The sequence below is a fragment of the Amycolatopsis thailandensis genome (assembly GCF_002234405.1).
In the GTDB taxonomy this organism is placed as follows: Bacteria; Actinomycetota; Actinomycetes; order Mycobacteriales; family Pseudonocardiaceae; genus Amycolatopsis; species Amycolatopsis thailandensis.
In genome coordinates this window covers 1-88473 of sequence record NZ_NMQT01000050.1, presented here as the reverse complement: position 1 = coordinate 88473, position 88473 = coordinate 1, and the positions used below count along the sequence as shown (strand labels likewise).

Below are 88473 nucleotides of genomic sequence, written 5' to 3'. Positions count from 1 at the left end.
GGGGTCCCCTTAGGACGAAATATGTCCTATGGGGACCCCTCATGACGTTCTTGGGGCGGAGGGGCTCAGTCTCGGAGACGGTGTCCCTGCGCGTCGGTGCCACCGTTCGCCAACAGGACGATTCCGTCCACTATCGGCCACACCACCCCGATGCCGCACGTGAACACCACGACCGCCAGCTGGGCGAGCGCGATCCCGATGTGGCCGGTGTAGAAGCGCCCGATCCCGAACGGCAGCACGATCTGGAGCACCCCGGCGGCGACCTTCGACTTCGGCGAGTACGGCAGGAGCACGGCCGGCTGCTGGTAGACGGGGACGAACGGCGGCGGCTCGAAACGCGGCGGCGGCGCCAGGTACGCCGGATGCGGCGCGGGCAGGTCCTGGAACAGCGGCCGGATTTCGCCGAACGTCACGGCCTCGTACGCGGCGAGAACGCGGCCCTCGTATTCGTCCGGAGTGATCCTCCCCTGGCTGTAGTGGTCGGCGAGCAGGCGCGCCGCCTCTTCGCGCTCGGCGGTGCCGACGCGCATCTCCTCCGGGTCCGGTTGCTGGGACATGGTCCCAAGGTAGCCCGTTTCACACCCTTGACGCGGGTACGCGCGGCGAACACCCGAACGGGTCCCGGTGGTCCTAGAGTGTCCGTGTGTCACGGGCTGGCGGTGCCGGAGTCGCCCAGGTGGTCGCCGCTTACCTCGACCATCTGGTGGTCGAGCGCGGAACCGCGCGGAACACCCTCGACAGCTACTCCCGCGACCTGCGCCGGTACACCGCGTATCTCGGCGGCGCCGACGTCGAGCGCTTCGCCGACGTCACCTCGGCGCACATCACCTCGTTCGGCGCCGCGCTGCGCGAAGGCGACGAAGACCATCAGCCGCTTGCCGCCTCTTCGGCCGCTCGCGCGCTGGTCGCGGTGCGGGGGCTGCACAAGTTCGCGCACGCCGACGGCATCACCGAGCACGACCCGGCCCGCGAGGTCCGTCCGCCCGCGGCGGCCAAACGACTGCCGAAGGCGCTGCCGGTCGATGACGTGCTGAAACTGCTGGAAACCCCGTCGCCCGAGGGCGAACGGCCGCTGCGGGACCGGGCGCTGCTGGAACTGCTCTACTCCACCGGCGCGCGGATCTCCGAGGCCGTCGGGCTCGACGTCGACGACATCGACGACGCCGAACGGACGGTGCTGCTCGACGGCAAGGGTGGCAAACAGCGCATCGTGCCGATCGGCCGCCCCGCGCTCGAAGCGGTGCACGCGTATCTCGTCCGGGCGCGGCCGGCGCTCGCCGTCCATGGCCGGGGGACACCGGCGATGTTCCTGAACGCGCGCGGCTCCCGGCTGTCCCGGCAGAGCGCGTGGCAGGTCCTCAAGGACACCGCGGAATCCGCGGGCATCACGGCGGGCGTTTCCCCGCATACGTTGCGCCATTCCTTCGCGACGCACCTTCTCGAAGGCGGCGCCGACGTCCGCGTCGTACAGGAACTGCTCGGCCACGCTTCGGTGACCACCACCCAGGTGTACACGCTGGTCACGGTCAACACGCTCCGCGAGGTTTACGCGACAGCACATCCCCGCGCGCTCGGCTAATCGACCCGGTCGATCCCGGCGTGCCTCGTTGGCTCGACTCGCGAATCGCGCATAGGCTGCCGAGGATCCTGCCGAAGAGGAGCTTTCGCGTTATGTCGACACCGAACGAGCCGGCGAAGCCGTCCGCGTCCGCCGGTTCGGCTGCCGCGAGCCTCAGCCAGGTGACCATCGCAACCCCCGCCGAACACGACGGCGACGAACCGTCGGAGGACACGATCTCTTCCCGCGGCCGCAAGGCCAAGCGCGCCAAAGATGCCAAAGAAGCCAAGCAGCAGGAACGCGACGTCGACGCGATCGGCCCGACGGGCCGTCCGTATCGCGAGATCCCCGATCCGCCGCCGCTGGAACGGCACGGCCCCGCACTCGTGATGGCCATGTGCAACCAGAAGGGCGGCGTCGGCAAGACGACCTCGACCATCAACCTGGGCGCGGCGCTCGCCGAATGCGGTCGCCGGGTGCTGCTGGTCGACTTCGATCCCCAGGGCGCGCTTTCGGTCGGCCTCGGCATTCAGCCGCACGAGCTGGACCAGACGGTCTACAACGTCATCATGGAGCGCTCGGTCAGCATCACCGACGTCATCCGGAAGACCCGCGTGGACGGCGTCGACCTGCTGCCGAGCAACATCGACCTGTCCGCGGCCGAGGTCCAGTTGGTCGCAGAGGTAGGGCGCGAACACACTTTGTTACGGGTCCTTCGTCCGGTCATGAACGACTACGACTATGTTCTTGTCGACTGCCAGCCCTCGCTAGGCCTGCTGACGGTGAACGCACTGACCGCCGCGGACGGTGTGATCATCCCGCTGGAGTGCGAGTTCTTCAGTCTGCGAGGCGTAGCGCTCCTGATCGACACCATCGAGAAGGTGCAGGAACGCCTCAACCCCAAACTGGACATCACCGGGATTCTCGCCACCATGTACGACCCGAGAACCCTGCACTCGAAGGAGGTCATGGCGAGAGTGGTGGAGGCATTCGGCGATACCGTGTTCGACACGGTGATCAACCGCACCGTGCGGTTCCCCGAGACGACGGTCGCGGGCGAGCCGATCACGACGTGGGCTCCCAAATCAGCCGGCGCGGCGGCCTATCGCGCGCTGGCACGTGAGGTGATCGCTCGGTGAGCAGGCGAGCTTCCCTGCCCGGAGCGTCCGAACTCTTCAGGATCACCTCCAGCCCGGCCCTCGATCTCCCGCCCGCGCCCGCGCATCCCGCCCCCTCGACGGGGAACGGCGACGGGAACGGTTCAGGGGACGAGACAGCGCACAACGACCGGCTGACCCGCGCCGCGCGCAGCGGTTCGGGGCGGACCAAGCACGACGCGAAGATCACCGTCTACGTCTCCGGCGACGAACTGCTGGCGATGGAGCAGGCCAGGCTGAACCTCCGGGCGAAGCACGGGCTCGTGCTCGACCGCGGCAGGCTGGTCCGCGAGGCGGTGGCCGTCCTGCTGGCCGATTTCGACGCGGCGGGTGAGGAGTCGGTACTCGTCCAGCGATTGCGGGCGGGCGCCGAGGACGGGAAAGAGACCGAGAACTGATGGACGACCCGGCCGCGGCTGCTCCCAGCGGCCCGGAGCCGGTCGAGCGGACAGAAGCAGAAGAGACCCCCGTCGTGCACGAAACCGTGCACGGCGGGATGGTCCCCGAAGGACTGGCCAGTGAAGAGCTGAGCACGTCCAAGTTCAAGGTGAACCTGGCGAACTTCCAGGGGCCCTTCGACCTGCTGCTCCAGCTGATCTCGCAGCACCAGCTCGACGTCACCGAGGTCGCGCTGCACCGGGTCACGGACGATTTCATCGCCTACACCCGCGCGCTCGGCACGGAATGGAACCTCGACGAGACGACCGAGTTCCTGGTCATCGCGGCGACCCTGCTCGACCTGAAGGCGGCGCGGTTGCTGCCCGCCGCCGAGGTGGAGAGCGAAGACGACCTCGCTCTGCTCGAAGCACGGGACCTGTTGTTCGCGCGGGTGTTGCAATACCGGGCGTACAAGCAGGTCGCGGCCCTGTTCGGCGAGCTGGAGGCCGGCGCGTTGCGGCGCTACCCACGCTCGGTCGCGCTCGAAGACCGGTTCATGGGCTTGCTGCCCGAGGTGATGCTCGGCGTCGACGTGGGGAAGTTCTCCGAGATCGCGGTCGCGGTCTTCAAACCGAAGCCGCCGCCGACGGTGTCGATCGCGCACATCCACATGGGACGGGTTTCGGTGCGCGAGCACGCCGCGCTGCTGCGGCTCAAGCTCGCGGAACGAGGCGAAGCGACCTTCAGCGAGCTTGTCGAGGACTGCGAGCACACCGTCGAGATCGTGGCGCGGTTCCTCGCGCTACTGGAGCTGTACCGGGAGTCCTCGGTCCAGTTCGAGCAGCTCGAGGCGCTCGCCGAACTGTACGTGCGCTGGACCGGCGGGTCCGTGGCGGAGGCGTCGGTGGCGGCCGAGCACGACCGCGCCGCCGTCGAGGACGAGGAGTACGGGTGAGCCCGGAGAACACCGAAGAGACCGAAAACACCGAAGCGAGCACGGTGGAGCCCGAAGAGACTTCGGAGCCTGACACGACCGAGGCTCCTGTCGCCGAACCGGAGCCGCCCGCCGACGAAGGGCTCGTGGCCGCCGGTGACGGCGACTACCCCGACGTCACCTCCGACGAGGCGCTCGAAGCGGCCCTTGAGGCGTTGCTCCTGGTCGTCGACTCGCCGATCAACGAGGAATCCCTCGCCGAGACCGTCGGCCAGCCCGTGTCGCGGGTGACCGTGGCGCTGCGCACGATGTCGCAGAAGTTCACCGACCGGACCAGCGGAATCGACCTGCGCCGAGTCGGCGAAGGGTGGCGGTTCTACACTAGGGACGTCTATGCCCCGTTCGTGGAGAAGCTTCTGCTCGACGGCCAGCGTTCCAAGCTGACGCGAGCCGCACTGGAGAGCCTCGCCGTGATCGCCTACCGGCAGCCGGTGACCAGGGCCAGGGTCGCCGCCGTCCGGGGTGTGAACGTGGACGGGGTGATCAGGACGCTGCTCGCGCGTGGCCTGATCGAGGAGATGGGGACCGACCCCGAAACCACTGGCACGCTGTACGTGACGACCGAGCTGTTCCTGGAGCGACTGGGCCTGTCGTCCCTGGCCGACCTTCCGCCCATCGCTCCGTTGCTACCCGAAGTGGACACCATCGATGACATCTGACCCGCATCCCGACGGCATTCGGCTGCAGAAGGTCCTTTCGCAGGCCGGCGTCGCCTCGCGGCGCGCGGCCGAGGACCTGATCGTGCGCGGTCGCGTGAGCGTGGACGGCAAGGTGGTCACCGAACTCGGCCGCCGGGTCGATCCGGACAACTCCGTGATCCACGTGGACGGCACCCGCGTCCAGGTCCGCGAGGACCTCGTGTACCTCGTGCTGAACAAGCCCAAGGGCGTGCACAGCACGATGAGCGACGACCGCGGCCGCCCGTGCGTCGGCGACTACCTGCGCGGCCGGTACGAGGAGACGCCCGGCATCGTGCACGTCGGCAGGCTCGACGAGAACACCGAGGGCCTCCTGCTGCTCACCAACGACGGAGACCTCGGCCACCGGCTGATGCACCCGTCGTTCCAGGTGCTGAAGACCTACTTCGCCGAGGTCGAGGGCATCGTTCCGCGTGGACTCGGCAAGGAACTGCGGGCGGGCTTCGAGCTGCCGGACGGCATCGTGAAGGTCGACCAGTTCCGGGTCAAGGACATGCTGGCCGGGCGGACCCAGATCGAACTGGTCATCCACGAGGGTCGCAAGCACATCGTGCGGCGGCTGATGGCGGCCACCGGGCACCCGGTGCGCAAACTGGTCCGGACCGCGCTCGGCGACGTCCAGCTCGGCGCGCAGCGATCGGGCTCGATCCGGCGGCTGAACCGGGGCGAGGTCGGCTCGCTCTACCGCGCCGTCGATCTGTAACCACGACTTTCCGCTCTACTGCGTTCGCGATGATCGCGTTTAGCTCTTTCTGACGGGCTTTCAGCCGACGGGGAAGGGCTCAACCGTGAAAAGAGTCGTGCTGGCAGGGATTTTGGCGGTGGCTGCGGCGGTGGTCGCGGCGCCGCAGTCCGCGGCGAAACCGCGGGGCAGCGAACCGGTCTACGACTTCGCCCAGGCCGTCCGCGAGACGGCCTGGGTCGACATCGGCCTCGACGGGGACGGCGACGGCCGCTCCGACCGGGTCGCCGCCGACATCATCCGGCCGAAGGAAGCCGCGGCGCAGGGCAAGAAGGTCCCGGTCATCATGGACGCGAGCCCGTACTACTCGTGCTGCGGTCGCGGCAACGAGAGCGAGCTCAAGACCTACGACTCGGCGGGCAGGCCGGTCGGGTTCCCGCTCTACTACGACAACTTCTTCGTGCCCCGCGGGTACGCCGTCGTCCTGGTGGATCTGGCCGGTACCAACAAGTCCCGAGGCTGCACGGACATCGGCGGGCCTTCGGACATCAACTCGGCCCGCAAGGTCGTCGACTGGCTCAACGGCCGGGCGAACGGCTACACGACGGCGACCGGCTCGGCCAGGACGAACGCGTCTTGGTCGACGGGCGCCGTCGGCATGATCGGGAAGTCCTATGACGGCACGGTCGCCAACGGCGTCGCCGCGACCGGAGTCGACGGGCTCAAGACCATCGTGCCGATCGGCGCCATCAGCTCCTGGTACGACTACTACCGCTCCGATGGCGCGAGCCTGCGCCAGGGCAGCCCGGCGGGGCTGGCGCAGACCGTGTCCCAGCGCAACGGCGGCCAGAATTGCGGTGCGGCGAACCAGAAACTCACCGCGGGCGCGACCTCGAACGGCGACTACAACGCGTTCTGGCTCGACCGGGACTACGTCCAGAGCGCCTCGAAGGTGAAGGCCAGCGTTCTCGCTTCGCACGGCCTGGGCGACCTCAACGTCAAGACGATCAACTTCGGGCAGTGGTGGGAAGCGCTGAACGTCGAGCGCAAGATCTGGCTGACGCAGGCAGGCCACGTCGACCCGTTCGACTACCGGCGCTCGGCGTGGGTCGACACCCTGCACAAGTGGTTCGACCACTACCTGCTCGGTGTCGACAACGGCATCGAGAAGACGCCGGGCGCGAGCGTGGAGCGCGAGCCCGACGTCTGGGTGGACCAGCCCGCGTGGCCGGCGGGAAGCGCCGTCACCCTGCGGCCCGCTTCCGGCGGCACTCCCGGCGTCGGCACGCTCGGCACGACCGCGGGCACGGGCACGGCGTCGTTCACGGACTCTTCCGGCCAGTCTTCGAACAGCTGGGCCGCACGGCCGACGGAGACCTCGAACGGGCGCGTGCTGTTCAGCACCGGCGCGCTCGCGAAGGACCTCCAGGTCTCCGGAACGGCGAAGGTGACTGTGACCGCGACGCCGTCGACGTCCACCGCGCGGCTCTCGGCGATCCTGGTGGACTACGGCCCGGCGACCATCCGGAACTACACCGGGCCCAAGGAAGGCATCAAGAACGAGCTGACCCAGTCGTGCTGGGGATCGAGCGCGACGGGCAATGACGCCTGCTACCTGAACACGAGCACCGACTCGGTCTCGGTGGGGCTGAACATCATCAGCCGCGGCTGGGCGGATCTGGCCAACTACCGCTCGCTCAGCCAGGAGTCGCCGCTGACGCCGGGGCAGCCGTACACGATGACGTTCCGGCTGGCGAGTACGGATCATGTCGTCCCGCGAGGACATCAGCTCGCGCTGATCATCGGCGGGACGGACGGCTCGTTCATCTCGGGCCCGTCGCAGTACCCGAAGATCACGGTGGACCTCGGCAAGACGTCGCTGGCGCTGCCTGTGGTGGGCTCGGGTCCGTCGGCTGTTCCGGCGGCGCTTCCGGTGGCTCCGGCGCAGATCGCTCCCGCCGCTGTTTCGGGGCTTGAGCGCGGCTAGGCCTTCACGGACTTGGCGATCGCCACGTCGCCTCAGGTGCACCAGTAGTCACACCGCTGAAGTACATGAAGGCCCCCTTCCTTACGTCTAGCGCAAGGAAGGGGGCCTTCATGTACTTCAGGTGAGTGGGGCGCCGGGACCGAGGGGGCGGGTGGTCGAGAGTGGCGTGGGGCAAGGCGAAGGTGGCGTGGTCTCGGCGACGATGTTCCCAATGTCGCATTCGAGTCGCTGAGCGTCTCGAATGCGACATTGGGAACAGGGACCGAAGAAGCCGCCGGCGGATCGCGGACGCCATCTCTCCGTAACCGCCGTTGCCGCTCACTCCCCGTGCTGCCCGGCGCCCGGTGTTGCGAAAGGGACTTTCACAACGTTGAGGGTTACGAAAGTGGCTTTCGCAACGCTCCCTCCGCCAGGGCTGCACCCGGCGGAAGGCGATGGCCTGCACCAGGCCTTCACGGACCCCCGGTCGTCACAATTCGGCTCAGTGAAGTACATGAAGGCCCCCTTCCCTACGTCTAGCGCAAGGAAGGGGGCCTTCATGTACTTGAGGCGACCCGAAGGTCAGCCGGTCTGCGAGGCGGGGCTCTTCGACCCGAAAGGCTTCCGCTGCAAAGCGCGAGCCACCGGTTCCACGATCCGCGCGGCCGTCGGGCCGAGGATCGCCATCAGGAGCACGTACGCCGTCGCGAGCGCCGCGAGTTCGCCGGTCACCGCGCCCGCCGCCACCGCCAGCCCGGCGATGACGATCGAGAACTCGCCGCGGGCGACCAGCGCCGCTCCGGCACGAGCCCGGCCCATGTTCCCGATGCCTTGTCTTCGCGCGGCCCACCAGCCGGTGCCGACCTTCGTGAGCGTGGTCGCCACCGCCAGGACGACCGCCCAGCCGAGTACGGGCGGGATCGAGGCGGGGTTGGTGTTGAGCCCGAACACGACGAAGAACACGGCCGCGAAGAGATCCCGCAGCGGTTCGAGCATGTGCGTCGCGTTCTCCGCCGTCGAACCCGAGATCGCGATGCCGAGCAGGAACGCGCCGACCGCCGCCGACACCTGCATCGCCGAGGCGACACCGGCCACCAGCAGCGCGGCGCCGAGGACCTTGAGGAGGAAGACCTCGCGGTCCGGGCTGTCCACCGCCGCGGAGACGTACCGGCCGAACTTCAGCGCGATCACCAGCACCACCGTGATCACCATCAGCGAGATCCCGACGGCCTTCAAACCGCCGAGGAAGCTCACGCCCCCGAGGACCGCGGTGAGGATCGGCAGGTACAGCGCCATCACCAGGTCTTCGAACACCAGGATCGACAGCACCACCGGCGTTTCCCGGTTACCGAGCCGCCCCAGGTCGCCGAGTACCTTCGCGATGATCCCGGACGACGAGATGTACGTGACGCCCGCCATGACGATCGCGCCGATCGGCCCCCAGCCGAGGATGAGCGCGACGATCGCGCCCGGCGCGGCGTTGAGGACGATGTCCACGACGCCCGCCATCCACGAGCGTTTCAGCCCGGTGAACAGTTCGGCCGCCGAGTACTCCAGGCCCAGCAGGAGCAGCAGCAGGACGACACCGATCTCGCTGGCGAGGTGGGTGAAGTCGCCGATGTCGCCGAGCGGGATCAGCCCGCCCTGCCCGAAGCACAGGCCGCCGATCAGGTACAGCGGGATCGGGGACATCCCGATCTTCCCGGCGAGGCGTCCCAACGCGCCCAGCCCGAAGAAGACCGCCCCGAGTTCGATCAAGGACAGTGCGGTGTGATCCATCCGCGATCAGCCGTACTTCAAGATCTTGACGGCGGCCTCCAGTCCCTCGGACGTCCCGACCGCGACGAGCACGTCGCCCGCGGTGAGGTTGAAGTCCGGGTTGGGGGAGGGGTGGACCTGACCGGCCCGCATCACCGCGACCACCGAGACGCTCGTCCGCGTCCGCATGGCGGTGTCGCCCAGCGTCCGCCCGTCGAACGGCGACGACGCCTTGATCGGCAGCTGCTTGGTGTTGATGCCAGGCAGGTCCCGGTGCTCTTCGGTGAGCTGGGCGACCAGCTGGGGCGCGCCGAGCAGGTTCGCCAGCGCGCCCGCCTCGTCGGTGGTGAGCGGAAGTGAGGCCAGGCAGGCGTCGGGATCGTCCGTTTTGGACACGATCAGTTCGACGTGTCCATCGCGATGGGTCACCACACCGACACGACGGCCGTGACGGGTGGCGAAGTCCTTACGGACGCCTATTCCAGGGAGCGGGGTCACTTCGACGTTCACGTGAACAACGATAACTCACTGTCCGTTTTGCGCGGGGCGGATCAGGAACAACGCCGAGATCAGCACCATCAGGGCGGCCGTCGCGCCGTGGATGCCGAACGCGGCTCCGGGGGAACCGTTGTGGGTCAACACGATCAGCATGTCGCCGATCGGGATGAACGCCAGCGCCAGCAGCCCCCAGCCCACCGCGCGGACGTTCCGGAGCAGGAGCAGCGCGAGCAGCACGAGCGCCGTGCCGATGTCCCGGACGCCCTTGATCGCGAGGAACGGGTCGCCCTTCGACGGCATGACCGGCAGGCCGAAGCCGCCGGTCTGGGTCTCCGGGAAGAACACGTAACCGGTGCCGAAGTAGAGGACGAAGAGCACGAGGGCGATGGACAGGGCGTAAGCGATCTTGATTCTGGTCATGGTCTCCGACTCCGGAAGCTAGCGACGCTAGGAACAGTGCGGACGCTAGCAATAGTGTCGATAGTTTGTCTAGCGTTGCTAGAGTCTGGATATGGCCACTTCGCCGTGGGCGGTCGAGGCGTGTCGTTCGCCACCAGGCAGAATGGACGTCGATCAGATGAGCGACGGATGAGCTGAGGAGAGTTTCGGTGGCGGGAGCCCTGCGTGGTGTGGTCGCGATGGACGGCCCGTCCGGAACCGGGAAATCCACGGTTTCGCGGAAGCTCGCGACGAAGCTCGGCGCCGGCTACCTCGACACGGGCGCGATGTACCGCATGATCACCCTCGCCGTCCTGCGTGCCGGGACGGACCTGGCCGACGCGGACGCGATCGCCGACGTCGCCCGGAAAGCCGAGTTCGGCATCGGGACCAGCCCCGACGAAGCGACCGTCACCCTCGCGGGTGAGGACGTCTCCGCCGAGATCCGCGGCGCGGACGTCACCACCGCGGTTTCGCCGGTTTCGGCCGTCCCCGCCGTCCGCGAACTGCTGGTCACCCGGCAGCGCGAGATCATCGCGGAGGTGCTCGACCGGGTCGGCGGCATCGTGGTCGAGGGCCGCGACATCGGCACCGTCGTCTCGCCGGAAGCCCCGCTCAAGATCTTCCTCACCGCCTCGGCCGAGGTCCGCGCCGCCCGCCGCAGCGCGCAGGACTCCGCCGCCGGTCGCGAGTCCACCGTGGACGGTGCGAAGGCCGCGGTGGAACGACGCGATCGCCTGGACTCCACGCGGGCGGCGTCGCCGCTGCGCGCGGCCGAAGACGCCGTCGAGGTGGACACCTCGGCGCTCAACATCGACCAGGTGATCGTCGCGCTGGCGGAACTGGCCCTGCACCGCGGACTTCTCGAAGGCTGCCCCGCCGAGGTCGCACGGTGAGCGCGAAAGGACTGCCCGAGGGCGCGAGCGACCCGTTCCACACCTTCGGCCGGGGGATCTCGAAGTTCATCGTCCGGCCCGCGTTCCGGGTCCGGGTCCACGGTGCCGAGCGGGTCCCGGCGTCCGGTCCGGTGGTGTTCATGGCCAACCACAGCTCGATGGCGGAACCGGCGCTGCTGTTCGGAATGTTCTCGCGGCGCACCGCGTTCCTGGTCAAGGCGGAGCTCTTCAAGGGCTTCGTCGGCTGGTTCTTCCCGAAACTGGGCCAGATCCCGGTGAAACGGGGCGCGGTGGACCGCAAGCCGCTGATGGCGGCGGTCAAGGTGCTCGAGGACGGTGGCGCGGTCGGGATCTTCCCCGAAGGCACCCGCGGCCTCGGTGACGCCGAAAACTTCGAGCGCGGCGTGGCCTTCCTGGTCCGCGCCGGGAACGCGACCGTGGTTCCGGTCGCCACTCGGGGGACGTACAAACCCGCCGGCGCCAAGAGGCGCTGGCGGCCACGCGTCGACATCCTGGTCGGCGAACCTTTCACTCCCGCGATCGGGAAGGGAAGGACAGGGCTGGAGGAGGGAACCGAGCGGCTTCGCATCGCGCTCGCGGACCTCGTGAAGGCACTGGACGAATGGCGCTTGGAGCACGGGCTCCAAGACACGCGACAGAATGTGAAGTAAGCAATGACAGAGCTTGACGGAGTCGGCGAGATCGACGGCTCCTGGTCCGACGAGTCCGAATTCACCGCGCTGGACGCGCAGATCGCCGCGGGCGAGGCCGAGGAAGAGGCCCAGCTCGCGCAGCCGGTCCTCGCCGTCGTCGGCAGGCCGAACGTCGGGAAGTCGACCCTGGTCAACCGCATCCTCGGCCGCCGCGAGGCGGTCGTGCAGGATGTCCCGGGCGTGACCAGGGACCGCGTCGCCTACGACGCCTTCTGGGCGGGCCGCCGGTTCACCCTTGTCGACACGGGCGGCTGGGAGCCGGACGCGACCGGGTTGCAGGCCTCCGTCGCCGCACAGGCCGAGATGGCGATGGCCACCGCCGACGCGGTGCTGCTGGTGATCGACGCCAGTGTCGGCGCGACGGCGACCGACGAGGCCGTTTCCAAGGTGCTGCGCCGCTCGAAGAAGCCGGTGCTGCTCGCCGCCAACAAGGTCGACGACGACCGCCTGCTCGCAGACACCGCGTCGCTGTGGTCGCTCGGCCTCGGCGAGCCGTACCCGGTCAGCGCGCTGCACGGGCGCAGCTCGGGCGACCTGCTCGACGCCATCGTCAAGTCGCTGCCGTCGATGCCGCGCGACGGCGAACGCGCCACCGCCGGTCCGCGCCGGGTCGCGCTGGTCGGCAAGCCGAACGTGGGCAAGTCCAGCCTGCTGAACAAGCTCTCCGGCGAGGAGCGGTCCGTCGTGGACTCGGTCGCCGGCACCACCGTCGACCCGGTCGACTCGCTGGTCGAGCTCGACGGCGAGACCTGGCGGTTCGTCGACACGGCGGGCCTGCGCAAGCGCGTCAACTCGGCCAACGGCGCGGAGTACTACGCCTCCTTGCGGACCAAGACCGCGATCGACGCGGCCGAGGTCGCGATCGTGCTGCTGGACGCCGCCGAACCGCTGTCCGAGCAGGACCTGCGCGTGCTGACGATGGTCGTCGAGGCGGGCCGCGCGTGCGTGCTCGCGTTCAACAAGTGGGACCTCGTCGACGAGGACCGCCGCCACGCCATGGTCCGCGAACTGGACCGCGGCCTGGTGCGGGTGCCGTGGGCGGACAAGGTCAACATCTCGGCGCTCACCGGCCGGTCCGTGCGCAAGCTCGCGCCCGCGCTGCGGACCGCGCTGAAGTCCTGGGACCAGCGGGTTCCCACCGGTCAGCTGAACGGCTGGCTGGCCGACCTCATCGCGGCGACCCCGCCGCCGGTGCGCGGCGGCAAGCAGCCGAAGGTGCTCTTCGCGACCCAGGCGGGCATTCGGCCGCCGACGCTGGTCCTTTTCACCACCGGATTCCTCGAAGCGGGCTATCGGCGGTTCATCGAACGCAAGTTCCGTGAGCGATTCGGCTTCGAAGGCAGCCCCGTCCGGGTGAATGTTCGGGTACGCGAAAAGAAGCAAAGGCCGAAGGTCGGCGGAAAAGCGGCCGGAAAACCGAAGACTCGCTGAATTCCCACTATGTAGGTGAATGGTTCACTGGGTGGGCACGCCGATGACCTCGGCCTTCGGCGTGCCCCCGGTGAGGTTCGACACTCTGTCGAGATCCTCCCGAGATATGTCGTCCACCTGCGGTAAAGTGGACGGCCTGCTGGCGGGCGCCTCATTCGGAGAGCGAGCCCGAATGACGCACTTCGCGAAAGGTGTGTGATGGGCTTGCGCGCCCATGGTTATGCCGTGCCCGTGGTGATGGGCCGATGACACTGACCGCAGATTCGCGGCCGATCGCCTGTGTCGCCGACGTCACCGTCGCCCCGTCCCCGGCTCCCGTCGCCGACCGCGCCCTCTTCTGGTCCGGTCTCGGCGCCGGTGAGCGCACCCTGATCGACATCCTCGCCGAGACCGCCGCCCGCCACCCCAACGCGGGCGCGATCGACGACGGCGAGACCACGCTGTCCTACCGCAAGCTCGTCGAGGAGATCGACGCCTACGGCCGCAAGCTGACCGCCAACGGCGTCGGCGTCGGCGACCGGGTGGGCGTCCGGATCTCCTCCGGCACCGCGGAGCTCTACGTCGCGATCCTCGCCATCCTGTCCGTCGGCGCCGCCTACGTGCCCGTCGACGCGGACGACCCTGAGGAGCGCGCCGAACTGGTCTTCGGCGAGGCCGACGTCGCCGCCGTCCTCACCGACGGCGGCGCGATCACCGTGCTCGGCTCGCCGGGCGAGATCGAAGGCGTCCCCACGCCGACCGACGACGCCTGGATCATCTTCACCTCCGGTTCGACCGGAAAGCCGAAGGGCGTCGCGGTCTCGCACGCGTCCGCGGCCGCCTTCGTCGACGCCGAAGCCCAGCTGTTCCTCACCGAGGAGCCGATCGGCCCCGGCGACCGCGTGCTCGCCGGCCTGTCCGTCGCGTTCGACGCGTCCTGCGAGGAGATGTGGCTCGCCTGGCGGCACGGCGCCTGCCTGGTCCCGGCGCCGCGTTCGCTCGTGCGCACCGGTGTGGACCTCGGTCCGTGGCTGGTCGCGCAGGGCATCACCGTCGTCTCGACCGTTCCGACGCTGGCCGCGCTGTGGCCCGCCGACGCGCTCGAAGACGTCCGCCTGCTGATCTTCGGCGGCGAAGCCTGCCCGCCCGAGCTGGCCGAGCGCGTTGCCGTCGAAGGCCGCGAAGTCTGGAACACCTACGGCCCGACCGAGGCCACCGTCGTCGCCTGCGCCGCGCAGATGACCGGCGAGGGACCCGTCCGGATCGGCCTGCCGCTGGCGGGCTGGCAGCTCGCCGTGGTCAACGAGGCGGGCGAGCCGGTCGCGATGGGGGAGACCGGCGAGCTGGTCATCGGCGGCGTCGGCCTGGCCCGCTACCTGGACCCGGAGAAGGACGCCGAGAAGTTCGCGCCGCTGCCCTCGCTGGGCTGGCGCCGCGCGTACCGCAGCGGTGACATGGTCCGAGCGGAGGCCGAGGGCCTGCTGTTCCTCGGGCGGCTCGACGAGCAGGTCAAGCTCGGCGGCCGCCGCATCGAACTCGGCGAGGTCGACGCCGCGCTCCAGGCTCTGCCCGGTGTGCAGGGCGCCGCGGCCGCGATCCGCCGTACCAAGGCGGGCAACCAGGTGCTCGTCGGGTACGTCGTGCCCGCGGACGGGGTCGTCTTCGACCACGACGAGGCCGCGACGCGCCTGCGCGAGCAGCTGCCCGCCGCGCTCGTCCCGCTGCTGGCGCTGGTCGAAGACCTGCCGACGCGCACCTCCGGCAAGGTCGACCGCAACGCGCTGCCGTGGCCGCTGTCCACTGTGGACGCCGCGAAATCCGGTCTGTCGCCGACGGAGAGCTGGCTCGCCGAAGGCTGGGCGGAAATCCTGGGCGTCTCGGTCGACAACCCGAAGGCCGACTTCTTCACCAACGGCGGCGGCAGCCTGACGGCCGCGCAGCTGATCGCGCGGATCCGCACCCGGCACCCGCAGGTGTCGGTGAGCGACATCTACGCCAACCCGAAGCTCGGCGCGCTCGCGTCGATGCTGGACGCGCTGAGCGGCGAGAAGACCGAACGCCGCGACGTCGCGCCGACACCGCGCAAGGCCGGGATCATCCAGTCGCTGCTGATGATCCCGCTGATGGGCCTGGTCGGCCTGCGCTGGACGACGATCGCCGCGACGCTGTCGAACGTGCTGTCGCTGGCCGGTTTCGCCTGGGCGCCGACGCTGCACTGGGCGTGGATCGCCGCCGCCTGGATCGCGCTGTTCAGCCCGGCGGGCCGGATCGCGATCTCGGCGACCGGTGCCCGGCTGCTGCTGCGCGGTGTCCGTCCGGGCAGCTATCCGCGCGGCGGGAGTGTCCACTTGCGACTGTGGACGGCCGAGAAGCTCGCGGAGTTCAGCGGCGCGGACAGTGTCGCGGGCGCTTCCTGGATGACGACGTACGCCAAGGCCCTCGGCGCGCGGATCGCCAAGGACGTCGACCTGCACTCGCCGCCGCCGGTCACCGGCATGCTGAAACTCGGCCGCGGTGCCGCCGTCGAACCCGAGGTCGACCTGACCGGGCACTGGGTGGACGGCGATCTCGTGCACATCGGCAAGATCCGGATCGGCGCCGACGCGCGGATCGGCGCGCGCAGCACGCTGTTCCCCGGCGCGCGGATCGGCAAGGGTTCGGAGATCGCGGCCGGGTCGACCGTCCGCGGCAACGTGCCCGCCGGGCAGCGCTGGGCCGGTGCCCCCGCCGCCCGCGCCGCCAAGGACGCGCTGAAGTGGCCCGAGAGCCGCCCGCCGCGTTCGCGCTTCTGGGCGTCGGTCTACGGCGCGACTTCGGTCGCGCTGGGGCTGCTGCCCGCCGTCGCCGCCCTGCCCGCCGTCGCGGTGCTGGGTTACGCGATCACCGGCGCGCCTTCGCTGGGCGCCGCGCTCGGCCAGGCGCTGCTGTTCACGCCGCTCGCCACCGTCGCGTACTTCCTGACGTACGCCCTGCTCGTGCTCGTCGGCGTCCGTTCGCTGAGCATCGGCATGGTCGAGGGGTATCACCCCGTGCACGGCCGCGTCGCGTGGCAGGTCTGGGCGACCGAGCGGCTGATGGGCATGGCGCGTGAAGGGCTGTTCCCCTTGTACGCCAGCCTGTTCACCCCGGTGTGGCTCCGGATGCTCGGGGCGAAGGTGGGCCGCAACGTCGAGGCGTCCACCGTCCTCGCGCTGCCGAAGATGACCCAGGTCGACAGCGGCGCGTTCCTCGCGGACGACACCATGGTCGCCACCTACGAACTCGGCCACGGCTGGCTGCACGTCGCGCCGGCGCGGATCGGCAAGCAGGCTTTCCTCGGCAACTCGGGGATGGCCGCGCCCGGTCGTTCGGTGCCCAAGCGCGGTCTGGTCGGCGTGCTGTCGTCGGCCCCGCTCAAGGCGAAGAAGGGCTCGTCGTACCTCGGGATGCCGCCGCTGCCGGTCCGCCGGTCGGTCGGCGAGGCCGACACGAGCCGCACGTACACGCCGCCGCTGCGGCTGAAGGCGGCCCGCGCGCTCGTCGAACTGTGCCGGATCGTGCCGGTGATGTGCGGCGTCGCGCTGACCGTGCTGGTGGCCGCCGGGATCTTCGCGCTCGCGTCGTCCTACGGATTCTTGGTCGCGGTGCTGCTCGGCGGTCCGCTGCTGCTGGCCGCGGGTGCCGTCGCCGCGCTGACCGCCACTGCGATGAAGTGGCTGCTGGTCGGCCGGTTCCGCGCGGTCGATCACCCGCTGTGGAGCTCCTTCGTCTGGCGCAACGAACTCGCCGACACCTTCGTCGAGGCGCTCGCCGTCCCGTGGCTGATCGGTTCGCTCGGCGGCACGCCGCTGCTTCCGGCGTGGCTGAGGACCATGGGCGTCAAGATCGGCCGCGGCGTGTGGCTGGAGACGTACTGGCTGCCCGAGTCGGACCTGGTGAGCCTCGGCGACGGCGCGACGATCAACCGCGGCTGTGTCGTGCAGACGCACCTGTTCCACGACCGGATCATGACGATGTCGCCGGTGACCCTGGACGAGGGAGCGACGCTCGGGCCGCACGGTATCGTGCTGCCTGGTGCGAGCATCGGCGCGCGGACGACGGTCGGACCGGGGTCTCTGGTGACCCGGGGCGACGCGGTTCCCGCCGACTCGCGCTGGCTCGGGAATCCCATCTCGGCCTGGACGAAGTAGAGACAGTTGGCGGAGCTGAGGTGTGTTCGGAATGGTGACCGCGAAGATGAACCCGCCCCGGCCGAAGGCCCCGCTATCGCGGTGGCAGGGCGCCCTGTCCGCTCACCGAGACGGTCTTCTGCCAGGTAGCGCCCTGCCGACGTCGATCGCGGCCGCGGGTTCACTGACGGAAACAATGGGAAGCGGGGTTCTTCGCGGGTGATTTCGAAGGCCTCCGCGCAGCCCTCGCCCGGCGCGGACACCTCCGGCGACTCCTATCTGCCCCGTCACGGCAACGGCGGTTACCGGGTCCGGCACTACGATCTGGAGCTGGACTACAAGATCGGTCCCAACCGGCTGTCGGCCTCCGCGGCCATCACCGCGGAGGCGACGCAGGCGCTGTCGCGGTTCACACTCGACTTCGGCGAGTTCCGGATCAACCGCGTCCTGGTCAACGGGAAACCGGCGAAGTACACGCGGCGTGCGCACAAGTTGCAGGTGAAACCGGCGAAGTCGATCGCGGTCGGCAGCGAGTTCCTGGTGGAGGTCCACTACGTCGGCAACCCGCGGCCGCTTCCCGGGCTGTGGGGCGACATCGGCTGGGACGAACTGACCGACGGCTCGCTCGTCGCGAGCCAGCCGGTCGGGGCGCCGTCGTGGTTCCCGTGCAACGACCATCCGGCGGACAAGGCGACCTACCGCGTCGCGCTGACGACGTCTTCGCCGTATCTCGTGGCGGTCACCGGGAATCTGGTGTCGCGCCTTTCGCGCGCGAGCACCACCCGATGGGTCTTCGAGCGCCCGGAGCCGACTCCGACGTACCTGATGAGTGTCCAAATCGGACGGTACGACGACGTCGAACTGGTCTCGGGTCCGCAGCCCAGCTGGCTTTCGCAGCCTTCGGTCTCGGCGTACCGGATCAGTCTCGACGGTGATTCCGTGCTCGCCTCCGTCCCGCAACGGGCCGCCGTGCCACCCCGCCTGCGCCGGGCTTTTTCGCGCGATTTCGGTCGGCAGGGCAAGATCATGGACTCGCTGCAACGGCTGTTCGGGCCGTATCCCTTCGGCGAGTACGTCATCGTGGTCACCGACGACGACCTCGACGACCCGATCGAAGCGCAGGGCATGTCGATCTTCGGCGCCAACCACGTCGACGGGCGGCGCACCCACGAACGGCTCGTCGTGCACGAACTGGCGCACCAGTGGTTCGGCAACAGCCTGACCGTCGCCGACTGGCGGCACATCTGGCTGAACGAGGGCTTCGCGACGTACGCGGAATGGCTCTGGTCCGAGGAATCCGGCGGGCAGACCGCGCACGCGTGGGCGAAGACGTGGCACGCGCGGATGAAGGCGAAGCCCGCGGACCTGCGCCTCGCCGACCCCGGGGTGTCGCGGATGTTCGACGAGCGGGTGTACAAACGCGGCGGCCTTCTGTTGCACGCCTTGCGTTCCTTCGTCGGCGATGAGGTCTTCTTCCCGCTGGTGAAGGCCTGGGCGATGGAGAACCGGCACGGTTTGGTCACTACCGCTGGTTTCGTCGCTCTGGCTGAACGCTTCGCCGGCCGGTCACTCACCGTTTTCTTCGATGCCTGGCTGGACTCTCCGGCGCTGCCCCCACTCCCTTAAAAGGCCGAGTGCCCCCAATGTGGCATTGGGGACGTTGAGCGTCCCCAATGCCACATTGGGGGCACGTCTGAGTTGTCCACAGTGGGGCTGATGTGGCGAGTTGTCCACAGACGGCGCGGAAAGGGCTGGCGGCTGCTGGGTGCAGCCGCCGATGATCTTGGGGTGCGAACTGGCGAGTGGGCTCGCGATCATGAGGCCCTTTACAAGCTGAGCCGCGATGGGGTGATCACCGTTGCGCGGCTCGTCGAAGTCGGTGTCCCGAAGAGGACCTGCTATCGGCGCTGTCGGCCGGGGCAGCCCTGGCAGCGATTGTTGCCCGGAGTGATTCTGCTCCGCTCCGGAGCGCCGACTCGCGGACAAGCGGTCGAAGGCGCCCTGCTCTACGGCGGGTCGGAGGCGATCGTCACCGGAATTGAAGCCTGTCGTCGGCAAGGGTTGCGGGGGCCGAAGACCACGGCCGATCGGATTCATCTGCTGGTGCCCGCCGGTTGTCAGGTCAGCAGTGTCGGATACGTGCTCGTGGAGCGGACCACACGGATGCCCCGGCCGGTCACCGTGGACGGAGTGGCCATGGCTCCGCTCGTCCGGGCGGCCCTCGACGAGTGTCGCCGCTTCACCACACTGGATCCGATTCGGGCGTTGCTGACCGAAGCGGTTCAGCGCGGCGGGCTGAATCCCGAGGACCTCATCCAGGAACTCGAAGCAGGCAGTGACCGAGGCAGTGCGCTTTCTCGCGAGGTTCTGGGTGACGTCCTGCGAGGAGCACGGTCGGTCGCGGAGATCGACGCGATGAACGTGTGGCGGCTCTCGGGCTTGCCCGAACCGAGTTGGAACCGGCCCTTGCGGACAGAGAACGGCGAGTACATCGGTACACCTGATGGCTACTTCCGGAAGGTCCTCCTCGCGTGGGAGATCGACTCGTACGACTTCCATTTCGGTAAGCAGCAGTACGCCGCGACTCTGGCGCGGAACGGCAGGTACACCGCCGCCGGGATCGCGGTGCTCCAGACACTGCCCAGCCGATTGCGCACGGAACCGAAGCGGGTCGCCGCTGAACTCGTGGCCGCGTACAACGCCGCCGGGGCTCGGCTGGATGCTGGGTAAATCGGTGGTCCACGGCCGAGATGTCTCGCTATCTTCCGGTGACACACCGGGGAGGGGCGATGGGAAGGAAGAGTCCGCAAGAGAAGAAGCGGCTGAGCTACGCCAAGGATCGTCGTGAGCGGCACGGTGAGAACGACAAGTCCTCACGCAAGAACATCCCGCGCCACAAGCGGCGCGTGAACCGGGCGAAGCGGCATCGCGAGCAGCAGGTGCTCAATGGTGCGCGTGGCTCGGTGGACGTCGAGAGTGCCGCGACCGCCGAGGAGAGCTTGCTCAAGACTCGGCCGGAGCGGTGGCAGAAGTCGGCAGGGGCCACGCTCGGCACGCTCGTCCAGGGCAAGCTGGCCATGAGGAGCGAGCGAACGGAATTCGAGGCCGGAACCCTGTCACCGCTCGACGACGACGAGCTGCGCGGGCTGCTGACTTCCGCGGTTCACCTCTTGTCGGCCAGGAAGGCCGCGCTCATCCACCTGATGTGCCACACCGGTCTTCGTGTGAGCGAGGTTTCCGCGCTGGAGTTGCGGGACGTGTCCGCCGAGGCGGTCACCGTGCGCGGAAGGCGGCGACGGACCGTTCCGCTTCCGGTCGAGCTTCGCCCGTTGCTGGACTCTTATCTTCGCGTGCGTGCCGAGCGGCCCGGTGCCGCCGAGAATCCGGCGTTCTTCGTCACCGTCTTCGGCTGTCGCGTGCCACCCGCGTCGGTCAACGGCCTCGTGACCACTTTCGCGATCATGATCGGACTTCCGGGAGTCACCGCCCGGACCCTGCGCAAGACGTACGCCGTCAACCTTCTCCGAGCTGGGGTCGACCTCGACGAAGCCGCCGAGTTGCTCGGTCACGCATCGCCTGAAGCCACCCAGGCCTACCTTGCTCGCTGACCGATAGGTCGGATGTATCTGCCGCTTTACGGGTGAGCAGGCTGGCCAAAGCTGCTCTATTTCTGGAAACATGCCGGTCGCCAGGGCTTGATCTACGGTAAACGTAGTATGAATCTGGAGGCGACCCATGGGCGGGCTGTCCAGGCGATCGATGCTGAAGGCTGCCGCGGGGACCGCCGCGCTGGGTGGTTTGTGGGCCCAAGGGGCCACGCCGGCGCAGGCGTCCGGGGACGTCCACCGCAGTGTGGTCGACGACGCGCACATGGTCTGGAAGCGCATGCCGAAGGGCTGGCAGGAGGGGCCGTTCCTCGCCAACGGCTTCCTCGGCGTCCAGTTCTACGCGGGCGCGCAGCCGAACGTCCTCAAGGTGATGCTCAGTCACTCCCGGGTCCAGGACCAGCGGGGACAGTGGGAAGCCGGTATCGGGTACTCGCGGCTCCCGATCGGCTACCTCACCCTCACCTTCGCGGGCGCGATCACGGCGGTGGACTGGCGGCTCGACCTGTACAACGCCGAACTCGGCGGCACGATCACGACCACCCAGGGGACGGTGTGGTTCTCCGCACTGGTCCACAACGACCAGGATCTCCTCCTCGTCTCGCTCACGGGGGACGCGGCGGCGGGCTGGGGGTTCACGCCGCTCAAGTCGGCGACGACAAGGACGATCCGCAAACCGCCCGAGTACACGGCCAATCCCGATCCGAAGCTCGCCAGTGCGGGCGCGGTCCAGTACTGCGAGCAGCCGCTGCACGCGGGCGGCGGGTACACGACAGCGTGGCGTGAGCGGACCACCGGCACGCGACGTCTTCTGGCGGCGACGGTCGCGTACGGGTTTCCCGAACCGACTCACACCGCCGAAGCGATCAGCAGGGTCCACCGGGCGTCGGCGACGAACCCGGACAGGCTCGTCGCCGGCCATCGGCGCTGGTGGAACGCCTTCTACCGGCGCAGTTTCGTGTCCATTCCGGACAAGCGGATCCAGCGGTTCTACTGGATCCAGCTGTACAAGACCGCTTGCGCCACCCGCAGCGGCGGACCGGTCGTCGCCGAGTGGGGGCCGTGGTTCCCCGAGGTCGGCAACAGCTGGACGGCGGTGTGGTGGAACCTCAACGTCCAGGTCACGTACCCGATCGTCAACAGCAGCAACCATCCCGAACTCGACGCCGTCACGGCGACCTTCCGCCGCGACCACGCCAACCTCGAACTCTCGGTGCCTCCCGGCTATCGGGACGGCGACACGTACGCCCTTTCGCATCCGGGGGACTGGCGGCTGCGGCCCGGCGGCACCCGCGCGGTCGGGATTCCCGGCCCGGCCACGAAGAACGACCAGACCGGCAACCTGATCTGGGGCCTGCACAACGTCTGGCTCGCGTACCGGCACAGCATGGACGTCCGCGTCCTGCGCGACGTCCTGTATCCGACGCTCGCCAAGGCGCTCAACTACTACCGCCACTTCCTCGCCGCCGGACCGGACGGGCGGCTGCACTTGCCGATGACAAGGTCGCCCGAGTACGCGGACGCGGCCGACTGCACGTACGACCTGTCGCTCATCCGCTGGGCCGCGCGCACCCTCGTCGAGTCCGCGGCCAAGCTGCGCGTCGACGACCCGAGAGTGCCCGCGTGGCGCGAGATCGGCGAGAAACTGGTGCCATACCACCAGGATCCCGTTCAGGGGGTGCTGATCGGCGACGATGTCCCGCTGGCCGAATCACACCGGCACTTCTCGCATCTGCTCTGGCTCTATCCGCTGCGCGAGAAGCTCTGGGATCGTCCCGGCGACCGGGACGTCATGCGCCGTACTTTCGCGCACTGGTCGAGTGCCCAGGACAAATGGCACGGCTACAGCTTCGCGGCCGCGTCGTCGATGAGTTCCGTGATGGACGCGCCCGAGGAGGCGTTGCGCTACCTGAAGATCTTCCTCGACGGGACGGTCGTGGCCGACACTCAGCTCACGCCGAACACGATGTACCGCGAAGGCGCGAACCTCGCGATCGAGAGTCCGATCACCGCCGCGCAGTCCATTGTGGACATGCTCCTTCAGGGTGATCACAGTGTCCTCAAGGTCTTCCCGTCGGTTTCGGCGACATGGCCGGACGCGTCCTTCGAAAGCTTGCGTGCGGAAGGTGCCTTCCTCGTGGACGCGTCCCGCAGGAACGGTGTGACCGAATGGATCCGTGTCCGTAGCGAAGCGGGGGAGCCGCTCACGCTTCAACACGGGATCCCCGGTGACATCGACGTTCGTGACGGGCGCGGGCGAAGGCTTCCTTGGCGGGCTGAAGGGCCGGGCACGATCTCGATTCCGCTCGGCCGCGGCGGGACGGCCGTCGTCTCGCGGCGCGGTGCGCGTCCGGACCTGGGGCCGTGCGACGTGCCCGGCGATCGCGGAACTCCGGCATGGGGACTCGGCCAGGAGGTCCGATGACGGACATCACGCGCAGGACGATGCTCGGCGGCGCGCTGGCGGGCGTGGCGGCGGCCGGGTTCGCGCCGTCCGCCTCGGCGGCGGAGACCGGCAGCGGCCTCGACTGGCCGGGCTTTCTCGCCTCCGCGGACCTGGTGTGGCGGAAGATGCCGAAGACCTGGTTCGAAGGTCCCTTCCTCGGCAACGGTTTCCTCGGCTCGGGCATCTACGCCGAACCGGGCAGGAACGCCGTCCGGTTCAACGTCCAGCACAGCGAGGTTCAGGATCATCGGCCCGAATTCGGTTCCCTGTTCGGGCTCGCGCGCTTGCCGATCGGCCATTTCACCCTCGAACCGGTCGGCGCCATCACCGGGATCGACTGGCGGATGGATCTCTGGAACGCCGAACTCCGGGGCATGATCACCACGGCCGCGGGCAGTCTCTCGGTACGCGCGATCATCCACACGGGACAGTCGCTGCTGGCCGTCGAGATCGAGCCGACCGAGGGCGAACGCGGCTTCGGCTGGGTCTTCCATCCGGCCGAGGCGGTGAGCCCGAGAACGGACCCGAAGTTCGGGAAGCCGCCGCCCGTCGGCTACATCGCCAACCCGCCCGCGACACTGGAAAACAGTGTTGACAGCAGGCTTTCCGTGCAGAGCCTGCTGGCGGGCGGCGAGCACGTCACGGCATGGCGCGAGGTCGTCAGGGGATCGAAACGGACGCTGTACACGTCCGTGGCCTGGTCTCACCCGAGGAAGACGGCCGCGCGAGAGGCGCTGAAGACCATCCGGCGTGCCGGGTCGTTCGACGTCCTCGCGATCGAACATCGCCGTTGGTGGCATGACTACTATCGGCGAAGCTTTCTGTCCATTCCGGACACCCGGCTCCAGGGTTTCCACTGGATCCAGCTGTACAAAGTCGCCTCGGCCGCCCGCGCGGAAGCACCCGTGATGGCGACCTGCGGGCCGTGGCTTGAACCGACTCCATGGCCGGCGACGTGGTGGAACCTCAATGTCCAGCTGGAGTACTGGCTCATCCACGGCTCGAACCACCTGGAGCTGGACGCCGTCAGTCACGCGCTCGGCAGGTACCGCGCGAACCTGTCGAACCAGGTCGCCGAGCCGTACCAGCACGATTCCGCGGGAATCCCGCGCACGACCGACATGACCCTGCTCAACGGCGCGGCCGGGACGAACTCCGGTTTCCCGGTCGGAATCCCCGGCAAGGAGACGCCGACGCCGGAGGTCGGCAATCTCACCTGGGCGCTGCACAACGTCTGGTTGTCCTACCGGCACACGATGGACCGGCGGCTGCTGCGGGACACGCAGTTCCCGTTGCTGCGCAAGGCGATCAACTACTACCTGCACTTCCTCGTCCCCGGCTCCGACGGGAAACTGCACCTGCCGTCGACTTTCTCTCCGGAGTACGGCGTCAACGCGCCCGACTGCACCTACGACCTCGCGCTGATCCGCTGGGGCTGCAAGACACTGCTGGAGTCGGCCGCCGAACTGCGGATCGAAGACCCGCTGGCACGGCGGTGGCGGGAGGTCTTGGGCACGCTGGTCCCGTATCCGGTCGACGCCGACGGTTACATGATCGGCGCCTGTGTGCCGTTCGCGAAGTCGCATCGGCACTATTCGCATCTGCTCCAGATCTACCCGCTGTACGAGATCACCTGGGAGCGGCCGGAACACCGGCGGATCATCGAAACCTCGCTCGACCACTGGGTGGGCTTCGAGGGCGCGCTGCAGGGCTACACGTTCACCGGTGCCGCGTCGATGTCGGCGCAGATGCTGCGCGGCGAGAAGGCGGAGTTCTACCTCGGGGAGTTGCAGCGGCGCTACATCCAGCCGAACACGATGTACAAGGAATCCGGTCCGGTCATCGAGACGCCGCTCTCGGCGGCCCAGTCGCTGCACGACATGCTCGTCCAGAGCTGGGGCGGCGTCATCCGGCTGTTCCCGGCCGTGCCCGCCAAGTGGGCGGACGCCGCGCTGCGCGACTTCCGGACGCAGGGCGCGTTCCTGGTCAGCGCCTCACGGCAGGGGGGAAAGACGCGCTGGGTCAAGGTCGCCAGTGAGGCGGGGGCGCCTTGTGTGCTGCGGACGGACCTGGACGGCGAGCTGACCGTCCGCGATCGGTGGGGAAGGCCGAAACGCTGGCGGCGGCTGCCGAACGGCGACGTCCGGATCGACCTGCGCCGTGGCGAAGAGGCTGTCGTGCACCGCGCGGGCGACCGGCCCGACCTCGAGATCCGGCCTGTTCCTGCCAATGGGGACGCCACGCCGTGGGGGATGCCGTGACTCGTCCGTGGTGATACGCGAGAGTAGCCCCTGTACTTCCTTTGGATGACAGGAGCGCAGATGTCCCAGCCGCCGCAGCCGGGCGAACCCGAAGGTCAGGTGCCCGGTTCCGGGACTCCGCAGGGACAGCCCTACCAGCAGCCGTATCCGCAGTCCTATCCGCAGCAGCAGGGCTGGTACGGCCCGCCGCAGCCGCCGCCGTCGAACAAGACGGCACTCTGGGTCGGCCTGGGGGTGCTGGGGCTGGTCGTGGTGGTCGCCGTCGTGGCGATCACCGGTTTCGTGGCGCCGGGATTCTTCCTGTCGGACTCGAAGAGCGATGGCGCGGTGGCGTCGCCGTCTTCGTCATCGGCTCCGACGTCGAGCGTGCCGGAAACTGCCCCGTCGAGCTCGGTGCGGATCCCCGCGGACCGGGTTCCGGTACCGAAACGCACCACGCCGCTGGCGGATCCGAGCGAATGCGCGTACCCGGCGAGTACCGGCGGCGAGGTGCCGAAGAAGGCGACTCCGCCCGCGTCGGGGCCGACCCCGGCGTCCGGCACGACGGCGGTCACGATCAAGACGACCGTCGGCGACATCAGGCTGACCCTCGACAGCGCGCTCGCGCCGTGCACCGTGGCGAACTTCCTGTCGCTGGCGCGGCAGGGGTACTACGACAGCACCCCGTGCCACCGGCTCGCGACGTCGGGGCTGCAGATGCTCCAGTGCGGCGACCCGGCGGGCACCGGCACAGGCGGGCCGGGATACACGATCCCGGACGAGGTCTTCCCGGAGATCAAGTACGGCCGCGGGATCCTCGCCATGGCCAAGACCCAGGCGCCCAACTCGGGCGGCAGCCAGTTCTTCATGGTCTTCGGTGACGCGGAACTGCCGCCGGAGTACACGGTGTTCGGAAGTATCTCGGACGCGGGTCTCCAGGTGCTGGACAAGGTCGCGCGGGGCGGGGTGGACGAGTCCCAGGGCGTCGGGGACGGGACGGGGGCGCCGCGGATCCCGGTGACGTTCCAGTCGGTGGCGATCGGCTGACATGGGCTCGGACTGGTCTTGGACGTTGACGCTCCCCGAGGGAGCGTTGGATCCGGCGGCGATCGAACGGCTGCTGGGCCTGGCAGGCACGTTCGGTCTGTCGCCCCATCGGCCGGGCGGCGGGCACAATGGGTTCGACAACTCCCCGGGGCATGAGGGCGAACACCGTGTCCTGGACCGGGAGCAGCTGGTGCGCGGCCTTGCCGAAGGGACCTGGAGCACCAACCTGTGGACCCGGTCCGAGGTGGACGTCTGGTTGTCCACCGCTCCCGGCGGGCAGACGGTGTCCCTGTCGTTGAATTCGTGCCACTGCCGTCGGACCCCGGACGCCCGGGCTGAGCCGTTCCGGGAGTTGCACCACCGGCTCACCGAACTGTGGACGGCCATCGCGGGGGAGACCGGTGCGCTGTTCGGCCGCGTCGAGGACGAGTGGTCGCTGGAGCAGATCTGGTCCGAGCTGCCAGGCCCGGACTTCTCCGCGCCTCCGCTGGGATCTTGGCCGGACTGGCTGAGCTGGCACACCTACTTCGACGCCGCACGGTATCGGATGCTGTCCCCTCTGCCCGCCGGACTGGACGTTCGCCAGACTCCCGACGGGGGAGCGGTGATCGTGCTGGCGGCTGATCCGGCCGCTGTCGATCCTCTGGAGTTCGCCCGGCTGCACCGTCGCTACCGTCAGATGCCGAACAAGGCCGAAGCGTTGCCCGAAGAGAACTTCCGACGGTCCACATCGGACGGAAGCTCACCGAGAAAAGCGTCGATCTCCTCCCGCGTCGGCTGCTGAAAAGGATAGTCGGTCGAGAAGATCAGCCGGTCGGTCGAAGTCACCGACAGGGCGTGCCGCAGCAGCGCCGGGTTGAACATGCCGGACGTGGTGATGAAGAAGTTCGTCCGCAGGTAGTCCGAGACCGGCCGCCGCAAGCCGCCGACACGGGACAGGCTGTCCGCCCGGTCCAGCCAGAACAGCAGCATCTCGCCCCAATGACCGAGCACGACCTGCAAGTCAGGATGCCGGTCGAAGGTGCCCCGCAGGATCAGCCGCAGCGCCGCCGTCGCGGCGTCGAGGTGCCAGCCCCAGCCGAAAGTGGCGAGCGCGAGGTCGGTCATGGGGTCGAAGCCGCGGTACGACGCGTCGCGGACGGCGGCCGAGGGCAGCTGGGGATGCAGGAAGACAGGCTGGCGAAGTGCCGCCGCCGTGGCGAAGAAGTCGTCGTAGGCGGGGTCGTCGAGGAAACGGTCGCCCGACCGGCCGTAGACCATGGTGCCCACGTGCCCGAGATCGGCGGCTCGCTCGAGTTCGCCGGCGACTTCACTCGGCGCCGACATCGGCAACGTGGAGAGGGAACGGAAGCGCGTCGGGTGGGCGGCGACGGCCGCGGCGGAGACGTCGTTCGCGGTTCGGCTCAGCCGCAGCGCTTCTTCGGCGGGAAGCGACTGGGTTCCCGGTGGTGTCAGGGCAAGGATCGAGACGTCGATGCCCTGTGCGTCCATGGTCGCGATCCGGCCCGCGCCCAAGTCCTGTAGCCGTTCCTGGTGGTCCCCGAGGTCGTTGAAGGCGAGGCTTTCGTCGCGGGCTTCAGGCGGAAGACCGTCGAGGGCGTCGGTCAGCTCCGGCAGGATCCAGTGTTCTTCGATCGCGATGAGCGTCATTTCCTCACCTTTTCCGTCGCGTTCAAGCAGGGGATCGCCGCGATGACGGCGAGTACGGCGATGGTGATCGCCATCGGCACCGCGGAATGCCCGTCGCCCACGCTGACGAGCGGCGAGACGACGGCCGCGAGCCCGAACTGTGTCGCGCCGAGGACGGCCGAACCGGTTCCGGCGGCTCCGGGGACCGCGTCCAGGGCGATCGCCGTGGCGGGCCCGAGGATGAAACCCAGCGCCGAGACCGCGAAGAAGATCGGCACCGGCAGCAAAGCGACGCCGATCGGCAGCAACGCCATCGCGAGCAACACGGCCGAGGCGGCGACGAGCCAGAGGACACCGCCGGTGAGCACGCGGCGCGGTTCGGCGCGGTGCAGCAGCCGTGACGCCGCCGCGCTGCTCAGCACCAGGCCGAGCGCGTTGAGCGCGAACATCAGGCCGTAGCCGACGGCGCTCATCCCGATGACCGACTGGTACAGGAAAGGCGACGCGGAGATGTAGGCCATCAGCACGCCGAACGAGAAGACGAGCGTGAGCGTGGGGGACAGGTACGCGCGGCTCCGAAGTGCCCGGAACCCGGCATTGCCGGAGGTGCCCCTCCGCTCCCGGGGCAGGCTTTCCCGCACCATCACGGCGGATCCGGCGAGCATGGCGACGGCAAGTCCGACCAGGACGCCGAGGATTCCGCGCCAGTGGATCGCGTCGACCAGCAGGCTGCCCAGCAGCGGTGCGACCACCGGTGCCACCCCGCCGACGATCATCATCAAGCTGAACGCGCGGGCGGCGGCCCGGCCGGTGGCCAGGTCGGCGATGACCGCGCGGCCGATGACCATGCCCGCCGCGGCGCTCAGTCCTTGCAGGAGTCGCGCGGCCAGCAGAACGGAGATCGTGGGCGCGAACGCGGCGAGCAGGCTCGCGGCGATGAACACCGCCGAACCGGTGAGCAGCGGTCCGCGCCTGCCCCATCGATCGGACACGGGGCCGAAGATCAGCTGCCCGGCCGCGAGTCCGAGCAGGAACGTCGTGAGGGTCAGCTGGATCGCCGTGTCGCTGGTCTCCAGGTCGACGGCCATCCGCGGGAACGCCGCCAGGTAGAGGTCGATGCCGAACGGGGCGACGCTGGCCAGCAGGGCGAGCACGAGCAGCAAGGGGACCGGGATGGTGCCGCGGGACCGCGTGTCCACCGATGTGTCCACCGATACTCCTATCAGATGATAGCTATCAACTGACAGCAAATGTACCATTGCCTGGTGGACGATGAGCAAACGTCACGGCTGTTCGAACTCGCCGACCTGATCCTGGCGGTGGGCCGTCAGATCCACGCGTCCAAGGAATTCGCGAACAGAGAGTTCGCGTCCGACTCCTGGACACCGCTGGAAAGCGCCGTGATGCGGTTCATCGACCGGAACCCCGGCACCTCGGCCCGCGCCGCGGCCGAGGCCACCCAGTTGATCTCCAGCAACTTCAGCAGGGCGGTGCGCGGGCTGGAGAAGAAAGGCCTCGTGCACCGCGAAACCGACCAGGACGACGCCCGGCGGATCCGGCTCTATCCCACCGCCCGCGCGCACGAGAACCTGCGGCAGCTCCGCGAGATCTGGAGCGGGCTGCTCGACGGCATCGTGTCCGACCCGGACGAGATCGAGACCGTGACCTCGATCCTCCGGCGGATCGAAACGCAGCTCACCGCCAAATCCCTGGCCGCTTCGGACACCACCGGGAAGTCCGGCTAGCGATCAGGGCAGGGACACGTCGACCCGCAGACCGCCGTCCTCACCGGGTACGGCGGATACCCGGCCGTGGTGCGCGAGAGCGATCGAGCGCACGATGGACAGTCCGAGTCCGGCTCCGTCGCGGTGGTTCGTGCGATCGGCGGTGAGGCGGCGGAACGGCTGGAACAGCGTGTCGACCGATTCGGCGGGCACGCGCTCGCCGGAGTTGCGCACGCTCAGCGCGGGTTCGTCGCCGACGATCAGTTCGATCCAGCCGTGCGGCTGGTTGTACTTGATCGCGTTGTGGACCAGGTTGGCGATCAGCCGTTCCAACAGGAGCGGGTCGCCGGGCACGGTCCGCTCGGCGATTTCCCGGCGCACGGTGAGTTCGTGCTCGGCCAGCCGCTCGCCGAACTTCGCGAGCACCGAATCCACCAGTTCGTCCAGGCGCACCGGGATCGTGCCGGGCAGTCCCCGGTCGGCCTCCGCCAGCACGAGCAGCCCCTCGATCAGCCGCTCGTTGCGGTCGTTGACCACGAGCAGCTGGGCCGCCAGCCGATGGACCTCTTCGCCGCCACCGGTGACCATCGCGACTTCGGCGAGCGTCCGCTGCACCGCGAGCGGCGTACGCAGCTCGTGCGACGCGTTCGCCGCGAACCGGCGCTGCCCCTCGAAACCGACCGCGACCCGGTCGAGCATGCTGTTCACCGCGACGGCCAGCTCCCGCATTTCGCCGTCGGTCTGTTCGAGCCGCATGCGCTGACCGAGGTTCTGCGGCCCCAGCTGCTCGATGGTCGCGGTGAGATCGGGCAACGGCCGTACCACCCACGACGCCACCGGGCGCCTGATCAAGATCACGAGCACGGCCGTCGCGATGAGCGGCAAAGCCCACCAGAGCCCGCCCGCTGTGTCGGCGCAGCCGGTGCCCCGCGGGCAGAAGTCGCGGTCCACGAAGGTCCCGAACACCATGCCCGCCGACTTGGCGAGCGGGTAGAGCAGCAGCAGGAGAGCGATGAACGCGCCGAGGAGGACCAGCTCGATCCGGCCGCGCACCGACGCCCGCGACCGCCTCAGGTACCCAGCCGATAGCCCGCGCCGGGCACGGTGTGGATCACCCGCGGTGCCCCGAGTTTCTTCCGCAACGTCATCACCGTGACCCGGACCGTGTTCGTGAACGGGTCGGCGTGCTCGTCCCATGCCTTCTCCAGTAGCTCTTCCGCGCTGACGGCCCGTCCTTCGGCCCGCAACAACACTTCCAGGACGGCGAACTCCTTGGGAGACAACGGCAACGGCCGCCCGTCCCGTGACGCGAACCGTTTCGCCGGGTCCAGTTCCACCCCGGCCCGGTCGAGCACCGGCGGCAGCGCCGGACGGGCTCTCCTGGCCAGCGCGTGCACCCGGGCGACGAGTTCGGCGAAGGCGAACGGCTTGGTGAGGTAGTCGTCCGCCCCGAGGCCGAGCCCGTCGACGCGATCCCGGATTCCCGCCGCGGCCGTGAGCATCAGGACACGGGTTTCGCCGTCACCTTCGGCGATCCTCCGGCAGACCTCGTCGCCGTGCACCAGCGGGAGGTCGCGATCGAGCAGCACGACGTCGTACCGGTTGACCACGACGCGTTCGAGTGCCGCGTCGCCGTCGTAGCAGACGTCCACCGCCATCCCGAGGTGCCGCAGGCCTTCGGTGATGGAGTCCGCCAGCATCCGCTCGTCTTCGGCCACGAGTACCCGCATCAACCATTCCCCACGTGCCCAGTAGAACGCCGGACGGATAAAGAGCCGATAAAAGTCGATCTTAACGGCCCTGGAGCACCCGCCGCCTAGACCTGTCGCATGATCTTCATCGGAAAGAGCGCGGCCGTGGGACTGGGCGGGTCCGTTTTGGTCTCGCTCGGCGCGTTCGGGGCAGGGGCGACACTGCGGAACGGTCCCGCGCTGTCCGGGAACGGCCGGATGCTCGCCACCGCTGTGCTGTACCTCGGCCTCGTCCTGATGCTGGCTGCTTGGGTCCGGTTAGGACGGTCGGCGAGCGCACGCGAGGTCGTGCGGGCGGCCTGGCTGTGGTGCGTCCCGCTGCTGTGCGCGCCACCATTGTTCAGCACCGATCTGTACACCTATCTCGCGCAGGGCGCGGTGGCGCACGCCGGCCTCGACCCGTACACGCACGTTCCCGCCGACGTTCCCGGTCCGATCACCGGCAACGCCGCGGGCGGCTGGTCGTTCATCTCTTCGCCGTACGGGCCGTTGCACATCCTGATCGTGAAGAGCGTGCTCGCCGTCACCGGTGAGAACCTGGTGCTCAGCGCTTTCTTGACCCGACTGGCGATGGTCGCCGGTCTGGCGTTGCTCTGTGCCGCGTTGCCCGTCCTGTGCCGGTTTCTCGGTGCCCGGCCGGAACGAGCGCTGTGGCTGACGGTGGCGAATCCGCTGATGGTGCTCTGCGTGGTTTCCGGCGGGCACAACGATTTGCTTATGGTCGGACTGCTCGCGGCCGGTACGGCGCTCGTGCTCACCCGGGCGCCCGGGACCGGGTTCGCCTTGGTCACACTGGCCGCCGCGGTGAAGATCCCCGCGGCCGTGGCGTTGCCGTTCCTGGTGTGGGTGTGGGCACGGCGGTCAGGTGGGCGTGGCTTCTTCCGCGCCTTCGTGACGGCAGTGTCCATTGTGGTCTGTACGTTCGGTCTCTGTACTGTCGTCGCCGGGGTCGACCTCGGCTGGATCCGTGCGCTGAGCGGGAATTCGTGGCTGGAACCCTGGCTGTCGATCCCGACCGCACTCGGGAAGATCGTGCGGGTGGCGCTGCCCGGTTTCGCGGACGCCGTCGCGGTGTGCCGGATCGCGGGCTGGGCCGTCCTCGCCGTTCTGGTGACGTGGCTGTGGTGGCGTTCGCGGGCGGGTGGCGGTGCGGCGGTCCGCGGTGCGGCGGTGGCGTTGCTGGCGGCGGCGCTGCTGACGCCGGTGGCGTTCCCCTGGTACTTCACCTGGCCGTTGGCGCTCGGGGCGGCGGCCGCGTGGCCGGGCTGGTGCGTGGCTGTCGCGGCCGCCGCCTCGACTTGGCTCGTGGTGAGCACCCACCCCGACGGGGCGACGCTGCTGCCGCCATGGGGATTCGGGGTGCTGCTGGTGGTCTCCGCGGGTGTCGGTGTGCTGACCGCGCGGGTCACTCCTTCTCCGCCGGCTGGCGCCCCGAATGTGGCATTGGGGACACTCAATGTCCCCAATGCCACATTCGGGGCACCGGAAGCTCGTCAGAGCGGGTTGTGAGCTCCCAGCGGCGCGGTGCAGAACGGCCCGCCGACGTACTCCGCCGCGACCCCGGTCGGAGCGGGCTGGTCCGCCAGCTGGTCGGCGTAGGTTTCCGCGTTGTCGAGCGACTTGTAGCCCAGCTCCTCGGCTTCGGCGAGCGAGTAGATCCGGCGCGTGTTGTCGGAGACGCCCCAGATCAGCCGGTAGCCGGGGGAGGGGTAGCTCAGGCAGGCTTCGAACAGGCGGGCGCCGTCGTCGGGGGAGAGCCAGGTCGTCAGTCCGCGCGGGCCGAGGACGATCGGGCTTTCGAAGCACGAGCCGATCCGGATGACGATCACGTCCATGCCGAACCGCGAGTGGTACAGGCTGCCGAGCGCTTCGATGGCCGCCTTGCTGACGCCGTAGTAGGTGTCGGGCCTGGGCGTGGAGTCGGCGGGGAGACCGTTCTCGCCCGCTTCGTCGTTGCGGCGGAAACCGACGGAGTGGTTGCTGGAGGCCAGGATCACGCGCGGCACGCCGGCCGCCCGCGCGGCTTCGAGGACGGTGTGGGTGCCGTTGATGTTGACGTCGAGCGTGGCTTCCCACGAGTTCTCGCGGCTGTGCCCGCCGAGGTGGATCACCGCGTCGACACCCGCGCACGCTTTCGCCATCGCCTCCGGGTCGGTCACCGACGCGGTGATCAGCTCGACGTCCTCGCCGCCCGCGGCCTCGGGCTGCGCGGCGAGGTCGAGCAGCCGCAGCACCCGGCCGGAACGGCGCAGCCTCGACCGCATCAGGGTGCCGACGATGCCCGCCGAGCCGGTGATCAGGACGCGCTGGTCTGCCATGTGAACCCCTTGTCAGTTAAGGAAAGTGCGAGACGATCAGCGGATGCCGGCGCGGCGCAGTTGCTGGCCGAGCTCCGCGGTGATTTCGGCGAGGAGCTCGCCGACGCGCTGGGCGTCGGCGTCGGCGACTTCGGTGACCGGCATGGAGCAGCTGATCGCGTCCGTGCCGGGGATGCGGTACGGGATCACGGCCGCGACGCACCGGACGCCGAGGCTGCCTTCCTCGATTTCCGCCGCATAGCCGCGTTCGCGGGTCTTCGCGCATTCGGCGTGCAGCGCCTCGGCCGAGGTGATGGTGTTCGGGGTCAGCGCCGACAGCTCTCCGGTCAGGAGCCCGTCGATCTCGTCGTGCGTCAGTTCGGCGAGCAAGGCCTTCCCCAGCGCGGTCGCGTGGGTGGGCAGCGTGCGGCCGACGCGGGACACCAGATGCGTCGAGTGCCGTGACTCGCGTGTCTCCAGGTAGACGACGTCGGTGCCCTCGCGGCGTGCGAAGTGCGCGGTGAAGCCGGTCTTCTCCCGGATCCGCTCCAGCGCCTCGGTCGCGTACGGGACGACCGGGTCGCGGTCCAGGTACGCCGTGCCGCAGATCAGCGCGCGGACGCCGAGCCGGTAGCGGGCGGTGTTGGTGTCGACTTCCAGCCAGCCCGCTTCGAGCAGTGTGCGGAGCAGGCCGTGCAGGCTCGACCTGGGGAAACCGGTCCGCGCGTGGAGATCCGACAGGGAGAGCCACACGTCGTTCGCGGCGAAGGTCTCGATGAGATCGATCGCCCGCCGGGCGGATTTGACCCCGGCGGGTTCGGGAGCGGCGGAGACGCCGTTCTCCACCGTGACAGCGGGGGCTTCCTGCTGTGGCATCCGCACTCCTCCAACCGGCCGTTGACTTGTGACCCTGGCCATATTAGCGTCCCGAACAGCGTTCTTATGGATGAACATAATCACTATAACAGACTCCGTTCATGGATGTGAACAGGTCGGGCTGGACCTTCGTGAACGCGGAAAGGAGTCAGCGGTGCATTTGCTGGACTGGATCATGGTGTCCGCGTATTTCGTGCTGATGGTGGTGATCGGGCTGTGGTCGCACAGCCGGGTCAACACGGTCAGCGACTTCTTCACCGCCGGCGGGAAGATGCCGTGGTGGCTGGCCGGGATCTCCCACCACATGTCCGGCTACAGCGCGGTCCTCTTCGTCGCGTACGCGGGTGTCGCCTACACGGACGGCATCACCGTCTACTTCTGGGGAATGGCCAGCATCGGTATCGGCGTCGGCATCGGCAGCTGGCTGTTCGCCTCGCGGTGGAACCGCCTGCGCTCGAAGCTCGGCGTCGCCTCGCCGCTCGAATACCTGGCGAAGCGCTTCAACGTGCCCACCCAGCAGGCGCTGGCCTGGAGTGGCAGCCTCCTGAAGATCTTCGACATCGCGGCGAAGTGGTTCGCGGTCGCGACGATCCTCAACGTCTTCGCGGGCGTGCCCTACACCTGGGGCATCATCATCACCGGCTCGATCACGCTGATCTACTGCACCGTCGGCGGTCTCTGGGCCGACGCGCTCACCGACTTCGGCCAGTTCGTCATCCAGGCCATCGCGGCGATCGTGATGCTGTGGGTCGTGCTGGACAAGCTCGGCGGCGTCTCCGGCCTGTGGACCGTGTGGGGGGACCTCCCGCCCGCCCACCTCAACCCGACCACGTCGAAGTTCACCACCGTGGTTTTGCTCGTCTACGTGCTGGTGAAGACGCTGGAGTACAACGGCGGTATGTGGAACCTGGCGCAGCGCTACATGGCCGCGCCGAACACCTACGAAGCCCGTCGCGGCGCGCGGCTCTCCTCGATCCTGTACCTGGTGTGGCCGCTGGTGATGATGTTCCCGATGTTCGCCGCCCCGCTGCTGATCCCGAACATCTCCAACCCCAACAACGCCTACGCGATCATGACCACGACGTTCCTCCCGCCGGGGCTGGTCGGGCTGGTGCTGGCCGGGATCTTCTCGCACACCATGGCGATGGTGTCCTCCGACGCCAACGCGATCTCCGCGGTCATCACCCGCGACATGATGCCGGTGCTGTGGAAGAAGGCCCGTGACTTCACCGAATCGCAGGGGCTGCTCGCCGCCCGGGTCTCGACGGTGATCTTCGTCGTGCTGACCATGGCGGTGGCCACGCAGGCCGAGAAACTCGGCGGTGTGCTCGGTATCGTGGTGCTGTGGGTCGCGGCGCTGATGGGCCCGATCTCGGTACCGCTACTGCTCGGCATGCTCCCGGCGTTCCGCCGCTCGGGCTCCCGCGCCGCGCTGATCTCGTGGGCGGGCGGTCTCGTCGCCTACGCGATCGCCTACTACGGCTACAACGCCACCCTCGCGGTCACCGTGTCCACCCCGATCCTGGTCTCACTGGCGCTGTTCATCGGGCTCGGCTACCTCATGCCGGAGCGCAAGGCCTCCACCGACGAGATCATCGACACCATCGACCGCGACGACGACCTCACCCCCCGCAAGTCGCAGGACGGCACCACCGTGCCCGCCTGACCGGGACCCGAACCCGGGATCAACCGATAAGAACGAAAGAGAAATCCATGGCACCCACCAAGATCGAACTCGACGGCCTGCTGGCGTTCCCTCTGACCCCCTTCACCGAGGGGCTGGAACTCAACCTCGACGCGTTCGCGGAAACCGTCGAGAGCCACGTGGCCGCCGGGGCCGGCGCGCTGTTCGTCGCCTGCGGTACGGGCGAATTCAGCTCGCTGTCCCCGGACGAGCACGCAGCGATCCTGCGCAAGGCTCGTGAGGTCGTCGCCGGACGGGTGCCGGTGTGGGTCGGGGCCGGCGGCGGTGCCGCGACGGCCCGTGCCGGGATCGCGGCGGCGGAGGCGGGCGGCGCGGACGGCGTCCTCCTCCTGCCGCCGTACCTGGTGACCGGCCCGCCGTCCGGGCTGGTCGACCACGTCCGGTACGCCGTCGGGGATTCCTCGATCCCGGTGATCGTGTACCACCGTTCCACCGGCGTTTTCACCCCGGACTCCGCCGTCGAGCTTCTCGGCATCCCGACGGTGGTCGGTCTCAAGGACGGATTCGGCGACGTCGAGCTGATGAGCCGGATCATCACCTCGATCCGCTCGGTCGACACCGACCGCGCCCGGGACTTCCTGTTCTTCAACGGTCTTCCCACGGCCGAGGTCTCCGCTCGTGCCTACGCCGCTGTCGGCGTGGCGCGCTACTCCTCGGCCGTGCACTGCTTCGCCCCCGAGATCGCGGCCCGCTTCCACCGCGCGCTCGCGGAGAAGGACGACGCCGTCATGGAGGCACTGCTCGCCGGGTTCTACCTGCCGCTCGTGGCGCTGCGGGACGAGGGACAGGGCTTCGCCGTGTCGCTGGTCAAGGCGGCCGCGCGGCTGCGCGGGGACAAGGTCGGCTCGGTCCGGCCGCCGCTGGTCGAGCCGACCGCCGACCAGGTCGCCCGCCTGGAGAAGATCGTCGACGACGGATTCGCCGTCCTCAAGTCCGTCGAGGCCGGTGCCTGAAGATGAAGGTTCTCGACGTCGTCCTGACCCCGGTCGCCTTCGCCGACCCGCCGCTGCTCAACGCGATGGGGGTGCACGAGCCCTTCGCGCTGCGCGGTGTCGTCCAGCTGATCTGCGAGGACGGAGTGGTCGGCCTCGGCGAGTCCTACGGTGACCTCGCGTTCCTGGAGCAGGTCCGGAAGGTGCTGCCGGAACTCAAGGGGCACGACGTGTTCGACCTGCCCGGCCTTCGCCGGAAGGTCGCCACGACGCTGGGCGAGGTCGTCTTCGCCGACGCGCACGGTCTCACCGGCGGCTTCTCCGTCAGCAAGACCGTGGCCAGCGTGTACTCGCTGTTCGAGGTGGCCGCGCTCGACGCGCAGGGCCACTACCTCGGCAGGCCGGTGGTGGACCTGCTCGGCGGCAAGGCGCGCGACGCCGTCGACTTCTCCGCCTACCTGTTCTACAAGTTCGGCGCCCACCTCGGCGCCGAGGAGGACTCGTGGGGCGAGGTGACCACGCCGGAGGCGCTCGTCGGCGAGGCACGGCGGATGGTCGACGAGTACGGCTTCCGCTCCATCAAGCTCAAGGGCGGTGCGTTCGACCCCGATCAGGAGATGGCCGGGATCCGCGCGCTCGCCGAGGCGTTCCCGGACCACCCGCTCCGCATCGACCCGAACGCGGCCTGGACCGTCGAAACCGGGATCCGGGTCGCCGAGGAGCTCGACGGTGTCCTGGAGTACCTCGAAGACCCGACGCCGGGTATCGAGGGCATGGCGCGGGTCGCGGAGAAGGCGAACATGCCGCTGGCCACGAACATGTGCGTCGTGCGCTTCGCGGACATCGAGCCCGCCTTCCGGCAGCGGGCGGTCGGGGTAATACTTTCGGACCATCATTACTGGGGTGGTCTGCGGGACACCCAGGCCCTTTCCATCACGGCGGAATGCTTCGACGTGGGCCTTTCCATGCATTCGAACAGTCATCTCGGGATCAGTCTGGCCGCTATGGTGCACGTGGCCGCGGCGACGCCGCACCTGACCTACGCCTGCGACACCCACTGGCCGTGGAAGACGGCCGACGTCATCGCCCCGGGTGCGCTGGAGTTCGTCGACGGTGCGGTCGCGGTGCCCGACAAGCCGGGGCTGGGGGTCGAGCTCGACCCCGACGCGCTGGCGCGGGCCCATGAAGACTATGTCCGCAGTGGACAGACCAAACGGGATGACGTGACCTATATGCGGAAGTTCGTCGGAAACTTCGAACCGAACACAGCACGGTGGTGACGGGGTGAAGGTCACCGGATACGCCTATCCCTGGGACGTCGTCGACGATCCCGGGTTCGTCGAGCGCGTACGGGAACTCGGTGTCGACGAGGTCGCCGTCGCCGTTTCGTACCACAGCGCCCGCGCGGCGACGCCCTGGTCGCCGGAGCGCACTTCGGTCGTCGCGCGCCACGCGGCGCTGTACCGGCCGGTGCGCGACGAGGCCTGGGGCGAGCTGAAGCCCGCCGAGCCGGACTGGGTCGAAAGCCGCGACAGCGCGGGCGACGCCGTCCGGGCGCTGAACGAGGCGGGGATCCCGGCCGCGGCGTGGATCGTGCTGACCCACAATTCGCAGCTGGGCATCCGGTTCCCGGACTACACCGTGCGGAACTGCTTCGGCGAGCGGTACCCGTGGGCGCTGTGCCCCGGCCAGCCCGCGGTGCGCGAGTACGCGGCGAACGTGACGGCGGAGAGCCTCGCCGGGCTCGATTTCGCCACGGTCGTCCTCGAAGCCTGCGGTCCGCTCGGCGCCGTTCACCAGCACCAGCACGAGAAGACCGACGGCGTCTGGTCGCCCGCGGTGGCGCGGCTGCTGTCGATCTGCTGCTGCGACGCCTGTCTCGACGCGTGGGCCGCGGCCGGTCAGGACCCGGCGAAGGCGCTGGGCAAGCTGCGGGCCGAGGTCCGGCGGCTGATCGACAGCGGCGACCTCCGCGCGACCGAGGACAAGATCCTGCCCACCCTGCGGCAGGTCCTGCTCGACACCCGCCAGAACGCGACCGACGCGCTCCGGCGCGAGGTGCTCGCGAAGATCCCGTCCGGGCCCCGGATCGTGCTGCACGGCGCGATGGACCCGTGGGTCACCGGCGCGCTGCCGGGGCTGACGCCGTCGGCCCCGGCCGACGTCGACGCGGTGGTGCTGCAGAACTGGGCACCCGGTCACCCCAGCGTGGGTGCCGTCGCGACGGCGCGGGCGAAGCTGCCGGAGAAGGTCGCCGTCGGCAGCTACATCACCGCGGTGGCCGCGAGCCCGGTTCCCGACATCGAGGCCTACACCCTCGAACTCGGCAAGGCGGGCGCCACCGAACTGCACCTGTACCACCTCGGCCTCGCCGGCCCGGGGCGCTGGGCGGACCTCATCGCCGCCGTCAGCGCCGCGCAAGAACTCTAGGAGAATCACGAAATCATGAGCCAGGCAACGGATCCCGCCACGCTCGAACAGATCCTCGCGGCCGCCGCCGATGCGGCAGGCACGACGGCGGCCGCGACCCCAGCCCAGCGCGCCGCCTGGCTGAACGCCGCGGCGGACGCCCTCGACGCGGCCGCCGACGAGCTGATCGCGCTGGCCAACCAGGAGACGCATCTCCCGGCCGCCCCGCGGTTGCAGGGCGAGCTGAAGCGCACGACGTTCCAGCTGCGCCTCTTCGGCGAGGTGCTGGCCGACGGCTCGTTCCTCGGCGCCACCGTCGACCACGCGGACGCCGCGTGGCCGATGGGACCGCGTCCGGACATCCGCCGGCTGCTCGCCCCGATCGGACCGGTGCTGGTGTTCGCCGCCAGCAACTTCCCGTTCGCGTTCAGCGTCGCGGGCGGGGACACCGCGTCGGCGCTGGCCGCCGGTTGCCCCGTCGTGCTCAAGGCGCACTCGGGTCACCCGGAGCTGTCCGCCCGCACCGGTGAGGTCCTGCGCGAGGCACTGGTCAAGGCCGGTGCGCCGGAAGGGATCTTCGCGGTCGTCTACGGCCAGCAGAACGGCGTCACCGCGCTGAAGGACCCGCGGATCCAGGCGGCGTCGTTCACCGGTTCGGTGCCGGGCGGGCGGGCGCTCTTCGACATCGCCACCTCGCGGCCGTCGCCGATCCCGTTCTACGGCGAGCTCGGCAGCGTCAACCCCGTCGTCGTCACCCAGTCTGCGATCGACGCGCGTGGTGAGGCGATCGCGAAGGCGTACGCGGGTTCGTTCACCCTCGGCGCCGGGCAGTTCTGCACCAAACCGGGGCTGCTTTTCCTGCCCGAGGGCCACGGCCTGGAGGACACGCTGCGCGAGGCCGTCGCGGCGATCCCGGCACAGCCGATGCTCAACGAACGCATCGCGGCCGGTTTCGCCGACGGACTGGCGAAACTGAGCGAGGTCGACGGTGTCGAGGTGCTGTCGGAATCCGTTGGCACGGAAGGGATCTCGCACGGCGCGACCCTGCTCGCCACCACCGCCAAGGACTTCCTCGCCGACGGCGACACGGTCCGCGAGGAGTGTTTCGGCCCGGCGTCGCTGATCGTCACCTACACCGACCAGGCCGAGCTGATCAGCCTGCTCGGCGTGATGGAACCCGGGCTCACCGCGACCATCCAGGGCGAAGAGTCCGATGTGGACTGGATCCGCCCGGTCCTCCCGTCGCTGACCCGCGTCGCCGGTCGTCTGCTGTGGAACGACTGGCCGACCGGCGTCACGGTCACCTGGGCACAGGAACACGGTGGTCCCTACCCGGCGACCACCGCGCCGACCAGCACCTCGGTCGGCACCGCCGCGATCGAGCGGTTCCTGCGACCGATCGCCTGGCAGGGCTTCCCCGACGCGCTGCTGCCGGAACCGTTGCAGGAGAACAACCCGTGGGGCCTGCCGCGCAGGACCGACGGGAAACGCTAGAAAGCTCGTGAGTGGTAAGGACGGTTCTAACCGTCCTTACCACTCACGAGGCCCCACCACCCGCCGCCGCCCTGGTTACCGTCTTTCGACCCCTCTTGGGAGGCTCCGCCATGCCCGGATTCGGTTACGTCGACAGGAGAACGGCGCTGCGGGGAGGCGCGGCGGCGGCTGCTTCGGTGGCGCTCACGACCGCTCTCGCCAGCCCTTCGTCAGCCCAAGCGTCGAGGACGGGCGGCATGTCCTCGATCGTCACCGGCTACCGCGAACTCCAGACCGGGATCGACCGGCCGTCGGCGGAGCGCGCCGCCGCGCTGGCGAACCTGGATCGGGTCGCGAAGTCCTACCACGACAGCATGACGGTGGGCGACGGTCCACTGTGGAAGGACCTCCCGCTCGGCCCGGGCAGCGACTTCACGACGTCGATGTACGCCCGGCTCCGCGCGATCGCGGTCAACTGGGGCACCCCGGGCGGCACGCTGGCGGGCGACGCGGGCGTGCTCACCCGGATCAAGGGCGCGCTGGAACTGCTGTACACCAGCGATCAGTACAGCGAGAAGACCGCCGAGATCGGCAACTGGTACACCTACGAGATCGGCGTCCCGCTCTACCTGCTGCACATCCTCGCGACCGTCGCCGACGAGCTGACCCGGGACGAACTCGCCAAGTACCTCAAGCCGGTGCTGAAGTTCTCCGGGAACCCGAACCTCCGCACGAACAACCCGAGCGTCGTCGAGACCGGCGCCAACCGCGCGGACAAGTCGACGATCTCCATCGTCTCCGGCGCGATGCTCGGTGACGCCGAACGGATCAAACGCGGCGTCGCAGCGTTCACCGACGTCGAGGGCGGGGGAGCGGCGAGCGTCATCGCCAAGCTCCACCGCGCCGGCGGTGACGGCTTCCACACCGACGGCTCCTTCCTCCAGCACGATTCGGTGCCGTATCCCGGGCACTACGGGATCATCCTGCTCACCGCCCTCGCTTCAGCCATCCACGTCACCAAGGGCACGGAGTTCGAACTGCCCGCCGACGTCCGCGACGCGGCGTACGCACTGGTCTCCGACACGTTCGCGCCGTTCGTCCACGCGGGCGCGCTGATGGAGTCGGTCCGCGGCCGGTTCCTTTCCCGGCAAGGGGAATCCGCGCACGACATCGGACACCAGCTCACCGGGGCGGTCGTGCTGCTGGCGCGGTCGGCGAGCGGGGAACGCGAGAAGGAACTCGGCGGGCTCGCCGCGAAGTGGATCACCGAGGACACCTTCGCGCCGTACCTGAAGATCCCGGACCCCGAGCGGTTCGCGCCTGGCCCTGACCTCGTCGGAATCCCCGGCATCGAGTTCGCGCAGGAGTTGCTGGCGACCGGGATCCGTCCGGCGCGGACGGTCGCGGCGCACCGGGTGTTCGGCCAGCAGGACCGGATGGTGCACGTCACCGAGGGCTGGTCGGCCTCGCTCGGCGTCGCCTCGACGCGGATCTCGCGGTACGAGTCGATCAACTCGATGAACCTGCACGGCTGGTACGTCGGCGACGGCGCGCTGTACCTGTTCCTGCCCAAGGCCAAAGGACATTTCACCGACGCCTACTGGCCGACCGTCGATCCGCGGCTGCTGCCGGGCACGACCACCAAGAGCGGACCGCCTCCCAAACTGGAGTCGGTCCCGTTGACCGGCAAGGATCACTGCGGCGGTGTCCGCTGGGACGCGCGGCACGGCGCGCACGCACTCGACTTCGTCTCGCAAGACGGCACGCTGACCGCGAAGAAGTCGTGGTTCTTCACGGCGTCCGGTGTGGTGTGCCTCGGCGCCGGGATCACCGATTCCTCCGGCGAACGGATCCGGACCACCATCGAGAACCGCAACCTCGGCGAGAACGGCTCGGGCGCCCTGCTCGCCGACGGCCACCTCGTCGGCGGGTCGGAGTCCCTGCGGCGCAAGCGATGGCTGCATCTGGAGAAGGTCGGCGGCTACGTCCTGCTCGACGACGCGGAGGTGACCGCGCTGCGCGAGGACCGGACGGGGACCTGGCGCGACGTCGACAAGGGCGCCAACACCAAGGGCACCACGGTGCCCTACACCCGGCGCTATCAAAAGCTGGTGATCGAGCACGGGGCCGCCCCTTCGGGCGCGAGCTACGCCTACGCCGTGCTGCCCACCGCGTCGGTGCTGGAGACGATCGCCTCGGCCTGGTCGTGGCGCGTGCGGTCCAACACCGTGACCGTGCAGGCCGTCCGGCTGTGGGACGCGACGTTGCTCGCGAACTTCTTCGCCGCCGGTTCGGTCGACGAGGTGTCGGTGTCCGGACCCGCGTCGGTGGCGCTGGGACGGAAGGGGAACGGCTGGCAGCTGGCCGTTTCGGACCCGACGCAGCGGCAGGACGTCCTGCGCGTGACGGTGCGGCGGAAGACCGTCGAGGTGCCGGTGAAGGACACCTTCGGCGCGACCCAGATCGTCCGCATTTAGAGGACTAAATGCATGGTCGGTAGCGGGCCATTTAGGTCAGGATCTGGCCTGAATGGTCCCTACGGTCGTTTCATGACCGACATCGAGCAGTTCCGCATCGACATCCCGCAGTCCGAGCTGGACGACCTGGCCGACCGGCTGGCCCGCACCCGCTGGCCGTCGGCGCTGCCCGGTGCCGAATGGAGCCGGGGTGTACCGGTCTCCTACCTCAAGGACCTGGCCGAGTACTGGCGAGACGGCTACGACTGGCGCGCGTGGGAGAAGCAGCTCAACGAGTTCTCGCAGTACGTCACGGAGATCGACGGCCAGCGCGTGCACTTCCTGCACGTCCGGTCGCCGGAGCCGGACGCGATACCCCTGATCATGACGCACAGCTGGCCGAACTCGATCGCCGAATTCCTGAACGTCCTCGGCCCGCTCACCGACCCGCGGGCACACGGCCTCGACCCGTCGCGTGCCTTCCACGTCGTCGCGCCCTCCTTGCCCGGCTTCGGCTTCTCGCTGTTCCCCGAACCGGCCGACGAGCGGCCGTGGGACATCGCGCGGGTGGCGCGGACCTGGGCGGAGCTGATGAGCCGGCTCGGCTACGAACGCTATGGCGCGCACGGGAACGACGCCGGCGCGCTGGTGACGCCCTGCCTGGCGGTGCACGCGCCCGAGCACGTCATCGGCTCGCACATCACGTCCGGACTCGGTGTCCCGATGGGCGATCCGGCCGATTTCGAGGGGCTCACCGAACAGGACCAGGCCGAACTGGCGGGGCTGATGGAGCGCTTCGCCGGTGGTAGCGGCTACGCGCCGTACCTGACGAACAGGCCGCAGACGCTGAGCTTCGGTTTCCTCGATTCGCCGGTCGCGCAGCTGGCGTACCTGGTCGAACGGTTCAAGGAGTTCGACGGCTGGCCCGAAGGCGCCGCGCCTGCCGAGCCGATCGACCGTGACCTGCTGCTGACCAACGCCACGCTGTACTGGCTGACCGGGACCGGCGCCACTTCGCTGTGGCCGTACTACGAGGGCGCGGCCGCGATGCCGATCGACCAGAAGCTGGTGCCGACCGGGGTGTCGCACGGCGGGCCGTCCGCCCTGCGGAAGATCGCCTCGCGCAAGAACGACATCGTGCGCTGGGCCGATCACGAGAGCCCGAGCCACATGGTGGCGATGGCCGTCCCGGACGACGTCGTGACCGAACTCCGGGAATTCTTCGGGAATCTCCGGAAGTGATGTCGAGCGGTGGTCATCGGCTCCGACCCGGGGACGAAGCTAAAGTCGAAGCGACCCTGTGGAGGACCTGATGACCACCTCGTTCGAGACCGTGACCTCGGCCGACGGCACCCCGATCGCCTTCGACCGGACCGGCGAGGGCACGCCGGTGATCCTGGTCGGCGGCGCGTTCAACGACCGGACGACCGTCGCCGGTCTCGCCGCGACGCTGTCCCCGGACTTCACCGCGTTCGCCTACGACCGGCGAGGCCGCGGCGACAGCGGCGCGGGCGCTGTCTATTCGGTGGAACGCGAGGTCGAGGATCTCGCCGCGCTGATCGACCACGCCGGTGGCTCGGCGGCGGTCTTCGGGCACTCGTCGGGTGCCGTGCTGGCGCTGGAGGCGGCCGCCCGAGGTGTCGTCATGACCAGCCTGGCCGTGTACGAGCCGCCGTTCGTCGTCGACGACAGCCGTACCCGGCCCGCGGCTGACCTCTTCGATCGCGTCCGGGCACTGATCGCCGACGGCGACCGCGACGGCGCGGCGGAACTCTTCCTGGTCGAGGGGACGGGCACCCCGGCCGAGGTCGTCAAGGGGATGCGGGAAGACGCGTTCTGGGCCTGGTTCGCCGGGCTCGCCCACACGCTGCCCTACGACCTCGCCCTGTGCGGCCCCGGCAATGTGCTGCCCGCCGACAGGCTGGCCAAGATCTCCGTGCCCACGCTGGTGCTGGACGGCGGGGAGAGTGACGCCTGGATGCGCGCGGGCGCCCGCGCGGTCGCGGACACGATCCCCGGCGCCCGGTATGTCACGGTCGAGGGTCAGGACCACGGCGCCCTCCATCAGCCGGACGCCCTGCGCGGGCCGCTCACCGAGTTCCTCAGGTGACGACCTTCAGGGATTCGGCGGGCAGGCCCATCGCCGTGTAGAGGTCCCGCGCGGCTCGGGTTCGTCCCAATCCGGCCAGTGCGCGGGCTTCTTGCAGCCGGTAGCCGATCCGCCTCGCCGTTTCGAGTGCGAGGCGATGCCGCCGGAGCCCCGCCGCCGTCTCGCCGAGCGCGAGGCAGGCGGTGCCCAGGCTGTTGGCCGCCATCGCCAGCAGCAGCGGATGATTGAGCCGGGTGAGGATCTCGCACGCGCGTTCGGCCTGCTCCCGCGCCTCGCCGTGGCGGTGGGCGAGAAGCAGGGAGTCGGCGTGGTCGATCCGGCTCCACGCCTCGCCGAACGGATAGCCGAGATCCTGTGAGGCGGTGGTCGAGCGTTCGATGACGTCGAACGCTTCGTCGAACCGGCCGAGCCTCGCGAGGACGAGGCCGAGCTGGGCCGAACTCAGGATCGTGCCGCGAGGTTCCTCGCGCAGCTCCACCGCTCTCCGAGCGGAGACCAGCGCGTCGTCCAGCCTGCCGAGGACCTCCTGCGCGTTGCTGAGATTGGTCCAGAGCGCGGCGGCGGCGGACTCCTCTTCGACGGCGAGCCCGTCGCGATAGAACCGGATCGCCTCGGGGTAGCGGCCGAGCATGCTGTGCAGGGCGCCTGCCCTGGACAGGGCGATCGCCTCGGCCGCGCGGTCGCCGGCGGCACGGACGACGTCCAAACGCTCCAGGGCGCAGTCCATTCCTTCGGTGAGCCGACCGTTCTCCCAGAACGCCAGGGTGAGGCTTGCCAGGCTCAGCTGGATCGCGTGCGGGTCGCCGATCCGGCGGGCGGCGGTGATGCCGGTGCGCGCGACGGCGAGCAGTTCGTCGAGATGCCCGCTCTCCCGGAGGTGTTCCGCGGTGTCCACGGCGATCCGCCAGGCGTGGCCGTCGTGACCGGAGCCGAGGGCGTGGCGGGTGACCGCGATCAGGTTGGCCCGTTCCGTTTCGTACCAGCCTGAATCGCCGCCTTCGCGGTAGTGGTCGAGCAGCCTGCTCACCGCCGGAGCCGATTCCTCGTCACTCGCGGCGTCGCGGGCGTGCTCGGCGATCAGGTCGTGGAACGAGTACCGGCCCAGCGCGGGCTGCCTGAGCAAGTGGGCGTCGAGCAGGTCCTCCAGCAGGCGCTCGGCCTCGGGTTCGCCGGTACCGGCCAGCGCGGCCGCCGCGGGTACGCCGATGTCGGCGCCGGGATTCCGCCCCAGTAAACGGAACATGCGCTGTTGCGCGGCGTCGAGCTCCCGATAGGACAGTGCGAACGCCGCGGCGACGTCGCGTCCGGCGACCTTCAGCTCGGCCAGCCTGTCGTGTTCGGAACCCAGGCGCTCGGCGAGCGTCCGCACGGTCCACTGTGGACGATTCTGCAAGCGGGCGGCCGCGATCCGGATCGCCAGCGGAAGATTCCCGCACAGCGCGGCCACTCCCGAATCCGGGCGGCCGGACGCCGCCGCGAACAGCGCGCTCGCCTGTTCGTCCGGCAGGACTTCGAGACTGAGCGACGCGGCACCGTCGACGGCGGCCAGCCGTCGCCTGCCGGTGACGACGAGGGCGACCGTGGCCGAACCGGGCAGGAGCGGCCGCAGCTGTTCCGCGCTCGCGGCGTTGTCGAGCACCACGAGCAGCGACCGGCCCGCCGTTCTGGTCCGCCACAGTTCGGCTCGCCGGTCGACGCCGCCTGGAAGCCTGCTCGCCGGGATGTCGAGTTGCCCGAGCAGGGCTTCGAGCGCGGCTTCGGGGGAGAGGGGTTCGCGGCCCGGGGAGTGGCCGTGCAGATCCACGAACAGCTGCCCGTCGGGGAAGTCGGCGGCGAGCCGGTGCGCGGCGTGGACGGCGAGCGAGGTCTTGCCGACCCCGGCCATTCCGTCGACGGCCACCGGGCGCCCCAGCCTGACGGCGTCGAGGAGACGGCGGATCTCGTCCTCCCGGCCGGTGAAATCCGGGACGTCGTAGGGGAGAAAGCAGCGCGCCTTGCCGTATTCCGGCTCGTCGCGAAGGATCCGCTCGTAGAGTTCGCGCAGCTTCGGGCCGGGATCGATCCCGAGTTCTTCCACCAGCCGCGCCTGCGCCCGCCGGTAGACGTTCAGCGCGTCGGCCTGTCTGCCCTGCTGGTGCAGCGCGCGCATGAGCAGTCCGGTGAACGCCTCGCGGAACGGGTGCTCGGCGACCAGGGCCGTCAGTTCCGCGACACGATCCTCTCCGGTGCCGATCTCTTCGTCGAGGCAACGTTCCACAATGGACAGGCGGCGCTCGTCGAGTTCGTCCGCCTTGCCGCGCAAAGCCGTACTGTCCACACCGGACAGTGCGGGTCCGTGCCAGCACCCGAGCGCCTCACGGAACTCGCCACGCGAAACGTGCTCCTCGAACGAGCGCAGGTCGAAAGTACCCGGGCGCAGGACGAAACCGGGCCCCTCGGCGGTCAGGACGTCGTCGTCGGCTCCCTCGGCGACCAGGGAGCGCTTCAGGGCGGTGGTGAGGTTGCGGATCTGGCGGACGGCCGTGGCGGGCGGGTCGTCGTCCCAGACGACGTCCACCAGCCGCGAGACCGAGACGATGTGATCGGCGCCGAGCAGCAGCGCCGCCAGGATGCGTTCCTGCCGCGATCCCGCCAGCTTCAGCGGCCGCGCGCCAGTGCGGCACTGCACCGGCCCCAGAATCCGGAACTCCATCGCACCCCCTCCCGCGAGGTTAACCGGCCCCGCGCTCGCGCCGGTGCGGAAGTGATGCAGCTGTGATGCGCCGTCCGGCGAACCTGCCGGTGGAAGAAAACGGACAGGATGAGGAGAACCCCATGCGCAAGCGGTATTACGCGGCGTTGGCCGGTCTGGTCGTGGCGGCGGCGGGCATCGGCGTACCGGCCGCTTCGGCCAGTGACCAGCAGGCCGAAAACGAGCGGCAGGCCTGTCAGCGCGCGTTCGACCGCGCCGTCTGGGAGGACATGGACAGCTACAACAAACGCGACGAGGCCCGCTACCGGGCGATCATCCACAAGAACATGGTGACCGTCGGGCGCAAGGGCAACCTGTTCATCGGCTACGAGGCCAACGTCGAGCCGGTGGTCGACGTGCAGTTCAAGCTTCCGTACGAGTGGAGCATGCCGTGGACGGTGACCCACACCGTCGTCGAGGACTGCAAGATGGGCTTCGCGATCCTCGACGCCTACTACAAGGCGCCGTCGCAGAACATCGACAGGCACTACACGATCAGCCTGACGCTGGTACGCGAGCACGGCAAGTGGCAGGTCATCAAGGACACCGTGACCGACGTGCTGCCCTGAGTCGCCTGTGCCCGGCAGGGTCCGGCCCGCGTGCTCGGACGCGTAACTCACGTGCTCGAGGCCGTAACTCGCGTGCTTGAAGCCGTAACTCACGTGTTTGGAGGCGGAACTCGTGTGTGCGGCTTCTGAGCACGCGAGATCCGCCTCCAAACACGCATGATCCGCCTTCAAGCACGTGAGATCCGTGCCCGATCACGCGAGTTCGGCCTCACGAGGGCTTCCGGCCCACCCCCGCGTACGGCAGCGCGTTGATCTCCGGGTCGTTGGACATGTCGCCGGCTCCCTGGGGGTTCCACATCGCGCAGCCGACGACGCCGGGCTCGACGACGTCGAAGCCCTCGAAGAACGAAAGCACCTGGTCGTGGGTCCGGGGGATGGGGTCGTTCTGGGTGCTCTTGTACGCCTCGATGGCTTCGTCGAGTCCGCTCGAGTCCGCGTCGGCGGCGACGTGCGAGATGGCGAGGAAACTGCCGGGGGCGATGCGTTCCCGGTACCGGGCCAGGATCGCGTGCGGATCCCAGGAGTCCGGCACGAAATGCAGCAGCAGCAACATGAACAGCCCGATCGGCTGGTCGAGATCGAGCAGCTCCCTGGTTTCGGGCGCGTCGAGGATGTCGTTGGCGTCACGGAGGTCGGCCTGGATCGCCGCGCACCGGTCGTTGCCGCGCAGCAGCAGTTTGGCGTGCGCCACGGCGACCGATTCGCGATCGACGTAGACCACCCGGCACGTCGGGTCGAGCTGCTGGACGATCTCGTGGAGGTTCCCGACGGTCGGGATCCCGGAGCCGATGTCGAGGAACTGCCGCACCCCCGCCTCCACCATGTGCAGCGCGGCACGCCGCAGGAAGGCGCGGTTGAGCCGGGCCGCGTCGCGGATCCCCGGCATGATCTTCAGGATCTGTTCGCCGAGGTCGCGGTCGGCCTGGAAGTTGTGGTCGCCGTTGAGCCAGTAGTCGTAGACCCGCGCGGGATTCGGCACGGTCGTGTCGACCTCGGGGGGCACCCAGCTCAGGTTCGAAGTCACCGTCGTCGCCGCCGTTCGGTTGGGATCCGTTGGGGCACAGGAGTCTATCCGGCGCCGGGGAACCGGCTGCCATCGTCCGATCGTGTGGATGTGCGGCGGCGGAACCCCGTCCGCGGCCCGGCGGTCCTAAGGTGACCGGGTTCAGCGTCCAGGCACCGGGAGACGAGCACGATGGCACCACCTCCGGACGTCGCTGTCGCACCGGGCCGATGGCCGCTGCTCGGGCACACCGTGCCGATGCTGCGCGACCCGCTGAAACTGCTGTCGTCCCTGCCCTCGCACGGCGACGTCGTCCGTCTCGACTTCGGCCCGATGCCGGTCTACCTCGTCACCACCCCGGAACTGGCTTGGCGGCTGCTCGCCGTCGACGGGGGGAAGTTCGACAAAGGCATCGTGTTCGACAAGATGCGGCCGTTGTTCGGCGACGGGCTCGCCACTTCCAACGGCGCCTTCAACCAGCGGCAACGGCGGATGATGCTGCCCGCCTTCCAGCGGAGCCGCATCGCGCTCTACGCCGAGACGACGATGACGAAGCTCGCTGTAGACCTTGCCGACTCGTGGAAGCCGGGCGAGGTGGTCGAATTCGACCGGCGGATGCAGGATCTCGCGCTCACCATCTCGGGGCGCACGCTGTTCTCCACCGAACTCGGCGACGAAGCGCTCGCCGAAATCCAGCGGTCCATTCCGATCATGCTGAAGTACGTCATGGTCCGGGCGTTCTCGCCGAAATTCGTGGAGCGGCTGCCGATCCCGGCGAACCGGGAGTTCGACGCCGCGGCCGCGCGCCTGAGGCGGGTCATCGGCGACGCGGTCCTGAAAGCCCGCGAGAAGGGCGGCGACCAGGGCGACCTGCTGTCGATGTTGTTGCTGGCCAAGGACGACGAGACCGGCGAGAAGATGACCGACCGCCAGGTGGAGGACGAGGTCATCACGATCCTCACCACCGGCGCCGAGACCACCGCCGTCGCGCTGGCCTGGTTCTTCCACGAGATCGGGGCGCGGCCGGACATCGAGCGCAGGTTCCACGCCGAGGTCGACGAGGTGCTGGACGGCGGGCCCGCCCGGTTCGAGCACTTGCCGCGCCTGGTCTACACGCACCGGATCATCAACGAGGTCGTCCGCCGGACCCCGCCGGTGATCCTGATGCGGCGCGCGCGGGAGGACGTCGAACTCGGCGGGGTGCGGATTCCCGCCGGTACCGAGGTCGCGGTCAGTCAGCACACGCTGCACCGCGATCCGCGCTGGTTCCCCGAACCCGAACGGTTCGACCCGGATCGCTGGGAGCCGGAGCGCGCGGCCGAAGTGCCGAAGGGCGCCTTCATCCCGTTCGGCGCCGGCGCCCGGCTGTGCCCGGGACACCAGTTCGCGCCCACGGAGATCGCGTTGGTCGCCGCGACGATCGGTGCGAGGTGGCGGCTGGAGCCGCTACCAGGGGTGAAGGTCTTTCCCAAGATCAAAGCGACCATGCAGCCGAACCGGTTGCCGATGACCGTGGTGCCGCGAACGCCGGGCGGGCGGTGAGCGTCCGATTACCCGATGTAAGGTTCATGCTCCTTTCGAGCGTTCCGATTCCGGAGAGGGTTCTGTGAGAATGCCGCTCAAACTGGCCACCGCGGTGGCCGCGTGCTGCGCGCTCCTCGGTGGTTTCCTGGTCGCCGCCCCGGCGGCGGCCGTCGAGATCCGGTGTACCGACGTGGATCTGCCGGTCACCGGCCCGCTCGGCGGACCGGCGACGGTGCACGGCCGGTTCTGCCTGCCCGACGGCCCGGCGCCCGCGGCCGTCCAGTTGCTGGTGCACGGCGGCACCTACAACAGCGCTTACTGGGACCTGCCCTACGACCCGGATCGCTACTCGTACCAGCGCGACATGGCCAAACACGGCTACGCGACCTTCGCGGCGGATCAGCTCGGTTCGGGCGGGAGCAGCAAGCCACCGAGCCTTCCGCTCCTGCTGCCGGCGCTCGCGCGATCGATGCACGAGGTGGTCGGGCATCTGCGCGCGGGACGGGTCGGCGGCACCCCGTTCGCCAAGGTCGTGATCGTCGGGCATTCGGTCGGTTCGGGCATCGTCGCCGCCGAGGCGTCGACGTACCAGGACGTGGACGGCGTGATCCTCTCCGGCATGACGCATCTGCCGTCGGTACCCGCCCTGACCCTCGGTGTGCTCTTCGGTCTGCAGCCCGCGTTCGCGGACGACCAGCTCGGTTCGCTCGGCAGTGATCCGCTCTATTTCACGACGAAACCGGGGGCGCGCGCCGGCCTCTTCTACGCGGCGGAAAATTCCGACCCGCGGGTCATTGCCGCCGACGAGGCGACCAAGGATCAGGTTTCGGTCCCGGGAATGGGGACCGTCGCCGTGTTCGGGATCGTACTGCCCGCGACGAAAGCGATCCGGGTGCCGGTTTTCCAGGCGATCGGGGAGAAAGACATCCTGTTCTGCGGTTTGTTCGCGCTCCGGGACTGTTCGAGCGGCGCGACGCTGCGTCCGGCGGAAGCGCCGTACTACGCGCCCGAAGCCGAACTTTCCACGTATGTTCTGCCCGGTGCCGGACATTCGTTGGCGCTGCACCGCAACGCGTCGCTGTACCGGGACGCCACACGCGATTGGCTGAGGGAAAAGGTCGGTGTTGCAGTACCATAGGGTTACCACCCGATTGGGTGACCAGTAAACCGTGAGTACGGCCAGAGAATCGTGGAGGATGTTTCTCCACCACGGAATGCGAAAACGACCCCAGGACCGGCGGACGTGACTGCCCCACTTCCGAACGGCGATGAGTTCTCCGTATCGCCGGACACCCCGAAGAGAACTTCGTCCTCCGCATCGCCGAAGCGGAAGAACGCCGCGCCGACCAGGGCCACGCTCGCTCGCAAATGGGCGTACCTGGTCACCGGCACGGCGTATCTTCCGTACACCCACGCCCAGATCGAAGAGCATTTCTCCGCTCTGCTGGACGAGGTGTTCGCAGCGGTGCTGAGTGACGACTCCGAGCCCGCGCAGGCCGCCGAGGCCGGCGCGCGGCTCGTCGCGCTCAGGTGCGTCGGGCCGGACAGCCTGCGTCGCACGATGGAGGTGCTCGGCAAGGGGCTCTTGCACGAACCGGAGTTGCGGAGCGTGAAATCGCTCCCCGAACGGGTGCTGCAGGTGCTGGGCTCGCTCGCGTCCGGCTACGGCGAGGCCTTACGCGAGAGCATCCAGACCCAGCAAGAGGATCTGAGCCGCACGCTGGTCACCCTCGAACGCGAGACGCGGCGCGAGCTGGTGCTCACGCAGGCGCGTTTCGAGCAGCTGTTCACCGGCTCGAAGACCGGGGTGGCCGTCACCAGGGTGGACGGCCGGGTCCAGCGGGTGAACCCGGCGTTCGCCGAAATGCTGAACCGGCCCGTCGCCGACCTGACCGGGCTCAACCTCTACGACCTGATCCACCCGGAAGACTCGGACGGCCTGCGCGAGGGCTACCGGAAGCTGCTCGAAGGCGAGACCCATCGGCTCGAACTGACGCGAAGACTCGTCACCGCCGACGACGAGGAGCCGACGTGGGCCGGGTTCACCGGCGCCGTCATCCGCGACCCGGCGGGCGAGGCCCAGCAGCTGATCACCCTCGTCGACGGCGACACCGACGTCTCGCTGCTCCAGCGGCAGCTGAGCCGTCAGGCCCTGCACGATCCGCTGACCGGCCTGCCGAACCGGCAGTTCTTCGGTACCCGCCTGGAGCGGGCGCTGCGGCACGCGGACCCGGCCTTCGGCGTCACGGTCTACCACCTCGACCTCGACGGGTTCTCCCTGATCGCGGGCGGTCTCGGGCAGAAACTCAGTGACAACCTGCTGAAGAACGTCGCCGGGAAGTTGCGTGCCGTCGTGGGCGGCGAGGAGGCGCTCGTCGCCAGGATCGGCGGGGACGAGTTCGGCATCCTCATCCAGAACACGGCCACCAGCCCGGACGTCGCCACCGTCATCGGCATGATCAACCAGGAACTGTCCGAACCGGTCTACCTCGAAGGCGGCAGCGGGGTCGCGGTCTCGGCCTGCGTCGGGGTCGTCCACCGGCCGCCCCGCGACATCGCGCCGAACGAACTTTTGCGCGTCTCGGACATGACACTGCGCCGGGCGCAGAGCAACGGCTACCGGCAGTGGGCGCTGTCCGATTCCGCCCTCGACACCAGGGAACGGCACGAGTTCGGCCTCGCCGTCTCCATGGCGGGTGCCTGGGAGACCGGCGAGATCGAGGTTCACTTCCGGCCGCTGACGTGGCTCGCGGAAGGCAAACCGGCGGGTATCGAGGCGCGGCTCGCGTGGAACCATCCGCGCCACGGCCGGATCGGTCACGACACCTGCGTCCGCTTCGCCGACGAAACCGGTCTCATCGTGCCGCTCGGCGAATGGCTCATCCGCACGGCGTGCGAGGAATCGGACGACAGGCTCCCGATGGTCGTGGGCCTGACACCGCATCAGGCCGCGGACCCCGACCTCGTCGGGTCGGTGCGGAACGTGCTCGCCGCGACCGGGCTCGGGCCGTCACGGCTGCGACTGGGGTTTCCCGCCGGTGCCGTGCTCGCCGAACTCGGGGAGACCGTCGACAACCTGCACCTCCTCGCCGAAATCGGGGTCGACGCCGAATTGCAGGACTTCGGCGTGGCCGGTGACGTCGTCTGTCTCGTGGACGTGCCCGTGCGGACGGTCCGGATCGCTCCCCGGCTCGCGGAACGGCGGACGGAACCCCTGGCGGGACGTGCGCTGCGGAATCTCATCGAGACGGCGAACATCGCGGGCGCGACGGTGATCGCGGACGGGATCGACTCGACCGGCGACGCGGGCTGGTGGCGGTCGGCCGGTGCCCACGTCGGCGCCGGACGCTACTTCGGTTAGGCCGTTTGCCGTAGCGAGGCGCGCTAAGTTACCCGAGGGTTGACGTGCGCGGGCGGATTGGGCAACATCCCAGATCCCGTACCGCACCTCGGAGGCATGCACATGCAGGTAGGCCCGAGGCGTGGTGGGCGTTCCAACGCGCCCGTGGTCGTCTTGAGCCTGTTGCTGGTGGTCGCGCTCGGTGCCTGGTGGGGCGTCGACTACCTCCGGGCCCGGTTGGCGGGCAACGGTTGTGACGCGCTGACGCCGGTCGAGATCACCGCCGCGCCCGACGTCGCGCCGGTGCTCACGCGGCTCGCGGCGACCGTGCCACAGGAAGAATGCTTCCGAGTCGACGTGACCGCGAGCGAGTCGGCCAAGACCGCCGACCTGCTCGGGACCACTGCTTCCGGTGGACCCGACGTCTGGGTTCCCGAGTCGAGCACGATGTTGTCGCAGGCCAGGGACGCCGGCGCGTGGAACCTGCCCGAATCAGGTCAGTCGGTGGCGAATTCCCCGGTGGTGCTGGGACTTCCCGACGAGACCGCGCGCCGGTTCGGCTGGCCGGGGAAACCGCCCGCCTGGCAAGAGGTCCTCGACGGTTCCCCGGTCGGGATGCCGGATCCGGCGCGGGATCCGCTCGGCGTCGCCACGTTGCTCGGCCTGCGGAAGCTGACCGAGCGGGCATCCGATCCCGCGGCGGCCTTCACCGCCGCCCTGCGGAAGCTGAATCCCGCCCCCGGCCAGTTCCCGGCCGCTTTCCCGGCGACCGAACAGTCCGTCCTCGCCCGGGATCTCGTGGCGGCGTACCCGGACGTCCCGGTGCGGGGATTCGACTACCCGTACGTCGTGCTGCCCAAGGCTTCAGAGGCATCCAGGGGCGCGGCGGAACGTTTTCTGCGACTGCTGCTCGATCCGCTCGCCGCCGCGACCTTCGCCGACGCGGGATTCCGCGCGCCCTCCGGCCAGTTCGCCGTACCGCGGGCGCGGGACAGCCGGACCGATCCCGCACCGCGTCCGCCGGGCGCCCCACCCGTGACGGACCTGTACGCCGCCTTGCAGGCCTGGGCGGGGACGAATCTGAGCGCCCGGGTGCAGGTGCTCCTCGACGTCTCCGGTTCGATGGCCGCCTCCGTGCCGGGTACCGGAAAGAGCCGGATGGAACTCACCTTGCAGGCCGCGACGCAGGGGCTCAGGCTGTTCAAACCCACCACCGAACTGGGGCTGTGGCTGTTCTCGACCAAATTGGACGGTGACCGGGACCACCGGGTCCTGTTGCCGATGAAGACGATCGCCGAGCAGACGGCCTCGGGCGGGGTGGAGCAGTTGCAGGCGGTGCGGCCGAAAGCCGGCGGGGCGACCGGGCTCTACGATTCGATCCTCGCCGCGTACCAGAACGCCAGGCAGAACTGGAAACCCGGGCGGATCAACCTGATCGTCGTCCTCACCGACGGACGCAACGAGGACGGCGACACGGTCGGGCTGCCGAGGTTGCTGGAAGAGCTGGGCAAGCTCCAGGATCCGCGGAAACCGTTGCCGGTCATCGGGATCGGCATCGGGCCGGACATCGACGCGTCCGAACTCCGGCAGGTCTCCACCGCCACCGGCGGGGATTCGTTCACCACCCCCGATCCGCGGAAGATCTCGGACGTCTTCTACCAGGCGCTGAGCAAGATCATGTGCCAGCCGCCGACCTGCAAGAATTGAGGCAAGACGTGGTTGTCCGGGGGAAGAGACCTTCGCTGGTCACGATCGCCGCGATCGTCGCCGCCGTGATCCCGTTCGTCCTGCACACCTGGGCCGCGCTGCACGGAAGCCTGGCGCAAGACGATTTCGTCATCACCTATCACGCCGCGAAGGCCGGCCCGTTCGACTTCGGCTACTACTTCCAGGATTACCACGGCCACCTCGCGCCGGGCGGATTCCTGCTCGCCGATCTGCTGACCGCGTGGGCTCCATTGGACTTCGCCGTGCTGATGGCGCCGGTCCTGGTGATGCAGGCGGCGGCCTCGGCGCTGCTGTGGGCGGTGCTGGTGCGCTGTTTCGGGCGCCGCTGGGGGATTCTCGTCCCGTTCACGATGTTCACGGCTTCGCCCCTGCTGCTCGTCCCGACGTTGTGGTGGGCGTACGCGATCCAGCTCGCGCCCGTGCTCCTGGCCGCCACCGCCGCGTTGCACGCCCATGTGCGGTATCTCGCCGACGGCGGGCGCTGGGCGATCGCCACGGTGGCCTGGACCGTCTTCGGCTTGGCCTTCTACGAAAAGGCGGTGTTCATCCCGGTGCTGATCGCCGGGATCACCGTGCTGCTCGGCGTTTCCCTGCGCCGGCACGTCGTGCTCATGGGCGTCTTCGTCGTCGTCCTCGCCGGATACGCCGCCGTCTTCCTGGCGTTGACGACGAGCCAGGTCGGGCAGGGCGGCGGTCCGGTCACCGTCGGCACGGTCGCGGACATGACCGGCCGGATGCTCGGCGACACCTTGGTTCCGGGGCTGGCGGGCGGGCCGTGGTCGGGCCCCGGACCCGGGGCGACGTTCGCCGCTTCCCCTGTCGTAGCTCGGATTCTGCTGCTGCTCGTGGCCGTCGCGGTGCTGGTCGCCGGAATCCGCGTCGGCGGTCTCCGGGCGAAGAAGGCATGGGTGCTGCTGGCGCTGGTGTTCGCGGCGGACATCGGGCTTTCGGCGGCCACCCGGCTCACCGAGGTCGGCCCCGAACTGGGCAGCGATCCCCGCTACGTAGCCGATCTGACACTCGTCGTCGCGCTGTGCCTCGCTTTCGCCTTCCTCGAACCCAAACCGTTCGACCGGCCTTCGGATCCCGTGCCGTCCCCGGCGAAACGTCCGCTCGCCCTGGCGTTGTGCCTTGTCCTGATCGCGAGTTCGGCCGTGGGTTTCTCCCGGCTGGCGCAGGGGTTGCGGTTCGAGCACTCGCGGGATTTCCTCGCCAACGCGCGCGCCTCGATCGAACGGGATCCCGATCTCGTCCTGTACGACACCACGGTGCCGAACGACATCCTGCACGGCTGGTTCGGCGAGAACGCGCGCGTCTCACGGGTGGTGGGCCTGATCCCGGGCTTCCACTTCGACCAGCCGACCAGTCGGATGTCCCTTTTGGACGATTCGGGTGCCGCCAGGACGATCACCGGTGTGGAATCGATTTCCCGTGGCCTGCCCGGCCCCGTGGCGGGGTGCGGGTACACCGTCGGCGAGGAGCCGGTCCGGGTTCCGTTGGACACGCCCGTTCTCGGCCGTCACCTGCTGCGGATCGACTACTTCACTTCGGACGGCGGCGAAGGCTTCGTGGACCGCGTGCCGGTCTGGTTCCAGCCCGGACTGCACACGATGTACCTGCCGATCGAGGGCCTGTTCGACAAGATCGAATTCCGGTTGTCCGCCAAGGGCGCTCCCGTCTGCCTCGCGAAGGTCGACGTCGGCAGGCCGCTCACTCAGTAAGGGTCGTACGGGCTGTCGTGGCCGAAGATCCTCGCCACGGGCGCCAAGCGCAGCCGCAGCAGGATCTTGATCCCGACGTTGCGCAGGAACCAGGGCAGCTGGGCGAGCACGCGCAGCCTGTCCCTCGTCGTCGGCGGGGTGAGGCGGAACCGGGCCATCGACGTCGCGCGGTCGAGGTAGGTGTAGCGCCGTCCGAAGAGGACTTTCGCGATCGTGCCCAGGGTGACACCGATCGAGGAAAAGCAGTCGTGGACCAGGATTTCCTTACCGTCGTCCAGGTTCGTGGACCAGCGCAGGTCGTCGGTGTAGGTCCAGTAGTCGTGCTTGCCGTCGATGTAGAGCAACTGGATCGGGCGATCCCAGCGAGGACGCAGTTTCGTGCTGTACTCCGCCACGAGTTCCACGACGTCCTCGACGCCCGCCTTCTTCAGGTTCGCCTCGAAGCGTTGGCGGGTCGGGGATCCGCCGAACAGCCGTCCGTCGACGAACGGGTCGACCGCGATGACCCGCGCGCCGACCGTGCGCGCGGCACTGGCGAGCACGATCGTCGAACGGCCCTGGTGGCTGCCGATTTCGACGATGAGATCGCCCTTTTCCAGGCGGGAAGCCGCGTTCCACAGGGCAAGGCCCTGATCCCGCGTCATCCAGCCCTTGACGGGTTCGGCGAGCGACCACGCTTCTGCGAAACCGTCTGTCATAGGCGCATAGTAGCCACGTTTCCGCCTAGTATCTACCGGATGGTAACCCCCGGCGCCCTCGCGAAGAAGCCGAGCACGTGGATCGTGCTGGCGCTGACGGTACTGTCCTTTGTGCAGCGTCCCGGCAGGACGACGTTCGACACCAAACTCGACCTCGCGGTGGATCCGCTGGCGTTCCTCGGCCGGGCGCTGCACCTGTGGAATCCCCAGGCGACGGCGGGGGAGTTGCAGAACCAGGCGTACGGCTACCTGTTCCCGATGGGGCCGTTCTTCGCGATGTGCCAGGCCGTCGGGATCCCGGTGTGGATCGCGCAGCGGTTGTGGTGCGCGATCCTGCTCTCGGTCGCTTTCGGGGGCGCTCTGCTGGTGGCCCGCGCGCTCAAGATGGGGAACGAACGGACTCGGCTGATCGGAGCAGTCGGCTACGCCCTCGCACCGAGGATGGTCACCGAAATCGGTTCGCTGTCCTCGGAAATGCTGCCCGCCGTCCTGCTGCCGTGGGTGCTGCTGCCGCTGATCCTCGCCGACCGCATCGGTTCGCCTCGCCGGGCCGCCGGGCTGTCCGCGCTCGCTGTGCTGTGCATGGGCGGGATCAACGGCGCGATGGTCGTGATGGCGCTCGTGCTGCCCGGTTTGTGGCTGCTGACCCGGAAGTGGCGGAGCACCCACGTCGAACTCGTCATCTGGTGGTTCGTCTTCGTCGCCGGGGTGATGCTGTGGTGGATCCTGCCGCTGGTGCTGCTCGGCCAGTACAGCCTGCCGTTCCTGGACTACATCGAATCCGCGACGAACACCACCGCGCCGATGTCGCTGTTCGAAGTGCTGCGCGGCACGAATCAGTGGGTCGCCTACGTCGTCCAGGGCACGCCGTGGTGGCCGTCGGGCTGGGCGCTGATCGACAATCCCGTCCTGATGGCGGCCACCGGGCTGGTGGCCGCGGTCGGGCTGTTCGGACTCGCGCGGCGCGGTCTGCCCGAGCGTCGGTTCCTGGTGCTCGGCGTGCTGACCGGGCTGACGCTGCTGACCGTCGGCTACGTCGGGACGCTCGACAGCCCGCTGGCGGAACCCGTGCGGCATCTGCTCGACGGCCCGCTCGCACCGCTGCGCAACGTGCACAAGTTCGAGCCGGTGCTTCGGCTCCCGTTGATGCTGGCGTTCGTCCACGGCATCACGAGCGCCGCGCCGGCGGTACGGCGGAATCTGCGGCCCGCGCTCGGCGCGCTGCTGGTTCTGGCGATGGCCGCGCCGGTGTGGCTGCTGACGTTGCGGCCGGGGCCGGGCTGGGACGAGGTGCCGGGGTACTGGTACGACGCGATGGGCCACGTCGCCAAGACCGACGCGACGGCGCGCACGCTGCTGCTGCCCGCGACCGGGTTCGGCGAGTACGACTGGGGCCGGACGGTCGACGAACCGGCGCAGGCCATCGCGGACAGTCCGTGGGCCGTCCGCAACCAGGTCCCGCTGGGTTCGGAGGGCAACACCCGCCTGATGGACTCGGTCGACGCGGCCCTGGCCGACGGCAGAGGCGATCCCGGGCTCGCCGCGCTGCTCGCGCGTTCGGGCTACCGGTTCTTGGTGCTGCGCGGGGACATCGACCGCGCCAAGGTCGGCGCCCCCGACTTCACGACGTTGCGCGCCGGCCTAGCCGGGTCGCCGGGGATCGAGAAGTCGGCCCAGTTCGGGCCTTTGGAGATCTTCGAGGTGAAACGGCCGGTCCCGCTGGTCACCGCGACGTCCACGAAGGACGTGCCGACGGTGAGCGGTGGGCCGGAAAACCTGCTGCCGCTGATGAACTCCGGACAGCTCGACCCCGGCACGCCGACGGTGCTGACCGGGGACGGCGGTTCGCCGACCGGACCGAGGCTGGTCACCGACGGGTTGCGCCGCGCCGAACGCAACGTCGGCGGCGTGCGGGACAACCTGAGCCAGACGCTGACCGCGGGGGAGTCGCCGAGACAGCAGCGAGCCGCGCTGGACGTCCTGCCGTTCCCGGGCGAGCAGCACCAGACCGTGGCCGCGTACCGGGGGATCCGCTCGGTGACCGCGTCGACGGCGGCGTCGTTCGCGGACGCCTTCGGCGGTTCCGATCCGAGCCATCAGCCGTTCGCCGCGCTGGACGGGGATCCGCGCACCGCTTGGCATTCCTCGAGTTTCACCGGTCCGATCGGGGAATGGCTCGAAGTCGAACTCGACACCCCGCGGCTGGTGAACACGGTTGATCTCGCGATGGTCGACGACATCCGCGTCGGCTGGCCGCCGACCCGGATCCGGATCACCACGGACAACGGTTCCGTCGAGCACCAGGTCGTCCGGGGCGAAGGCGCGCACACCTACCCGGCGCCGGCGGGGGTGACGCGCAAGGTGCGGATCACACTGCTTTCACTCGTGGTCGGCAGGCAGGACGGGAACGTCGGCATCTCGGAGCTGAAGATCCCCGGCGCGGAACCGCAACGCGCTCTCGAAGTCCCTGCCGATCTGGGGCCGGGTACCGCGCCGGGATTCGCGTTCACGCGGGGCCAGCAGCCGAGGTACGCGTGCGTCCCGGACAACGGGCACGTCCGGTGCGACGCGTCCGCCGCCCGCGACGGCGAGGAACCGGACGGGATCCGGCGGCTGTTCTCGACGACGTCGCAGAGTGCCTACGAGTTCGGCGGCACCGTGCTGCCCGCCGGAGGTGGCCGTGTCCCGGTCACCCTTCCCGGGGTGAAGGTGTCGGCGACTTCGCAACTGGGCGGGGATCCGGCGGCGAGCGCGTTCGCCGCGGTGGACGGGAATCCCGCGACCGCCTGGCATCCCGACGTCACCGATCTGCGGCCGACGATGACCCTGGACTGGGAGAAACCTCAGACTGTCTCCGGGATCCGTGTCGCCGCCGATTCGCACGCGCCCACGCGGCTGGAACTGACGACACCGACGTCGAGCCGCTCCGTCGAACTCGACGCTTCCGGCGCGGCGACGTTCCCGCCGTTGGAGACGTCGCAGCTGAAGATCGCGTTCGCCGGCCTCGACGACGACCAGCGGACCCGGAACTCGCTGAGGATCGGGAGCCTGTCGCTGACCGGCGCCGAACTTCCCGCTCCCGCCGCGGAGTTCACGCTGCCCTGCGGATCGGGCCCGAACGTCCGCCTGAACGGCTTCGACTACGACACCTCCGTGCGCGGCACCCTCGCCGATTTCACCGCGCACCGGCCGATGACGCTCTCCGCGTGTCCCGATTCCCAGGGCGGTGTCGAGCTGGCGGCGGGCGGACACGAACTGCGGACCGACCGGTCCGAGTCCTTCGTGGTCCAGGACCTGTGGCTGAAGCCCGCCGGTGTCGTGCGGGCTCCCGCCGGGCATCGCGCCGTCACCGTGGACTCCTGGGAGGCGACGTCCCGATCGGTCACCGTCGCGGGTGGCGACGAGTCCGTCCTGGCCGTCCCGGAGAACGCCAACGCGGGCTGGACCGCATCGCTGAACGGGACCCCGCTGGTGAAGACGCGTGTCGACGGCTGGCAGCAGGCCTGGATCCTGCCCGCCGGTTCCGGCGGTGTCGTCCGGCTGGAGTTCACCCCGGACTGGAAGTACCGATCGGGCCTGCTGATCGGCGCCGTCGCGATCCTGGCGGTGCTGATCGGTGTGCTGTGGCCGGTCCGCCCACGTCACGTCGCCGTCGGGGCGGGCTCAGGGCGGGTGGTCCCGGTGGTGCTCATCGGGCTGCTGGCCGTGCTGGGCGGGATGCTGCCGATCGTGCTGCTGATCTCCGTCCTGCTGGCCCGCCAGTTCAGCGAACGCGCGCCGCGGTATCTCGCTTTCGGCGGGATGGTCGCGGGCACGCTCGTCGCGGTGGTGGGGCGGCTGCTGGGGCATGGTCAGGAGTGGGCCTATGGACCGGTTACGCAGGCTTCGCTGCTGCTGAGCGCGGCGGCGATGGTGGCGATGTGCGTGCCTTGGTTCGAAGGGCGAGAGATCGAAGGCGACAAGACGTGAGGGTGTGTGGAAATGGGGACGTTGAGTGTCCCTATTCCCACACACCCCCTCATCGCCGGACCTGTCACGACGGGGATCCGCGATTTTTGTCGGTACCCCGTCCGAAGCTGATCAAGTGCGAAGAGGCGAGTGGGCACAGCATCCACAGTTGACGAACGGCCCGATCGTGATCGGGGTCAAGCGGCTCGAAGAGCTCGGCGTGCCCAGAAGAACGATCTGGCGCCGCTGCGAGCCCGGCGGTGTCTGGCGGATGCTGCTGCCCGGCGTCGTTTTACTCGGGAACGGCGAGCCGACCGATGAACAGCGGATCGAGGCGGGATTGCTCCATGCCCGTGAAGGTTCGATGCTCACGGGTGTGTCCGCGCTGAGGCGCTATGGGCTGAGAAACCTTCCGGCCATCGATGACGTGCACCTGCTCGTGCCCGCCGAACGAGGAATCACCAGTACCGGTTTCGTTCACGTCGAACGGACGAGACGCTTGCCGGCGCCGAGGATCAGGTCGGGTGTCCCCACCGCTCCTGTGCCGCGCGCGGTGATCGACGCGGCGCGGCGCGCGCCCGACCTGGACGCGGCAGTGGCGATGATGGCCGAAGCGGTGCGAGATCGTCATTGCTTGCCGTCGGCGCTCGCCGTCGAGATCGAAGAACGGTCTCGCATCGACGAAAGACTGCGGTGGGCGATGATGCCGATCTTGGGCGGCGCGCATTCGGTCGCCGAGGCCGACGCGTGGAACCTTTGGGCACGGTCCGGGCTGCCGGAGCTCCAGTGGAATGTGCGGGTCTTCGACGCGGCGGGCCGGTTCGTCGCGAAGCCGGACGGTTGGTGCGACGAGGTCGCGCTCGCTTGGGAAATCGATTCCCGCGGTTATCACTCCGAGGGGGACCACTTTCGCGCCACTCTGGCGCGGAACGCGCGCTACACCGCGGCAGGGGTCGTCGTTCTCCAGACGTTGCCGTCCCGTCTCCGGTCGGAACCGGACGAGGTCCGGGCAGAACTAAAAGCGGCGTTCGAAAGTGCCCGGCGACGCCCGCGACCCGATGTGCGGCTCCGATGAGTCACCGGCGCGACCGCACTTCCAGTAAAGCCCCGGAGAGGGCGAGAGCCCCGGCACAGCAAGCGGCCACCGTCACCACCTGAGCGGCCGAAGCGTGCAGCCAAGTGGTCACCAGCACCGTTTCGACGACGACGGTCGTCCACATCAGCACGGTCACCCGCCGGTCGCCCGCGGCGAGCCGGGAGAAAAGCAGGATCTGCACCAGCGCGAGCATCGAGCCGGCGAGTGCGAACGGCCAGACGGGCATGGTGCTGGAGGCGTAGCCGGAGCCGCCGATGAACGAAAGCAGGCGTGGCCCGAAGACGAGCGACACGAGGAGGACGAGAGCGTCGAGGGCGCCGCAGACGGCGAGGGCGGCGGGCAGGATGCGGCGCCGGTCGTCGCCGTTCGCGAAGCGGGGGAGCACCAGGACGCCGACGGCCTGGGGGAGCCAGTAGGCGATTTTCGTGACGATGGCGCCGAGCGCGTATTCGCCCGCCTCGTTCGCGGGGAGGGTGTGGCGCGCCAGGACGAGGTCGAGGTTCACCAGCAGGACCAGCGCCAGCATCGCCTGTGCCGCGTGCAGGACGTCGCCCGCTTGCCAGCCAGCCTTGCGTGGTCGCGGCCGTCCACAGAGGAGCCAGCCGCAGAAGATCACCAGGTACGAGCCGATCGCGGTCCCGGCCAGCGCGCCGGTGGCGTCGCCGCCGATCACGAGACCGATCAGCGATCCGCCGACCTTGCCCGCGCCTTCGAGTGACATGAGCCCGGCCAGCAGCGCGAACCGGCCGCTGCCTTGCAGCAGACCGTGGAACAGGCCGAGCAGGGTCAGCGGGCCCAGGGTGACGGCGAGCAGCAGCGCGGGCACCACGGATCCGAGGTGCAGCACGAAGACCAGTACCGGCGCCAGGATCAGGCCGATGGCCGCGACGATGGCGCTCGTCGTGAGCCCGAGCGCCAAGAGCGTCCCGCTGTCTTGTGGCTTTCTCGCGACGCGCAGCGCGACCACGGTTTGCAGGCCCATCGCGGGCACGACGCCGATCACCAGCACCGCCAGCAGCGAACTCAGCTCACCGAAAGTGCCCGGCGCGAGCAGCCGCGCGGCGACGATGCTCAGCGCGTAGGCACCGGCGTTGTTGGCCGCCAGCGCCAGCGAAACGAGGATCGCCGCGACACGCTTGTCGGTCCTGGCCTGATCGACCTCGACGTCTACGCTCAACGGTGCTCCCATTACCGGCGGGTAATCTCCGCGACCATAACCGCGATCGAGGCGGAAAGGGAAGAAGCACTTGGACGCACGGCGCGAACGTCTCATCCTGGCCGCGGTGTCGGCGGGGCTGGCGTTGCTGGTGTTCCTCCCGGTGCTGGGGCGCGGCTTCGTCCTGAGCTACGACATGGTGTTCGCCCAGCGTCAGTCGCTCGTCCCGGACGCGTTCGGGCTCGGCTCCGCGCTGCCGCGTTCGGTCCCCGCCGACGCCGTGATCGCGCTCGCGACAGCGGTCGTTCCGGGCGACATCGTCCAGAAAATCGTCTTGTTCCTTTCGCTTTTCGGAGCGGCATACGGCGCAGCGAGGCTGGTTCCGACGGAGCAACTCGGTACGCGGGTGGTCGCCGCCACCGGTTACGCGTGGACGGCCTACTTCGCGGAGCGGCTGTTCATCGGGCATTGGCCGCTCTTGCTCACCTACGCCGGCCTTCCGTGGATCGTGCGCGCAGCGCTCTCCTTGTGCCGAAGCGAGCCGAGGGCGCTCGCGCGACTGGTACTCGCCTGCGCCCCCGCGGTGCTCACCCCACCCGGTGGGGTGCTGGCCGCGCTCACCGCGATCGTCCTGGCTGGACCGCGAAAACTCGGCCATACCGTCGGTCTCGCCGTCGTGCTCAACCTGCCGTGGCTCGTGCCGACACTCCTGCACGACGGCGGCACGCTGTCGGATCCCGCCGGGGTGGCCGCCTTCAGCGCTCGCGCGGAAAGCTGGGGGCCCGCGATCCTGAGCGTGCTCGGGCTCGGCGGCATCTGGAACGGCGACGTCGTCCCCGGCAGTCGGGGCGCGCCGATGGCGCCGGTGCTGATCCTCGTCACGGTCGCCGTGGCGCTGGCCGGTCTTCGTCCTCTGGCCCGAAGGTGGGGGGTACCTCCGGCGAGAGCGTTGCTGTCGCTGGGAGTTCTCGGTGTCGTGCTCGCCGCGCTGGCGACCCTGCCGTTCGGCGAACCCATGCTGTCCTGGGCGATGGACCACGTTCCCGGCGCGGGACTGCTGCGGGACGCGCAGAAATGGGTCGCCTGGTGGGCACTTCCGGTCGCGCTCGGGTTCGCGCTCGCGGTCGAAGCCGCCGCCACCCGGCTGCGGACCGGCGCGGCGCGCGGGGCGCTCGTCGTGGCCGCCGCGCTCTTTCCCTTGCTCACCATGCCCGACCTCGCCTGGGGCGGCTGGGGAAAGCTCGAAGCGGTGCGCTACCCGGACGACTGGAACGCCGTCCACCGCGTGCTCGCGGAGGACGACCGGCCCGGCGACGTCGTCGCGCTGCCGCTGTCCACGTTCCGCAGATTCGCCTGGAACGACCACCGCACCCAGCTGGATCCGGCGCCACGCGCGCTGCCGGAGACCGTCCTCACCGACGACACGTTGCGGGTCGGCGGCGAGGTGATCGACGGCGAGGATTCCAGAATGGACCGTGTCCGCGCCGCGAAGTCGCCCGAAGACCTGGCGGGCGCGGGAATCGGCTGGATCCTGGTCGAACACGGGACGCCGGGACGGGTCGACCCGCGGTTGCTGACCGGCGCGGTACCGGTGTGGTCCGGTGAGTGGCTCACGCTTTACCGCACTCCGGGTGCGCCTGTCGTGACCGTGACGCGATCACCGCTCCCGGTGATGCTGGCAAACGGAGTAGCGCTGCTGTCGATCGCCGCCGCGCTGTTGTGCCTCAAGTTACCGGTGCGTACATTGAGCCGACGCAGGAATTCCCTGTCGCGGAAGGAGTAGGTCTTGGGCACCCTCATCGGCGCGGCCGCCGCCGTCATCATCGGGCTCGCAACGGCCGCAGGGGGGAGTTACGCGCTGACGAACTCCGCCGATCCGGACGCCGCGCCCCAGGTGCAGGCGAAGATCAAGGAACAGTTCAACCCGAATTCGGGCCCCGAGGCCGTCATTTACGGCAACCGCTGAGCCGGTGTCCGAGCTCGCCTCCGACCACGCGGGCCGGGTCGTCGGGCTCTACGGCGACCCCACCGTCTCCTGGAGCATCCTCCTGGAAGCGAGGCTGTCTTCGGTCCTGACGCCGGAAAAGGCGCGGATGCGGCTGGCGGTCGCGGTCGGGGAACGACCGTGGCTCGGGGCCGCTCCCGACGTCGAAGCTGTTCCCGGGAAAGAACTCCCGGCGACCCGCGATCGCTTCGCCGAGGCGGCGTACGAACGCGGTGCGCCGTTGCTGCGCGTCGCGGTCGGCACCGACGAACCCGTCGTGCTGATCGCCGCGCACCACGGCGCGCTCGACGGTCTCGGCCTGCTCGCCATCCTCGGGCTGGCCGTCGACGTCCCGATTTCGTCCGCCGCCAAGGGGATCGGCGCGCGCACAGCGGATCGGTCCTTTCTCACGTCGGCCTTCCACAGGCTCGCTGAAGCGCTTTTCGCGCCTCCGGCGAGGATCACCCCGGAACGCGCCGAAAGTCGCCCAGGTGACGTGTTCAGCGCCAGGATCCTCCCTCGCTCACGGTTCGGTTCCTCGGCTTTCGCGGCGGCGGCCGCGCGGTTGACCGGGACGTGGAATGCCCGGCACGGAAGGAAAACCGCCCGGGTCGTGGCCGCCGTGGGGGCGTCGTGGCGAGGCGGCGCCGCACCGGAACCCGAACACGACAGCGCGTTCTTCCGCTTGCGGCTCGGCGGGAATCCCGCCGTCGCCGAAGTCGGCGCGCTGCTGGCCACCCAGCCGCCGGAACCCGATTTCCCCGCCCGCAGCAGCAGAATCGCCCGGTTGGGCACGCGGCTGCTGGCGGGCAGGCTCGGTTCGACCTACCTGGTTTCCAACCTCGGCGTCGTTTCGGCGGCGGACGCGGTCACCTCGATCGCGTTCTATCCCGCCGCCAGCGGCCGCTCAGGCGTGGCGTTCGGCGCGGCGACCGTCGGGGAGACGAGCACCGTCACCGTGCGCGCACGCCGCAAGGACTTCGACGCCGCCGCCGCGGCCGGGCTGGCCGACGGGCTCGTCGAAGCCCTGCGGGCTCAGGACCCTGGGATGAGGGATGGCCACTCCGGCCACGTCGCGCACGAGTGATTCGAAGCGGTTCACGCTGTGCTCCCAGTCGAACAGGCTCGCCCAGGTGACGCCGGCCCGGCCCATCTCGTTCCGGCGTTTCCGGTCGGCGAGCAGACCGTCCACCTGGGCGGTGAAATCGGCGAAGTCGTCGGCCAGCAGTCCGGTCTTGCCCTCCACAATGGATTCCGCCACCCCGCCCGCGGCCCGGTAGGCCACCGACGGCACACCGTGCGCGGCGGCCTCCATGATGACGATTCCCCAGCCCTCCTTGACCGAAGGGCACAGGTGCAGCCAGGACCGTTCCAGGATCTCGTGTTTCGCGGCCTCGTCCACCCAGCCGTGCAGCCGCACCCGGTCTTCGACACCGCGGTCACGGGCGTGCTTGCGCAGGACCTCCTCCCACGGTCCCTGGCCGACCACCTCCAGCCGCAGCGTCGGCCAGCATCGCGTCAGTTCCGCGACGACGTCGATCGCGTGCTCGATCCGCTTGTGCGGCACCAGTCTGCTGACCGCGACCAGCGTCGGCTCGTTCTCCCGGACGGCCTTGCCGCGCGGGGGAGTGTCCAAACCGTTGGGTACCACGGTGATCCGTGATCCCTCGACGCCGAGGCCGGCGAGCTCGCCCTTGGTGATCTCGGAAACCGTGACGTAGCGGCAGTGCCGGAACAGCCACGGCGCCAGCCGGGACTCGATCCACCAGCCGACCCGGCCCAATGTCTCGCCGAGTGCGCTGATCCACTGTTCCTTGTGGACGTGGTGCACGAGCACGAGAACCGGGCATCCCGCCACCAGCCTGGCGAAGAACGGCATCCCGTTCTGCACGTCGACCACGAGGTCGGCGTGTGCCCTGCGGATCGCCCGGAGCGCGTGGAGGTAGACGCCGAACTTGTTGCCGCGGCGGCGATAGCGGACACCGTCGCGCCATTCCCCGGCGTTCGCGCCCGGATAGGCCGCGCACTGGATCTCGACCCGGTACCCGGCCTTGGCGAGTCCTTCGGCCATCCGCTCGACGTACCGCTCGGAGCCGCCGCCTTCGGGATGCCCGGTGTCGCGCCAGTTGACGAGCAGCACACGTGGCCGTTCCATCGTGGTTCTCCCAACCTGTTGGCGACAATGCTAGGTTACCGGTGCGTACACGGTAGATGAATCATTCTCGGAAAGCGATGGTTCGATGGTCGGTAATCGGTCGGTGACCCCTGAAACGATCCCTCATCGCGCCGGCTTGCGCCGATCGGTGACGTTGTTCCGGGCTTTTCTCACCGAGCAGACGGATCCGGACGGTTTCTATTCGGTGCTGGCCGATGACTCCGTCCGGCAATTGGCGCAGCACACTCCGTTGAACGGCAGGACCATCGTCGACGTCGGCGGCGGGCCCGGCTATTTCTCCGATGCCTTCCGTGCCGCGGGAGCCGCCTACCTGGGCATAGATCCCGACGTCGGCGAGCTGACGGCGCGGGGTGAGGCCGGGGAGAACATGGTGCGCGGCAGCGGGACGCGACTGCCGGTACGCACCGGATCCGTGGACGTCTGCTATTCGTCGAACGTCCTCGAACACGTTTCCGAACCCGAGGTCATGCTGGCCGAGATGTGCCGGGTGACCAAACCGGGCGGGACGGTTTTCGCCTCGTTCACGCCCTGGTATTCACCATGGGGCGGGCACGAGACGGCGCCTTGGCATTTCCTCGGTGGCGCCTACGCCCGGCGGCGTTATCTCGAAAAGAACGGCAAGGAGCCGAAGAACAAATTCGGCGAGAGCCTTTTCGCTTATTCGGCCGGCGCGGCCATCCGGTGGGGGAAGGCCACGCCGCTCGCCGATCTCCAAGAGGTCTACCCGCGCTACCACCCTTCCTGGGCCCAGTGGATCGTGCGTGTCCCCGGCGTCCGGGAAGTGGCGTCGTGGAACCTGGTGATGGTGCTGCGCAGGCGTTAGTGCCGCGAAGGCGTGCGGCGCTTCGCCAGCAGGAAGACCCCGAGCGCGAGGAAGACCGCGCCGGCGATCCCGAGCACGATCGGCCCGGTGCTCCCGATGAAGTCGAGCTTGCCCTTGTTCTCGTCGACCTGCTTGACCATCGCGTCGACGGTCGCGTCGGTGAAGGCCAGTTTGCCGTCGAAGACCACCGTGGGCGTGGGGTTCGCGGCCGACCGGAGTTCCTGGTGCGACTGCTGTTCCTGCTTGACCTGGATCCCCGTCACCGGCTCGATCCAGCTGGTGATGGTGCCCTGGTAGAACTGGCCCGCCTCGACCGAGTCCCCGGTGGCGCCGATGAGTGAACCGGGCACCTTCTTCGTCGAGATCTTCGTGTCGGGGATCTCCTGGACGAACTTGTAGACCTCGACGCCCTTGATCTCGTCGACACCCTTGAACCGGGCCTGCACCGCGCGGCCGGTGTTGTCGTCGTAGACCTGGTAGTCCTTCTGTTCGGTACCGAAGGGGAACTTGAAGTTCAGGCCGGGCTGCGGCTTGTACTCCTGGATCTCCTTGGGCTTCTCGTTCTCCTTCTCGGCCTTCTCTTCTAGCTTGGTGACGAAGCTGCTCTTGTCGGAGCACTTGGACTCCTGGTCGCCGCCCGGCGGCACGTAGCCCTCCGCGGTGCGGCGGTCGAAGCAGACCTGGCGCTTGCTCGCGCTGACCACGGTGTCGTCGGCGGTGTCGACGACCGACACGGCCATCAGCCATACGGCGACGTCCGTGCCCTCCTGCATCTCCGGCGGCGCGAAGTTCGCCACCACGTGGGCGGTGGCCTTCAGTTTGGCGTCGTCACGGATCTCGGTGACGGTCTTGCCGTCCACGGTCTTCACCGCGAGCACCTTGGACGCGGTGCCTTCGAGGATCGACGTCGATTCCTGGTTCAGTGGCACCTTGGCGAGTTCGGGTTTCACGTAGGTCGGCAGCAACACCGCGCCGGCGACGGCGAACACTCCTAGGGCCAAGAAGATCAGGCTCAACGCTCGTCGCAACGGTCCTCCTGGTGAAACCACGGAAACATCCACATTACCCATCGGTAATCGGTCGCCAGATAGTGGCTCGCGGGCCGGTCAGCGTCAAAGGTGTGACCGGCGGTCACAGGCACGCCGTGCGACCGGAAGGCGGTACGGAAGCGGCCATTCGGCGCAGACCGCCAAACATGTTTGTTCCCGGGAACAACGTGAGCGGGCCCACTATCGGACGACTTCCGGTGCGTGGAAAGGAACTTTGTGCCGCAGGACGCGATCGATCCCCGCGCGCTGGACATCGGCGCCTACTCGGATTCCATCACCGACGTCGAGCTCCGCGACGCGGTCGCGGACGTCGCGGCGTTGCTTTCGTTGCACGGCAACGTGATCCGCGACCTCGACGCCAGGAGATCACGGTGGCGTCCCGGGCGGCGCTCGCCGCATCCCGACATCGTCCTGTCCGGGGCCGGACGCCGTCCACAGTGGACGAGGTCCGCCAATCCCGAGGTCACTTTGCCGGTCGCCACGACCACCCGCGGCCGCACGCTCGCGGTACGGCTCACCGCGCGGCCCGGTCTCGGGCACACGTTGCTGGACCTCGCGAAGATCATCGACGCCGACATGGCGCCGGAGAGACGCTCTTAAGGCCGGTCGTCCGCGAGCCGGACCGCTTCCAGCGCGACGTAGAGCTCCCCGACGTCGACAGGATCGGACAGGTCGCGCCGGGTCAGTTCCTGCACCCGGCGCAGCCGGTACCGGACCGTGTTCGGGTGGACGATCAGCCGGTCCGCGGCCTCCTTCGCCGAACCGTGCCCGGCGAACCACGCGACCAGGGTGTCGAGCAGGACCTGCCGTTCGGCCGCGGGCAGCACCAGGAGTCCGGTGAGTACCGCGCGGACGACGTCGCGTGACATCTCCGGCGCGCTCGCGACCAGCGTGGTGACCGGCGAGTCACCGAAGACGGCGACCCCGGTGGCCCCCGTCGCCAGCGAACGGCGGGCGATCCGCGCCCGGTGGACCGCGTCCGGTACGTCGAGGAACCCGTTGAACGGCCTGCTCATCCCCACCGCCAGCGGCAGTGTGCCCAGGACGTCACGCAGCCGGCGGACGTCCTCGACGCGGTCGATCACGACCAGGCCGATCTCGGCGCCCGGCCGCCAGACCGACTTCCAGCGCCGTGCCCGCAGCAGCGCCTCGACCCCGGGGCGTTCATCCGGCTCGACGGCCTCGGTCACGACGGCGACGAACGTGCCCGCCGCCGGGAGATCGAGTTCCTTGGCGGCGTTCTCGACTTCCACCTGGGTGGCGAACCTGCCCTGGAGCAGGCCGTCCAGCAGGGCGAGCTTCTCCTGGGAGAGTTCGGCGGCGACCTCGCTGTACGCGGTGGTCAGCGCGTCGGAGTAGAGGTCGATGGTCTTCCACACGTTGGAATTGATCTCCACCGTGCGCGCGGGGTTGATGAATCCCGGACCCGCCAGCTCCAGCAGTCGTTCGTAGACGAAGATCCCACCGATCCGGAACGCGCGGAGCACGGACGGCAACGGGATACCCTGCCGGGCCTGCGCCAGTCCGGTCTTGCGGGCCGCGTCGAGCGGGAGCCCCCGCCCCTCGACGAGCGCTGTCAGCGCGCGTTCCAGATTCGCCCGGCAGACCTTGCGCAACTCGTCCGGCGCGGTGCTGTCCACCTGGTGGTAGAACTCGTCCTCGTCGCTGAGAAGCCGGGCCAGGCGATCGCTGAACTCGGGCAGCCGGGTGAGCATCGCCTGCATGAGCACACGCTGCTCCCGGGGTGCGGGAGTAGCGAGAGCTTCGGTGCCCATCCGTCAACTCTAACCCGACGGAGCGGCCGCTTTTTATCACGATGCGACGAAAGGGCGGTTTCCGGTGCTGAGCGTGGCTGACAAACGGGACGGACACCGCCGGACGGGGACCCCCTCCGCCCGGCGGTGTCCGAGGTGGTCCGCGATCAGTGGTTGATCTTGAACCACGGCTGCGACCAGCCGAGATAGGTGTAGTTCCACTTGCTCTTGATCTGCGCGATCGTGGTCTCGGTGAAGCTGCCGGGGCCGTTGATGTCGTTCGACAGGAACTTGCCGCCGCCGATGGAGATCATGGTGTGCCCGGTGCCGCCGTTGCTGAAGAAGGCGAGCCCGCCCGCGGGGACCTGGGTGTCACCCGGGTGCTTGTACGAACCGGGGAGCTGGGTCCAGTGGACGTACGCCGTCTCCGAGCCGCTCGCTGTCCAGCCGTAGGCCCACGAGTTGATCCGGTCGCACCAGCGGTAGTAGTCCGGGTCGTTGTTGGTGTGCACGTGCGCCTTCGCCCACGCGACGGCTTCGGCGCAGGTCCTCGGGTTGCCGGTGCCCGCGGTGGAGCAGGAGAGGGTGCTGCCGGCGCAGTCCGGGGCGACCCGGCCGTCCGAGCCGGTGTAGACGTAGGCGTCGCTGATGTAGCCGCCCTTCGACGGCACGTAGTCCCAGATGTCGGTGGTGCCGTACTTCCCGGTCACCGTCGAGCCGTTCGCCTGGCAGTCGATCGTGACGGCGGTGCCGCTCGCGACCGTGCCGACCGAGCTCGCGCTGGTGCTCGGGCTCGACCGCACCGTCACGGCCACCCCGGAGTCGGTGTTCACCGTGCCCGACGCCGCCAGTGCCTCGCCCGCGCCGCCGAGCATGATCGCCCCGGCCAGCGCGATCGTGCCCACGGCACCTCTGACGATCCTGGATCGGATCTTCATTTCTGTCCTCCAGTGGTATCCCCGAATAGGTGGACAGGATGGAGGACCCTCGTACAAGCGGCGTACAAGAAATCGATCGTCCGAAGTGGACGGTTCTATACCGGGACGAGCTCCGGTTCGGTGGTATGGCCGATGATCGGGACATCGGCCGCGTAACGGGCGTTCCGCTCGGTGAGCAGGGCACGCAGCCGCGCCAGCGCCCGGAACTGGGCCGCGCGGACCGCTCCGGCGCTCGGCAGGCCGAGCCGTTCGGCCGTCTCCTCGGCCGAAAGGCCGAACACGAACCGGAGGACGAGCACCTCCCGGTGCGGCATCGGCAACCGGGCCAGCAGGACCCCGGCCTGCATCCGGTGCTCCAGCCGCTCGATCTCGTCCGGGTCGCGGCGGGCCCAGAAGGTCAGGGCGTCGCCGACCTCGGGGACGGAGGCCACCGGTTCGCGGGAGCGGCGCCGATGGAAGTCGGCCACCTTGTGCCCGGCGATCCCGAGGACGAACGCGAGGAACCGGTCCGGGCGGTACCGGTATCGGGGCAAGGCGATCAGGACCGCTTGCAGCACCTCCTGCGCGCAGTCCTGGGCGTCGCAAACGCCCGTCCCGGCCGTCGGGAGCCGGGAGGCGCAGTAGCGGAACACGTGCGGGGAAAGGAAACGAGCCAGTTCCCGGATCGCGTCCGGATCACCCGCGACGGCCGCCCGGACGAGTCTGCTGTCCGGGTTGGGCAGCCGCCTCGCCGTGGCGTCGGCACGGGAGTCAGCGGGTACCGTCGATGGCGCTACCTCGTCCAAGTCTGCGCTCCTGGGTCGGGGGAACTGGCCGCCAAGGTGCGCCCGTCATCGGGGACTAGGACTTCGTGCGCGGAGTTCCACCTTGCCCCGCCGTGCTAGGGATGTCCACACGTAGGGCGGGAAGTCATCCGAACCGCGCAATGTCTACTGTGGACGATGGGGCAGCGAGCCCTTGAGACAGGACAGCACCGGGGGATAGGCGGTGGTGTCGGTGCTGAGGAAATCCGACGTCCAGACGAGGCAATGCGCCAGAACCCGGATCCGCTGGTCCAGATCGGTGTTCTCGCAGGCCTCCCCGATCTGGTCGGCACAGGTGTCGCGGTCGTCACGGACGCTGGCGGCGATGGCGCGGACGATCGCCGCCACCGCCGGGTCGAGTCTGTCGGGCCGGACCGTCAGGCCCGAGTGATCCCGCAGGCGCAGGGTGAACGGCTCACGGATCCGCAGCGAACGACGGCGATCCTTGGCGGCCAGGGAAAAAGTGTCGACAAGACGGCCGATGACGTCGCCGAGCGCCGGTCCCTGCCTGCCGTACGAGGCGGTGGAGACCAGCGCGGCGGCGAGCCGGTCGGCCTCGCCCGCTCTGGTGAGTGAAAGGAGATCGCGGGCGATGGTGTGCGCGCGTCTGGCGGTGGGTTGCATGTCAGGCCCCTCGTTCTGTCGTGCGGAGAACCGATACCCCGCATAACGAGCGCTAAACGCGAAGGTCTGTCGGATTGGCACGGGTGGGGGCGAGGGTTGCGCCGTTCGGCTCAGTTCGTAGGGAGGGAGTTGCGCTGTAACGGCGAGCGACCGGAGGACGACGCCTGGTGCGACCGGTCGTCGGCGGGCGGAGGGCCATGCTGTCGAGTCTCCTTCCGGGGCTGCGGGAACTCCGGGCGCCGCTCGCCGCGGGCTATGTCTGGCTGCTCGGCCTCTGGCTCGCCTTGCGGCCCGGTCTGCCGCCGGACGTCCACGCCACCGGTGTCTACAAGGACCTCCTGGATCTGGGCACGTGGGCGGGTAAGGCCGCGATCTTCGCGGCCGCCACCTTCGCCGCCTACCTTCTCGGCACGATGTCCCTCGCCGTCACGCATTGGCTGGACACGATCGTGACCCCGCTGTTCCGGCGGTCGAAACTGCGAAGGATCGCCTGGATCGAGCCGAAATACCGCGGCAGGCGCCGGATCCTGCGTGCCTTGCGGGACGCCGTGCTCAACAAGCTGTCCGACCGGTTCCTCACGGACGAGACCTTCCGTGACCAGGTGCTGTCCCATGTCGCCGGTCTCCAGGATTTCGCCCGGCGGGCGGGACAGGAACTCCCGGAGATCGTCGCCGGTGTCCGAAGCGGCGATCACCGGCGCCGGGCCATGGACGACTACCTCCACCGGTGGCATCTCCTCGGAACCGTCGTCCGGCTCGACGTCTACGTCGAATCGGCCAAGGAGGATCTGGACTACGTCGGGCCGAGGCTGCTGGGGAAGGAGGACCAGCTCTACGGGGAATACGACCGGCAGAACGCCGAAGGATCGTTGCGCATCGGGCTTTTCCTGCCGCTCACGTTCCTCGTCGCCGTCCTGGCCTGGCGAGTGAGCCCGTGGTGCCTGCCCGCCTTGATCGTGCCCGTGAAGCTGCTCTATCTCGGCTCCTCTTCGTGGGCCGCGGCCGAGCAGAACCTCGCGGTGGCGCTCGCCGCGGAACGGGTCGAGAGCCCGACGCTGGAACGGCTCAAGTCCGCCGACGTCGAGTTCGTCCCCTTCGAAGAGCTGGTGGTGGGGCGGGTCGTGCCCGGCTACTACGCCGGCTACCCGAACGCCCGGGCGCCGATCGAAACGCAGGGACGCATCGCGACCGTCGCACCGAGCAGATCCATGCCGAAACCGAAGTTCTAGCCGCGTCTCGTGATAACGAGATGGCTACCTGGCAGGGCCACCCAGGTGGAGTTGCCGTTCGGACGGCTGGCCATGGCCACAGCGTGCGGCAGCCTGCTCACTGAAGGGAAAGACGGACCGAACACGAAACCGAAAGGGAGCGGGCATGACCATCGCCGTTGAAAACCTCATGGGCCGGAGTCTCGTTCCCGGTGAGCTGTTCGGGCGGCTCGCGAACCGCATCGTCCGGGAGCACGACCTGCCGCGTGAATCGGCGGAACGCATCATGGACCAGACGCTGGCGTTCCTGCGCGCGTGCGGCGAGAGCTCCCGCGTACCGCTGGGTCCGTCGGCGCTCGTGGACATCGGGTGGCACACGTTCATCCTCTACACCCGGGAGTACGCGTCCTTCTGCGATCGCGTCGCGGGCCGATTCATCCACCACGTCCCCAACGACGAAGGCGATGGTGTGACCGATCAGGAGAAGATGATCGCCCGGACCGTCGAAGCCATTCGCGCTCTCGGGTTCGCGGTCGACGATGACCTTTGGTTGACTTCCGCGGTCAAGTGCAGCGATGGCGACGACGGTTGCCGGGCATCGGGCAAAGACGGCAACGAGAACACCGAGACCAACGGCAAGTAGTGCCAGGACAGGACGATCAGGTGAAGAAGTACGGCTGGAACGAGCTGCCGGAACCTGTTCGGGACGCCATTCGGGAGCGGGCAGGAGCCATCGACAGGCTCGGTGAGATCGAGACCGGCCAAAGCAGCAACTTCGCCGCGGTCGTCCATCGCGATGGAACGACGCCCTTGTTCGTCAAGGGGGTCGAAGGCGTGTCGCCCGCGATGCGTTGGCTTCGGAACGAAGCCGAACTCGGCGGTCTCGTCTCCGGCATCGCCCCGGCCGTGCACTTCGCCCTCGACATCGAGGATTGGCTGATCGTGGGCTTCGAGCACGTGGCCGGTCGGCGGGCCCGGCTACGACCGGGCTCGTCGGACCTCGGCCGTATCGCCGACACGGTCAACCGCATCGGCGATTTGGCGGCGCCCGACCTCAAGCCGCTGGAACAGCGCTGGAAATCCAGCTGGTGGCCCAAGCTCGCCCAGGACCGGCCGGAGATCGTCGGAGACTGGGACCTCGACGAGTTGACGGCGTGGGAGCAGAAGGCCCCGGCGCTCACCGCCGGGACCTCCTTGCTGCACACAGATCTCCACGCCGATCAGTTCCTCATCCCCGTGGCCGGAGACGTCCGCGTCGTCGATTGGGGCTGGCCGGCCCAGGGCGCCGCCTGGGTCGACCCGGCCTTCATGGTGCTTCGCCTCATCAGCGCGGGTCATCGGACGGCGGACGCCGAGGCCTGGGCGATGACGAACACACGATGGCGAGAGGCCGCCGAAGAGGAGATCACCGCGTTCGCCGTGTACGTCGCTGGGCTCTGGAATTACAAGGCCGCCACGACGACCAGGCTGGCGTGTATCGCACGTGACTACGCCGGCTGGAGACTGCGACTGTCGGGCTGACCGGTTCTATTGAGGGGTAAGTCAAATGTGGCGTGACTGAGCGTCTTGCGGCGAAGGACCCCTTCGCTGGATCCAGGGTTGGGAGGTGCCCTTCGTGGCGTGGTTCTGGGCCGGCCTGCGGGCGGCAGTCGTCCCTGGGTGTCCACAGAGGACGCTCTATGGCGTCCTGATGTCCGATTGATGGCTAAATGTGCGGTTTCGGCGGGAGTCGTGAGTGGCAAAGAGGGTTAGAACCCGCTATGCCACTCACGACCCCCTTCGCAAAGCGTGCATATGGGCATCAATCGGACATTCGGTCACTGAGGGAGTGTCCCGCGTGAACAGTCAGAGCGCGGCCGGTTCGGATCCGCAACACTGAAGCCTCTCTTCAGCGCATCGGACGCGGCGAAGGGAGGCTTCGGTCCGGCACGGCCCGCCTGCGAACACGACACGTTTGCCCTTCTCCTCAATAACGCGTCAGCAGATCCCGTAGGGCCTTCACCACCTCCGACGGTGACTCCTCGGCCATGAAATGGCCCGACGTGACGGTCCGGTGGTCCAGGTCCGCCGCCCACGCCCGCCACAGAGCGACCGCGTCGTAGCCGAGGGCGGCGCCCCAGTCCTGCTGGAGCACGGTGAGCGGCATGGCGAGCCGGTTGCCCGCGTCCCGGTCCGCCTTGTCTTGCTCGACGTCGATACCGGCCGACGCGCGGTAGTCGGCGACGATCGAGGTCACCGCGTTGCGGGAGGCCTGAAGGTACGCGGCCCGGACGTCGGCGGGGATCGCGTCGCCGCGCTGTGTCCACGCGTCGAGGAAGTGACCGAAGAACGCGTCGGGCGCTCCGGCGATCAACTGCTCGGGCAGCCCGGGCGGCTGGGCCATCAGGTAGAGGTGGAAGCCGACGGCGGCGCTGGTGCCCCGCATGACGTCCCACATGTCCAGCGTCGGCAGCACGTCGAGGATCGCCAGGTGGCTCACCTTGTCCGCGTGGTCGAGCCCGGCCCGCAGCGCGACCAGCGCGCCCCGGTCATGTCCCGCGAGCGCGAACCGGTCGTGGCCGAAGGCCTTCGCGACGGCGACGACGTCGGCCGCCATCGAACGCTTCGAGTAGGTCTCGCCGGTGTCGGCGGGCTTGCCGCTCTCGCCGTATCCTCGCAGGTCAGGGCAGAGAACCGTGTGGTCCGCCGCCAGATCCGCCGCGACGTGCCGCCACATGAGATGGGTTTCGGGGAAGCCGTGCAGCAGCACGATCGGGCTGCCGGTCCCGCCGACGGCGACGTTGAGTGCCACGCCGTCCGCCACGGGCACACGCTGGTAATCGAATCCTGTGATACGCATGATCGCCAGCCTCCCCGGCCCGAATCAGCACCCGGTCAGCGTCGAACGAGCGGCCGGGGCACGATGGTCACCGTCGGTGAAGGAGGTGGCGATGCGGTTCGGGGTGCTCGGCCCGCTCGTGGCCGAGGACGCGCGGGGCGACGTCGGGCTCAAGGGCCCGCGGCACCGGGCGGTACTGGCCAGGCTGCTGATCGCCCGCGGCCGGGTCGTCCCGGTGGAACGCCTGGTCGACGACCTGTGGGAACGCCCGCCCGAAGGCGCTGTCGGCGCCGTCCAGACCTTCGTCGGCGCCCTGCGCCGCGCGCTGGAGCCGGACCGCGCGCCCCGGGAGCCCGCGCGGCTGCTCGTCACGGTCGCCCGTGGTTACGCCCTGCGAGCGGACTCCGTCGACGCCTGGGACTTCGAAACCGCCGTCACCGCGGCCCGGGAACTGCTGGATGCCCGCCGCGTGGACGCCGCACTGTCTCAAGTGGACACCGCGCTCGCGCTGTGGCGCGGCCCCGCGTACGCCGAGTTCGCCGAGGAGGGCTGGGCGCGCGGCGAGGTCTCCCGCCTGACCGAACTCCGGCTGCTGGCCGGGGAACTCCGTGCCGAAGCCCTTCTCGGGCTCGGACGGGCGGCCGAGGCGATCCCCGGGCTGGAGCCGAGGGTGCGTGAATACCCGTTGCGGGAAAACGGTTCCCGGCTACTGGCGCTCGCGCTCTACCGATCGGGGCGGCAGGGTGACGCGCTGACGGTGTTGCGCACCACGCGCGAGCGGCTCGCCGAGGACCTCGGTCTCGACCCGGGCGAGGGCCTGCGTGCGCTGGAAGCCGACATCCTGGCGCAAGCGCCCAGGTTGAAGCCGTCCGCGCCCCGGATCGTCGAGCGGCCACTGATCGGACGCGACCCGGAAATGGCGAAACTCGAAGAGGCCGCGACGCGGTCAGGGCTTGTGCTCGTCTCCGGCGACGCAGGGGTGGGGAAGACCGCGCTCGCCGAGACCTTCTCCGCTCGCCTCGCCGCCAGGGGCTGGACCACGGCCTGGGGGAGCGATCCCGACGACGAAGGCGCGCCGCCCGCCTACGCGTGGAGCCGGATCCTGGCCACACTCGCCGACGCAGGGCACGGCGCCGCGCCGACCGCGGACCCCGGCACCGAAGATCCCGTGACCGCGCGCTGGCGATGGCATCGGGCGGTCGCGTCCTACCTGGCCGGCGCCGCGCCGCTCCTGCTCGTTCTCGACGACCTGCATTGGGCGGGCGAGGAGACGCTGGCGTTGCTGACCGCGGTGCTGACCGAGCCGGTGCTGATCGTCGCGACCCATCGCGGCACCGATCCACCCGGCCGGTTGACGGAATTCCTCGGCCGAGCCGCGAGGTTCGAGCCGACGCGGATCTACCTCGGAGGCCTGCCCGAGACCGAAGTCGCCGGATTGGTCCGCGTCACGACCGGGGAGGAGATCGACCCGGAGACCGCCGCGGTGATCCATCGGCGTAGTGGCGGGAACGCCTTTTTCATCCGCGAACTTGCCCGCCTGCTGGCCACCGAGGGCCCGGCCGCGCTGGACGCGGTACCTCCGGGAGTCCGCGACGTCGTCCGGCACCGGGTGGAGGCGTTGCCGGAAGTGGCTCGTGGTGTGGTGCGCCGGGCCGCGGTGATCGGCACGGACGTCGACCTGGACGTTCTTGAGACCCTCGAAGGGGAAACCGCGCTCGACGCGGTGGAAGTGGGGGTCCGGCACGGATTCCTGACCGAACGCGCGCCGCGTCGGTTCCGGTTCGCCCACGCGCTCGTGCGGGAAACGCTCTACGAAGATCTCTCTCGTTCGCGGCGCGCCCGCGAACACGGCAAGATCGCCGCGGCGCTGGAAGGTCTTCGCCCCGACGACGTCGACGCCTTGGCTCACCATTTCCTGCTGTCCGAAGAGCGGGCCGGCCGCGCCGCGCGGTATGCCCAAGCCGCCGCCGAACGGGCCGAAAGTCGTTTCGCACAGGCGGAAGCGGCGAGGCTCTGGGACGCCGCGCTCACCGCGTACGACCGGTCCGGCGCCTCCGACCCGGAGAAGCGGCTGGCGCTGATCATGGGCAAGGCCCGCGCGTCGGCCGTGGCCGGCGGTCTCGGCCAGTCCCGGAAGGATCGGGCCGAAGCGCTGGAACTGGCGGAAAAGCTCGACGATCCGCTGCTGACCGCGCGGGTGATCGGCGCCTTCGACGTCCCGGCGGTCTGGACCGAGAGCGACGACGTGGAACTGGCTTCGCGAATCGCGGACGCCGTCGAGCGGACCCTCGCCGCGTTGCCCGCCGAACGGGAGACCGAGCGGTGCCGCCTGCTGGCCACCCTCGCCGTCGAACTGCGGAACGCGGGCGGGCGACGGGCTCGCGAGGCGGCCCGCGAAGCCGAGGAACTCGCCAGGAGGCTCGATGATCCGGCGCTGCTGGCGTTCGCGCTCAACGCGAGGTTCTTGCAGTCCTTCGACCGCGCGGGGCTCGCACCCCGGCGCGCCGAGATCGGCACGGAACTGGTCGGCCTCGCCACGCGGCACGGGCTGGTGACCTTCGAGGTGCTCGGGCATCTCGTGCTCGTGCAGGCGAAGAGCGCGCTCGCGGATTTCGAGGCCGCGGACCGGCATGCCGCGGCCGCGGACGACCTCGGGGAGACGTACGGCCTCCCGCTCGTCGGCGTGTTCACCCGCTGGTACCGCGCGATGCGGGCCGCGATGACCGGCGACGGTGGGGAAGCCGCCTATCGCGCCGCGGCGGCGGGGCTCACCGGAACGGCCATGTCCGGAGTGGACAACGGGATCCTCTCGCTCGCCCTGTTCTGTGACCGGCTCCAGCGAGGCTTGCCGCCCGAAGCGCGCGAAAGCGGTTACGGCGCTTACGAAAGCTGGTGCCGACCGGTCCTCCCGATTCCGGACTCGCCCAAGGACCTGCTGTACGAAGCCCGCACGTGCCTGCACGCCGTCGTCGCGATCGAACTCGGCGACCGCGCGACCATGGAACGCCTGTACGCCGAACTGCTCCCCGCAGACGGCGAGATCGCCGGAGCCGGGAGCGGAATGCTGACCCTTCGCCCGGTCGCCTGCTACCTCGGCGACCTGGCTACCGCCCTCGACCTGCGAGAAGCGGCCGCCGGGCACTACCGGAAGGCACGGGCCATCGCGGCGAAGGCCGGATCACCGCACTGGGTTTAGCTCACTGCTCCCGCATCGCGCGGCGGATCTCGGCCAGCTTGTCCTTGGCGGCCTTGTCGCGGTCGGCGATCTTCTTGTCGAGCGAGGCCACGTCCTCCTTGCCGCCGAGGCCCGCGAGCTCGGTCGAGCCGATCGACGTCGTGTACCGCTGCTCGATCCGGTCCCGCACGTGATCGAACGACGGCACGCCGGACTCGCTGTAATCCGGCTCCGGGACCTCGACCGGCGGCGTCGGGTTCTCCTCGACGATCTCGGCGTCGAGGATCTCCGGCTTCTTGTCCGGGCTGTTCTCGGTCATCGTCCACTCCGTCCTGCGTGCCACGGCACGGCTTCGGTCATCAACCCGAGCATGCCCGAAACCAGCCGCATCTGGTCGACCGTGCGGATGTCGGCCTCGACCAGCCGTGGTGAGCACACCACGATCGCGAGCGCCTGCGCCCGCGAGAGCGCCACGTTCAGCCGGTTGCGGGAGAGCAGGAAGTCCAGGCCACGCGGCAGATCGACCGCCGACGACGAGGTCATGGTGGTGATCACCACCGGCGCCTCCTGCCCCTGGAACCGGTCCACGGTGCCCACCCGCACGCCGGGATACCCGGCCTGGTCCAGCGCTCGCGCCACCACGCGGGCCTGCAAGTTGTACGGAGCCACGACCAGGATGTCCTCGTCGCCGAGCGGCCGGGGATCGCCGTGATCGGTCCAGGCCCGGCCGTGGAGTTCGGCCACGAGAGCGGTCACCGCCTCGGCCTCCTCGACCGACCGCGTCGTGTTGCCGTGATGGTCGACCTCGGCCAGGTACAGACCCGCTTCGACGCCGTCGATCTTCCGCTCGGCCGCCGAGGGATGCGAGTGAAGACGGCCCGCATAGGACAGCCGCGACACCGGCGCGCAGACGGCCGGGTGCATCCGGCGGGTCTCGTCGAGGAAGTAGCCGAGTTCGGCCGGGATGATGTCGGCCTCGCCGATCAGGTGCCCGAGCGCGGACGCCTCGGCACCCGCGGGATGCGTGCCCTGCACGACCTGCGGCAACTGTTGCGGATCGCCCAGCAGCAGGAGGTTCTTGGCGCACATCGACACCGCGAGCGCGTCGGCGAGGGCGAACTGGCCCGCCTCGTCGATGATCAGCAGGTCGAACGGCTCTTCCCGGATCGCGGCGTTCGCGAACGTCCACGCGGTCCCGCCGACGAGATGGCCGGTGTCGTGCTCCTCGCGCCATTTCACCAGCGCGGGGTTGGTCTTGGGCTGTTCCCAGGGCGCGGCCGGATCCGGGGTCCGCTTGGCGCGTTTGGCGCACGGCAGGTCCGGCGCGTTCTTCAACGCGGCGGACAGCACGTTCTCCACGGCCTTGTGGCTGGTCGAGGTGACGGCGATCGTCTTGCCCGCGCGGACGAGCTTCGCGATCAGCCTGCCCGCGAGGTAGGTCTTGCCCGCCCCCGGCGGGCCCTGGACGGCGAGCGTGGAGCCGTCGAGCGCCTCGACGGCTTCGATCACCGTGGTCACCAGATCCGCCCCGGGCTCCGGCAGGGTGCGGTCGTCACGCAGCCGGGGCGTCGTGCGCCGGAGCAGGTCGACGCCGGGATGGGCGGGCAGCACCGGCAGCTCGTCGACGACGAGCCGGGCGAGATCCGCGACCGCGTCGTCCTTGGGGGAGGGCCGCACCGGGCTCCCCGGCAGCACCGCCACCGGCCGGTCGGCGGTGGTCTCGTCGGGCGGGCAGCTCTCTTCGAGGGTCAGTTCGACGGCCGTGGCCGAGACGACCTTGGCGTCTCGCGCGGCCGCGCCGTAGCGCAGGCGGACGTCGTCGCCGGGGGCGAAGGGATGCGGCCGGTCCGGATCGCAGCGGAGGCTCAGCGAGCGCTTCGCCTTGCGGACCCGGCCCGACGGCGGTACCCATTCCCCGGCCTCCATGGCCACCGGGACGGTGCAGGCGTTGTCGGTCTCCAGGTCGCCGAGCGGGGCAGCGAGCTGGCGGAAGTACTCCCACCACGCAGGATTCGTCTCGCGGCGGTGATAGCCGACGGACGCGGCCAGCAGCGCGCGGGCGCGGTCCTCGCCGGTGAACTCGGCCGGATCGTCGGGCAACCCTTCCAGCAGCGGGTCGACCAGCGCGGCCAGCTGTGCGGCGCGTTCGGCGCGTTTCTGGGCGGCGACGTCCTCTTCGGTCTGGCGGAGCAGAGCGTCCACATCGGACTCTTCGGGCGGCTCGGCGAGCGCGATCCCTTCATCCACGCGGATCTTGTGGAGGAATTCGAACAGCCGCAGCGTGGAGACGCAGTCGTATTCGTTGTAGTCGCTGATCCCGCGCAGCACCTCGGCCGCGTGCTCGGTCTCGCCGGAGGCGGTGAGCGTCAGGTATTCCTCGTAGGCCTCGATGCTCGAAACCGCCGTCTTGACGTCGCCGTCGCGGGCTTCGGGCATGTACAGCGGTTCGAGGTACTTGATGGAGTACGACCGTTGCGAGACCCGGAGTGCCTTGCGCACCACGGAATACAGGTCCACCAGGCCGCCGCTGCGCAACAGGTGGTCGACGGCGTCCTCGCGGGTCCCGTGCACGGCGGCGAGCCGCTTGATCGCGGTGACCTCGTACGGGGCGTAGTGGTAGACGTGCGAACCGGGATGTTCGGTGAGCCTCGCGGTGGCGAAGTCGACGAACTCCTCGAAGGCCCGCTTCTCCTGAGACCGGTTGTGCGCCCAGAACGGCGTGAACTTCGTGCTGCCTTCGTCCGTCACCGCGCCGAAAAGGTATTCGAGCCCTTCACCTGCCAGAGCGTAGGGATCGCCTTCCATGTCGAAGAAGACGTCGCCGGGCGCGGGCGGCGGCAGTTCGGCCAGCGCGTCCGGGTCGATGATCTCGTAGGCGATCTGCCCGGTGGCGTCCTGCCGGACCTGGATCGCGGCTTGTGCGCGCAGCGTGGTGAACGATGTCGTCGAGATGTCGCGCGGCCGGTCTTCCGGTGTGGCCGCCGCGAGTTCGTCGATGGTGCCGAGGCCCGCGGCGACGAGTTTGCGCCGCTGGTCACCGCGCATGCCCGCGACCAGCGAGAGATCCCTGTCGGCCTCGCGGGCGCTCGCGCAGTGCGAGGAGAAGGAACAGCCGCCGCAGGCGGGCCGTTCGTCGGCCCAGATCGGGACCGGCAGGGTCGGCGGCCGATTCTCCAGCCGGGCGCGGAGCCGGTCCACCAGCGGGAGGAAGTCGTCGACCCGGAACGAACGGGTGCTGTGGTCGCCCAGCAGCAGATGCATCCGAGGACCGGCCGGCCAGCCCGCTCGGCGCAGGGCGTCGGCGTACGCGGTCAGCTGGACCACCGCTGCGGGCTTCGCGTGCCTGGCCAGCTTCGTGTCGTAGACCTCGTAGCGGCCTTCGTCGTCCCGCATCAGGAAGTCGGCGCGGCCGGAGAACTCGCCGTCGTGGAAGACCGCCTGGTAGATCACCGGGGCGCCCGCCCGTAGCGCCTCCTCGGTGGCTTTCGCGGCGACGACCGGGTCTCGTTCGTCGATCTCGACGACGGCGCTCCGCTCGCCGCGCAGCTTGTCCAGCGTCGCGGCCTCGTGCGCGCGCCCGTGGGTGACCGCCAGCTGATCCGGCCCGGAGCCCGGTCGCGGCGCTCCTGGGAGGCCTGCGGCCAGCGCCTGGTTCAGGAGGCTGCGGTGCTCGCATTCGAGCAGGTCGGCGAGATCGGACGGGGTGTACATCGCCCGGCAGTCTTACATGGACGCTCCGGCGGGCCGCCCCGGCACGCCGGAGTCAGCCGGAGGTGTGGTCGAACTTGAGGTGTGAGGTGATCCGGTAGCGATCGCCCCGGTAGATCGAGCGGGTGTACTCGATCACGCGGCCGTCCGCGTCGCGGGTGGTGCGCTCGAACAGCAGCGCGGGGGAGTGCAGCGGTACACCGAGCAAGGTGGACTCGTCGGTGTCGGTGACCGTGGGTTCGATGACCTGCACGGCCGTCGCGGGGACGACCTCGTATCGCGTGCGGAGCAGCTCGTAGAACGAGCCGGACTCGAAGCCGGCGGCCGTTATGTCCGGCACGAGATCCCGCGGGACCAGGATCCGCTCGATCGCCATCGGCGCCTCTTCGACGACCCAGATCCGGGTGACGGCGACCAGTTGGTGACCGGGGGAGACCTCGAGCCGTTTGCCGAGCCGGGCACCCGCCGGTGTGGTGGCGAAGTCGATCACCCGGCTGCTCCAGTCGCCCTCGGCGGGCGGCGCGTACTGCTCGCGGCCGGTGGCGGGCACGAGGTCCTGGGAGATCTTGCGCGGTGCGGTGAACGTGCCCCGGCCGTGCTCGCGGACCACGAGACCGTCGCGTTCCAGCTCGTCGATCGCGGCCCGGAGGGTGGGGCGCGAGACGCCGATTTCGGTGCTCAGCGCGCGTTCCGAAGGCAGGACCTCACCCGGCAGCCGCCGCTCGATGAGCTGGCGCAGTCGTTCCTTGACCTCTGTCCGCCGCATGGCCGCAGCCTACCCAGTGGTCAGGGGAACTTGGCTGGTGGACAAGTTGTCTAGACCTATTGACTTTACCAGTTTGGGAGGCGACCTTGGTAAAAACTGACCAGTGGTAAAGGAGACAACGATGTCTGCACCGGGGAAGTTTCGCTTCGTAGCCGTCGCCGCCTTGTCGGTGGCCGCACTCGGGCTGGCGCCGGGTACCGCGGCAGGGGCGGCCGCCTGCGGGGCGTTGTTCGACGATTTCCACTACAGCTCGCACACCGACGGTCTCCTTGCCCAGCACGGCTGGGAAGTGCGCTCCGGTGCCGGAGGTCCCGGCGTCGGCGGCGCGCGATGGGCTCCGGAAGGCATCACGTTCCCGACGTCCGATGGGGACAAGGTGCTGCAACTCGCCTCCGCCACCGACGGCACGCCAAGGGGCACGACGCAGACCGAGATCATGCAGTCCGACCGGCGGTTCTTCGAAGGGACCTACGCGGCGCGGATCCGCTTCTCCGACGCGCCGGCGTCCGGCCCGGACGGCGACAGGATCAACCAGACGTTCTTCACCATCAGCCCGCTCCGCTACGACAACGACCCGATCTACAGCGAGCTGGACTTCTCCGAGTACCTGCCCAACGGCGGCTGGGGCGGGGCGGGGCCGGTGAATTTCCAGACCAGCTGGCACACCTACACGCCGGACCCTTGGTACGCCGAGAACAAGAGCGACAGCCAGCGCCGCAGCGTCGACGGCTGGCACTTCGTCGCCGCGACCGTGTCCGACGGCCACATCCGGTACTACATCGACGGCGCGCTGGTGGCCGACCACGACCGCGGCGGGCCGTTCGACGTCTACCCGCGGCAGGCCATGTCCCTGAACGTGAACCAGTGGTTCATCGACCTCACCCAGCACTCCGGCGGCACGAGCACCTACCTCGAACAGGTGGACTGGGTCTATTACGCGAAGAACGAGGTCCTCACGCCGCAGGCTGCCGTGGACAGGGCCGCCGCTCACCGCTCGTCGGGCGTGCGGTTCGCCGACGATCTCGGTGGCTGTTAGATGTGAGGCGGGGTTCTGCGGGAGCGAGGAGCGCGGTGGATCGGCTGACGGAACGTTTCGAGGAACACCGCGTCCGGCTGCGGGCGGTGGCGTACCGGATGCT

General features: G+C 69.3%; 69 protein-coding genes. 45 read left to right on the top strand and 24 right to left on the bottom strand.

The window, feature by feature from the left end:
* Positions 1 to 65 precede the first annotated feature (65 nt).
* Positions 66 to 557: a DUF1707 domain-containing protein gene (locus tag CFP71_RS14610; RefSeq protein ID WP_093934390.1), complete on the bottom strand. Its 492-nt coding sequence runs from the start codon at positions 555 to 557 to the stop codon at positions 66 to 68.
* A 119-nt stretch (positions 558 to 676) separates the two neighbouring features.
* Here CFP71_RS14610 and xerD point away from each other — a divergent pair, with 119 nt between their 5' ends.
* The 7 genes from xerD to CFP71_RS14575 all read left to right on the top strand — a co-directional run bounded on the left by xerD (position 677) and on the right by CFP71_RS14575 (position 7454).
* A complete protein-coding gene (gene xerD / locus CFP71_RS14605) occupies positions 677 to 1579 on the top strand; it encodes a site-specific tyrosine recombinase XerD (RefSeq protein ID WP_093934389.1) in 903 nt (300 codons plus the stop codon).
* A 92-nt stretch (positions 1580 to 1671) separates the two neighbouring features.
* Positions 1672 to 2697: a ParA family protein gene (locus tag CFP71_RS14600; protein WP_093934388.1), complete on the top strand. Its 1026-nt coding sequence runs from the start codon at positions 1672 to 1674 to the stop codon at positions 2695 to 2697.
* Positions 2694 to 3113 (top strand): cobyrinic acid a,c-diamide synthase, encoded by a 420-nt coding sequence (locus CFP71_RS14595; RefSeq protein WP_093934387.1) that lies wholly within the window; start codon positions 2694 to 2696, stop codon positions 3111 to 3113. Before CFP71_RS14600 ends, CFP71_RS14595 begins: the two co-directional genes overlap by 4 nt.
* Positions 3113 to 4048 carry a segregation and condensation protein A gene (locus CFP71_RS14590; protein WP_167406124.1) on the top strand — a complete coding sequence of 312 codons (936 nt, stop codon included), beginning with the start codon at positions 3113 to 3115 and terminating at the stop codon, positions 4046 to 4048. The genes CFP71_RS14595 and CFP71_RS14590 overlap by 1 nt, the downstream gene beginning before the upstream one ends.
* Positions 4045 to 4746: an SMC-Scp complex subunit ScpB gene (gene scpB / locus CFP71_RS14585; RefSeq protein ID WP_093934386.1), complete on the top strand. Its 702-nt coding sequence runs from the start codon at positions 4045 to 4047 to the stop codon at positions 4744 to 4746. The genes CFP71_RS14590 and scpB overlap by 4 nt, the downstream gene beginning before the upstream one ends.
* Entirely contained in the window at positions 4736 to 5488 is a 753-nt protein-coding gene (locus CFP71_RS14580) for a pseudouridine synthase (protein ID WP_037303202.1), read from the top strand. The genes scpB and CFP71_RS14580 overlap by 11 nt, the downstream gene beginning before the upstream one ends.
* 97 nt (positions 5489 to 5585) lie before the next feature.
* The gene (locus CFP71_RS14575; RefSeq protein WP_093934385.1) at positions 5586 to 7454 is read left to right on the top strand and encodes a Xaa-Pro dipeptidyl-peptidase; all 1869 of its coding nucleotides are present in this window, start codon (positions 5586 to 5588) and stop codon (positions 7452 to 7454) included.
* Positions 7455 to 8015: 561 nt separating this feature from the next.
* On the opposite strand, the gene CFP71_RS14570 is transcribed toward CFP71_RS14575, so the two are convergent.
* From CFP71_RS14570 to CFP71_RS14560, 3 genes are read right to left on the bottom strand one after another with little or no spacing between them, the layout of a single operon-like run.
* Positions 8016 to 9212 (bottom strand): cation:proton antiporter, encoded by a 1197-nt coding sequence (locus CFP71_RS14570; protein WP_093934384.1) that lies wholly within the window; start codon positions 9210 to 9212, stop codon positions 8016 to 8018.
* Positions 9213 to 9218: 6 nt separating this feature from the next.
* Positions 9219 to 9701, bottom strand: coding sequence for a cation:proton antiporter regulatory subunit (locus CFP71_RS14565; RefSeq protein ID WP_005153480.1), 483 nt, complete (start codon positions 9699 to 9701; stop codon positions 9219 to 9221).
* 15 nt (positions 9702 to 9716) lie between these two features.
* Entirely contained in the window at positions 9717 to 10109 is a 393-nt protein-coding gene (locus CFP71_RS14560; RefSeq protein WP_093934383.1) for a DUF4267 domain-containing protein, read from the bottom strand.
* A gap of 209 nt (positions 10110 to 10318) precedes the next feature.
* Between CFP71_RS14560 and cmk the strand changes: the two genes are divergently transcribed.
* From cmk to CFP71_RS14500, 11 genes are all read left to right on the top strand, one after another.
* The gene (cmk, locus tag CFP71_RS14555; RefSeq protein ID WP_167406125.1) at positions 10319 to 11023 is read left to right on the top strand and encodes a (d)CMP kinase; all 705 of its coding nucleotides are present in this window, start codon (positions 10319 to 10321) and stop codon (positions 11021 to 11023) included.
* A complete protein-coding gene (locus tag CFP71_RS14550) occupies positions 11020 to 11694 on the top strand; it encodes a lysophospholipid acyltransferase family protein (protein ID WP_093934381.1) in 675 nt (224 codons plus the stop codon). Before cmk ends, CFP71_RS14550 begins: the two co-directional genes overlap by 4 nt.
* A gap of 3 nt (positions 11695 to 11697) precedes the next feature.
* On the top strand, positions 11698 to 13167 hold the full coding sequence (gene der, locus CFP71_RS14545; protein WP_093934380.1) for a ribosome biogenesis GTPase Der: 1470 nt from the start codon (positions 11698 to 11700) through the stop codon (positions 13165 to 13167).
* A gap of 245 nt (positions 13168 to 13412) precedes the next feature.
* Entirely contained in the window at positions 13413 to 17315 is a 3903-nt protein-coding gene (locus CFP71_RS14535; protein WP_093934378.1) for a Pls/PosA family non-ribosomal peptide synthetase, read from the top strand.
* A gap of 198 nt (positions 17316 to 17513) precedes the next feature.
* On the top strand, positions 17514 to 18920 hold the full coding sequence (locus tag CFP71_RS14530) for a M1 family metallopeptidase (protein WP_093934377.1): 1407 nt from the start codon (positions 17514 to 17516) through the stop codon (positions 18918 to 18920).
* Between the two features lie 321 nt (positions 18921 to 19241).
* Positions 19242 to 20024 carry a hypothetical protein gene (locus CFP71_RS14525; protein ID WP_244199674.1) on the top strand — a complete coding sequence of 261 codons (783 nt, stop codon included), beginning with the start codon at positions 19242 to 19244 and terminating at the stop codon, positions 20022 to 20024.
* Positions 20025 to 20083: 59 nt separating this feature from the next.
* Complete coding sequence (locus CFP71_RS14520) at positions 20084 to 20902, top strand: tyrosine-type recombinase/integrase (protein WP_167406123.1); 819 nt, start codon at positions 20084 to 20086, stop codon at positions 20900 to 20902.
* A 127-nt stretch (positions 20903 to 21029) separates the two neighbouring features.
* The gene (locus tag CFP71_RS14515; RefSeq protein WP_093934374.1) at positions 21030 to 23324 is read left to right on the top strand and encodes a glycosyl hydrolase family 95 catalytic domain-containing protein; all 2295 of its coding nucleotides are present in this window, start codon (positions 21030 to 21032) and stop codon (positions 23322 to 23324) included.
* Positions 23321 to 25606: a glycosyl hydrolase family 95 catalytic domain-containing protein gene (locus CFP71_RS14510; protein ID WP_093934373.1), complete on the top strand. Its 2286-nt coding sequence runs from the start codon at positions 23321 to 23323 to the stop codon at positions 25604 to 25606. Before CFP71_RS14515 ends, CFP71_RS14510 begins: the two co-directional genes overlap by 4 nt.
* Positions 25607 to 25666: 60 nt before the next feature.
* Positions 25667 to 26632 carry a peptidylprolyl isomerase gene (locus CFP71_RS14505; RefSeq protein WP_093934372.1) on the top strand — a complete coding sequence of 322 codons (966 nt, stop codon included), beginning with the start codon at positions 25667 to 25669 and terminating at the stop codon, positions 26630 to 26632.
* Between the two features lie 25 nt (positions 26633 to 26657).
* Complete coding sequence (locus tag CFP71_RS14500) at positions 26658 to 27416, top strand: hypothetical protein (protein ID WP_244199673.1); 759 nt, start codon at positions 26658 to 26660, stop codon at positions 27414 to 27416.
* On the opposite strand, the gene CFP71_RS14495 is transcribed toward CFP71_RS14500, so the two are convergent.
* Together CFP71_RS14495 and CFP71_RS14490 are read right to left on the bottom strand one after the other, a co-directional pair.
* Positions 27308 to 28282 (bottom strand): amidohydrolase family protein, encoded by a 975-nt coding sequence (locus tag CFP71_RS14495; RefSeq protein WP_093934371.1) that lies wholly within the window; start codon positions 28280 to 28282, stop codon positions 27308 to 27310. The genes CFP71_RS14500 and CFP71_RS14495 overlap by 109 nt on opposite strands.
* Positions 28279 to 29472, bottom strand: coding sequence for a multidrug effflux MFS transporter (locus tag CFP71_RS14490; protein WP_093934370.1), 1194 nt, complete (start codon positions 29470 to 29472; stop codon positions 28279 to 28281). Before CFP71_RS14490 ends, CFP71_RS14495 begins: the two co-directional genes overlap by 4 nt.
* Before the next feature lie 54 nt (positions 29473 to 29526).
* On the opposite strand from CFP71_RS14490, the gene CFP71_RS14485 reads away from it, so the two are divergent.
* Complete coding sequence (locus CFP71_RS14485) at positions 29527 to 30006, top strand: MarR family winged helix-turn-helix transcriptional regulator (protein ID WP_093934397.1); 480 nt, start codon at positions 29527 to 29529, stop codon at positions 30004 to 30006.
* Between the two features lie 3 nt (positions 30007 to 30009).
* On the opposite strand, the gene CFP71_RS14480 is transcribed toward CFP71_RS14485, so the two are convergent.
* Complete coding sequence (locus tag CFP71_RS14480) at positions 30010 to 31038, bottom strand: sensor histidine kinase (protein ID WP_093934369.1); 1029 nt, start codon at positions 31036 to 31038, stop codon at positions 30010 to 30012.
* 17 nt (positions 31039 to 31055) lie between these two features.
* Positions 31056 to 31715 (bottom strand): response regulator transcription factor, encoded by a 660-nt coding sequence (locus CFP71_RS14475; protein ID WP_093934368.1) that lies wholly within the window; start codon positions 31713 to 31715, stop codon positions 31056 to 31058.
* A gap of 99 nt (positions 31716 to 31814) precedes the next feature.
* Here CFP71_RS14475 and mptB point away from each other — a divergent pair, with 99 nt between their 5' ends.
* On the top strand, positions 31815 to 33245 hold the full coding sequence (gene mptB, locus CFP71_RS14470; protein ID WP_093934367.1) for a polyprenol phosphomannose-dependent alpha 1,6 mannosyltransferase MptB: 1431 nt from the start codon (positions 31815 to 31817) through the stop codon (positions 33243 to 33245).
* Here the strand turns inward: mptB and CFP71_RS14465 are convergent.
* The gene (locus CFP71_RS14465; protein WP_093934366.1) at positions 33230 to 34054 is read right to left on the bottom strand and encodes an NAD-dependent epimerase/dehydratase family protein; all 825 of its coding nucleotides are present in this window, start codon (positions 34052 to 34054) and stop codon (positions 33230 to 33232) included. The genes mptB and CFP71_RS14465 overlap by 16 nt on opposite strands.
* Before the next feature lie 36 nt (positions 34055 to 34090).
* Positions 34091 to 34909: an IclR family transcriptional regulator gene (locus tag CFP71_RS14460; protein WP_093934365.1), complete on the bottom strand. Its 819-nt coding sequence runs from the start codon at positions 34907 to 34909 to the stop codon at positions 34091 to 34093.
* 154 nt (positions 34910 to 35063) lie between these two features.
* Here CFP71_RS14460 and CFP71_RS14455 point away from each other — a divergent pair, with 154 nt between their 5' ends.
* From CFP71_RS14455 to CFP71_RS14420, 8 genes are all read left to right on the top strand, one after another.
* On the top strand, positions 35064 to 36575 hold the full coding sequence (locus tag CFP71_RS14455) for a sodium:solute symporter family protein (protein WP_093934364.1): 1512 nt from the start codon (positions 35064 to 35066) through the stop codon (positions 36573 to 36575).
* Between the two features lie 47 nt (positions 36576 to 36622).
* Complete coding sequence (locus CFP71_RS14450; RefSeq protein WP_093934363.1) at positions 36623 to 37567, top strand: 5-dehydro-4-deoxyglucarate dehydratase; 945 nt, start codon at positions 36623 to 36625, stop codon at positions 37565 to 37567.
* Positions 37568 to 37569: 2 nt separating this feature from the next.
* Positions 37570 to 38826: a glucarate dehydratase family protein gene (locus CFP71_RS14445; RefSeq protein WP_093934362.1), complete on the top strand. Its 1257-nt coding sequence runs from the start codon at positions 37570 to 37572 to the stop codon at positions 38824 to 38826.
* Positions 38827 to 38830: 4 nt separating this feature from the next.
* A complete protein-coding gene (locus CFP71_RS14440) occupies positions 38831 to 39976 on the top strand; it encodes a hypothetical protein (RefSeq protein WP_093934361.1) in 1146 nt (381 codons plus the stop codon).
* 15 nt (positions 39977 to 39991) lie between these two features.
* Complete coding sequence (locus CFP71_RS14435; RefSeq protein ID WP_093934360.1) at positions 39992 to 41449, top strand: aldehyde dehydrogenase (NADP(+)); 1458 nt, start codon at positions 39992 to 39994, stop codon at positions 41447 to 41449.
* Positions 41450 to 41559: 110 nt separating this feature from the next.
* Positions 41560 to 43905, top strand: coding sequence for a polysaccharide lyase 8 family protein (locus CFP71_RS14430; RefSeq protein WP_093934359.1), 2346 nt, complete (start codon positions 41560 to 41562; stop codon positions 43903 to 43905).
* A 72-nt stretch (positions 43906 to 43977) separates the two neighbouring features.
* Positions 43978 to 45126 carry an epoxide hydrolase family protein gene (locus CFP71_RS14425; protein ID WP_093934358.1) on the top strand — a complete coding sequence of 383 codons (1149 nt, stop codon included), beginning with the start codon at positions 43978 to 43980 and terminating at the stop codon, positions 45124 to 45126.
* A gap of 70 nt (positions 45127 to 45196) precedes the next feature.
* Complete coding sequence (locus CFP71_RS14420) at positions 45197 to 45994, top strand: alpha/beta fold hydrolase (RefSeq protein ID WP_167406122.1); 798 nt, start codon at positions 45197 to 45199, stop codon at positions 45992 to 45994.
* Here CFP71_RS14420 and CFP71_RS14415 read toward each other — a convergent pair.
* Entirely contained in the window at positions 45987 to 48686 is a 2700-nt protein-coding gene (locus tag CFP71_RS14415; protein WP_093934356.1) for an AfsR/SARP family transcriptional regulator, read from the bottom strand. The two genes, CFP71_RS14420 and CFP71_RS14415, sit on opposite strands and share 8 nt — an antisense overlap.
* Positions 48687 to 48808: 122 nt before the next feature.
* Between CFP71_RS14415 and CFP71_RS14410 the strand changes: the two genes are divergently transcribed.
* On the top strand, positions 48809 to 49294 hold the full coding sequence (locus tag CFP71_RS14410) for a hypothetical protein (protein ID WP_093934396.1): 486 nt from the start codon (positions 48809 to 48811) through the stop codon (positions 49292 to 49294).
* A gap of 208 nt (positions 49295 to 49502) precedes the next feature.
* On the opposite strand, the gene CFP71_RS14405 is transcribed toward CFP71_RS14410, so the two are convergent.
* Entirely contained in the window at positions 49503 to 50318 is an 816-nt protein-coding gene (locus CFP71_RS14405; protein ID WP_093934355.1) for an SAM-dependent methyltransferase, read from the bottom strand.
* 171 nt (positions 50319 to 50489) lie between these two features.
* Between CFP71_RS14405 and CFP71_RS14400 the strand changes: the two genes are divergently transcribed.
* The 5 genes from CFP71_RS14400 to CFP71_RS14380 all read left to right on the top strand — a co-directional run bounded on the left by CFP71_RS14400 (position 50490) and on the right by CFP71_RS14380 (position 58610).
* Positions 50490 to 51839 carry a cytochrome P450 gene (locus CFP71_RS14400; protein ID WP_093934354.1) on the top strand — a complete coding sequence of 450 codons (1350 nt, stop codon included), beginning with the start codon at positions 50490 to 50492 and terminating at the stop codon, positions 51837 to 51839.
* A 70-nt stretch (positions 51840 to 51909) separates the two neighbouring features.
* A complete protein-coding gene (locus CFP71_RS14395) occupies positions 51910 to 52959 on the top strand; it encodes an alpha/beta hydrolase (protein ID WP_093934353.1) in 1050 nt (349 codons plus the stop codon).
* A gap of 105 nt (positions 52960 to 53064) precedes the next feature.
* Positions 53065 to 55182 (top strand): putative bifunctional diguanylate cyclase/phosphodiesterase, encoded by a 2118-nt coding sequence (locus CFP71_RS14390; protein WP_093934352.1) that lies wholly within the window; start codon positions 53065 to 53067, stop codon positions 55180 to 55182.
* A gap of 102 nt (positions 55183 to 55284) precedes the next feature.
* Positions 55285 to 56868, top strand: coding sequence for a substrate-binding and VWA domain-containing protein (locus tag CFP71_RS14385; protein ID WP_093934351.1), 1584 nt, complete (start codon positions 55285 to 55287; stop codon positions 56866 to 56868).
* 8 nt (positions 56869 to 56876) lie between these two features.
* Complete coding sequence (locus CFP71_RS14380; RefSeq protein WP_093934350.1) at positions 56877 to 58610, top strand: hypothetical protein; 1734 nt, start codon at positions 56877 to 56879, stop codon at positions 58608 to 58610.
* Here CFP71_RS14380 and CFP71_RS14375 read toward each other — a convergent pair.
* Positions 58604 to 59308: a class I SAM-dependent methyltransferase gene (locus CFP71_RS14375; RefSeq protein WP_093934349.1), complete on the bottom strand. Its 705-nt coding sequence runs from the start codon at positions 59306 to 59308 to the stop codon at positions 58604 to 58606. The genes CFP71_RS14380 and CFP71_RS14375 overlap by 7 nt on opposite strands.
* Positions 59309 to 59347: 39 nt before the next feature.
* On the opposite strand from CFP71_RS14375, the gene CFP71_RS14370 reads away from it, so the two are divergent.
* Positions 59348 to 63277: an alpha-(1->3)-arabinofuranosyltransferase gene (locus CFP71_RS14370; protein ID WP_093934348.1), complete on the top strand. Its 3930-nt coding sequence runs from the start codon at positions 59348 to 59350 to the stop codon at positions 63275 to 63277.
* 148 nt (positions 63278 to 63425) lie between these two features.
* Entirely contained in the window at positions 63426 to 64331 is a 906-nt protein-coding gene (locus tag CFP71_RS14365; RefSeq protein WP_093934347.1) for a hypothetical protein, read from the top strand.
* Position 64332: 1 nt separating this feature from the next.
* Here the strand turns inward: CFP71_RS14365 and CFP71_RS14360 are convergent, their stop codons facing one another.
* Complete coding sequence (locus CFP71_RS14360) at positions 64333 to 65529, bottom strand: lipopolysaccharide biosynthesis protein (RefSeq protein ID WP_093934395.1); 1197 nt, start codon at positions 65527 to 65529, stop codon at positions 64333 to 64335.
* Between the two features lie 70 nt (positions 65530 to 65599).
* Between CFP71_RS14360 and CFP71_RS14355 the strand changes: the two genes are divergently transcribed.
* Positions 65600 to 67291, top strand: a complete 1692-nt coding sequence (locus CFP71_RS14355) for an MmpA family trehalose lipid delivery protein (RefSeq protein WP_093934346.1) — start codon at positions 65600 to 65602, stop codon at positions 67289 to 67291.
* Positions 67292 to 67294: 3 nt separating this feature from the next.
* Positions 67295 to 67474 (top strand): hypothetical protein, encoded by a 180-nt coding sequence (locus tag CFP71_RS14350; RefSeq protein WP_093934345.1) that lies wholly within the window; start codon positions 67295 to 67297, stop codon positions 67472 to 67474.
* A gap of 925 nt (positions 67475 to 68399) precedes the next feature.
* Here CFP71_RS14350 and CFP71_RS14340 read toward each other — a convergent pair.
* The gene (locus CFP71_RS14340; protein ID WP_093934394.1) at positions 68400 to 69632 is read right to left on the bottom strand and encodes a glycosyltransferase family 4 protein; all 1233 of its coding nucleotides are present in this window, start codon (positions 69630 to 69632) and stop codon (positions 68400 to 68402) included.
* A 163-nt stretch (positions 69633 to 69795) separates the two neighbouring features.
* Between CFP71_RS14340 and CFP71_RS14335 the strand changes: the two genes are divergently transcribed.
* Positions 69796 to 70491, top strand: a complete 696-nt coding sequence (locus CFP71_RS14335; protein ID WP_093934393.1) for a class I SAM-dependent methyltransferase — start codon at positions 69796 to 69798, stop codon at positions 70489 to 70491.
* Here CFP71_RS14335 and pgfA read toward each other — a convergent pair.
* Positions 70488 to 71519, bottom strand: coding sequence for a cell envelope lipid trafficking protein PgfA (gene pgfA, locus CFP71_RS14330; RefSeq protein WP_167406120.1), 1032 nt, complete (start codon positions 71517 to 71519; stop codon positions 70488 to 70490). The two genes, CFP71_RS14335 and pgfA, sit on opposite strands and share 4 nt — an antisense overlap.
* A gap of 237 nt (positions 71520 to 71756) precedes the next feature.
* Between pgfA and CFP71_RS14325 the strand changes: the two genes are divergently transcribed.
* Positions 71757 to 72140: a hypothetical protein gene (locus tag CFP71_RS14325; protein WP_093934343.1), complete on the top strand. Its 384-nt coding sequence runs from the start codon at positions 71757 to 71759 to the stop codon at positions 72138 to 72140.
* Here CFP71_RS14325 and CFP71_RS14320 read toward each other — a convergent pair.
* The 4 genes from CFP71_RS14320 to CFP71_RS14305 form a co-directional block, all read right to left on the bottom strand.
* A complete protein-coding gene (locus CFP71_RS14320; protein WP_093934342.1) occupies positions 72137 to 73315 on the bottom strand; it encodes a PucR family transcriptional regulator in 1179 nt (392 codons plus the stop codon). The two genes, CFP71_RS14325 and CFP71_RS14320, sit on opposite strands and share 4 nt — an antisense overlap.
* Before the next feature lie 146 nt (positions 73316 to 73461).
* Positions 73462 to 74232, bottom strand: a complete 771-nt coding sequence (locus tag CFP71_RS14315) for a hypothetical protein (protein ID WP_093934341.1) — start codon at positions 74230 to 74232, stop codon at positions 73462 to 73464.
* Positions 74233 to 74327: 95 nt separating this feature from the next.
* Positions 74328 to 75017 (bottom strand): sigma-70 family RNA polymerase sigma factor, encoded by a 690-nt coding sequence (locus CFP71_RS14310; protein WP_093934340.1) that lies wholly within the window; start codon positions 75015 to 75017, stop codon positions 74328 to 74330.
* Between the two features lie 144 nt (positions 75018 to 75161).
* A complete protein-coding gene (locus tag CFP71_RS14305) occupies positions 75162 to 75659 on the bottom strand; it encodes a hypothetical protein (protein WP_093934339.1) in 498 nt (165 codons plus the stop codon).
* A gap of 197 nt (positions 75660 to 75856) precedes the next feature.
* On the opposite strand from CFP71_RS14305, the gene CFP71_RS14300 reads away from it, so the two are divergent.
* The 3 genes from CFP71_RS14300 (at position 75857) to CFP71_RS14290 (ending at position 78388) form a co-directional block, all read left to right on the top strand.
* Positions 75857 to 76888, top strand: a complete 1032-nt coding sequence (locus tag CFP71_RS14300) for a hypothetical protein (protein ID WP_143267084.1) — start codon at positions 75857 to 75859, stop codon at positions 76886 to 76888.
* A 145-nt stretch (positions 76889 to 77033) separates the two neighbouring features.
* The gene (locus CFP71_RS14295) at positions 77034 to 77510 is read left to right on the top strand and encodes a glycine-rich domain-containing protein (RefSeq protein ID WP_093934337.1); all 477 of its coding nucleotides are present in this window, start codon (positions 77034 to 77036) and stop codon (positions 77508 to 77510) included.
* Positions 77511 to 77530: 20 nt separating this feature from the next.
* The gene (locus CFP71_RS14290; RefSeq protein WP_093934392.1) at positions 77531 to 78388 is read left to right on the top strand and encodes a hypothetical protein; all 858 of its coding nucleotides are present in this window, start codon (positions 77531 to 77533) and stop codon (positions 78386 to 78388) included.
* A gap of 445 nt (positions 78389 to 78833) precedes the next feature.
* Here the strand turns inward: CFP71_RS14290 and CFP71_RS14285 are convergent, their stop codons facing one another.
* Positions 78834 to 79706 carry an alpha/beta fold hydrolase gene (locus tag CFP71_RS14285; protein WP_093934336.1) on the bottom strand — a complete coding sequence of 291 codons (873 nt, stop codon included), beginning with the start codon at positions 79704 to 79706 and terminating at the stop codon, positions 78834 to 78836.
* A 91-nt stretch (positions 79707 to 79797) separates the two neighbouring features.
* Between CFP71_RS14285 and CFP71_RS14280 the strand changes: the two genes are divergently transcribed.
* Positions 79798 to 82881 carry an ATP-binding protein gene (locus tag CFP71_RS14280; RefSeq protein WP_093934391.1) on the top strand — a complete coding sequence of 1028 codons (3084 nt, stop codon included), beginning with the start codon at positions 79798 to 79800 and terminating at the stop codon, positions 82879 to 82881.
* Position 82882: 1 nt separating this feature from the next.
* On the opposite strand, the gene CFP71_RS14275 is transcribed toward CFP71_RS14280, so the two are convergent.
* Genes CFP71_RS14275 through CFP71_RS14265 form a run of 3 tightly spaced genes read right to left on the bottom strand, consistent with a single transcriptional unit; the run spans position 82883 to position 87334 of the window.
* On the bottom strand, positions 82883 to 83179 hold the full coding sequence (locus tag CFP71_RS14275; protein WP_093934335.1) for a hypothetical protein: 297 nt from the start codon (positions 83177 to 83179) through the stop codon (positions 82883 to 82885).
* The gene (locus CFP71_RS14270; RefSeq protein ID WP_093934334.1) at positions 83176 to 86571 is read right to left on the bottom strand and encodes a TM0106 family RecB-like putative nuclease; all 3396 of its coding nucleotides are present in this window, start codon (positions 86569 to 86571) and stop codon (positions 83176 to 83178) included. The genes CFP71_RS14275 and CFP71_RS14270 overlap by 4 nt, the downstream gene beginning before the upstream one ends.
* Positions 86572 to 86623: 52 nt before the next feature.
* A complete protein-coding gene (locus tag CFP71_RS14265; RefSeq protein WP_093934333.1) occupies positions 86624 to 87334 on the bottom strand; it encodes a GntR family transcriptional regulator in 711 nt (236 codons plus the stop codon).
* Between the two features lie 121 nt (positions 87335 to 87455).
* Here CFP71_RS14265 and CFP71_RS14260 point away from each other — a divergent pair, with 121 nt between their 5' ends.
* Positions 87456 to 88370 carry a glycoside hydrolase family 16 protein gene (locus CFP71_RS14260; protein WP_093934332.1) on the top strand — a complete coding sequence of 305 codons (915 nt, stop codon included), beginning with the start codon at positions 87456 to 87458 and terminating at the stop codon, positions 88368 to 88370.
* Positions 88371 to 88473 lie beyond the last annotated feature (103 nt).

What these genes read in the sequence shown, in the direction of transcription:
- CFP71_RS14300 (WP_143267084.1), top strand. Translation starts at nt 75,857, where the DNA reads ATGCTGTCGAGTCTCCTTCCGGGGCTGCGGGAACTCCGGGCGCCGCTC.
- CFP71_RS14280 (WP_093934391.1), top strand. Translation starts at nt 79,798, where the DNA reads ATGCGGTTCGGGGTGCTCGGCCCGCTCGTGGCCGAGGACGCGCGGGGC.
- CFP71_RS14510 (WP_093934373.1), top strand. Translation starts at nt 23,321, where the DNA reads ATGACGGACATCACGCGCAGGACGATGCTCGGCGGCGCGCTGGCGGGC.
- mptB (WP_093934367.1), top strand. Translation starts at nt 31,815, where the DNA reads ATGATCTTCATCGGAAAGAGCGCGGCCGTGGGACTGGGCGGGTCCGTT.
- CFP71_RS14275 (WP_093934335.1), bottom strand. Translation starts at nt 83,179, where the DNA reads ATGACCGAGAACAGCCCGGACAAGAAGCCGGAGATCCTCGACGCCGAG.
- CFP71_RS14430 (WP_093934359.1), top strand. Translation starts at nt 41,560, where the DNA reads ATGCCCGGATTCGGTTACGTCGACAGGAGAACGGCGCTGCGGGGAGGC.
- CFP71_RS14315 (WP_093934341.1), bottom strand. Translation starts at nt 74,232, where the DNA reads ATGAAGATCCGATCCAGGATCGTCAGAGGTGCCGTGGGCACGATCGCG.
- CFP71_RS14435 (WP_093934360.1), top strand. Translation starts at nt 39,992, where the DNA reads ATGAGCCAGGCAACGGATCCCGCCACGCTCGAACAGATCCTCGCGGCC.
- CFP71_RS14515 (WP_093934374.1), top strand. Translation starts at nt 21,030, where the DNA reads ATGGGCGGGCTGTCCAGGCGATCGATGCTGAAGGCTGCCGCGGGGACC.
- CFP71_RS14295 (WP_093934337.1), top strand. Translation starts at nt 77,034, where the DNA reads ATGACCATCGCCGTTGAAAACCTCATGGGCCGGAGTCTCGTTCCCGGT.
- CFP71_RS14465 (WP_093934366.1), bottom strand. Translation starts at nt 34,054, where the DNA reads ATGGCAGACCAGCGCGTCCTGATCACCGGCTCGGCGGGCATCGTCGGC.
- CFP71_RS14285 (WP_093934336.1), bottom strand. Translation starts at nt 79,706, where the DNA reads ATGCGTATCACAGGATTCGATTACCAGCGTGTGCCCGTGGCGGACGGC.
- CFP71_RS14425 (WP_093934358.1), top strand. Translation starts at nt 43,978, where the DNA reads ATGACCGACATCGAGCAGTTCCGCATCGACATCCCGCAGTCCGAGCTG.
- CFP71_RS14560 (WP_093934383.1), bottom strand. Translation starts at nt 10,109, where the DNA reads ATGACCAGAATCAAGATCGCTTACGCCCTGTCCATCGCCCTCGTGCTC.
- CFP71_RS14370 (WP_093934348.1), top strand. Translation starts at nt 59,348, where the DNA reads ATGGTAACCCCCGGCGCCCTCGCGAAGAAGCCGAGCACGTGGATCGTG.
- CFP71_RS14260 (WP_093934332.1), top strand. Translation starts at nt 87,456, where the DNA reads ATGTCTGCACCGGGGAAGTTTCGCTTCGTAGCCGTCGCCGCCTTGTCG.
- CFP71_RS14395 (WP_093934353.1), top strand. Translation starts at nt 51,910, where the DNA reads ATGCCGCTCAAACTGGCCACCGCGGTGGCCGCGTGCTGCGCGCTCCTC.
- CFP71_RS14610 (WP_093934390.1), bottom strand. Translation starts at nt 557, where the DNA reads ATGTCCCAGCAACCGGACCCGGAGGAGATGCGCGTCGGCACCGCCGAG.
- CFP71_RS14535 (WP_093934378.1), top strand. Translation starts at nt 13,413, where the DNA reads ATGACACTGACCGCAGATTCGCGGCCGATCGCCTGTGTCGCCGACGTC.
- CFP71_RS14375 (WP_093934349.1), bottom strand. Translation starts at nt 59,308, where the DNA reads ATGACAGACGGTTTCGCAGAAGCGTGGTCGCTCGCCGAACCCGTCAAG.
- CFP71_RS14570 (WP_093934384.1), bottom strand. Translation starts at nt 9,212, where the DNA reads ATGGATCACACCGCACTGTCCTTGATCGAACTCGGGGCGGTCTTCTTC.
- CFP71_RS14320 (WP_093934342.1), bottom strand. Translation starts at nt 73,315, where the DNA reads ATGGGCACCGAAGCTCTCGCTACTCCCGCACCCCGGGAGCAGCGTGTG.
- CFP71_RS14495 (WP_093934371.1), bottom strand. Translation starts at nt 28,282, where the DNA reads ATGACGCTCATCGCGATCGAAGAACACTGGATCCTGCCGGAGCTGACC.
- CFP71_RS14475 (WP_093934368.1), bottom strand. Translation starts at nt 31,715, where the DNA reads ATGCGGGTACTCGTGGCCGAAGACGAGCGGATGCTGGCGGACTCCATC.
- CFP71_RS14410 (WP_093934396.1), top strand. Translation starts at nt 48,809, where the DNA reads ATGCGCAAGCGGTATTACGCGGCGTTGGCCGGTCTGGTCGTGGCGGCG.
- CFP71_RS14600 (WP_093934388.1), top strand. Translation starts at nt 1,672, where the DNA reads ATGTCGACACCGAACGAGCCGGCGAAGCCGTCCGCGTCCGCCGGTTCG.
- CFP71_RS14450 (WP_093934363.1), top strand. Translation starts at nt 36,623, where the DNA reads ATGGCACCCACCAAGATCGAACTCGACGGCCTGCTGGCGTTCCCTCTG.
- CFP71_RS14445 (WP_093934362.1), top strand. Translation starts at nt 37,570, where the DNA reads ATGAAGGTTCTCGACGTCGTCCTGACCCCGGTCGCCTTCGCCGACCCG.
- der (WP_093934380.1), top strand. Translation starts at nt 11,698, where the DNA reads ATGACAGAGCTTGACGGAGTCGGCGAGATCGACGGCTCCTGGTCCGAC.
- CFP71_RS14270 (WP_093934334.1), bottom strand. Translation starts at nt 86,571, where the DNA reads ATGTACACCCCGTCCGATCTCGCCGACCTGCTCGAATGCGAGCACCGC.
- CFP71_RS14400 (WP_093934354.1), top strand. Translation starts at nt 50,490, where the DNA reads ATGGCACCACCTCCGGACGTCGCTGTCGCACCGGGCCGATGGCCGCTG.
- CFP71_RS14385 (WP_093934351.1), top strand. Translation starts at nt 55,285, where the DNA reads ATGCAGGTAGGCCCGAGGCGTGGTGGGCGTTCCAACGCGCCCGTGGTC.
- CFP71_RS14460 (WP_093934365.1), bottom strand. Translation starts at nt 34,909, where the DNA reads ATGCCACAGCAGGAAGCCCCCGCTGTCACGGTGGAGAACGGCGTCTCC.
- CFP71_RS14520 (WP_167406123.1), top strand. Translation starts at nt 20,084, where the DNA reads ATGGGAAGGAAGAGTCCGCAAGAGAAGAAGCGGCTGAGCTACGCCAAG.
- CFP71_RS14415 (WP_093934356.1), bottom strand. Translation starts at nt 48,686, where the DNA reads ATGGAGTTCCGGATTCTGGGGCCGGTGCAGTGCCGCACTGGCGCGCGG.
- CFP71_RS14580 (WP_037303202.1), top strand. Translation starts at nt 4,736, where the DNA reads ATGACATCTGACCCGCATCCCGACGGCATTCGGCTGCAGAAGGTCCTT.
- CFP71_RS14265 (WP_093934333.1), bottom strand. Translation starts at nt 87,334, where the DNA reads ATGCGGCGGACAGAGGTCAAGGAACGACTGCGCCAGCTCATCGAGCGG.
- CFP71_RS14305 (WP_093934339.1), bottom strand. Translation starts at nt 75,659, where the DNA reads ATGCAACCCACCGCCAGACGCGCGCACACCATCGCCCGCGATCTCCTT.
- CFP71_RS14590 (WP_167406124.1), top strand. Translation starts at nt 3,113, where the DNA reads ATGGACGACCCGGCCGCGGCTGCTCCCAGCGGCCCGGAGCCGGTCGAG.
- CFP71_RS14420 (WP_167406122.1), top strand. Translation starts at nt 45,197, where the DNA reads ATGACCACCTCGTTCGAGACCGTGACCTCGGCCGACGGCACCCCGATC.
- CFP71_RS14505 (WP_093934372.1), top strand. Translation starts at nt 25,667, where the DNA reads ATGTCCCAGCCGCCGCAGCCGGGCGAACCCGAAGGTCAGGTGCCCGGT.